General features: G+C 61.3%; 114 protein-coding genes (1 of these 114 running past the window's edge). 53 read left to right on the top strand and 61 right to left on the bottom strand.

Annotated elements, in window-relative coordinates; genetic code table 11:
* The 6 genes from ddpX to ACM6IM_RS21400 form a co-directional block, all read left to right on the top strand.
* Window positions 1-424 carry the 3' portion of a D-alanyl-D-alanine dipeptidase gene (gene ddpX, locus ACM6IM_RS21425; protein ID WP_201191268.1) on the top strand. It extends 137 nt beyond the left edge of the window, so 424 of the gene's 561 nt are visible here — the last part of the coding sequence; its start codon lies beyond the left edge, outside the window; its stop codon occupies window positions 422-424.
* Window positions 425-598: 174 nt separating this feature from the next.
* Window positions 599-2179 carry an ABC transporter substrate-binding protein gene (locus ACM6IM_RS21420; RefSeq protein ID WP_192307254.1) on the top strand — a complete coding sequence of 527 codons (1581 nt, stop codon included), beginning with the start codon at window positions 599-601 and terminating at the stop codon, window positions 2177-2179.
* 74 nt (window positions 2180-2253) lie between these two features.
* Window positions 2254-3270: an ABC transporter permease gene (locus tag ACM6IM_RS21415; RefSeq protein ID WP_192307255.1), complete on the top strand. Its 1017-nt coding sequence runs from the start codon at window positions 2254-2256 to the stop codon at window positions 3268-3270.
* Window position 3271: 1 nt separating this feature from the next.
* Window positions 3272-4153 (top strand): D,D-dipeptide ABC transporter permease, encoded by an 882-nt coding sequence (ddpC, locus tag ACM6IM_RS21410; RefSeq protein WP_192307256.1) that lies wholly within the window; start codon window positions 3272-3274, stop codon window positions 4151-4153.
* Between the two features lie 2 nt (window positions 4154-4155).
* Window positions 4156-5139 carry an ABC transporter ATP-binding protein gene (locus ACM6IM_RS21405; RefSeq protein WP_192307257.1) on the top strand — a complete coding sequence of 328 codons (984 nt, stop codon included), beginning with the start codon at window positions 4156-4158 and terminating at the stop codon, window positions 5137-5139.
* Entirely contained in the window at window positions 5139-6110 is a 972-nt protein-coding gene (locus ACM6IM_RS21400; protein ID WP_414866255.1) for an oligopeptide/dipeptide ABC transporter ATP-binding protein, read from the top strand. The genes ACM6IM_RS21405 and ACM6IM_RS21400 overlap by 1 nt, the downstream gene beginning before the upstream one ends.
* A gap of 183 nt (window positions 6111-6293) precedes the next feature.
* Here ACM6IM_RS21400 and ACM6IM_RS21395 read toward each other — a convergent pair whose 3' ends face one another.
* The 4 genes from ACM6IM_RS21395 to glyQ all read right to left on the bottom strand — a co-directional run bounded on the left by ACM6IM_RS21395 (window position 6294) and on the right by glyQ (window position 10703).
* Window positions 6294-7073 carry a lysophospholipid acyltransferase family protein gene (locus ACM6IM_RS21395; RefSeq protein WP_414866254.1) on the bottom strand — a complete coding sequence of 260 codons (780 nt, stop codon included), beginning with the start codon at window positions 7071-7073 and terminating at the stop codon, window positions 6294-6296.
* A gap of 81 nt (window positions 7074-7154) precedes the next feature.
* Window positions 7155-7694: a D-glycero-beta-D-manno-heptose 1,7-bisphosphate 7-phosphatase gene (gene gmhB / locus ACM6IM_RS21390; RefSeq protein WP_414866253.1), complete on the bottom strand. Its 540-nt coding sequence runs from the start codon at window positions 7692-7694 to the stop codon at window positions 7155-7157.
* A 4-nt stretch (window positions 7695-7698) separates the two neighbouring features.
* The gene (gene glyS, locus ACM6IM_RS21385) at window positions 7699-9753 is read right to left on the bottom strand and encodes a glycine--tRNA ligase subunit beta (protein ID WP_414866252.1); all 2055 of its coding nucleotides are present in this window, start codon (window positions 9751-9753) and stop codon (window positions 7699-7701) included.
* Entirely contained in the window at window positions 9750-10703 is a 954-nt protein-coding gene (gene glyQ / locus ACM6IM_RS21380; protein ID WP_003213601.1) for a glycine--tRNA ligase subunit alpha, read from the bottom strand. Before glyQ ends, glyS begins: the two co-directional genes overlap by 4 nt.
* A gap of 81 nt (window positions 10704-10784) precedes the next feature.
* Here glyQ and tag point away from each other — a divergent pair, with 81 nt between their 5' ends.
* The 3 genes from tag (at window position 10785) to ACM6IM_RS21365 (ending at window position 12582) form a co-directional block, all read left to right on the top strand.
* Window positions 10785-11342 (top strand): DNA-3-methyladenine glycosylase I, encoded by a 558-nt coding sequence (gene tag, locus ACM6IM_RS21375; RefSeq protein ID WP_414866251.1) that lies wholly within the window; start codon window positions 10785-10787, stop codon window positions 11340-11342.
* Between the two features lie 40 nt (window positions 11343-11382).
* The gene (locus ACM6IM_RS21370) at window positions 11383-12270 is read left to right on the top strand and encodes a lysophospholipid acyltransferase (RefSeq protein ID WP_192307263.1); all 888 of its coding nucleotides are present in this window, start codon (window positions 11383-11385) and stop codon (window positions 12268-12270) included.
* A 72-nt stretch (window positions 12271-12342) separates the two neighbouring features.
* A complete protein-coding gene (locus ACM6IM_RS21365) occupies window positions 12343-12582 on the top strand; it encodes a PilZ domain-containing protein (protein WP_192307264.1) in 240 nt (79 codons plus the stop codon).
* Here ACM6IM_RS21365 and ACM6IM_RS21360 read toward each other — a convergent pair.
* The 5 genes from ACM6IM_RS21360 to def form a co-directional block, all read right to left on the bottom strand.
* Entirely contained in the window at window positions 12573-12896 is a 324-nt protein-coding gene (locus ACM6IM_RS21360) for a tetratricopeptide repeat protein (RefSeq protein WP_414866250.1), read from the bottom strand. The two genes, ACM6IM_RS21365 and ACM6IM_RS21360, sit on opposite strands and share 10 nt — an antisense overlap.
* Before the next feature lie 147 nt (window positions 12897-13043).
* Window positions 13044-14417 carry a Trk system potassium transporter TrkA gene (gene trkA / locus ACM6IM_RS21355; protein WP_201191261.1) on the bottom strand — a complete coding sequence of 458 codons (1374 nt, stop codon included), beginning with the start codon at window positions 14415-14417 and terminating at the stop codon, window positions 13044-13046.
* A gap of 21 nt (window positions 14418-14438) precedes the next feature.
* The gene (gene rsmB / locus ACM6IM_RS21350) at window positions 14439-15749 is read right to left on the bottom strand and encodes a 16S rRNA (cytosine(967)-C(5))-methyltransferase RsmB (protein ID WP_414866249.1); all 1311 of its coding nucleotides are present in this window, start codon (window positions 15747-15749) and stop codon (window positions 14439-14441) included.
* Window positions 15746-16705, bottom strand: a complete 960-nt coding sequence (gene fmt / locus ACM6IM_RS21345; RefSeq protein ID WP_414866248.1) for a methionyl-tRNA formyltransferase — start codon at window positions 16703-16705, stop codon at window positions 15746-15748. Before fmt ends, rsmB begins: the two co-directional genes overlap by 4 nt.
* A gap of 87 nt (window positions 16706-16792) precedes the next feature.
* Window positions 16793-17299 carry a peptide deformylase gene (def, locus tag ACM6IM_RS21340; RefSeq protein ID WP_192307269.1) on the bottom strand — a complete coding sequence of 169 codons (507 nt, stop codon included), beginning with the start codon at window positions 17297-17299 and terminating at the stop codon, window positions 16793-16795.
* 186 nt (window positions 17300-17485) lie between these two features.
* Between def and ACM6IM_RS21335 the strand changes: the two genes are divergently transcribed.
* The 3 genes from ACM6IM_RS21335 to ACM6IM_RS21325 all read left to right on the top strand — a co-directional run bounded on the left by ACM6IM_RS21335 (window position 17486) and on the right by ACM6IM_RS21325 (window position 20303).
* Window positions 17486-18511, top strand: coding sequence for a LysM peptidoglycan-binding domain-containing protein (locus ACM6IM_RS21335; RefSeq protein ID WP_192307270.1), 1026 nt, complete (start codon window positions 17486-17488; stop codon window positions 18509-18511).
* A 79-nt stretch (window positions 18512-18590) separates the two neighbouring features.
* The gene (gene dprA, locus ACM6IM_RS21330; protein ID WP_414866247.1) at window positions 18591-19691 is read left to right on the top strand and encodes a DNA-processing protein DprA; all 1101 of its coding nucleotides are present in this window, start codon (window positions 18591-18593) and stop codon (window positions 19689-19691) included.
* Window positions 19692-19745: 54 nt separating this feature from the next.
* A complete protein-coding gene (locus ACM6IM_RS21325; RefSeq protein WP_414866246.1) occupies window positions 19746-20303 on the top strand; it encodes an L-threonylcarbamoyladenylate synthase in 558 nt (185 codons plus the stop codon).
* A gap of 87 nt (window positions 20304-20390) precedes the next feature.
* Here ACM6IM_RS21325 and ACM6IM_RS21320 read toward each other — a convergent pair whose 3' ends face one another.
* Complete coding sequence (locus ACM6IM_RS21320; RefSeq protein ID WP_414866245.1) at window positions 20391-21368, bottom strand: NADPH:quinone reductase; 978 nt, start codon at window positions 21366-21368, stop codon at window positions 20391-20393.
* 179 nt (window positions 21369-21547) lie between these two features.
* On the opposite strand from ACM6IM_RS21320, the gene hemF reads away from it, so the two are divergent.
* A complete protein-coding gene (gene hemF, locus ACM6IM_RS21315; RefSeq protein ID WP_201191248.1) occupies window positions 21548-22462 on the top strand; it encodes an oxygen-dependent coproporphyrinogen oxidase in 915 nt (304 codons plus the stop codon).
* 13 nt (window positions 22463-22475) lie between these two features.
* Window positions 22476-23297: a shikimate dehydrogenase gene (aroE, locus tag ACM6IM_RS21310; RefSeq protein ID WP_201191246.1), complete on the top strand. Its 822-nt coding sequence runs from the start codon at window positions 22476-22478 to the stop codon at window positions 23295-23297.
* A gap of 49 nt (window positions 23298-23346) precedes the next feature.
* Here the strand turns inward: aroE and ACM6IM_RS21305 are convergent, their stop codons facing one another.
* From ACM6IM_RS21305 to betC, 3 genes are all read right to left on the bottom strand, one after another.
* Window positions 23347-24915, bottom strand: a complete 1569-nt coding sequence (locus ACM6IM_RS21305; protein ID WP_414866244.1) for a SulP family inorganic anion transporter — start codon at window positions 24913-24915, stop codon at window positions 23347-23349.
* Between the two features lie 144 nt (window positions 24916-25059).
* Entirely contained in the window at window positions 25060-25980 is a 921-nt protein-coding gene (locus ACM6IM_RS21300) for a choline ABC transporter substrate-binding protein (protein WP_192307277.1), read from the bottom strand.
* 16 nt (window positions 25981-25996) lie between these two features.
* Window positions 25997-27511 carry a choline-sulfatase gene (gene betC / locus ACM6IM_RS21295; protein WP_414866243.1) on the bottom strand — a complete coding sequence of 505 codons (1515 nt, stop codon included), beginning with the start codon at window positions 27509-27511 and terminating at the stop codon, window positions 25997-25999.
* Between the two features lie 114 nt (window positions 27512-27625).
* Between betC and ACM6IM_RS21290 the strand changes: the two genes are divergently transcribed.
* Complete coding sequence (locus ACM6IM_RS21290) at window positions 27626-28576, top strand: choline sulfate utilization transcriptional regulator (protein ID WP_414866242.1); 951 nt, start codon at window positions 27626-27628, stop codon at window positions 28574-28576.
* Here ACM6IM_RS21290 and ACM6IM_RS21285 read toward each other — a convergent pair.
* Window positions 28563-29234 (bottom strand): NAD(P)-dependent oxidoreductase, encoded by a 672-nt coding sequence (locus ACM6IM_RS21285; RefSeq protein ID WP_414866241.1) that lies wholly within the window; start codon window positions 29232-29234, stop codon window positions 28563-28565. The two genes, ACM6IM_RS21290 and ACM6IM_RS21285, sit on opposite strands and share 14 nt — an antisense overlap.
* An 84-nt stretch (window positions 29235-29318) precedes the next feature.
* Here ACM6IM_RS21285 and ACM6IM_RS21280 point away from each other — a divergent pair, with 84 nt between their 5' ends.
* Complete coding sequence (locus ACM6IM_RS21280; protein WP_414866240.1) at window positions 29319-29645, top strand: DOPA 4,5-dioxygenase family protein; 327 nt, start codon at window positions 29319-29321, stop codon at window positions 29643-29645.
* Here ACM6IM_RS21280 and ACM6IM_RS21275 read toward each other — a convergent pair whose 3' ends face one another.
* Complete coding sequence (locus ACM6IM_RS21275) at window positions 29646-30047, bottom strand: GFA family protein (RefSeq protein WP_414866239.1); 402 nt, start codon at window positions 30045-30047, stop codon at window positions 29646-29648.
* Between the two features lie 355 nt (window positions 30048-30402).
* Between ACM6IM_RS21275 and ACM6IM_RS21270 the strand changes: the two genes are divergently transcribed.
* From ACM6IM_RS21270 to ACM6IM_RS21230, 9 genes are all read left to right on the top strand, one after another.
* On the top strand, window positions 30403-31710 hold the full coding sequence (locus ACM6IM_RS21270; protein WP_192307283.1) for a CitMHS family transporter: 1308 nt from the start codon (window positions 30403-30405) through the stop codon (window positions 31708-31710).
* An 85-nt stretch (window positions 31711-31795) separates the two neighbouring features.
* The gene (locus ACM6IM_RS21265; RefSeq protein ID WP_414866238.1) at window positions 31796-32563 is read left to right on the top strand and encodes a TerC family protein; all 768 of its coding nucleotides are present in this window, start codon (window positions 31796-31798) and stop codon (window positions 32561-32563) included.
* 282 nt (window positions 32564-32845) lie between these two features.
* Window positions 32846-34504: a Na/Pi cotransporter family protein gene (locus ACM6IM_RS21260; RefSeq protein WP_201191229.1), complete on the top strand. Its 1659-nt coding sequence runs from the start codon at window positions 32846-32848 to the stop codon at window positions 34502-34504.
* Window positions 34505-34680: 176 nt separating this feature from the next.
* Entirely contained in the window at window positions 34681-36060 is a 1380-nt protein-coding gene (locus tag ACM6IM_RS21255; RefSeq protein WP_414866237.1) for a M16 family metallopeptidase, read from the top strand.
* Between the two features lie 92 nt (window positions 36061-36152).
* Window positions 36153-37181, top strand: a complete 1029-nt coding sequence (locus ACM6IM_RS21250) for a DUF5924 family protein (RefSeq protein ID WP_192307287.1) — start codon at window positions 36153-36155, stop codon at window positions 37179-37181.
* A 54-nt stretch (window positions 37182-37235) separates the two neighbouring features.
* Complete coding sequence (locus ACM6IM_RS21245) at window positions 37236-38384, top strand: MlaE family lipid ABC transporter permease subunit (protein WP_414866236.1); 1149 nt, start codon at window positions 37236-37238, stop codon at window positions 38382-38384.
* Window positions 38381-39184 (top strand): ABC transporter ATP-binding protein, encoded by an 804-nt coding sequence (locus ACM6IM_RS21240; protein WP_192307289.1) that lies wholly within the window; start codon window positions 38381-38383, stop codon window positions 39182-39184. The genes ACM6IM_RS21245 and ACM6IM_RS21240 overlap by 4 nt, the downstream gene beginning before the upstream one ends.
* Before the next feature lies 1 nt (window position 39185).
* Window positions 39186-40124, top strand: coding sequence for an MlaD family protein (locus ACM6IM_RS21235; RefSeq protein ID WP_414866235.1), 939 nt, complete (start codon window positions 39186-39188; stop codon window positions 40122-40124).
* Window positions 40121-40744, top strand: a complete 624-nt coding sequence (locus tag ACM6IM_RS21230) for an ABC-type transport auxiliary lipoprotein family protein (protein ID WP_414866234.1) — start codon at window positions 40121-40123, stop codon at window positions 40742-40744. The genes ACM6IM_RS21235 and ACM6IM_RS21230 overlap by 4 nt, the downstream gene beginning before the upstream one ends.
* 51 nt (window positions 40745-40795) lie before the next feature.
* Here ACM6IM_RS21230 and ACM6IM_RS21225 read toward each other — a convergent pair whose 3' ends face one another.
* The 5 genes from ACM6IM_RS21225 to ACM6IM_RS21205 form a co-directional block, all read right to left on the bottom strand.
* Complete coding sequence (locus ACM6IM_RS21225) at window positions 40796-42025, bottom strand: nucleoside recognition domain-containing protein (protein WP_414866233.1); 1230 nt, start codon at window positions 42023-42025, stop codon at window positions 40796-40798.
* A 171-nt stretch (window positions 42026-42196) separates the two neighbouring features.
* Complete coding sequence (gene gltP / locus ACM6IM_RS21220) at window positions 42197-43528, bottom strand: glutamate/aspartate:proton symporter GltP (protein WP_414866232.1); 1332 nt, start codon at window positions 43526-43528, stop codon at window positions 42197-42199.
* Between the two features lie 712 nt (window positions 43529-44240).
* Window positions 44241-44705 (bottom strand): inhibitor of vertebrate lysozyme family protein, encoded by a 465-nt coding sequence (locus ACM6IM_RS21215; protein ID WP_201191222.1) that lies wholly within the window; start codon window positions 44703-44705, stop codon window positions 44241-44243.
* Between the two features lie 2 nt (window positions 44706-44707).
* A complete protein-coding gene (locus ACM6IM_RS21210; protein WP_003177151.1) occupies window positions 44708-44872 on the bottom strand; it encodes a DUF1328 domain-containing protein in 165 nt (54 codons plus the stop codon).
* 78 nt (window positions 44873-44950) lie between these two features.
* Entirely contained in the window at window positions 44951-45238 is a 288-nt protein-coding gene (locus ACM6IM_RS21205; protein WP_192307295.1) for a hypothetical protein, read from the bottom strand.
* Between the two features lie 435 nt (window positions 45239-45673).
* Here ACM6IM_RS21205 and algB point away from each other — a divergent pair, with 435 nt between their 5' ends.
* Both algB and ACM6IM_RS21195 read left to right on the top strand, forming a co-directional pair.
* On the top strand, window positions 45674-47020 hold the full coding sequence (algB, locus tag ACM6IM_RS21200; protein ID WP_201191218.1) for a sigma-54-dependent response regulator transcription factor AlgB: 1347 nt from the start codon (window positions 45674-45676) through the stop codon (window positions 47018-47020).
* Window positions 47021-47030: 10 nt separating this feature from the next.
* Complete coding sequence (locus ACM6IM_RS21195; RefSeq protein ID WP_414866231.1) at window positions 47031-48818, top strand: KinB sensor domain-containing domain; 1788 nt, start codon at window positions 47031-47033, stop codon at window positions 48816-48818.
* 6 nt (window positions 48819-48824) lie between these two features.
* Here the strand turns inward: ACM6IM_RS21195 and ACM6IM_RS21190 are convergent, their stop codons facing one another.
* The 7 genes from ACM6IM_RS21190 to ACM6IM_RS21160 all read right to left on the bottom strand — a co-directional run bounded on the left by ACM6IM_RS21190 (window position 48825) and on the right by ACM6IM_RS21160 (window position 56174).
* Window positions 48825-50438, bottom strand: a complete 1614-nt coding sequence (locus ACM6IM_RS21190) for an EAL domain-containing protein (protein WP_414866230.1) — start codon at window positions 50436-50438, stop codon at window positions 48825-48827.
* Window positions 50439-50514: 76 nt separating this feature from the next.
* Window positions 50515-51297, bottom strand: a complete 783-nt coding sequence (locus tag ACM6IM_RS21185; protein WP_414866229.1) for an N-acetylmuramoyl-L-alanine amidase — start codon at window positions 51295-51297, stop codon at window positions 50515-50517.
* A gap of 103 nt (window positions 51298-51400) precedes the next feature.
* Window positions 51401-53494, bottom strand: a complete 2094-nt coding sequence (locus ACM6IM_RS21180) for a diguanylate cyclase (RefSeq protein WP_414866228.1) — start codon at window positions 53492-53494, stop codon at window positions 51401-51403.
* Window positions 53491-54369: an endonuclease/exonuclease/phosphatase family protein gene (locus ACM6IM_RS21175; RefSeq protein WP_414866227.1), complete on the bottom strand. Its 879-nt coding sequence runs from the start codon at window positions 54367-54369 to the stop codon at window positions 53491-53493. Before ACM6IM_RS21175 ends, ACM6IM_RS21180 begins: the two co-directional genes overlap by 4 nt.
* Before the next feature lie 14 nt (window positions 54370-54383).
* The gene (locus ACM6IM_RS21170; RefSeq protein WP_192307302.1) at window positions 54384-55025 is read right to left on the bottom strand and encodes a thiol:disulfide interchange protein DsbA/DsbL; all 642 of its coding nucleotides are present in this window, start codon (window positions 55023-55025) and stop codon (window positions 54384-54386) included.
* Window positions 55026-55225: 200 nt separating this feature from the next.
* On the bottom strand, window positions 55226-55837 hold the full coding sequence (locus ACM6IM_RS21165) for a c-type cytochrome (protein ID WP_192307303.1): 612 nt from the start codon (window positions 55835-55837) through the stop codon (window positions 55226-55228).
* A 46-nt stretch (window positions 55838-55883) separates the two neighbouring features.
* Window positions 55884-56174, bottom strand: a complete 291-nt coding sequence (locus ACM6IM_RS21160) for a c-type cytochrome (protein ID WP_192307304.1) — start codon at window positions 56172-56174, stop codon at window positions 55884-55886.
* Between the two features lie 191 nt (window positions 56175-56365).
* Between ACM6IM_RS21160 and yihA the strand changes: the two genes are divergently transcribed.
* A complete protein-coding gene (gene yihA / locus ACM6IM_RS21155; protein WP_414866226.1) occupies window positions 56366-57010 on the top strand; it encodes a ribosome biogenesis GTP-binding protein YihA/YsxC in 645 nt (214 codons plus the stop codon).
* Window positions 57011-57371: 361 nt separating this feature from the next.
* Here yihA and polA read toward each other — a convergent pair whose 3' ends face one another.
* Window positions 57372-60143 carry a DNA polymerase I gene (gene polA, locus ACM6IM_RS21150; RefSeq protein WP_414866225.1) on the bottom strand — a complete coding sequence of 924 codons (2772 nt, stop codon included), beginning with the start codon at window positions 60141-60143 and terminating at the stop codon, window positions 57372-57374.
* A 74-nt stretch (window positions 60144-60217) separates the two neighbouring features.
* Here polA and ACM6IM_RS21145 point away from each other — a divergent pair, with 74 nt between their 5' ends.
* On the top strand, window positions 60218-60508 hold the full coding sequence (locus tag ACM6IM_RS21145) for a DUF2782 domain-containing protein (protein ID WP_371049871.1): 291 nt from the start codon (window positions 60218-60220) through the stop codon (window positions 60506-60508).
* Between the two features lie 57 nt (window positions 60509-60565).
* Window positions 60566-61516, top strand: coding sequence for a homoserine kinase (locus ACM6IM_RS21140; RefSeq protein ID WP_414866224.1), 951 nt, complete (start codon window positions 60566-60568; stop codon window positions 61514-61516).
* Between the two features lie 100 nt (window positions 61517-61616).
* Here ACM6IM_RS21140 and ACM6IM_RS21135 read toward each other — a convergent pair whose 3' ends face one another.
* A complete protein-coding gene (locus ACM6IM_RS21135; protein ID WP_201191200.1) occupies window positions 61617-62537 on the bottom strand; it encodes a metal ABC transporter solute-binding protein, Zn/Mn family in 921 nt (306 codons plus the stop codon).
* Between the two features lie 66 nt (window positions 62538-62603).
* Between ACM6IM_RS21135 and zur the strand changes: the two genes are divergently transcribed.
* Genes zur through ACM6IM_RS21115 form a run of 4 tightly spaced genes read left to right on the top strand, consistent with a single transcriptional unit; the run spans window position 62604 to window position 65406 of the window.
* A complete protein-coding gene (gene zur / locus ACM6IM_RS21130) occupies window positions 62604-63086 on the top strand; it encodes a zinc uptake transcriptional repressor Zur (RefSeq protein WP_414866223.1) in 483 nt (160 codons plus the stop codon).
* On the top strand, window positions 63086-63871 hold the full coding sequence (znuC, locus tag ACM6IM_RS21125; RefSeq protein WP_414866222.1) for a zinc ABC transporter ATP-binding protein ZnuC: 786 nt from the start codon (window positions 63086-63088) through the stop codon (window positions 63869-63871). The genes zur and znuC overlap by 1 nt, the downstream gene beginning before the upstream one ends.
* Entirely contained in the window at window positions 63864-64652 is a 789-nt protein-coding gene (gene znuB, locus ACM6IM_RS21120) for a zinc ABC transporter permease subunit ZnuB (protein ID WP_414866221.1), read from the top strand. The genes znuC and znuB overlap by 8 nt, the downstream gene beginning before the upstream one ends.
* 37 nt (window positions 64653-64689) lie before the next feature.
* Window positions 64690-65406 carry a PA5502 family lipoprotein gene (locus ACM6IM_RS21115; protein ID WP_414866220.1) on the top strand — a complete coding sequence of 239 codons (717 nt, stop codon included), beginning with the start codon at window positions 64690-64692 and terminating at the stop codon, window positions 65404-65406.
* Window positions 65407-65526: 120 nt separating this feature from the next.
* On the opposite strand, the gene katE is transcribed toward ACM6IM_RS21115, so the two are convergent.
* A complete protein-coding gene (katE, locus tag ACM6IM_RS21110; protein ID WP_414866219.1) occupies window positions 65527-67665 on the bottom strand; it encodes a catalase HPII in 2139 nt (712 codons plus the stop codon).
* Between the two features lie 246 nt (window positions 67666-67911).
* Between katE and ACM6IM_RS21105 the strand changes: the two genes are divergently transcribed.
* Genes ACM6IM_RS21105 through ACM6IM_RS21095 form a run of 3 tightly spaced genes read left to right on the top strand, consistent with a single transcriptional unit; the run spans window position 67912 to window position 70390 of the window.
* A complete protein-coding gene (locus ACM6IM_RS21105; RefSeq protein WP_414866218.1) occupies window positions 67912-68919 on the top strand; it encodes a methionine ABC transporter ATP-binding protein in 1008 nt (335 codons plus the stop codon).
* Window positions 68919-69593, top strand: a complete 675-nt coding sequence (locus tag ACM6IM_RS21100) for a methionine ABC transporter permease (RefSeq protein ID WP_192307316.1) — start codon at window positions 68919-68921, stop codon at window positions 69591-69593. The genes ACM6IM_RS21105 and ACM6IM_RS21100 overlap by 1 nt, the downstream gene beginning before the upstream one ends.
* Window positions 69594-69619: 26 nt before the next feature.
* Window positions 69620-70390, top strand: coding sequence for a MetQ/NlpA family ABC transporter substrate-binding protein (locus ACM6IM_RS21095; protein WP_192307317.1), 771 nt, complete (start codon window positions 69620-69622; stop codon window positions 70388-70390).
* Window positions 70391-70445: 55 nt separating this feature from the next.
* Here ACM6IM_RS21095 and ACM6IM_RS21090 read toward each other — a convergent pair whose 3' ends face one another.
* The 5 genes from ACM6IM_RS21090 to ACM6IM_RS21070 are packed head-to-tail and all read right to left on the bottom strand — an operon-like array spanning window position 70446 to window position 74355.
* A complete protein-coding gene (locus ACM6IM_RS21090) occupies window positions 70446-71081 on the bottom strand; it encodes an SCO family protein (RefSeq protein ID WP_414866217.1) in 636 nt (211 codons plus the stop codon).
* Complete coding sequence (cyoE, locus tag ACM6IM_RS21085; protein WP_192307319.1) at window positions 71078-71977, bottom strand: heme o synthase; 900 nt, start codon at window positions 71975-71977, stop codon at window positions 71078-71080. The genes ACM6IM_RS21090 and cyoE overlap by 4 nt, the downstream gene beginning before the upstream one ends.
* Window positions 71965-73044, bottom strand: a complete 1080-nt coding sequence (locus tag ACM6IM_RS21080) for a COX15/CtaA family protein (protein WP_414866216.1) — start codon at window positions 73042-73044, stop codon at window positions 71965-71967. Before ACM6IM_RS21080 ends, cyoE begins: the two co-directional genes overlap by 13 nt.
* An 11-nt stretch (window positions 73045-73055) precedes the next feature.
* The gene (locus ACM6IM_RS21075; protein ID WP_414866215.1) at window positions 73056-73649 is read right to left on the bottom strand and encodes a hypothetical protein; all 594 of its coding nucleotides are present in this window, start codon (window positions 73647-73649) and stop codon (window positions 73056-73058) included.
* Window positions 73615-74355, bottom strand: coding sequence for an SURF1 family protein (locus ACM6IM_RS21070; protein WP_414866214.1), 741 nt, complete (start codon window positions 74353-74355; stop codon window positions 73615-73617). Before ACM6IM_RS21070 ends, ACM6IM_RS21075 begins: the two co-directional genes overlap by 35 nt.
* A 69-nt stretch (window positions 74356-74424) precedes the next feature.
* On the opposite strand from ACM6IM_RS21070, the gene ACM6IM_RS21065 reads away from it, so the two are divergent.
* Complete coding sequence (locus ACM6IM_RS21065; RefSeq protein ID WP_150765453.1) at window positions 74425-74628, top strand: twin transmembrane helix small protein; 204 nt, start codon at window positions 74425-74427, stop codon at window positions 74626-74628.
* 6 nt (window positions 74629-74634) lie between these two features.
* Here ACM6IM_RS21065 and ACM6IM_RS21060 read toward each other — a convergent pair whose 3' ends face one another.
* From ACM6IM_RS21060 to coxB, 4 genes are all read right to left on the bottom strand, one after another.
* Window positions 74635-75522, bottom strand: coding sequence for a cytochrome c oxidase subunit 3 (locus ACM6IM_RS21060; RefSeq protein WP_414866213.1), 888 nt, complete (start codon window positions 75520-75522; stop codon window positions 74635-74637).
* 25 nt (window positions 75523-75547) lie between these two features.
* Window positions 75548-76099 (bottom strand): cytochrome c oxidase assembly protein, encoded by a 552-nt coding sequence (locus tag ACM6IM_RS21055; RefSeq protein ID WP_192307324.1) that lies wholly within the window; start codon window positions 76097-76099, stop codon window positions 75548-75550.
* Between the two features lie 123 nt (window positions 76100-76222).
* Complete coding sequence (ctaD, locus tag ACM6IM_RS21050) at window positions 76223-77809, bottom strand: cytochrome c oxidase subunit I (RefSeq protein ID WP_201191185.1); 1587 nt, start codon at window positions 77807-77809, stop codon at window positions 76223-76225.
* Window positions 77810-77891: 82 nt separating this feature from the next.
* Window positions 77892-79019: a cytochrome c oxidase subunit II gene (gene coxB / locus ACM6IM_RS21045; RefSeq protein WP_192307326.1), complete on the bottom strand. Its 1128-nt coding sequence runs from the start codon at window positions 79017-79019 to the stop codon at window positions 77892-77894.
* Window positions 79020-79390: 371 nt separating this feature from the next.
* On the opposite strand from coxB, the gene ACM6IM_RS21040 reads away from it, so the two are divergent.
* Window positions 79391-80041: a hypothetical protein gene (locus tag ACM6IM_RS21040; protein WP_192307327.1), complete on the top strand. Its 651-nt coding sequence runs from the start codon at window positions 79391-79393 to the stop codon at window positions 80039-80041.
* Window positions 80042-80153: 112 nt separating this feature from the next.
* Here ACM6IM_RS21040 and ACM6IM_RS21035 read toward each other — a convergent pair whose 3' ends face one another.
* The 3 genes from ACM6IM_RS21035 to ACM6IM_RS21025 form a co-directional block, all read right to left on the bottom strand.
* Window positions 80154-81680, bottom strand: coding sequence for a SulP family inorganic anion transporter (locus ACM6IM_RS21035; protein WP_414866212.1), 1527 nt, complete (start codon window positions 81678-81680; stop codon window positions 80154-80156).
* 90 nt (window positions 81681-81770) lie between these two features.
* Window positions 81771-82502: a carbonic anhydrase gene (locus ACM6IM_RS21030; RefSeq protein WP_192307329.1), complete on the bottom strand. Its 732-nt coding sequence runs from the start codon at window positions 82500-82502 to the stop codon at window positions 81771-81773.
* Between the two features lie 242 nt (window positions 82503-82744).
* Window positions 82745-83803, bottom strand: coding sequence for a PA0069 family radical SAM protein (locus ACM6IM_RS21025; protein WP_414866211.1), 1059 nt, complete (start codon window positions 83801-83803; stop codon window positions 82745-82747).
* A 229-nt stretch (window positions 83804-84032) separates the two neighbouring features.
* On the opposite strand from ACM6IM_RS21025, the gene ACM6IM_RS21020 reads away from it, so the two are divergent.
* Together ACM6IM_RS21020 and ACM6IM_RS21015 are read left to right on the top strand one after the other, a co-directional pair.
* The gene (locus ACM6IM_RS21020; protein ID WP_201191182.1) at window positions 84033-84338 is read left to right on the top strand and encodes a hypothetical protein; all 306 of its coding nucleotides are present in this window, start codon (window positions 84033-84035) and stop codon (window positions 84336-84338) included.
* A gap of 176 nt (window positions 84339-84514) precedes the next feature.
* Entirely contained in the window at window positions 84515-85156 is a 642-nt protein-coding gene (locus tag ACM6IM_RS21015; protein WP_201191180.1) for a dual specificity protein phosphatase family protein, read from the top strand.
* 45 nt (window positions 85157-85201) lie between these two features.
* Here the strand turns inward: ACM6IM_RS21015 and ACM6IM_RS21010 are convergent, their stop codons facing one another.
* Together ACM6IM_RS21010 and prlC are read right to left on the bottom strand one after the other, a co-directional pair.
* Complete coding sequence (locus tag ACM6IM_RS21010; RefSeq protein WP_192307333.1) at window positions 85202-85489, bottom strand: YheV family putative zinc ribbon protein; 288 nt, start codon at window positions 85487-85489, stop codon at window positions 85202-85204.
* Complete coding sequence (gene prlC / locus ACM6IM_RS21005; RefSeq protein WP_414866210.1) at window positions 85486-87564, bottom strand: oligopeptidase A; 2079 nt, start codon at window positions 87562-87564, stop codon at window positions 85486-85488. Before prlC ends, ACM6IM_RS21010 begins: the two co-directional genes overlap by 4 nt.
* A gap of 62 nt (window positions 87565-87626) precedes the next feature.
* Between prlC and ACM6IM_RS21000 the strand changes: the two genes are divergently transcribed.
* Together ACM6IM_RS21000 and ACM6IM_RS20995 are read left to right on the top strand one after the other, a co-directional pair.
* Window positions 87627-88172: a gamma carbonic anhydrase family protein gene (locus ACM6IM_RS21000; RefSeq protein WP_192307335.1), complete on the top strand. Its 546-nt coding sequence runs from the start codon at window positions 87627-87629 to the stop codon at window positions 88170-88172.
* A gap of 27 nt (window positions 88173-88199) precedes the next feature.
* The gene (locus ACM6IM_RS20995) at window positions 88200-88850 is read left to right on the top strand and encodes an HAD family hydrolase (RefSeq protein WP_414866209.1); all 651 of its coding nucleotides are present in this window, start codon (window positions 88200-88202) and stop codon (window positions 88848-88850) included.
* Between the two features lie 79 nt (window positions 88851-88929).
* Here the strand turns inward: ACM6IM_RS20995 and ACM6IM_RS20990 are convergent, their stop codons facing one another.
* Complete coding sequence (locus tag ACM6IM_RS20990; protein ID WP_414866208.1) at window positions 88930-90021, bottom strand: aminopeptidase; 1092 nt, start codon at window positions 90019-90021, stop codon at window positions 88930-88932.
* Between the two features lie 60 nt (window positions 90022-90081).
* On the opposite strand from ACM6IM_RS20990, the gene ACM6IM_RS20985 reads away from it, so the two are divergent.
* Together ACM6IM_RS20985 and ACM6IM_RS20980 are read left to right on the top strand one after the other, a co-directional pair.
* Window positions 90082-90504 (top strand): hypothetical protein, encoded by a 423-nt coding sequence (locus ACM6IM_RS20985; protein WP_201191174.1) that lies wholly within the window; start codon window positions 90082-90084, stop codon window positions 90502-90504.
* A gap of 40 nt (window positions 90505-90544) precedes the next feature.
* Window positions 90545-90964 carry a hypothetical protein gene (locus ACM6IM_RS20980; protein WP_201191173.1) on the top strand — a complete coding sequence of 140 codons (420 nt, stop codon included), beginning with the start codon at window positions 90545-90547 and terminating at the stop codon, window positions 90962-90964.
* A gap of 6 nt (window positions 90965-90970) precedes the next feature.
* Here the strand turns inward: ACM6IM_RS20980 and ACM6IM_RS20975 are convergent, their stop codons facing one another.
* A complete protein-coding gene (locus ACM6IM_RS20975) occupies window positions 90971-91210 on the bottom strand; it encodes a DUF1161 domain-containing protein (protein WP_414866207.1) in 240 nt (79 codons plus the stop codon).
* Window positions 91211-91341: 131 nt separating this feature from the next.
* Window positions 91342-91773 carry an OsmC family protein gene (locus ACM6IM_RS20970; protein ID WP_414866206.1) on the bottom strand — a complete coding sequence of 144 codons (432 nt, stop codon included), beginning with the start codon at window positions 91771-91773 and terminating at the stop codon, window positions 91342-91344.
* Window positions 91774-92008: 235 nt separating this feature from the next.
* Between ACM6IM_RS20970 and ACM6IM_RS20965 the strand changes: the two genes are divergently transcribed.
* Window positions 92009-93010 carry an LLM class flavin-dependent oxidoreductase gene (locus ACM6IM_RS20965; protein ID WP_201191170.1) on the top strand — a complete coding sequence of 334 codons (1002 nt, stop codon included), beginning with the start codon at window positions 92009-92011 and terminating at the stop codon, window positions 93008-93010.
* Window positions 93011-93130: 120 nt separating this feature from the next.
* Here ACM6IM_RS20965 and ACM6IM_RS20960 read toward each other — a convergent pair whose 3' ends face one another.
* Together ACM6IM_RS20960 and ACM6IM_RS20955 are read right to left on the bottom strand one after the other, a co-directional pair.
* Entirely contained in the window at window positions 93131-93355 is a 225-nt protein-coding gene (locus ACM6IM_RS20960) for a DUF1161 domain-containing protein (RefSeq protein ID WP_201191168.1), read from the bottom strand.
* A 122-nt stretch (window positions 93356-93477) separates the two neighbouring features.
* Entirely contained in the window at window positions 93478-93693 is a 216-nt protein-coding gene (locus ACM6IM_RS20955; RefSeq protein WP_010465710.1) for a dodecin, read from the bottom strand.
* A 156-nt stretch (window positions 93694-93849) separates the two neighbouring features.
* Here ACM6IM_RS20955 and ACM6IM_RS20950 point away from each other — a divergent pair, with 156 nt between their 5' ends.
* Window positions 93850-94173: a DUF883 family protein gene (locus ACM6IM_RS20950; protein ID WP_192307344.1), complete on the top strand. Its 324-nt coding sequence runs from the start codon at window positions 93850-93852 to the stop codon at window positions 94171-94173.
* On the opposite strand, the gene ACM6IM_RS20945 is transcribed toward ACM6IM_RS20950, so the two are convergent.
* Window positions 94170-95063, bottom strand: coding sequence for a LysR family transcriptional regulator (locus ACM6IM_RS20945; protein WP_414866205.1), 894 nt, complete (start codon window positions 95061-95063; stop codon window positions 94170-94172). The two genes, ACM6IM_RS20950 and ACM6IM_RS20945, sit on opposite strands and share 4 nt — an antisense overlap.
* A 123-nt stretch (window positions 95064-95186) precedes the next feature.
* Between ACM6IM_RS20945 and trpB the strand changes: the two genes are divergently transcribed.
* From trpB to ACM6IM_RS20930, 3 genes are all read left to right on the top strand, one after another.
* Window positions 95187-96407: a tryptophan synthase subunit beta gene (trpB, locus tag ACM6IM_RS20940; protein WP_414866204.1), complete on the top strand. Its 1221-nt coding sequence runs from the start codon at window positions 95187-95189 to the stop codon at window positions 96405-96407.
* Entirely contained in the window at window positions 96407-97219 is an 813-nt protein-coding gene (gene trpA / locus ACM6IM_RS20935; RefSeq protein WP_414866203.1) for a tryptophan synthase subunit alpha, read from the top strand. Before trpB ends, trpA begins: the two co-directional genes overlap by 1 nt.
* 121 nt (window positions 97220-97340) lie before the next feature.
* Window positions 97341-97784: an anti-virulence regulator CigR family protein gene (locus ACM6IM_RS20930; RefSeq protein WP_414866202.1), complete on the top strand. Its 444-nt coding sequence runs from the start codon at window positions 97341-97343 to the stop codon at window positions 97782-97784.
* Window positions 97785-97838: 54 nt separating this feature from the next.
* Here ACM6IM_RS20930 and ACM6IM_RS20925 read toward each other — a convergent pair whose 3' ends face one another.
* From ACM6IM_RS20925 to ACM6IM_RS20875, 11 genes are all read right to left on the bottom strand, one after another.
* Window positions 97839-99800: a DUF4105 domain-containing protein gene (locus ACM6IM_RS20925; RefSeq protein ID WP_414866201.1), complete on the bottom strand. Its 1962-nt coding sequence runs from the start codon at window positions 99798-99800 to the stop codon at window positions 97839-97841.
* Complete coding sequence (locus ACM6IM_RS20920; protein ID WP_192307350.1) at window positions 99797-100117, bottom strand: DUF2388 domain-containing protein; 321 nt, start codon at window positions 100115-100117, stop codon at window positions 99797-99799. The genes ACM6IM_RS20925 and ACM6IM_RS20920 overlap by 4 nt, the downstream gene beginning before the upstream one ends.
* Window positions 100118-100144: 27 nt before the next feature.
* Window positions 100145-100447, bottom strand: a complete 303-nt coding sequence (locus ACM6IM_RS20915) for a DUF2388 domain-containing protein (RefSeq protein WP_201191157.1) — start codon at window positions 100445-100447, stop codon at window positions 100145-100147.
* Window positions 100448-100551: 104 nt separating this feature from the next.
* Window positions 100552-100869 (bottom strand): DUF2388 domain-containing protein, encoded by a 318-nt coding sequence (locus ACM6IM_RS20910; RefSeq protein ID WP_414866200.1) that lies wholly within the window; start codon window positions 100867-100869, stop codon window positions 100552-100554.
* A 144-nt stretch (window positions 100870-101013) separates the two neighbouring features.
* On the bottom strand, window positions 101014-101223 hold the full coding sequence (locus ACM6IM_RS20905) for a DUF1127 domain-containing protein (RefSeq protein ID WP_414866199.1): 210 nt from the start codon (window positions 101221-101223) through the stop codon (window positions 101014-101016).
* A 256-nt stretch (window positions 101224-101479) separates the two neighbouring features.
* On the bottom strand, window positions 101480-101695 hold the full coding sequence (locus ACM6IM_RS20900) for a DUF1127 domain-containing protein (RefSeq protein WP_192307353.1): 216 nt from the start codon (window positions 101693-101695) through the stop codon (window positions 101480-101482).
* A gap of 319 nt (window positions 101696-102014) precedes the next feature.
* Window positions 102015-103508, bottom strand: a complete 1494-nt coding sequence (locus tag ACM6IM_RS20895) for an acetyl-CoA hydrolase/transferase family protein (protein WP_192307354.1) — start codon at window positions 103506-103508, stop codon at window positions 102015-102017.
* 180 nt (window positions 103509-103688) lie between these two features.
* Window positions 103689-105122, bottom strand: coding sequence for an NAD(P)(+) transhydrogenase (Re/Si-specific) subunit beta (locus ACM6IM_RS20890; protein ID WP_192307355.1), 1434 nt, complete (start codon window positions 105120-105122; stop codon window positions 103689-103691).
* Complete coding sequence (locus tag ACM6IM_RS20885; protein WP_192307356.1) at window positions 105122-105445, bottom strand: NAD(P) transhydrogenase subunit alpha; 324 nt, start codon at window positions 105443-105445, stop codon at window positions 105122-105124. Before ACM6IM_RS20885 ends, ACM6IM_RS20890 begins: the two co-directional genes overlap by 1 nt.
* Window positions 105446-105460: 15 nt before the next feature.
* Window positions 105461-106582 carry a Re/Si-specific NAD(P)(+) transhydrogenase subunit alpha gene (locus tag ACM6IM_RS20880; protein ID WP_414866198.1) on the bottom strand — a complete coding sequence of 374 codons (1122 nt, stop codon included), beginning with the start codon at window positions 106580-106582 and terminating at the stop codon, window positions 105461-105463.
* Window positions 106583-107015: 433 nt separating this feature from the next.
* Complete coding sequence (locus ACM6IM_RS20875; RefSeq protein ID WP_414866197.1) at window positions 107016-107915, bottom strand: LysR family transcriptional regulator; 900 nt, start codon at window positions 107913-107915, stop codon at window positions 107016-107018.
* A gap of 157 nt (window positions 107916-108072) precedes the next feature.
* On the opposite strand from ACM6IM_RS20875, the gene ACM6IM_RS20870 reads away from it, so the two are divergent.
* The 3 genes from ACM6IM_RS20870 to ACM6IM_RS20860 form a co-directional block, all read left to right on the top strand.
* The gene (locus ACM6IM_RS20870) at window positions 108073-109254 is read left to right on the top strand and encodes an acyl-CoA dehydrogenase (protein WP_192307359.1); all 1182 of its coding nucleotides are present in this window, start codon (window positions 108073-108075) and stop codon (window positions 109252-109254) included.
* Between the two features lie 12 nt (window positions 109255-109266).
* Complete coding sequence (locus ACM6IM_RS20865) at window positions 109267-110487, top strand: CaiB/BaiF CoA transferase family protein (protein ID WP_414866196.1); 1221 nt, start codon at window positions 109267-109269, stop codon at window positions 110485-110487.
* A gap of 46 nt (window positions 110488-110533) precedes the next feature.
* Window positions 110534-110792: hypothetical protein (locus ACM6IM_RS20860; RefSeq protein ID WP_414866195.1), on the top strand; the 259-nt coding region annotated here is incomplete at its 3' end.

Raw genomic sequence — 110792 nt, 5'->3', positions numbered from 1 at the left:
CGATTGCCTGGGCAAGGCCAGTGAGCTGGCGCGGCTGGCCGGCTACACGCTGCGTATCTATGACGCCTACCGCCCGCCCTTCGCCCAGTTCCTGCTGTGGGAGGCATTGCCTGACGGTAATTACGTGCGCGATCCCCATTTGGGTTCCCACCATAGCCGTGGCGTGGCCGTGGACCTGACCCTGGTGGATGGGGACGGACAGCCGCTGGACATGGGCACCGCCTTCGACGCCATGGAAGAGAAGTCCCATCAGTTCTACCCCGACCTGCCCGTCAATGTGCAGCGCAATCGCCTCCTGTTGCTGGGAATCATGCTCGCTTCCGGGTTCCGCGCAATTCCCACCGAGTGGTGGCATTACGAGCTTCCGGAAGCCGATGACTACCCCTTGCTGGAAGACAACCAGACCACCTTTTCGAACAACTGAAACTGCAACACACCCCGAGAAACCACAGAGTTTCGGGAAAACGCAGCACAGCCCACGTTCAGTCGGCTGATAACAACAACGTCAGCGTTACCTGCTTCACCTGCAACTGCCCGGTTATAGCTTTTATAAAAAACCTGACCTACTTCCATACATCGAATGATCAAGGAAACCGGCATGACCCTAATCAACACCGTGACCAGCAAAACCTTTCCACGCGCCACCCGGCTCGCGCTTGGCTTACTGTGCAGCGCGATGAGCCTGGGCGCCTGGCAAGCCGCCTCTGCGGCAACAGCTCAGGACACTCTGGTCATCGGCAAGCCCGCCGACCCGCAAACACTCGATCCGGCGGTCACCTTCGATAACAACGACTGGACCATCACCTACCCGTCCTACCAGCGACTGGTGAGCTACAAGACCGACGGTGACAAGAGCAGCACTGAAGTGACAGGCGACCTGGCGGAAAGCTGGACCGTGTCCCCGGACAACCTGGTCTGGGAATTCAAGATCAAGCCCGGCAACAAGTTCGACGACGGCACCGCCGTGGATGCCGCCGCCGTGAAGTTTTCCTTCGATCGTCTGATGACCATGAAGCAGGGGCCATCCGGTGCGTTCCCGGAGGATATGGTGGTGGCGGTGATCGACCCGCAGACCATCCGTTTCACCCTGAAAACGCCGTTCGCCCCATTCCTGTTCACCCTGGCCCATAACGGCGCCTCGATCGTTAACCCGCTGGTGGCCAACAAGGGCGCTGAAACCAACGCCTGGCTGTCCAGCCACACTGCAGGCTCCGGCCCATTCCGCCTGACCAACTGGCAAAAGGGCCAGTCCATCACCATGGAGCCGAACCCTCATTTCGCCGGTCCCAAGCCTGCGTTCAAGACCGTGATCCTCAAGACCATTGCGGAGCCATCGGTGCGTCGCCTGCAACTGGAACGCGGGGACCTCGACATCATCGAGGACATGCCCGAAGACCAATTGGGCGCACTGGCCAGCAAGCCCGGTGTCGCGGTCAGGGATTTCCCCTCGCTGCGCGTCACGTACCTGTACCTGAACAACAAGAAGGGGCCTCTGACCGACGTCAATGCCCGCCGCGCGATCACTGAGGCGGTGGACTACAACGGCATCGTCAAGGGCATTCTCAAGGACAAGGCCAAGCTGCTGAACGGGCCGATCCCGGATGGCATGTGGGCCTACGACAGTTCGCTGCCGGTGATGAAGCAGGACCTGGCCGCCGCGAAGGCCAGCCTGGCCAAGGCTCCCCAGAAGATCACCAACCTGAACTACATGTACTCGGACAAGGACGCCAACTGGGAACCGATCGGTCTGACCCTGCAGGCGGCCCTGGCTCCCCTGGGCATCAACCTCAAGCTGGAGAAGACCGCCAACGCCACCCTGCGTGAACGCGTCGGCCAGGCAGACTACGACATCGCCGTGGGCACCTGGAGCCCGGACTTCGCTGACCCGTACATGTTCATGAACTTCTGGTTCGACTCCAAGATGCAGGGCCTGCAGGGCAACCGCTCGTTCTACAGCAACCCGGAAGTCGACAAGCTGATTCGTGAAGCGGCCGCTGTCAGCGACACTGCCAAACGCGTCGAGCTGTACCAGACAGCGCAGAAAAAGGTGCTCGACGACAGCGTCTATGCCTACCTCTATCAGAAGAGCTACACCCTGCCGATGCGTGATTCGGTCAAGGGCTACGTGTTCAACCCCATGCTCGAACAAGTGTTCAACCTGGGAAGCATGAGCAAGTAAACAGGCTCCTTCGCGCCAGCCCCGGTGGCTGGCGCGGCTTCTGATTTTCGTCGCGCGTGTAACTGAGGTGCCAGATGGCCTTCCTGACAATGTTGCGCAAGCGCCTGCTCGGCTTGATCCTGGTCGTGTTCGGTGTTTCGCTGATTACCTTTTCGATTTCCCACCTGATCCCGGGCGACCCTGCGCGATTGATCGCCGGCGACCGTGCCAGCGATGCCCTGGTGGCGGGCATCCGTCATCAACTGGGATTGGACCTGCCGCTGTATCAGCAATACGGCCGTTACCTGATGGACCTGTTGCACGGGGACCTGGGAACCTCGATCCGAACCAACCGCCCCGTTCTGGAGGACTTGCAGGCGTTCTTCCCGGCGACCCTTGAACTGGCGCTGGTGGCCTTGGCGTTGGCGATTCTCGTGGGTGTGCCGCTGGGCGTGTTGTCTGCGGTCTACCACAACCGACTGATCGATCAGATCGCCCGGACCCTGGCGGTCACTGGTATTTCCACGCCGGCCTTCTGGCTCGGCCTGGGTGCAATTGTGTTGTTCTACGGCCATCTGGGCTGGTTGCCTGGCGGTGGCCGGTTGTCCGAAGGGCTCTCGCCGCCCCCGACGATCAGCGGTTTTTACCTGATCGATTCGCTCTTGGCAGGGGATGTGCGACTGTTTCTCGATGCAGCCGAACACCTGATCCTTCCAGCCGCAACGCTGGGCTTCGTGACCCTGGGGGTTGTCGCCCGGCAGATCCGCTCGGCCATGCTGGATCAACTGGGTGAAGACTACATCCGCACCGCGCGCGCCTATGGGCTGTCCCGGTGGACCGTGATCCTGCGTCATGCCCTGCCCAACGCTCTCATCCCATCGGTCACCGTTCTCGGGCTGACCCTGGGGGACTTATTGTATGGCGCGGTACTGACCGAAACCGTGTTTGCCTGGCCCGGCATGGGTGCCTATGTGGTCAAGTCGATCCAGTCGCTGGATTTCCCGGCGGTGATGGGCTTCGCCATTCTGGTGTCGTTCATCTATGTGCTGTTGAACATGGCCATCGACCTTTTGTACCGCGTGATCGACCCACGCATTGGCGAGGTGAATTGAAATGTCCGTGACTCTGACGGCAGCGCGTCGCCCGCGCAGGGCTGAAAAACTGGCCTACCTGGCCTACCAGATCCGCCGCAGCCCGCTGACCATGGCGGGCCTGTTGATCACTTCCATCGTATTGCTGTGCATGATTTTCGCACCCTGGCTGGCCAGCCATGACCCGAATGCGCTGAACCTCGGCGAGCGCCTGGCCCCACCGTCCGCCGACCATTGGTTTGGCACTGACGAAGTGGGCCGCGACCTGTTCAGCCGGGTGCTGTTCGGTAGCCAGCAATCGGTGGGCGTCGGGCTGTTCGTGGCGTTTGCCTCCTGTTTCATCGGCGGCTTGCTGGGGTGCTTTTCGGGTGTGATCGGCGGGCGCTTCGATGCATTCGTCATGCGTCTGATGGACATCATGCTGTCGGTGCCGTCGCTGGTCCTGATCATGGCATTGGCGGCTGCACTGGGCGCGAGCCTGTTCAACGCCATGCTGGCGATTACCCTGGTGCGAATTCCATCCTACGTGCGACTGGCCCGTGGCCAGGCCTTGAGCATTCGACAGATGGGATACGTCAAGGCGGCCCAGACGTTCGGCGCCGGACGCTGGCATGTGGTGCACTGGCACGTGGCGCGCAACGCCATGCCGCCGTTGCTGGTGCAATTGAGCCTGGATATCGGCAGCGCGATCCTCATGGCCTCGGCCCTGGGATTCATTGGCCTCGGTGCCCAGCAACCCACCGCCGAGTGGGGCGCGATGGTCGCCACCGGGCGCAACTATATCCTCGATAACTGGTGGTACTCGACCTTTCCCGGCCTGGCGATTCTGATTACCGCCACCGGATTCAACCTGCTGGGCGATGGTGTCCGCGACCTGCTCGACCCGCGGCAACAGGGGAAATGATCATGCAGACTTCGAGTCCAGTACTGGCCATCGACAACCTGAGCCTGGAGTTCCCGGCTTACAAGAACAACGTGAAGGCACTGAACGGCGTGACGCTGCACGTCAATCCCGGCGAAATCGTCGGCGTGGTGGGCGAGTCCGGCTCGGGCAAGTCGGTCACGGCCATGCTCAGCATGCGCCTGCTGCCCGAGCGCAGCTATCGCATTACGGCGGGCAGCCTCAGCATGCTCGGCCGCGACATGCTCACCACCCCTGAAAAGGACCTGCTACAGATTCGCGGGCGCGATGCGGCGATGATCTTCCAGGAGCCGATGACGGCCCTGAACCCGACCCGGCGCATCGGTCGGCAAATGCTCGATGTGATCATCCATCACCAGAAGATCAGTGCGGAACAGGCGCGGATCAAGGCGATTGCCCTGCTACGCGACATGCACATCGCCAGCCCCGAGCACGTGTTGGAGAGCTACCCTTTCGAACTCTCCGGAGGCATGCGCCAACGGGTGATGATTGCGCTGGCGTTCTCCTGCGAACCCCAACTGCTGATCGCCGACGAGCCGACCACCGCCCTCGACGTGACCGTGCAACGCCAGGTGCTGTTGCTGTTGCGGGAAAAGGCCCGGCAACGCGGCACGGCCATTTTGCTCATCACCCATGACATGGCACTGGTGTCGCAATTCTGTGACCGGGTGTATGTCATGTACACCGGTGCGGTGGTCGAGGAAGGTCGCACCGTCGACGTGATGAACAATCCGCAGCACCCCTATACGCGCGGGCTGCTCAGTGGTCTCCCGGAAATGGTGGAGCCAGGCCAGCCGCTGCTGACCATTCCCGGGCAAGTTCCCAACCTCGCCTCCCTACCCGAGGGCTGCACGTTTCAGGAGCGTTGCTCATATGCCATGCCCGTCTGTGCCAGGCGCCCGACCCTCAATGCCATCAACGACCAACGTAAAAGCGCTTGCTGGTTGCCCGTCAAGGAGCTTTCGTGATGAACAGTGCCGTCCTTCAACGTACTACCCCAACGGCCCCGCCGATCCTTCAACTCAACGATGTTCGTGTGCGTTTTCCCGTCAGTAACGACTGGCTGGGTCGACCGCGAGGTTATGCCCACGCCCTCAATGGCATTGATCTGCAGGTACGGGCGGGCGAAACCCTGGGGATCGTGGGTGAGTCCGGCTGTGGAAAAAGCACCTTGGCGCAGCTGTTGATGGGCTTGATTGCACCCAGCAGCGGCGCTTTGAACTGGGCCAGTCGCCGCGATGACGAGGGTCGCAGCAACGTGCAGATCGTGTTCCAGGACCCTCAGTCTTCGCTCGATCCACGCCTGCCGATCTGGCGCATCATCACCGAGCCGCTGTACGCCCGGGGGCCTGTCGATCGTGCGCAGATGCGCGAACTGGCTGCCCGGGTCGCGTCCCAGGTCGGCATTCGTCCGGAATACCTGGACCGCTTTCCCCACCAGTTTTCCGGCGGCCAGCGTCAACGGATTGCCATTGCCCGGGCCCTTTCCTCCGACCCGGACATTATCGTCCTCGACGAACCCACCTCGGCGCTGGACATCTCGGTACAGGCGCAGATCCTCAACCTGCTTGCAGAGCTGCAACGTGCCCGCAACCTGACCTACATCCTGATCTCCCACAACGTTTCCGTCGTGCGTCATATGGCCGACCGGGTGGCGGTGATGTACCTGGGGCAGATCGTTGAGCTTGGCCATGCGGCTCAGGTGCTCGATCAGCCGCGCCATCCCTATACCCGCCTGTTACTCGAAGCGGTGCCGCGACTGGGCGTCGCGTTGCATGCAGAACAGGTGGCGGCGCCCACCGAATTGCCGGGTAACCGAAATCTGCCCACGGGCTGCTTCTTTCGAGAGCGCTGCAGTCTGTGCACGGTCGGTTGTGAAAATCCCCAGGCACTGCTGGGAGACGAAACACAGCGGGCGCGGTGTCATGTACTAGGTTGATGGTTGCGGCAAGTATTCGCGCATAAAAAAACCGGCTCGATGAGCCGGTTTTTTGACCTCCGGAAAAACCTATGCACATTTTTCCGGGTTTTATGAGTTTAAGAAATATATAGCTAAATCAAATACTTAAAAGAAAAATACGGCAGGTGTTAGCAAAACGGCACACAGGTTATCCACAGATGTTCACACGGCCACCCGGTCGCTGGCCGCCGGGGCTTGTGGCGCGGGTGGAAGCGATCCCATTTCCCGTTGCATCTGCTCGTTCCAGGCCTGTACGCGATCATTGAGCTCGGCAATGGCACGCGGCCCGCTTCCCTCGGCATGCATGGGCTTGCCGATGATCACGGTAATGACCCCTTGCTTCTTCGCCCAGCCGGTCTTTGGCCAGAACTTGCCGGCGTTGTGGGCGATGGGCAGCACGGGCAGTGCCGCGTTGACCGCCAGTGCGGTACCGCCACGGGAGAATTTGCCGATGGTGCCGTAGGGAACGCGGGTTCCTTCAGGGAAGATCAGCACCCAGACACCATCCTTGAGCAGTTCATCGCCTCGTTTCGCCACCTGCTTGAGCGCCGCTTTCGGGTTGTCCCGATCGATGGCGATCGGTCGCAACATGGCCATGGCCCAGCCGAAAAAGGGTACATACAGCAGCGAGCGCTTGAGCACCTGGCTCAACGGCTCGAAGTACGCCGAGATAAAGAAGGTTTCCCAGGTGCTCTGATGATTCGACTGGATCACGCAGGGCTGGTCCGGCACGTTCTCGGCGCCTTTGACTTCGTAACGGATGCCCAGGAACACCTTGCTCAACCACAGGGCGCATCGACACCAGTACACGTTGATAAAACGATAGCGCGCCTTGAATGGCAGGAACGGCGCGATAAAAAAGCTCAGGCTGCACCAGAGCAAGGAGCTGGTGCCCAGCAGCAGGTAAAAGAGGAAGATTCTGATGGCCTGCAGTATCGACATGGCGACGTTTACCGTGCGGGCTTTGCCCGTCTATATAAAGCGCACTCCCGATCAATCCCTGGTCAGGAACTCGAAAGCACTCTAATTGTGGATAAGTTGCGCGGCAACCGCCGCAAGATCGTCAAAAATCAGGGTGCCCACCGGCAGTGCCTTGGCTGACGTCTTCTCGCCTTTTCCGGTTTTCACCAGAACTGGCTGAGAATCGACGGCTTTGGCGGCCTCCAGGTCACCGAGACTGTCGCCGACGAACCATAGATTCGCCAGCGGCACGTCGTAATGTGCGGCGATGGTTTTCAACATCCCCGGTTTCGGCTTGCGACATTCGCAGCCTTCGTTCGGCCCGTGCGGGCAATAGACGATCAGCCCGACCTCGCCGCCCTGCTCCGCCACCAGCCCGCGCAAGCGCTCGTGCATGGCGTCGAGGGTGGCGAGGTCGTAATAGCCGCGAGCGATGCCCGACTGGTTGGTAGCGACCGCTACCGTCCAGCCGGCCTTGCTCAACTGCGCGATGGCTTCGATCGAGCCGGGCAGAGGGATCCACTCTGCCACCGACTTGATGTAAGCGTCGGAGTCGTGGTTGATCACCCCGTCCCGATCGAGAATCAGCAGCTTCAACGGCAACCCCTCAACCCAGCAGCGAAATGTCGGCGACGCCGAGGAACAGCCCGCGCAGACGCGACAGCAACGCATAACGGTTGGCGCGCACATTGGCGTCATCCGCGTTGACCATAACGGCTTCGAAGAAGGCATCCACCGGTTCGCGCAACGCGGCCAGGCGCGCCAGCGATTCACTGTACTGGCGGGCAGCGGCCATCGGCTGCACGGCCTGGTCAGCCTGCTGGATCGCCGAATACAGCGAGAACTCGTTGGCGTTGTCGAAGTACTTGGCTTCCACGACGGTCGGCACGGAGCCCTCCACCTTGCTCAGCAGGTTCGACACACGCTTGTTCACCGCCGCCAGGGCTGCCGCTTCCGGCAATTTGCGGAAGGCCTGAACCGCTTGCACACGTTGGTCGAAGTCCAGCGCCGAACCCGGCTTCAGGGCGCGAACCGACAGGTAGGTCGCCACGTCGACACCTTCGTCTTCGTAGCGCGCACGCAGGCGGTCGAAGATGAACTCCAGCACCGCGTCGTTCAGGCCGGCAACCTTGACCTTGGCACCAAACGCATTGACGGCGAATGCCACCGCGTCGTTCAGGTCCAGATCCAGTTGTTTCTCGATCAGGATGCGCAGCACGCCCAGCGCGGCACGGCGCAACGCATACGGGTCCTTGCTGCCGGTGGGCAGCATGCCGATACCGAAGATGCCCACGAGGGTGTCGAGCTTGTCGGCGATGGCCACGGCCGCACCGGTCAGGGTCGTCGGCAATTCAGCGCCGGCACCGCGCGGCATGTATTGCTCGTTCAGTGCCAGGGCGACGTCTTGCGGCTCGCCATCGTTGACGGCGTAGTAGTAGCCGGCAACGCCCTGCATTTCCGGGAACTCGCCGACCATCTCGGTCGCCAGGTCGCACTTGGACAGCAGGCCGGCGCGCGCCGCCCAGGATGCATTGCCGCCAATACGCGCCGCAATGTAGGCGGCGAGTTTGGAAACGCGCTCGGCCTTGTCATAGACGCTGCCGAGTTTTTCCTGGAATACCACGTTCTGCAGGCGCTGGTTGAAGTCTTCGAGTTTCTGCTTCTTGTCCTGCTTGAAGAAGAACTCGGCGTCGGTCAGGCGTGGGCGTACCACTTTCTCGTTACCGGCGATGATCTGCTGCGGGTCCTTGCTTTCGATGTTGGCCACGGTAATGAAACGTGGCAGCAGCTTGCCGTCGGCATCCAGCAGGCAGAAGTACTTCTGGTTGTCCTGCATGGTGGTGATCAACGCTTCCTGCGGCACGTCGAGGAAGCGTTCCTCGAACGAGCACACCAGCGGCACCGGCCATTCCACCAGTGCGGTCACTTCGTCGAGCAGCGCCGGTGGCACGATGGCAGTGCCTTCCTGACGAGTGGCCAGCTCTTCGGTGCGCTTGCTGATGATCTCGCGGCGCTCGTTGGCGTCGGCCAGCACGTAGGCGGCACGCAGGTCGGCCAGGTAGCTGGACGGCGAACCGATGCGCACTTTTTCCGGGTGGTGGAAGCGGTGGCCACGGGAATCGCGACCGGCCTTCTGGGCCAGGAGGGTGCAGTCGATGACCTGGTCACCGAGCAGCATGACCAGCCACTGGGTCGGACGCACGAACTCTTCCTTGCGCGCGCCCCAGCGCATGCGCTTCGGGATCGGCAGGTCGTTCAGGGAATCCTCGACGATGGTCGGCAGCAGGCTGGCGGTCGGCTTGCCGGCGATGTTCTGGCTGTAGCGCAGTTTCGGACCGCTCTGGTCGATTTCGCTCAGATCGACCCCGCACTTCTTGGCAAAGCCGAGGGCGGCCTGGGTCGGGTTGCCGTCGGCATCGAACGCGGCCTGGCGTGGCGGGCCGTCGAGGTTGATGCTGCGATCCGGTTGCTGGGTGGCCAGCGAGGTGATCAGCACGGCCAGGCGACGTGGCGCGGCGTAGACGGTCTTGGTCTCGTAGTTCAGGCCAGCGCTTTGCAGGCCCTTGTCGATACCGGCCAGGAACGCTTCGGCCAAGGTGTTCAGGGCTTTGGGTGGCAGTTCTTCGGTGCCCAGTTCAACCAGGAAATCTTGAGCACTCATTGTGCAGCCTCCAGCTTGGCCAGTACTTCGTCACGCAGGTCCGGGGTCGCCATCGGGAAGCCCAGCTTGGCACGCGCCAGCAGGTAGGCTTGCGCAACGGAACGCGCCAGGGTGCGTACGCGCAGGATGTATTGCTGACGCGCGGTCACCGAGATCGCTCGGCGCGCATCCAGCAGGTTGAAGGTATGGGAAGCCTTCAACACCATTTCGTAGCTCGGCAATGGCAGCGGCTGGTCGAGTTCGATCAGGCGCTTGGCTTCGCTTTCGTAGAAATCGAACAGCTCGAACAGCTTTTCGACGTTGGCATGTTCGAAGTTGTAGGTGGACTGTTCCACTTCGTTCTGGTGGAACACGTCGCCGTAGGTCACCTTGCCAAACGGGCCGTCAGCCCAGACCAGGTCGTAGACCGAGTCCACGCCTTGCAGGTACATGGCCAGGCGCTCCAGGCCGTAGGTGATCTCGCCGGTCACCGGGTAGCATTCGATGCCGCCCGCTTGCTGGAAGTAAGTGAACTGCGTCACCTCCATGCCGTTGAGCCAGACTTCCCAGCCCAGGCCCCAGGCGCCCAGGGTCGGCGATTCCCAGTTGTCTTCGACGAAGCGGATGTCGTGGACCAGCGGGTCCAGGCCGACATGCTTGAGGGAGCCCAGGTACAGCTCCTGGAAATTGTCCGGGTTTGGCTTCAGAACCACCTGGAACTGGTAGTAGTGCTGCAGGCGGTTCGGGTTTTCGCCGTAGCGGCCGTCAGTCGGGCGGCGACTGGGCTGCACATAAGCGGCGTTCCAGGTTTCCGGGCCGATGGCGCGCAGAAACGTGGCGGTGTGGAAAGTCCCGGCGCCTACTTCCATATCGTAGGGCTGAAGTACCACGCAACCTTGCTCGGCCCAGTATTGCTGGAGCGCGAGGATCAAGTCTTGGAAGGTACGCACGGCTGGCGTAGGCTGGCTCACGAAATTCACCTGTTTCTTGGGCTGCGATTTAAAGAGCGGGAGTATACCCGATTCACGACTGCGCACGCCCCCTGGAGCCTTATGCCACGCTGCTTTTGGTGTTCCGAAGATCCGCTGTACATGGCTTATCACGATCAGGAGTGGGGTACGCCGCTGCGCGATGCGCAGGGTTTGTTCGAGTTGCTTTTGCTCGAAGGGTTCCAGGCCGGCCTGTCCTGGATCACCGTATTGCGCAAACGCGAGCATTATCGCCGGGTGCTGTTCGGCTTCGACGTCCAGCGCGTGGCGCAGATGAGCGACGCGGAAATCGATGAACTGATGCTCGACCCGGGCATCATCCGCAATCGCCTCAAGCTCAATGCCGCCCGGCGCAACGCCCAGGCCTGGCTGGCGCTGGAGGACCCCGTGGGGCTGCTCTGGTCTTTCGTCGGCAACGTGCCGAAGATCAACCATTTCAAGGATCGCAGCGAAGTGCCGGCCATCACGCCCGAGGCGGTGCAGATGAGCAAAGGCCTGAAGAAGGCCGGCTTCACCTTCGTCGGTCCGACCATCTGCTACGCATTGATGCAGGCGTCGGGAATGGTCATGGACCATACCCGCGATTGCGACCGCTACGCGACCTTGGCCAACGGCGGTTAGAATGGCCGCCTCGCGCACAGCACAAGATCAGGAGTGACCTGTGGATAAGTTTAAAGGCGCCTTGCTGGTAGGCGCTCTGCGGCTGTTTGCCCTGCTTCCGTGGCGGGCCGTACAGGCCGTGGGCTCGGCCATCGGCTGGGTGATGTGGAAAACCCCGAACCGCTCCCGCGACGTGGTGCGGATCAACCTGGCCAAATGTTTTCCCGACATGGACCCTGCCGAGCGTGAGCGCCTGGTCGGTCAGAGCCTCAAGGACATCGGCAAGTCATTGACCGAAAGCGCCTGCGCGTGGATCTGGCCGGCGCAGCGCTCCATCGACCTGGTGCGTGAAGTCGAAGGGCTCGACGTATTGAAAGACGCCCTCGCCTCGGGCAAGGGTGTCGTCGGCATCACCAGCCACCTGGGCAACTGGGAAGTGCTGAACCACTTCTATTGCAGCCAGTGCAAACCGATCATTTTCTATCGTCCGCCCAAGCTCAAGGCCGTGGACGAGCTGTTGCGCAAGCAGCGGGTGCAACTGGGCAACAAGGTCGCCGCGTCCACCAAGGAAGGCATCCTCAGTGTCATCAAGGAAGTGCGCAAAGGTGGTGCAGTGGGCATTCCTGCGGACCCGGAACCGGCAGAATCCGCCGGGATCTTCGTGCCGTTCTTCGCCACCCAGGCGCTGACCAGCAAGTTCGTACCGAACATGCTGGCCGGCGGCAAAGCGGTCGGGGTGTTCCTGCATGCGCTGCGCCTGCCGGACGGTTCCGGCTACAAGGTGATCCTCGAAGCCGCGCCGCCAGCGATGTACAGCACCGACACCGAAACCTCCTGCGCCGCCATGAGCCAGGTGGTCGAGCGGTACGTGCGGGCGTATCCAAGCCAATACATGTGGAGCATGAAGCGCTTCAAGAAACGCCCGCCGGGTGAAGAGCGCTGGTACTGATTCAATTGGCATGATCTGTGGATAAACTTGCATCGAGGTTTATCCACAGCTGTTGAGGAAAGGGCGCAATAGATGTCCGAACACCGCAAGTCGTTTCGCATCAAGATCAGCCATGAAAGCTTCGGCGAATGCCTCGGCCAGACGCGCAACCTGTCCACCACAGGTGTGTACGTCAAGCACCCGGCGTTATCGGCGTTGCCCAAGGGGGCGGTGGTTTACGGGCAGGTACAGGATTTGCCCACCGGTGCACCGAGGGTGAAGATGGAAGTGGTGCAAGTGGATGCCGAAGGCATCGGCCTGCGTTACCTCTGATCAGCGGCCTGACGCTCGAGCTTTTTCAGGAACACCGTCATTTCCTTCTCCGCCTGCTTGTCGCCGTGCGCACGGGCCGCTTCCAGGCCCTGCTCCCACGCCTGGCGCGCGGCCGGATAATCGGCCTGCCCGAGTCGCGCCTTGCCCAACAGCTTCCACGCCGCCGAATACTTGGGGTCGAATGCCACGCAACGCTGGAAATGTTCGGCTGCCCTGGCGTGGTCACCCAGGTCCAGGTAACCCTTGCCCAGGCCGAAGCGCAGCAGCGCGTTATCCACACCCTTGGCGAGCATTTTTTCCAGGGATTCGAGCATGTTGAGTTCCTTGGCTGAGGGTTGTCTGGCGCGTTGTCGTATCTGTGAAACCGCTTCGCGAGCAGGCTCGCTCCCACAGGGGCATGCATTCCAATGTGGGAGCGAGCCTGCTCGCGATGGGGCCGGCCGATTCAGCGAAAAATCGGATCAGAAGAAGCTCAGCCCCACATGGAACAGCTTCTCCACATCCCGAATATGCTTCTTGTCCACCAAGAACAGAATCACATGGTCGCCTGCTTCGATCACCGTGTCGTCGTGGGCAATCAGCACTTCTTCATCGCGAATGATCGCACCAATCGTCGTTCCCGGCGGCAAACCGATGTTCTCGATGGCCTTGCCAATCACTTTGCTCGACTTGGCATCGCCATGGGCAATCGCCTCGATCGCCTCCGCCGCACCGCGACGCAATGAATGCACGCTGACGATATCGCCGCGCCGCACGTGGGCGAGCAAGGTGCCGATGGTGGCCAGCTGCGGACTGATGGCGATGTCGATGTCGCCACCCTGGATCAGGTCGACGTAGGCCGGGTTGTTGATGATGGTCATGACCTTCTTCGCGCCCAGCCGTTTGGCCAGCAGCGACGACATGATATTGGCTTCGTCGTCGTTGGTCAGGGCGAGGAAGAGGTCGGCGTCGGCGATGTTCTCTTCCAGCAGCAGGTCGCGGTCCGAAGCGCTCCCCTGCAAGACCACGGTGCTGTCGAGGGTGTCCGAGAGGTGACGGCAACGCGCCGGGCTCATCTCGATGATCTTCACCTGATAACGGCTTTCGATGGCTTCGGCCAGGCGCTCGCCAATCTGCCCGCCACCGGCGATGACGATGCGTTTGTAGCTCTCGTCGAGGCGGCGCATTTCACTCATCACCGCACGAATGTTGGCCTTGGCGGCGATGAAGAAGACTTCGTCGTCGGCTTCGATCACCGTGTCGCCCTGCGGCAGAATCGGCCGGTCACGACGGAAAATCGCCGCGACACGGGTCTCGACATTCGGCATGTGTTCGCGCAATTGACGCAGTTGCTGGCCGACCAACGGCCCGCCGTAGTAGGCCTTGACCGCCACCAACTGCGCCTTGCCTTCGGCGAAGTCGATCACCTGCAGCGCGCCGGGATACTGGATCAGGCGCTTGATGTAGTTGGTGACCACCTGCTCCGGGCTGATCAGCACATCCACCGGAATCGCTTCGTTATCGAACAGCTCGGCTCGCGTGAGGTAAGACGCTTCGCGAACCCGGGCAATCTTGGTGGGGGTATGGAACAGGGTGTGAGCGACCTGGCACGCTACCATGTTGGTCTCGTCGCTGTTGGTCACCGCCACCAACATGTCGGCGTCGTCCGCGCCGGCCTGGCGCAGTACCGTCGGCAGCGAACCACGGCCCTGGATGGTGCGGATGTCCAGCCGGTCGCCGAGGTCGCGCAGGCGTTCGCCGTCGGTGTCGACCACGGTGATGTCGTTGGCCTCGCTGGCCAAGTGTTCCGCCAGCGAACCGCCGACCTGCCCCGCGCCGAGGATGATGATTTTCATCCAGTCACTCCCTTAAACCGGTTAACCGCGTGTGGCGGCGGTCTTGATCAGCTTGGCGTAGTAGAACCCGTCGTGGCCACCTTCCTGGGCCAGCAACTGGCGACCGTGAGGTTGCTTGACGCCGGCTGTGGTGGCGAGGTCCAGTTCGCGGGCGCCCGCCGTGCGGGCGAGGAAGGCCTCGATCACCTCGGTGTTCTCGGTCGGCAGTGTGGAACAGGTGGCGTACAGCAGGATGCCGCCGACTTCCAGGGTTATCCACAGGGCATCGAGCAACTCGCCCTGGAGTTGCGCAAGCGCAGCGATGTCCTGCGCTTGGCGAGTCAGCTTGATGTCCGGGTGGCGGCGGATCACGCCGGTGGCCGAGCACGGTGCGTCGAGCAGAATGCGCTGGAACGGTTTGCCGTCCCACCAGGCTGCAGTGTCACGGCCATCGGCGGCGATCAGTTCGGCGCTCAGGCCCAGGCGTTCGAGGTTTTCCCGCACTCGCACCAGGCGCTTGGCTTCCAGGTCCACCGCCACCACACCGGCCAGCCCAGGTTCGGCTTCGAGCATGTGGCAGGTCTTGCCGCCCGGTGCGCAGCAGGCGTCGAGCACGCGCTGGCCCGGGGCGAGGTCAAGCAGGTCGGCGGCCAGTTGCGCGGCTTCGTCCTGCACGCTGATCCAGCCTTGCGCGAACCCTGGCAGGCCGCGCACGTCGGAGGCGACCTCAAGAATGATGCCGTCGCGGCTGTAGGTGCACGCCGTGGCGGCGATGCCGGCGTCAGCCAGCAACCCCAGGTAAGCCTCGCGAGTGTGATGGCGACGATTGACCCGCAGAATCATCGGCGGGTGAGCGTTGTTCGCCGCGCAAATGGCTTCCCACTGCTGTGGCCAGAACGCCTTCAGGGATTTTTGCAGCCAGCGCGGGTGCGCAGTGCGCACCACCGGGTCGTGTTCCAGTTCGGCCAGCAGCGCTTCGCTTTCACGCTGGGCACGGCGCAACACGGCGTTGAGCAACGCCTTGGCCCAGGGCTTTTTCAGCTTGTCGGCGCAACCGACGGTCTCGCCGATGGCGGCATGGGCCGGCACGCGGGTGTAGAGCAGTTGATAGAGGCCGACCAGCAACAGCGCCTCGACATCGGCATCTGCGGCCTTGAACGGTTTCTGCAACAACCTGGCCGCCAGCGCCGACAGGCGCGGTTGCCAGCGCGCGGTGCCGAACGCCAGGTCCTGGGTGAAGCCGCGATCGCGATCCTCGACCTTGTCCAGTTGTGTCGGCAGCGAACTGTTGAGTGAGGCTTTGCCGTTAAGGACGGCGGCCAGTGCCTTGGCGGCGGCCAGACGTGGATTCATCGAGCGTCCGCCGCTTGACCGAGCAGGGTGCCGACGGCAAATTTCTCACGACGGCTGTTGTACAGATCGCTGAAGTTCAGCGCCTTGCCACCGGGCAATTGCAGGCGAGTCAGGCACAGCGCTTGTTCGCCGCAGGCGACGATCAGCCCGTCCTTGCTGGCGTCGAGGATTTCCCCCGGCTGGCCCTTGCCTGGTGCGAGGCTGGCGGCCAGCACCTTCAGCGCTTCGCCGTTCAGCGTGCTGTGGGTGATTGGCCAGGGGTTGAAGGCGCGCACCAGACGTTCCAGCTCGATGGCCGGACGGTTCCAGTCGATGCGCGCTTCATCCTTGTTCAGTTTGTGCGCGTAGGTGGCGAGGTTGTCGTCCTGCACTTCGCCCTCCAGTGTGCCGGCCGCGAGACCGGGGATGGCCTGGATCACCGCCGGTGGGCCGATTTGCGCCAGACGGTCGTGCAGGCTGCCGCCGGTGTCTTCAGCGCTGATCGGGGTGGTGACCTTGAGCAGCATCGGTCCGGTGTCGAGACCCAGTTCCATGCGCATCACCGTCACGCCGCTCTCGCTGTCGCCGGCTTCGACGGCACGCTGGATCGGCGCCGCCCCGCGCCAGCGTGGCAGCAGCGACGCGTGGCTGTTGATGCAACCCAGGCGCGGAATATCCAGCACCACCTGGGGCAGGATCAGGCCGTAGGCGACCACCACCAGCAAGTCGGGTTTCAGCGCCGCCAGTTCGGCCTGGGCCTCTTCGTTGCGCAGGGTCGGCGGTTGCAGCACCGGGATGCTGTGTTGCAGTGCCAACTGCTTGACCGGGCTGGGCATCAATTTTTGCCCGCGACCCGCCGGACGGTCCGGTTGGGTGTAGACCGCGATGATCTCGTAAGGGCTGTCGAGCAGGGCCTTGAGGTGTTCGGCGGCGAATTCCGGGGTGCCGGCAAAGACGATGCGCAGTGGCTCAGTCATGGAGAGTTCTCATTTTACGAAGCAGTCATTTACAAATCAGCCGCAAAAGAAAAAGGCTTGCCGCAGCAAGCCTTTGAAAGGAGGGCATCAAGCGTTCTGGCGATGGATCTTTTCCAGTTTCTTCTTGATTCGGTCGCGTTTGAGGCTGGACAGATAGTCGACGAACAATTTGCCATTGAGGTGGTCGCATTCATGCTGGATGCACACCGCGAGCAGGCCTTCGGCGATCAGTTCGTAAGGCTGGCCGTCGCGGTCCAGGGCCTTGATTTTGACCTTTTGCGGGCGATCGACGTTTTCGTAGAAGCCCGGTACCGAGAGGCAGCCTTCCTGGTATTGCTCCATCTCGTCGGTCAGGGGCTCGAACTCGGGGTTGATGAACACCCGCGGCTCGCTGCGGTCTTCGGAGAGGTCCATGACGACGATACGTTTGTGCACGTTGACCTGGGTCGCGGCAAGGCCGATGCCCGGCGCTTCATACATTGTTTCAAACATGTCATCGACCAACTGACGCACTTCGTCGTCCACTACGGCCACGGGTTTGGCGATAGTCCGCAGGCGCGAGTCGGGGAATTCGAGGATGTCTAAAATGGCCATAAGCTCAACTGATGCACGTGTGAGGTAAAGTCGGGTCGATGGCCTGGCGGGTCTGAAGATGCCGGCTACCGTTGTAAAACGTAGCTCCCTTTTCTTAATAATGAGAAGGTCTCAATAGTGAGCCGGGAGCGGGCCACGAAGGCTCTGGCGTTTCACGCGAACGCACATAATAAAGGGATTCACCGCATGAGGAAATCACTACTCGCCCTGCTCCTTCTGGCCTCGGCCGGTTTCGCGCATGGGCAAGTGCAGCTCAGGGAAGGTTTTCCACAGCAATACACGGTCGTCACGGGTGACACACTCTGGGACATCTCCGGCAAATACCTGCGTGAGCCGTGGAAGTGGCCTGAACTCTGGCAGGTCAATCCACAGATCCAGAATCCCAACCTGATCTATCCAGGCGATGTGCTGTCGCTGGTCTACGTCGATGGCCAGCCGCGCCTGACCCTGAACCGCGGGGCCTCCCGGGGCACCATCAAGCTGTCGCCACGGGTGCGCAGCTCCCCTGTGGCCGACGCGATCCCGAGCATTCCGCTGCAGGCCATCAACAGTTTTCTGTTGAGCAACCGCATCGTCGACAAGGTCGAGGATTTCGACCAGGCGCCCTACATCGTCGCCGGTGATGCCGAGCGGGTGCTCAGCGGCACCGGCGATCGGATCTTCGCCCGCGGCCATTTTGACCAGAACCATCCGGTCTACGGCATCTTCCGCCAGGGCAAGGTCTACACCGACCCCGACAGCAAGGAGTTTCTGGGAATCAACGCCGACGACATCGGCGGTGGGGAAGTGATCGCCACCGAAGGCGATGTCGCCACCCTCGCCCTGCAACGCACCACTCAGGAAGTGCGCCTGGGCGATCGCCTGTTCAGCAGCGAGGAGCGATCGATCAATTCGACCTTCATGCCCAGTGCGCCGGCCAGCGATATCAACGGCCTGATCATCGATGTACCCCGCGGGGTCACGCAGATCGGTGCGCTGGATGTGGTCACGCTCAACAAGGGCCAGCGTGACGGCCTGGCCGAAGGCAACGTGCTGGTGGTGATGAAGACCGGCGAAACCGTGCGGGACCGGATCACCGGCCAGCCGTTGAAGATTCCCGATGAACGTGCCGGATTGCTCATGGTTTTCCGCACCTACGACAAGCTCAGCTATGGACTGGTGCTCAACGCCTCGCGCTCATTGGCGGTGATGGACAAGGTGCGCAATCCTTAGCCTGCTTCACAAGTTACCAACAGAGTTATCCACAGCTTGTTCCCGTGTGCTCGGGACTTATAACGATCAAGGATGATCCATGTCGCTGTCTGCCGTTACACCGGTTTCCCCTGCGGAACTGGAAGCCCGCCTGCGCTTGCACCGCTTGCCGGAACTGGGCCCCGCGCGTTTCAGGAAATTGCTCGAAGCCTTCGGCTCGGCCTCCAAAGCCATCGGCGCACCGGCGAGTGCCTGGCGCTCGCTGGGCCTGCCATCGGTTTGCGCAGAGGCCCGGCGCAGCAGTGAGGTGCGCGATGGCGCCAGCCATGCATTGGCCTGGCTGGAGCGTCCGGGCCAGCATTTACGGATGTGGGACCAGCCTGACTACCCCGCCTTGCTGGCGGAAATCAGCGATGCACCGCCGTTGCTGTTTGTCGCGGGTGATCCGGACATCCTGGAAAAACCGCAACTGGCAATGGTCGGCAGCCGCCGTGCATCGCGACCGGGGATGGACACCGCCGCCGCCTTTTCCCGCCGCCTGGCCAGCGCCGGTTTTGTCATCACCAGTGGACTGGCGCTGGGGATCGATGCCGCCGCGCATCAAGCCGCTCTGGACGTGGGCGGGCGAACGATCGGTGTCTTGGGCACCGGGCTCGAAAATTTTTATCCACAGCGCAACCGCCGGCTCGCGGACGCCATGGTGGCGACGGGCAGCGCAGTGATTTCCGAGTTCCCCCTGGAGGCCGGACCCAGTGCGGGCAACTTTCCCCGGCGCAACCGGATCATCAGCGGTCTGTCCCTGGGTGTGCTGGTGGTCGAAGCCAGCATCGCCAGTGGTTCGTTGATCACCGCCAGGCTGGCGGCGGAGCAAGGCCGCGAGGTCTACGCGATTCCGGGATCGATCCATCACCCGGGCGCCAAGGGCTGTCATCAGTTGATCCGGGACGGTGCGATGCTGGTGGAAACCATCGAGCATATCCTTGAAGCCTTGCGCGGTTGGCAGCGGCTGCCGCTGTCCACCGAGACGCCGTCAGCCACTCACCCGCTGCTGGCGCTGTTGCATGCAGCGCCCCACACCAGTGAAGCGTTGGCGCACAGCAGCGGTTGGGCGCTGCCCAACGTGCTGGCGGCGTTGACCGAACTGGAAATGGACGGCCGCGCGATCTGCGAAAACGGGCGCTGGTTTGCGCGGGTGAGCTAGGTTTTACAAGGAAGATCGGTAAACTGCGCAGAGCCTTTTTCCGGAGAGTTTTTCATGGTCAACAGTTGGCGTGTGCAACAAGCCGCGCAAGCCGTACGCGCAGGTGCGGTGATTGCCTACCCAACCGAAGCGGTCTGGGGTCTGGGTTGCGACCCGTGGGACGAAGAAGCGGTGGAACGTCTGCTGCTGATCAAGGGCCGTTCGGTGGACAAGGGCCTGATCCTGGTTGCGGATAACATTCGCCAGTTCGATTTTCTCTTCGAAGACTTCCCCGAGCTGTGGATGGATCGCATGGCCAGCACCTGGCCGGGGCCGAACACCTGGCTGGTTCCCCATCAGAGCCTGTTGCCCGAATGGATCACCGGGGTGCACGAAACGGTCGCGTTGCGGGTCAGCGATCATCCGCTGGTGCGGGATTTGTGTTCGCTGGTCGGGCCGCTGGTCTCGACATCCGCCAACCCGCAAGGTCGGCCGGCGGCGCGCACCCGGCTGCGTGTGGAGCAGTATTTCCGCGGGCAGATTGACGGGGTGCTGGGCGGCAACCTCGGTGGGCGCAAGAACCCGAGCGTGATTCGCGACCTGGCGACCGGCAACGTTATTCGCCCCGATTGAGACCGCGTGATCGTTCCGCCCGGGAAAGCCCGCTCCCACAGGAATTCACATTCGCCTGTGGGAGCGAGCCTGCTCGCTACGGCGTCCTCAGGGTAGTAGAACGGTCGACCCCGTCGTACGCCGCGCCGACAACTCGGCCTGCGCTTTCGCCGCTTCAGCCAATGGATATTTCTGGCTGATGTCCACCTTCAGCTTGCCGCTGATGATCATCTCGAACAACTCGTCGGCCATGCGCTGCAAGTTTTCGGCGTTGTTGGCGTAGGTCGCCAGGGTCGGCCGGGTGACATACAGCGAACCTTTCGCCGACAGGATCCCCAGGTTCACCCCGTCCACGGCACCGGAGGCATTGCCGAAGCTGACCACCAGGCCGCGAGGCGCCGTGCTGTCCAGCGACGTCAGCCAGGTGTCCTTGCCCACGCCGTCGTACACCACCGGGACCTTTTTGCCGTCAGTCAATTCCAGTACGCGTTGGGCGACGTTTTCCACGCTGTAATCGATCGTCGCCCAGGCACCGTTGGCCTTCGCCAGCGCGGCTTTCTCCGGCGAGCTGACCGTGCCGATCAGCTTCACGCCCAGGGCTCTCGCCCATTGGCAGGCCAGGGAACCGACCCCGCCGGCGGCCGCGTGAAACAAAATGGTTTCGCCACCCTTGAGTTCGTAGGTCTGGCGCAACAGGTACTGCACCGTCAGGCCCTTGAGCATGACACCGGCCGCCTGCTCGTAGCTGATCGCCTCCGGCAGGTGCACCAGATTGGCTTCCGGCAGCACATGCACATCGCTGTAGGCACCCAGCGGACCGCTTCCGTAGGCCACGCGATCACCGACCTTGAAACGGGTCACGTCGCTGCCCACCGCCTCGACCACCCCCGCACCTTCGGAACCCACGCCCGACGGCAAGGCCGGCGGCGCATAGAGGCCACTGCGGTAGTAGGTGTCGATAAAGTTCAGGCCGATGGCCTTGTTGGACACGCGCACTTGCAGCGGGCCGGGCTCGGCCGGTTGGTAATCCACATACTCAAGTACTTCGGGCCCGCCATGGGTGCGGAACTGCACACGCTTTGCCATCGGAATGCTCCTTGGGTCTGGTGACCAGGGTTGAAATGCCAAGCCCCCTATCGGACTCCTAAGCTTGATCTTCGTCAACTGCGACGCGGGCGCCGGCGATGTTATGCTACGCGCCCATTTGCGCCGGCCCCTGCTCCGATGGAGCGCCGCGTAGTTTTGCCCTGATTCAAGGTGAAGACATGACGACCCGCACCGAGGCCGTAAAAGCCTATCTGCTCGATCTGCAAGACCGCATTTGCGCTGCCCTGGAAGCCGAAGACGGCGGCACGCGGTTCGTTGAGGACGCCTGGACCCGTGCGGCCGGGGGTGGCGGTCGTACCCGGGTGATCGAGAATGGCACCGTCATCGAAAAGGGCGGCGTCAATTTCTCTCATGTCTTCGGCAGCGGCCTGCCGCCATCCGCCAGCGCCCATCGGCCTGAACTGGCCGGGCGCGGCTTCGAAGCCTTGGGCGTGTCGCTGGTGATTCACCCGCACAACCCGCAGGTGCCGACTTCCCACGCCAACGTGCGCTTTTTCATCGCTGAAAAAGAAGGCGAAGAAGCGGTCTGGTGGTTCGGCGGCGGTTTCGACCTGACCCCGTACTATGGCAATGAAGAAGACTGCGTGCACTGGCACCGGGTCGCCGAGCAGGCCTGCGCGCCGTTCGGCCCGGACGTCTATCCGCGTTACAAGGCCTGGTGCGACAGCTATTTCCACATCAAGCATCGCCACGAACCACGGGGCATTGGCGGCCTGTTCTTCGATGACTTGAACGAGTGGGACTTCGACACCTGCTTCGCGTTCATCCGCGCCATTGGGGACGCCTACATCGACGCGTACCTGCCGATCGTGCAGCGCCGCAAGCACGACGCATTCACCGCCAAGCAGCGCGAGTTCCAGGAATTCCGTCGCGGACGCTACGTCGAGTTCAACCTGGTTTACGACCGCGGCACCTTGTTCGGCCTGCAATCGGGTGGGCGTACCGAGTCGATCCTCATGTCGTTGCCGCCGCAGGTGCGCTGGGGCTATGACTGGAAAGCCGAACCCGGCAGCGAGGAAGCGCGCTTGACCGACTACTTCCTGCAGGATCGCGATTGGTTGGCCCAGGCCTGAACGAGGAGTTCTGATGGACCGTTATGTCGTATTCGGCAACCCGATTGGCCACAGCAAGTCGCCACTGATCCACCGCTTGTTCGCCGGGCAGACCGCCCAGCAACTGGACTACAGCACTTCGCTGGCGCCGCTTGATGATTTTTCCGACTTTGCCCGGGCGTTTTTCGTTGAGGGGCGCGGGGCGAATGTAACGGTGCCGTTCAAGGAGGAAGCATTTCGCCTGGCGGATAACCTGACCGCGCGTGCCCAGCGGGCCGGTGCGGTGAACACCCTGAGCAAACTTGCCGATGGCACGTTGCTGGGCGACAACACCGATGGCGCCGGGCTGGTGCGGGACCTGACGGTCAACGCCGGTGTCAGCCTCAAGGGCAAACGCATCCTGCTGCTGGGTGCCGGCGGCGCGGTGCGCGGCGCGCTTGAACCGGTGCTGGCCGAACAGCCCGCCTCGGTCATCATCGCCAACCGCACGGTGGAAAAAGCCGAATTGCTGGCGGAGCTGTTCGCCGACCTGGGCCCGGTGTCGGCCAGTGGTTTCGATTGGTTGTGCGAGCCGGTGGACCTGATCATCAATGCGACCTCGGCCAGCCTGTCAGGTGAAGTCCCACCGATTGCCGGCAGCCTGGTCGAGCCGGGCAAGACCGTCTGCTACGACATGATGTACGGCAAGGAGCCGACAGCGTTCTGTCGCTGGGCGACGGAACAGGGGGCGGCGCTGTCGATGGATGGCCTGGGCATGCTCGCCGAACAGGCGGCCGAAGCGTTCTTGCTGTGGCGCGGCGTGCGACCGGACACCGTGCCGGTGCTGGCCGAGCTGCGCCGGCAACTCGCGTTGTAACCGACCTGTGGGAGCGAGCCTGCTCGTTCCCACTGGGGTTGCGCGTCAATCAATCCTCAAACCGGATCGGGCATTTCTCCGCGCCTTCCAGCTTTCTCAACTCCTCCACCACCGGGGGTCGTGCGCCGCGCAAGGTCAGGCTGCGCTCCTGGCGCAATAGCCGTCGCGCTTCCTGATGCAGCATTTCCACCCCTGAATAGTCGATGAAGTTGATCTGCTGCGCCTCGATCACCACGCGCGCGCCGTGCATCCGTTGCAGGCGCACTTGCAGGTAATGGCTGGCGCCGAAGAAGATCGAGCCGCCGACGCGCAGAATGTCTTCGTCGCCGTCGCGCCAATGCTGCACCCGCGGTTGCGAGGTGCGCTTGAGGTAGAAGAACAGCGAGGCCAGCACCCCGGCATAGATCGCCGTTTGCAGTTCCAGCAACAGCGTGGCGACGCAGGTCAGCGCCATGACCACGAACTCGGCGCGGCTGACCCGCAGCAACGCGCGGATGCCACGGTGGTCCACCAGGCCCCAGGCGATCAGCAGAATGCTGCCGGCCATGGCCGGGATCGGAATGTGCGCAATCAGATTGGCGCCGAAGATGGCAAACAACGCCACCCACACCGCCGAAAAGATCCCTGCCAGCGGCGAGCAGGCGCCTGCTTCGAAACTCAGCCCCGAGCGAGTGAAGGAACCCGCGGACAGCGACCCGGAAAAGAACGCCCCGACGATGTTCGACAAGCCCTGGGCCCGGACTTCCTGGTTGGCGTCGAGCAACTGCTGCGAGCGCGCTGACAGGGAGCGGGCAATCGACAGGCTCGTTACCAGCCCGAGCATCCCCACCGCCACGGCGCTGGGCAACAGCCGCAGGATCATGTCCAGGTCCAGTGGCAAGGGACTCAAAGGCGGCAGCCGGCCAACGAAGGCGCTGACCAGGCCGACGTGGCCGAACATCGAGGGCCACAGCCACACCACCAGCCCGCTCAGGACCAGCGTCATCAACAACGTTGGCCAACGTGGCAGCAGCATTTTCAGGATCACGCCGACCACGACGGTGGCCAGACCCAGCACCAGCGAGGGTCGATCGACCTCGCCCAGGTGATGGAACAGCATCATGAAACTGTCCAGCGCCGTGGCCTGGTTCGGCACGTCCAGCCCCAGCAGATTGGGCATCTGGCCGATGGCGATGACCACCGCCGCACCCAGGGTGAACCCCAGCACCACCGAGTGGGAGACAAAGTTCACCAGGGCGCCGAATCGCAGCAAGCCCAGCAGCCACTGGAAAATCCCGGCCAGCAACGTCAGGAGCAGGATCAGCGTGATGTAGTCCTTGGACGCCGGTACCGCCAGAGGGCTGACACTGGCGTACAGGACAATCGAAATGGCGGCCGTCGGGCCGCAGATCAGATGCCAGGACGAACCCCAGAGGCAGGCGATCAACACCGGGATGATGGCGGCGTACAGGCCGTATTCGGGCGGGAGGCCGGCGATCAGGGCGTAGGCAATGGACTGCGGTAACGCAAGGATGGCGCCGCTGAGGCCGACGATCAGGTCACGCCCGACGCTGGCGCGGGTTTGCCGGGGCAACCAGGTGAGGAAGGGGAAGAGTGAATGGCGGCTTGGAAGGGCCATGGGTCCTCTCGGGTGGAGATTTTGCGCAAGGGTATCAGCAGAACACACTGTGGGAGCGAGCCTGCTCGCGATAGCGGCGCATCAGATGGAGTGATTCTGACTGATACACCGCTATCGCGAGCAGGCTCGCTTCCACACAATGGGTTAAAGCTTGGCTTTGACGGCCGCCAGCGCGTCCTTGCCGTCCACGGTCTTCACCCCGTCCAGCCACTTGTCCAGCACCGCCGGGTTGGCCTTGATCCAGGCCTTGGCCGCATCGGCATTGCTGAGCTTCTTGTTCACCACGTCGGCCATGATGCTGTTTTCCATGTCCTGGGTGAACGTCAGGTTGGTCAGCAACTTGCCGACATTCGGGCAGGCCTGGGCGTAACCCTTGCGTGTCAGGGTGTGCACGGTGCCGGTGTCTCCAAAGTATTTCTCGCCGCCCTTGAGGTAATGCATTTTCAGCTGCACGTTCATCGGGTGCGGGGTCCAGCCGAGGAAGGTCACGAATTTCTGCTTCTTAACGGCCCGCGACACTTCCGCCAGCATGGCCTGCTCGCTGGACTCCACCAGCTTCCACTGGCCCATGTCGAAGTCGTTCTTCTTGATCATGTCCTGCAGCGAAATGTTCGCCGGCGCGCCGGAGCCGATGCCGTAGATCTTCTTGTCGAACTTGTCGGCGAACTTGTTCAGGTCGGCAAAGTTATGCACACCCGCGTCCCAGACATAGTCCGGGACCGCGAGGGTGAATTCGGTGCCGTCGAGGTTTTTCGCCAGTTGCGTCACATCGCCGGTGGCCACGAACTTGTCGTAGAAGCCCTGCTGCGCCGGCATCCAGTTACCCAGGAACACATCGACCTGGCCGTCCTTCAACCCACCGAAGGTAATGGGCACCGCGAGGGTGTCGACCTTGGCCTTGTAGCCCATGCCGTCCAGCAGAAACCCGGTGATGGCGTTGGTCGCGGCGATGTCGCTCCAGCCAGGGTCGGCCATTTTCACCGTCTCGCAACTCTGGTCGGCATAGGCCGACGCACTGCCCAGAGCCAGCAGACCGACCGTCAGTACTGTGGATAACTTTTGCATGGACTTCCCCTTAACATTATTGGTTTTGGCAGGGTTGTGGATAACGTGCTTTGCGCTCCAGGCCGTCGAGGTCGATATGGTTGCGCATGTACTGCTGACTGGCGTCCACCAGCGGCTGGTGATCCCAGCTCTTCAGCTTGCCGATGGTCAGCGCATCGGCGACGAAACGCCGACGACGCTGGCTTGCGAGCACCTGTTGGTGGATCGCCGGGATATCCCACTTGGCCCGTGCTTCGGCGAGAAATTCCTCGAACAGCAGGCGATGTTGCGGCGACTGGCTGAGTTCTTCCAGTTCACGTGGGTCGTTGCGTACGTCGAAGAGTAGGCAAGGGTCCTGTTCGCTGTAGATAAATTTGTAGGCCCCGCGGCGAATCATCATCAGCGGGCTGACCGTGCCCTCGGCCATGTACTCGCCGAAGACTTCGTCGTGACCGCCCTGACCTTGCAGGTGCGGCACCAGCGAACGGCCGTCCAGCGGCAGGCCCGGCTCCAGCGAGCCGCCGGCCAGTTCGACGAAGGTGGGCAACAGGTCGGCGGTCGACACCGCTGCGCTGACCCGGCGGGCGCCGAACTGCCCCGGCGCACTGATCAGCATCGGCACGCGCGCGGCCATTTCGAACCAGTGCATCTTGTACCAGAGCCCGCGCTCGCCGAGCATGTCGCCATGGTCGCCGGAGAAGACGATGATGGTGTCGTCGATCAGCCCGGTTTCCTCGAGTGTTTGCAGGAGTTTGCCGACGTTACTGTCGATATAGCTGCACGCTCCGAAATAGGCGCGGCGGGCGTCACGGATCTTATCCACAGGCAATGGCTTTTCCCACAGGTCATAGACCTTGAGCAAACGCTGGGAATGCGGATCGAGACCGGTCTGCGCAGGTGTATCGGGCATCGGGATCTCGGTCTCGTCGTACAGGTTCCAGAAGGCCTTGGGAATCGTGTACGGATCGTGCGGGTGAGTCATCGATACGGTCAGGCAGAACGGCTGGTCTCCGTCTTCGCGCACGTGATCGAACAGGTACTGCTGGGCCTTGAACACCACCTCTTCATCGAAGTCCAGCTGGTTGGTGCGCACGCACGGTCCGGCCTGCAGCACCGACGACATGTTGTGGTACCAGGTCGGCCGCACGTCCGGTTCGTCCCAGTTCACTGCCCAGCCATAGTCGGCCGGATAAATATCGCTGGTCAGGCGTTCTTCGTAACCGTGCAACTGGTCCGGGCCGCAAAAGTGCATTTTGCCTGACAGTGCCGTGCGGTAGCCGAGGCGGCGCAGGTAATGGGCGTACGTCGGTACGTCGGCGGGAAAGTCGGCCGCGTTGTCGTAGGCGCCGATCTTGCTCGGCAACTGACCGCTGACCAGGGTAAAACGCGAGGGCGCGCACAGGGGGCTGTTGCAATACGCGGCGTCGAACACCACGCCTTCGGCGGCGAGGCGGCTGAGATTCGGCAGTTTGATGGGCGAAGGACCGTAGAACGGCAACATTGGCGCGGCCATTTGATCGGCCATGATGAAAAGAATGTTCTTGCGCTTCATGTGATCGCGGCATTCCATAGTGAATATTTATGCGAGAGTGCTGCGATCGAGCATGGATCCCATGCAGGTTGTGGTAAAGCCCATGCCAGACAATGACTAGGATAAGCACAGCTTATGTATGACGCCTTGGGTGATTTGTCCTTGGACCTGCTTCGGGCTTTTGAAGCAGCGGCCCGCCAGCGCAGCTTCACCGCTGCCGCAGTGGAGCTGGGCACCACGCAGCCGGCGATCAGCCAGCAGATCAAGAAACTGGAGGATCAGCTGGCCACGCGCCTGTTCGACCGCATTTATCGCGGCATCGAGCTGACCGAGGCCGGGACCATTCTTTTTCAGCAAGTTCAACTCGGTTTACAGAATATCGACGCAGGATTGAGCGCAATCAGCGCACAGCATCAGCATGAAGTGCTTCAGGTGGCGACCGATTTCGCCTTCGCCGCCTATTGGTTGATGCCGCGTCTGCACCGCTTTCATGCGGCCAATCCACAGGTTGACGTCAGCCTGGTCACCAGCGAGCGCAGCCTCAACATGCTGCGCACCGATATCGATGTCGCGGTGTTGTTCGGTGACGGCCGATTCAAACAGGGCGAGAGCCATTGGCTGTTCAGCGAGGAAGTGTTTCCGGTGTGCAGCCCACTGCTGTTGACGGAGCGGAACCTGCCCTTGCCAGCGCACGCGCTGCTGGAGTTCCCGCTGCTGCATTTGCGCGGTGAAAACAGCAGCCAATGGTTCGACTGGAGCGGCGTGTTTCGCGAACTCGGCATCAGTTCGGCGCCAGCCCCCGGACAATTGCGCTTCGACAATTACACCTTGTTGATCCAGGCGGCGATTGGCGGTCAGGGTGTGGCGATCGGCTGGCGCCACCTTGTGGATAACTTGCTGGCACAGGGTTTGTTGTGTCGGCCGATCGCCGACACCGTCATGTCGCGCCAAGGCTATTACGTGGTCCTGCCCCCGCGTAAACGTCGTGGGGCGTTGATTCAGCAGTTCGTCGACTGGCTGATGGCCGAGCAGGCCAGCAGCGCGCAATCGCTCAATGGCCTGACACTGCCGTCTATCGCGGTGTAGGGTCCGTACCGACGAAGCTCACGTGCTCGCCCACGTGCAGGTTCAACCGCAGTTCATCGGCGATCCCGGTCGCGACACGGCTCAGGCGTTCGAGCGGCTCTGCCAGTCCCGGTTCCAGGCTGCTGCTGACCTGGCTGAAATGTTCGATCGTCAGCCCGGCGACGCCCCGCGGCGAATTGACCAGCGTCCAGTGCAACGGGCTGCTTTGCAGGGCCTCGCGGATTTCTTCGGCGGCGTGGCGTTGCAGTTGATCCTCGATTTCCGGATCGTCCAGCACCTGGAAATCACCCACCAGGAACAGTCTTGCAACGCCTGCGGCCTGCAGACCGTCGATCAAGGCATCGACCGCCAGCACCTGCTCGACCGGACCCGGCACAATGGTTTTTTCCACGTACTCGCTGTTGAACGGCAACCCGGGAGCATCCAGCAGACAAATGACCGCCGAGCTGCCGGCGACGCTTTGCTTCACGCGCTCGGCGTCGAACAGATCGCCGGCCTTGGCGCGTAAGCCGGGGCGCGGGGCCAGGGCTGTCAGTTCGTCGAGAATCGCGATCACTTCATGTTGGCGCCGCAGCATTTCAGCCATCAGCGCACTGCCCAGGCTACTCATGGCACCATAAAGCACCACTTTGACCACTGGGGTTTCGGCATTTTTCATGGCTGGTCTCCACACCTTCCCACGTATATGGCGTGTGACCTGTGGGAAACGCTGAGGGTTCGACCGGGTTTTCGAGGGATTCAGATGCAGCAGATCAAGGGCTATCACGCCCATGTGTATTTCGACGCAACCCGCATCGATCAGGCGCGAGCGCTGTGCGAACAGGCCGCACGCCAGTTCCCGCTGAAGATGGGTCGCGTGCATGAACGTCCGGTCGGGCCACACCCGGATTGGAGCTGCCAATTGGCATTCGGGCCGGAACTGCTGGGCGAGGTGCTGCCGTGGCTGGCACTCAACCGCAAGGGGCTGGTGGTGTTTATGCACCCGGACACGGGTGACGACCTGCTTGACCACACCGAGCATGCAATCTGGATGGGCGCGATCCGGCCACTGGACCTGTCGGTTTTTTGATCACAGGGTTTCTTCGGCTTCGCCCGGCAGGTGCTCGTCCAGGTGCAGCCAGGGCAGGCGGCTGTCGGTCCAGATATGCCGCTCGGCCGGTGCCCGCTCCGGGTGATCGAGGGTGGCGATGGTCAGGTCGATGCTGTGCGGGCTGAGCCGGGTCACCAGTGCGAGTTGCGCGCCACAGTTCGGGCAGAAGTATCGGGCGCAACTGGGTGAGGAGTCGTACTGCGCCGGTGTGCCCTTGACCCAGGCGAAAGTCGAGGCGGGCACGGTGATCCAGGTGGTCACGATGCCACCGCTGACCCGTCGGCAAATCGAGCAGTGGCAGTGGGCGATGTCGTTCAGCGGACCGCTGAATTGGTAGCGCAGTTGTCCGCAGTGGCAGCCGCCGGTGTGGAGGTCGTTCATCCTGTGTTCTCCTGAGGTGTCTGTATCGACGCCTTCTCGGGCTTGCTCGTGAAGGCCTCAATCCGGCCTGACCGCCTTTCTTCGTCCGACGACTGGTAACCCACTGCTTTCGCCGACGAAAGCTGGCTGAAAGCTTCCCCGATTAGGATCGCCCCACTACCGGCAACAGACCGGTCGGCCACTGCCAGTGTTTTATCGCTCGCACAGCCCATTAAACAACAACAATGGTGACCCTGATGTCCTTTACTACCCGCCGCTTCGCCATCACTCCGCCCGTACGTCTCGTGCTGCCCGTTCTGCGCTGACCCTCCCCGGTTCGCCCATTCCCTAGCCGCGCCACGCCTGGAGTATTCCCATGCTGACTTTCCTTGGCTTCGCCATGGTCATCACGTTCATGTTCCTGATCATGACCAAGCGCCTGTCCGCGCTGATCGCCCTGATCATCATCCCGATCATTTTCGCCCTGTTCGGTGGTTTCGCCCCGAAAATCGGCCCGATGATGCTCGAAGGCATCACCAAGCTCGCGCCGACCGGTGTGATGCTGATGTTCGCCATTCTGTATTTCGCCCTGATGATCGACTCTGGCCTGTTCGACCCGGCCGTGCGCAAGATCCTCAAAATGGTCAAGGGCGACCCGCTGAAGGTTTCGGTCGGTACCGCCGTTCTGGCGCTTGTCGTCTCCCTCGATGGTGACGGCGCGACCACTTACATGATCTGCGTGGCGGCCATGCTGCCCCTGTACAGCCGCATCGGCATGAGCCCGCGGATCATGGCGGGCCTGATTATCCTCGCCGGTGGCGTGATGAACATGACCCCGTGGGGCGGCCCGACCGCCCGCGCGGCCAGTGCACTGCACGTCGACCCCTCGGCGATTTTCGTGCCGATGATTCCGGCGATGGTTGCCGGTGTCGTGGCAATCCTGGCCATCGCCTACTTCTACGGCAAACGTGAACGTGCGCGCCTGGGTGAACTGCACCTGGTGGGCGACGAGATCGATCACAGCGAAATCAGTGTTTCGCAGTTTCCGGATGCCCGTCGTCCGAAGCTGATCTGGTTCAACGGCGCGTTGACCCTGGCATTGATGTGCACCCTGATCGCCGGCCTGTTGCCGCTGCCTGTGCTGTTCATGGTGGCGTTCAGTATCGCGATGATCGTCAACTACCCTTGCCTGCAACAGCAGAAGGATCGTGTCGCGGCCCACGCCGGCAGCGTGCTGGCAGTAGTCGGCCTGATCTTCGCGGCGGGCATTTTCACCGGTATCCTGTCGGGCACCGGCATGGTCGATGCGATGTCCAAGAGCCTGTTGGGCGTCATCCCGGATTTTCTGGGTCCGTACATGGCGGTGATCACCGCGCTGGTGAGCATGCCGTTCACGTTCTTCATGTCGAACGACGCATTTTATTACGGTGTCTTACCAGTGCTTGCCGAAGCCGCCAGCCATTACGGTATAACTGCGGTGGAAATGGCACGTGCCTCGATCGTCGGTCAGCCCGTCCACTTGCTGAGCCCGCTGGTACCATCGACCTATCTGTTGGTGGCGCTGGCCGGTATCGACTTCGGTGACCATCAGCGCTTCACCCTCAAATGGGCAGTGCTGGTGTGCATGTGCATACTGGTTGCAGCATTGCTGATGGGAATTTTCCCGCTGTTCAGCACGCTATAAGCCCAAGACTCACCAAGACGGGTCCAGGCTTTGTTGAATGAAGCCCGGACCCGTTCTGGTTTAACACATCCTCAAAGGAATACACATGGAATGGCTGACCAACCCTGAAATCTGGGTTGCCTTCTTTACCCTGACCGCCCTGGAAATCGTCCTGGGTATCGATAACATCATCATGATTTCGATCCTGGTCAGCCGCATGCCCAAGCACATGCAGGCGCGCACCCGGATCTTCGGCCTGGCCCTGGCCATGGTCACGCGAATCCTGTTGCTGCTGTCGATCACCTGGGTCATGCGCCTCACCGCCGACCTGTTCGAAGTGTTCGGCCAGGGCATTTCCGGGCGTGACCTGATCCTGTTCTTCGGTGGTCTGTTCCTGCTGTGGAAGAGCTCGCAAGAGATGTACCACGCGCTGGAAGGTGAAGACGAGACCAACGAGGAGCCGAGTGGCAAGGGCGGGAATTTCCTCTACACCATCATCCAGATCGCGATCATCGACATCGTGTTCTCGCTGGATTCGGTGATTACTGCGGTCGGCATGGTTTCCCATGTACCGGTCATGGTCGCTGCGATCGTTGTCGCCGTGCTGGTGATGATGCTGGCGGCGGGCACCATCAGCGAATTCATCGACAAGCACCCGTCGTTGAAAATGCTCGCGCTGTCGTTCCTGCTGGTGGTCGGTACGGTATTGATCGCCGAGTCGTTCGAAGTCCATGTGCCAAAAGGCTACGTTTACTTCGCCATGGCGTTCTCGCTGGCGGTGGAAGCCTTCAACATCAAAATGCGCACCGCGATGGCGAAAAAGAAAAAGCAGCAGGACCCGGTAAAACTGCGCAAGGACATTCCAGGCCAGTAACCGTGTAAAAAACCGGTGGGAGCGAGCCTGCTCGCGATAGCGGTCTGTCAGTCAACATCACTGTTGAATCTGAGAGCCTCATCGCGAACAGGCTCGCTCCCACGGTTGTTTCTGGTGGCTGATCAGAATTGTTTTCATGACAGTTTTGTTTCAATCAATTCTTGAGCTATGCGATGCTGGCGCACAGACCGTTAGCCAACTACAGCTTAAGTACAAGACGTAGAACCTCGCGCGGCACCGTCAACTTGCTCCTTTGGGGCGCTACCACCACAGGGGGCCCGTATGCTCACCCTGCTCAATTTGCTTTCTGCCGTCGCCTTGCTGATCTGGGGCACGCACATCGTCCGAACCGGCATTCTGCGGGTCTACGGTTCCAATCTGCGCCATGTGATTGGCCGCAACATGTCCAAGCGCTGGCTGGCCTTTCTCTCCGGGATCGCGGTCACGGCCATGGTCCAGAGCAGCAACGCCACGGCGATGCTCGTCACCTCTTTCGTCGGCCAGGGCCTGATGGCACTGACGCCGGCGCTGGTGACCATGCTCGGCGCCGATGTCGGTACGGCGCTGATGGCGCGGGTGCTGACCTTCGACCTGTCCTGGCTTTCGCCGCTGCTGATCTTCCTCGGGGTGATTTTCTTCCTGTCGCGCAAGCAGACCCGCCTGGGCCAGATGGGCCGCGTGGCGATCGGCCTGGGGCTGATCATTCTGGCGCTGCAACTGATCGTGGAGGCGGCCGACCCCATCACCCACGCCAAGGGGGTGAAGGTGATCTTCGCCTCGCTGACCGGCGACATCCTGCTCGATGCTCTGATGGGCGCACTGTTCGCCATGATCTCCTATTCGAGCCTGGCGGCGGTGCTGCTGACCGCGACCCTGGCCGGGGCCAAGGTGATCAGCCTGCCGGTCGCCCTTGGCCTGGTCATCGGCGCCAATATCGGCAGCGGCGTCCTGGCGTTCCTCAGTACCAGCATGCAGAACCCCGCCGGACGTCAGGTGGCCCTGGGCAGCCTGCTGTACAAGCTGATCGGTCTGTTGCTGATCATCCCCGTGCTCGACCCATTGGTGCACTGGATCGACAGCCTGGATTACAGCCCGCAGGAAATGGTCATCGGTTTCCACCTGCTCTACAACACGGTGCGTTGTCTGATCCTGTTGCCCACGGTGTCGCCGATGGCCCGGTTCTGTGCCTGGGTGCTGCCGGAGACGCCGCAGATCAATGGCACCGCCAAACCCCGGCACCTCGATCCGACCGCGCTGGTCACGCCCAGTCTCGCGCTGGCCAATGCGTCCCGGGAAACCCTGCGCATGGGGGATCTGATCGACCACATGCTCGAGGCCATGCTCGACGTGTTGCAGGGCAAGCAAAGCGCCGTGACCCAGGAAATGCGCCGCCTGAGCGATGATGTGGAAGCGCTGTACAGCGCGATCAAACTCTATCTGGCGCAAATGCCCCGCGAGGACCTCAGCGACCAGGACAGTCGGCGCTGGGCGGAAATCATCGAGTTGGCAATCAACCTCAAACTGGCGAGCGACCTGATCGAACGCATGCTGCGCAAGGTGCAACAGCAGAAAACTTCCCAGCGCCGTTCGTTTTCCGAAGTGGGCCTGGAGGAGTTGGCAGGGCTGCACAGCCAGCTGATCGTCAACCTGCGCCTGGGATTGTCGGTGTTCCTCAGCGCCGACAAGGAAAGCGCCCGTCAGTTGTTGCGCGAGAAACGGCGCTTCCGTGCGCAGGAACGCCGCCTGGCCCACGCGCATGTCAGTCGATTGCAGCGCAAGATCGTGCAAAGTATCGAGACCAGTTCGCTGCACCTGGAAATGATCGCCGACATGAAGCGCCTGAACTCGCTGTTCTGCGGCAGTGCCTATGTGGTGCTGGAAAACTCCGAAACCGGGGCGCTCGTGGTAGACGATTTGGCTGACATCACACATTCGCCTTGAACGTCTGGCACAGTGATCAGTCAGTAGCTTGGGTTCAGCCTGATGGCCCTATCGCGAGCAGGCTCGCTCCCACATGGGTTCTGCGGTGTCCACAATACCCTGTGGGAGCGAGCCTGCTCGCGATTGGGGGCTGACTGACGAAACGGATCTCCGACTGATTTGCCTGGAAGCTCTTTATGCGTTGCCTGCTGTTCGCCTGCCTGTTGCTGGGCTCACTCCCTTCGTTTGCCCTGGACCGCTTCCAGGTCGAGGGCTATACGCTGCCCAACGGCCTGCAATTGCTGCTCAAGCCCGGCAACGAGCGCGGTCACGTGGCGATTCGGCTGGTGGTCGGCGTCGGCCTCGATGATTTCAGCTGTGCCGACAAAGAGTTGCCGCACCTGCTCGAACACCTGCTGTTCAGCGGCATCGACGCCACCGGCGAAGGTGGGCTGGAAGAACGTATGCAGGCGCTGGGCGGTGAATGGAATGCCTACACCAGCAACGCCGACACCACGTTCGTTATCGAGGCCCCGGCGAAAAACCAGCGCAAGGTCCTCGATCTGCTGCTGGCCCTGCTGACCCAGACCCGCATCGACGACAACGCGATCAGCGCCGCCAAGAAAGTGGTCGAGCGCGAGGACGGCGGCCATTACACGCACCTGCAGCGCTGGCTGGACCGGCAGGACCTGGGCCACACGGCGAGCAATCAGCTGGCCGTGGAACTGGGCCTCAAATGCCCGGAGCGGGCCGAAGTCGATCACCTGACCCGCGAGCAACTGGAGGCGGTCCGCAAGGCCTGGTACGCGCCGAACAACATGACGCTGGTCATGGTGGGCGATCTGGAACGCCTGCTGCCGGCCTACCTGGAACGGGCCTGGGGCGCGCTCGAAGCGGTTGATCCGAGCGAACACCCGCCACTGCCGGTGATCCTGGCCAGCGCGGCACATGAACGCACGTTGAGTCGCGGTCTGGTGGGCGACTCGGCCAAATTGCACTGGCTGGTGCCGGAACCGGTGCTGGACGATGTGAACGACGCCACCTTCGACTTGCTCAAGGATTACCTCGACTGGGCGCTCTATCGCCAGTTGCGCCTGGCGCACAGCCTGTCCTACGGCCCTTCCGCCGAGCGCGAGGTGTTTGGCGGTGTGGGCTTCATGAGCCTCAATGCCGACCTGGAACGTGGCGATGTGCCCGAGGCCACGCAGGCACTGGACGCGTTGAAGGCCGGCTTGCTCAAGGATGGCCTCGATGCGGACACCTTCAACCGCCTCAAGCAGGCCGCCATCGCCCGCCAGGCCTGGGCCGTGCAAGGCAACAGCGCGCTGGCCGACTATTACTGGAGTGCACTGGGCAACTATGAAGAGGGTCGATTCGCTGACCCTGCTAGGGAGTTGCAGGGGGTGACGCTGGTGCAGGCGAACAAGGCCATGCGTGAACTGCTGATGCAACCGGGCTACCTGCGGATCGAGAAACCGTTGCTCGGTGACGATTCCTTCCTGGGAACGGTTGGCGCTGTACTGGGCCTTCTGGTGTTGACCCTGCTGGGTTGGCGCTGGCATCGAAGGACGCGCTGAACGGTCGCCGCTGCCACAGGATCGACTCGCCACACCGGCTCCCGGGCGGTAACCTGTCGGGGATTTTTCCCACGACTACTGTGAATCGCCGAATGCCTACCCTGACCTTGTTCGTACAGCGCATCCTCGAATTGATGAAGCGCTACCCAGGGGTCATTGCGCTCGGTGGTTTCATCTCCGGGGTCGCCAGTTTCATGCTGGTGGATCGCCAGCAAGGGCTGGCGACCTGGATCACCGTCATCATGGTGCTCAGCTGGATCTGGCTGATGCTGGAAAACAGCCTCACCCGGCTGTTCACCCGCGTCTTCAAGCGGGAAATCCCCCCGCCTTTACTGCGTTATGCAACGCAGATGATCCACCAGGAAAGCCTGTTCTTTGTCCTGCCGTTCTTTTTCATCACCACCACCTGGAACAGCGGCCAGTTGTTTTTCACCGGGCTGCTGGGCCTCGCCGCGCTGATTTCGATCACCGACCCGCTCTATTACAAATGGCTGGCGCCACGGCGCTGGGCGTTCCTGGCGCTGCACACGCTGACCCTGTTCGCCGCGCTGCTGACCGCCCTGCCCGTCATCCTGCACCTGACCACCTCCCAGAGCTTCAAGCTGGCCCTGGGCACGGCCGTCATCCTGTCGTTCCCGAGCCTGGCGTCGATCTTCCCGATCCGCACGGTGCGCAACGCGCTGGCGATCCTGAGCATCACCGTGGGCATTGGTGGCGTGGGCTGGGTGCTGCGCTCCTGGGTGCCGCCGGCCACGCTGTGGATGACCGACGTGGCGATCAGCACGCAGATGCAGGATCGCACGCCCGGCGACAGCCTGGACGAAGTCAGTGCCGAGCAGATCCGGGGCGGCGGACTCTATGCCTACACGGCGATCAACGCGCCGCGCGGCCTGGACGAGCGGATTTATCACGTCTGGCAATTCAACGGCAAGGAAGTCGACCGCATCGCCCTGGACATCCACGGCGGGCGCAAGGAAGGCTACCGCGCCTGGACCCACAAACAGAACTTCCCGGGCAACCCGGCAGGCAACTGGCAGGTTCGTGTGTTGACCGAGGACGGGCAGTTGATTGGTGTGTTGCGTTTCAAGATCACGGACAGCACACCGACCAAAGAAAAGTAACGTGGTTCGTGCTATTACGTAGCTCTGCGTAACAGCCGAACAAGCACGGAGCTTATGACCAGCAGCATGACACCCGGCAGTGCCCTCCTGGACACCTCGCACACCCCTGCGCAATTGCGGGTGGTGGGCGACTGGACGCTCGCCCATTACGCCGTCCTCAAGGACCTGAGCGAAAAGCTGCGCGGGCAGTACGACCACAACACCCACATCGACCTCAATAGCCTGGGTGCGCTCGACACCGCCGGCGCATCACTGCTGGTGGAACTGCTCGGTTCGGAGCGCCTTGGCCGATCCGCCGAGCACCCCGACTGCACCTTGTCTTCCGCAGACCGTGCGCTGTTGCAGACGGTGTATTGCTCGATGACCGATTTTTGCGTGCCGATCAAGGAACCGGAAATCAGTGTCGGCATTCAACTGCTGACCCGCATCGGCCGTGCGGTGGATGCGGTCTGGCAGGACACCCTGCAGCTGCTGGGCTTCGTCGGCCTGATTCTCGAAACCCTGGTGCGTGGGCTGTTTCGTCCCTGGCGCTGGCGGATCACGCCGATGGTGGCCCACATCGAACAGACCGGTCTGGATGCGGCGCCGATCGTCGCCCTGCTGACGTTCCTGGTGGGCGCGGTGGTGGCGTTCCTTGGTGCAACCGTGCTGGCCAACTTTGGCGCGACGGTCTTCACCGTGGACCTGGTGGCGTTCTCCTTCCTGCGCGAATTCGCCGTGCTGTTGACCGCGATCCTGATGGCCGGCCGTACGGCCAGTGCCTTCACCGCGCAGATCGGCTCGATGAAGGCCAACGAAGAAATCGACGCCATCCGTACCCTGGGCCTGGACCCCATGGAGTTGCTCGTGGTGCCGCGGGTGCTGGCGCTGCTGGTCTCGCTGCCGATGCTGACGTTCCTGGCGATGCTGTCGGGAATCGTCGGCGGTGGCGTGGTGTGTGCGGTGTCTCTGGACATTTCTCCGGCGATGTTCCTGTCGCTGCTGCACTCTGACATTGGTGTGCAGCACTTTCTGGTGGGGATCGTCAAAGCGCCGGTCTTCGCATTCCTCATCGCCGCGATTGGCTGCCTGGAAGGCTTCAAGGTCAGCGGCAGCGCCGAGTCTGTCGGCGCGCACACGACGTCCAGTGTGGTGCAATCGATTTTCGTGGTGATCGTGCTCGATGCCGTGGCCGCGCTGTTTTTCATGGAGATGGGCTGGTGAGTCGTCTACCCCGAGCGCCCTCCGAGGCGGTGATCGAAGTCCGTGGGCTGTGCAATCGCTTCGGCCGGCAGAGCGTGCACGAGAACCTCGACCTGGATTTGTACAAGGGTGAAATCCTCGCCGTGGTCGGTGGTTCCGGCAGCGGCAAATCGGTGTTGCTGCGCAGCATCGTCGGCTTGCGCCAGCCCAGCGAAGGCCTGGTGAAGGTGTTTGGCAAGAACCTGCCGGCCCTGTCCGAGCACGAACGTTCGCTGGTCGAGCGGCGGTTTGGCGTGCTGTTCCAGAAAGGCGCGTTGTTTTCTTCGCTGACCGTCACCGAGAACGTCGCCCTGCCCCTGATCGAGCACGCCGGCCTCAGCCGCGACGATGCCGAGCATCTGGCGGCGGTGAAACTGGCACTGGCCGGCCTGCCGCTGTCCGCTGCGGACAAGTACCCCGCTTCGCTGTCCGGCGGGATGATCAAGCGCGCGGCGCTGGCCCGGGCCCTGGCGCTGGACCCGGACATCCTGTTTCTCGACGAACCGACCGCCGGCCTCGATCCGATTGGCGCGGCGGCCTTCGATCAATTGATCCTCACCCTGCGCGATGCGCTGGGCCTGAGTGTGTTGCTGATTACCCACGACCTCGACACCCTCTACACCATCACCGACCGCGTGGCGGTGCTGGCGCAGAAGAAAGTGCTGGTGGCGGGTGCCATCGATGTCGTCTCGGAAACCGACGACGCGTGGATTCACGAATATTTCCACGGCCCCCGAGGCCGCGCAGCGTTGACCGCTGCTCAACAGTTGAAAGAGGTCTGACATGGAAACCCGAGCCCATCATGTGTTGATCGGCCTGTTCACGGTGATCGTGGTGGCAGGTGCCCTGCTCTTCGGTCTGTGGCTGGCCAAATCCAGTGTCGACACCGAGTTCAAGGACTATGAGGTGGTCTTCAACGAGGCGGTCAGCGGCCTGTCCAAGGGCAGCTCGGTGCAGTACAGCGGAATCAAGGTCGGCGACGTGGTGGCCTTGCGCCTGGACCCGAAAGACCCGCGTCGGGTGCTGGCACGGATTCGCCTGGGCGGCGATACCCCGATCAAGGAAGACACACAGGCCAAGCTGGCGCTGACCGGGGTCACCGGCACGTCGATCATCCAGCTCAGCGGCGGTACTCCGCAGAGCCCTGCGCTCAAGGGCAAGGACGGCGAGCTGCCGACCATCGTCGCCTCGCCCTCGCCCATCGCGCGCCTGCTCAATGACAGCAACGACCTGATGAGCGGCGTGAACATGCTGATGCACAACGCCAACCTGCTGTTCTCCAGTGAAAACGTCGAACGCATCGGCAAGACCCTGGAACATCTGGAACAAACCACCGGCACCATTGCCGAGCAGCGCGGCGACATCCGCCAGGCCATGCAGCAACTGGCGTCGGTCGGCAAGCAGGCCAGTGTCATGCTGGAACAGACATCGACGCTGATGCGCAATGCCAATGGCATGCTCAACACCCAGGGCAAGCAGATGTTCGGCAGCGCCGAGCAGGCCATGAAGTCGCTGGAACAGAGCAGCGCGACCATCAATAAATTGCTCAGCAGCAATCAGGATTCACTCAACAACGGCATGCAGGGCCTCAATGGCCTGGCGCCTGCGGTGCGGGAATTGCGTGACACCCTCACGTCGCTGCGGGCCATCTCCCAGCGCCTGGAAGCCAACCCGAGCGGTTACCTCCTGGGCACTGACAAGAACAAGGAGTTCACGCCATGAAGTTGAGCCACATTGCCCTCCTCGGCGCCCTGGCGTTGGCCAGCGCCTGCTCGATCCTGCCCAAGGCCGAACCGGCCGATGTGTATCGGTTGCCCTCGTCCCAGAGCAGCGCAGTCGCCGGCCACGGCACTGCGCAACCCTGGTCGCTGCGCCTGACCAAGCCGCAGGCCAGCGAGGCGTTGAACAGTCGCAACATTGCGGTGATCCCCCAGGGCGACCTGATCAGCAGCTACAAGGCATCCCGCTGGAGCGACCCGGCCCCGGAGCTGCTGCGCAATCGTCTGCTCGATGGGTTTCAGCATGACGGCCGGGTGTCGTTGTTGAGCACCGACGACAGCAACTTCCAGGCCGACCTGGAGCTGGGCGGTACACTGCAAGCCTTCCAGACCGAGTATCAGGGCACGACGGCCAGCGTGGTGGTGCGCTTGGATGCATTGCTGGTGCGCGGCTTCGACCAGCGCATCCTTGCCAGCCGCCGCTTCGAAGTGCGTCAGCCGCTGCACGACGTGAACGTGCCATCGGTGGTCACCGGGTTTGGCCAGGCGAGTGATCAACTGACAGCGCAAGTGGTGGGCTGGGCGGTGGAGCAAGGGCGCAAGGTTGCGCCAGCGCGACCGTGAAACCCTGCAGAGATCAATGTGGGAGCGGGCTTGCTCCCACAGGGATTCGGGTTAGCCGAAGAACCAGTAGCAAACCCCGATGGCGCCGAGCACCCCGGCCAGCTCCGCCAGCAACGCGCACCCCACTGCATGCCTGGCGCGCTGAATCCCCACCGCGCCGAAATACACCGCCAGCACATAGAAGGTCGTCTCGGTGCTGCCCTGAATCGTCGCTGCGACCAGCGCCGGGAAGCTGTCCACGCCTGAGGTCTTCATGGTTTCGATCAGCATGGCCCGGGCAGCGCTGCCGGAAAATGGCTTGACCATGGCCGTCGGCAGCGCGTCGACGAAACGCGTGTCCCAACCGGCCCATTCCACCAGGTGGCGAATGCCGTCGAGGCCGAAGTCCAGCGCCCCGGAAGCACGCAGTACGCCTACCGCACATAGCATCGCCACCAGATAGGGCAGCAGGTTCTTCGCCACGTCGAAGCCTTCTTTCGCGCCTTCGACGAACGCTTCGTAGACCTTGACCTTGCGCAGTGCACCGATGAGCAGAAACAGCATGATCAGCCCGAACAACGTGAGGTTGCCAAGGATCGACGACAGGCCCGCCAGCGCGGCGGCCGACATCGTTCCCAGCAGCGCCATGAAGCCGCCCAGCATGAGCGCGCCGGGAATCAGGTAGGCCAGCACCACCGGATCCCACACCCGCAGGCGTTGCATGAAGGCCACGGCCAGGAAGCCGACGATGGTCGAGCAACTGGTGGCCAGCAGGATCGGCAGGAACACCAGCGTCGGGTCAGGCGCCCCTTGTTGCGCGCGGTACATGAAGATGGTGACCGGCAGCAGGGTCAGGGAAGAGGCGTTGAGCACCAGAAACAGAATCTGCGCGTTGCTGGCGATGGTGGCGCTGGGATTGAGCTCCTGCAGCGCCTTCATGGCCTTGAGGCCAATCGGCGTGGCGGCGTTGTCCAGACCCAGGCCGTTGGCGGCGAAGTTCAGGGTGATCAGGCCAATCGCCGGGTGGCCGGGCGGCACTTCCGGCATCAAACGCAGGAACAAGGGGCCCAGCGCCTTGGCCAGCCATTCGACGATCCCGGCTTTCTCGGCGATCCGCAGGAAGCCCAGCCAGAGGGTGAGGGTGCCGAACAACAACACCATGACCTCGACCGACAACTTGGCCATGGCGAAAATGCTCTCCACCATCGCCGCAAAGATCCCGGCGTTGCCACCGATCAGCCACTGCGCCAGCGCCGACACGGCCGCCACGATGAAGAAGCCAAGCCACAGGCCATTAAGCATCAGTCAATCCCCCCAAAGATGCGCGAATGATAGCGGGGTGGCCAGAAACGACAAACCCCGGATTGCTCCGGGGTTTGTCAGCGCGATGTACACCGATCATTGTGGCAACGAGCCAGCCCGCGAGGAGCGCATTCGATTGATGCGCCGCTGTCGCGAACAGGCTCGTATGGATCAATTGCCGGCGGTTTCGCCCATTGGCAATTTTTCCTTGCTGCGCCAGTGCGGCAGGGAGTTCCAGTAGCGCTGGCCCTTGGCGTCGTCGTACATGCCTTCCCAGCGCGCGATGACCAGCACGGCCAGGGCGTTGCCGATCACGTTCAGGGCGGTACGCGCCATGTCCATGATGCGGTCGACACCGGCGATGAACGCCAGGCCTTCGAGCGGGATGCCGACGCTGCCCAGGGTCGCCAGCAGCACCACGAAGGACACACCCGGAACGCCGGCGATGCCTTTGGAGGTGACCATCAGCGTCAGCACCAGCAGCAGTTGCTGGCTGATCGACAGGTCGATGCCGTAGAGCTGGGCAATGAAGATGGCAGCGATGCTCTGGTACAGGGTCGAACCGTCGAGGTTGAACGAGTAACCGGTCGGCACCACGAAGCTGCAGATGGCTTTCGGCGCACCGTAGGCTTCCATCTTCTCGATCACGCGCGGCAGCACGGTTTCAGAGGAGGCGGTGGAGTAGGCCAGCACCAGCTCATCCTTGAAGATGCGCATCAGCTTGATCACCGAGAAGCCGAACAGGCGAGCGATCAGGCCCAGGACCACGAAGGCGAAGAAGATGATCGCGACGTAAACCAGGATCACCAGCTTCGCCAGCGGCAGCAGCGAAGCGAAACCGAAGTTGGCCACGGTGACCGCGATCAGTGCGAAAACCCCGATCGGGGCGTAGTTCATGATCATGTGGGTGACCTTGAACATGCTTTCCGACACGCCCTGGAACATCGTGACCAGCGGATCGCGCAGTTCCGGCTTGAGGCTCGACAAGCCGAGACCGAACAGCACCGAGAAGAAAATGATCGGCAGCATCTCGCCGCGGGCCATGGCCGCGAAGATGTTGGACGGGATCAGGTTGAGGATGGTTTCGATGAACGCATGTTCATGCTGCACTTCGGCGGCGGTCGCCTGGTACTTGGAAATGTCCACCGTGCCCAGGGTGCTCATGTCGATACCGGCGCCCGGGTGGAACAGGTTGGCCAGCAGCAGGCCGACCACGATGGCGATGGTGGTGACGATCTCGAAGTAGACGATGGTTTTCAGGCCGATGCTGCCGAGTTTCTTCGCATCGCCGACACCGGCGATCCCGACGATCAGCGAGGAAATGACGATCGGGATCACGATCATCTTGATCAGACGGATAAAGATATCGCCCGCCGGTTGCAGGACGTTGCTGATCCACCAGGCCTTTTCGGCACTGAAATGGTTGAGCAGCGCACCGATTGCAATCCCCAACACCAGACCGATGAGGATCTGCCAGGCGAGGCTGAGCTTTGCCTTCTTCATATCTTTACCCTTACTTCAGTTTGACTCGGGCTGATGCGCAAACTGGACCGCTCGTGGCGAAAAAGTCGTGTGCATCCGCCCCCGTATAAGGTGCCCCGGAGCGTTTTTATGGCTCTCTGGCAGCTGAAAAAAGGCGCAACTATTCCGATGCGGGGATGCGGCGTCTAATGCCGTAAACGACTACCCCATGCCGAATCGGCATGAGGTTTATGTGCCAAAAGCGACGTCGCAAATGGTTCGAAGGTGACATTTCGGTTAATGAAGTGCCGTGAACCGGTCATCTCCGACGAGATTGGATGTTTTTTGATCAGTTGGGTAAAGGGTTTTTCGAGGAATAATCCGACAGCGAGTCGCGACAAAACGCCGCAAAACAAGGTGTGTTTTTCTCGATGTACGGTCACGCGTCAGAGGCTGGAAAACCAGTTTCCGACAGAGGATTGGAACGGAGAGGGTAATGCAGCTAAATCGAACGGGTTGCCTTGCTGGCAGGCGAGTGACCCTTCAAGCTCTTCGCAAGCCCGTCGTGCCATGAGCGGACGACGAACTTGCGTAGCAGCTTTTTCCTGACCCGGCCCTTGCGCAGGCACTCCCTGTACCCGTAGGTCACTCCGCCCCTGAAACAGGCAGAACGTCCCGGCCCCCTGGTCATGCGTCGGCCTTCCTCAGGCGGCGCAGCAGAGAGAAGCAATGCTGCTTCTTTCATGTGACAAATTCAGTACCAGTTCGGGTCTTTCTTCAGTTGCTCCATCAACAGGTCCTGCATGCCCTGGTCAGGTTTGCCGAGGAAGCGGTAATCGGCATGTCGCGTCGGGGACTTGTCGGCCGGCAGTCCTGCAGGCACCTGGACCAGCATGGCATAGGCGTCCTTTTTGTCGAAGCTGACGGCCACGATCAGGCGATTGCTCTGGCAAGTGCTGCTGGATTCGCAGAGCGGACCCACCAGGTATTTATCGCCGTCCTCTTCCACTGCATTCATTTGCTCGGCGTTACCGGACAGGTTCATCACCCATTCCGGCAGGCGTTCTTCCTTTTCCACCACGCTTTGCCAAGTGTCGTGAAACTGCGGGTCCGCGCTCAGCAACTCGTTGACCCGCGTCTGGCCATCATTGGCTGCCATCGCGAAGGCGCTGCCGCCCAGAAGCAGGGCGGCTGCCAGCGTTTTGAGTGAAACGTTCATCGTCAACCCCGGCCACGACGGCCAAAGAAGAACGAAGCAATGAACATCACCAGGAACACGACAAACAGAATCTTGGCGATACCCGTGGCGGTGCCCGCGATACCACCGAAGCCCAGTACTGCAGCGATGATGGCAATGATCAGGAATGTGATTGCCCAGCTCAACATGGTGATTCTCCTTACGCTTCTATTTAAAGGTACTGCGGTGATGCAGTTTTCGGCGCAGAGGTGCGCCAAGTTCGTTTGTCAGAACACCCAGCGCTCCTGCGGTGGCATCTCATCCAGAGGCTGAGCCTGATCGACGTCCATCATGCGCATGGGAGCGCTGTCGGCAGGGGTGCTGTGCACGGCGCTGAAGTGGGTCTGGACCGGATACTGAAACGACACGCGTGGCGCTTCTGGCTGCTGGCTCTGCGTCCAGCGCTGGAACTGCTGGCCGCCGATCAGGGTGATCAGCAGCGCCAGGACCGCGAACAGGCCCTGCTGGATATGCAGTGGCGAGATACGCAATTGGGCGGCACGTTGGCGATTCATCCTGAAGCTCCTCCCACACGGTGGTGATTGTTATTTGGGGGGCGTTCGGTTTGCCCCGGATACAACGACTATTGCAGTCGGCATGCCACTTTTTTTGAATGAAAAAATTCAATTAAATCAATGAGTTAAAAATGATAAAAACCGAGGGTCGGACGCATCCTGCACGATGACCTATTGAGGGTCGTGCGAAATGCACGATAATTTCGTAGGAGCTTTCTCGTTTTTTTTGAATTGCGCAGAGGACGCCGATGTCTGAAAGGAAGGCGGATCAGCCTGAAATTCAGCTAGACGATAAAAAAACAACAGAATCAGGCGATTAGCCTTGGCGTGAGTAGATAGTTACTCCGTTGTGGCCGGAATCGGCCAGAATCAACCATGCAACTTGCCCGATTTTTCTGGGACTAACCAAGATCATTCTTTAAGGAGCGTAGGAAAATGGAATCTGCCACCGAGCATCAGGGCCGCATTCTGCTGGTGGACGACGAGTCCGCCATCCTGCGAACGTTCCGGTATTGCCTCGAAGACGAGGGCTACAGCGTCGCCACTGCCAATAGCGCGGCGCAGGCTGACGCGTTGCTGCAACGCCAGGTATTTGACCTGTGTTTCCTCGACCTGCGCCTCGGTGAGGACAACGGCCTCGATGTGCTGGCGCAAATGCGCATCCAGGCCCCGTGGATGCGGGTGGTGATCGTCACGGCGCACTCGGCCGTGGACACCGCAGTCGACGCGATTCAGGCGGGCGCTGCGGACTACCTGGTCAAACCGTGCAGCCCCGATCAGCTGCGCCTGGCGACCGCCAAGCAACTGGAAGTGCGGCAGCTGTCGGCGCGCCTCGAAGCGCTGGAGGGTGAAGTCCGCAAACCCAAGGATGGCCTGGATTCCCACAGCCCGGCCATGAAAGTGGTGCTCGAGACGGCCCGCCAGGTGGCCAGCACCGATGCCAACATTCTGATTCTTGGCGAGTCCGGCACCGGCAAGGGTGAACTGTCCCAGGCCATTCACGGGTGGAGCAAACGGGCGAAGAAATCCTGCGTCACCATCAACTGTCCGTCACTGACGGCCGAATTGATGGAAAGCGAACTCTTCGGACACAGCCGTGGCGCCTTTACCGGTGCCAGCGAAAGCACCCTGGGGCGTGTCAATCAGGCCGACGGCGGGACGCTGTTTCTTGATGAGATCGGCGATTTTCCCCTGACGTTGCAACCCAAGTTGCTGCGTTTTATCCAGGACAAGGAATATGAGCGGGTCGGTGATCCGGTCACGCGTCGCGCCGATGTGCGCATTCTGGCGGCCACCAACCTCAACCTTGAGGACATGGTGCGTGATGGGCGTTTCCGTGAGGACTTGCTGTATCGCCTGAACGTCATCACCTTGCACCTGCCTCCGTTGCGTGAGCGCCGGGAGGACATTCTGAACCTGGCAGATCGTTTCCTGGCGCGCTTCGTCAAGGAGTATGCGCGTCCGGCACGAGGTTTCAGTGACGAGGCCCGTGAAGCGTTGCTGAGCTATCGCTGGCCGGGGAACATCCGGGAGCTGCGTAACGTGGTGGAGCGGGCGAGCATCATCTGCCCGCAGGAGCGTGTCGAGATCAGTCACCTGGGCATGGCCGAGACCCCGGTCAACAACGCGCCGCGCATTGGCGCTGCACTGAGCCTGGATGAACTGGAGAAGGCCCACATCGGCGCTGTGCTCGCCACCGCCGGTACCTTGGACCAGGCCGCCAGGACGCTGGGAATCGATGCATCGACGCTGTACCGCAAGCGCAAGCAGTACAACCTGTGAGTAAGTGTCGATGAAACTGGCGATGAAGTTGCGTACTCGGCTGTTCCTGAGTATTTCCGCACTGATCACCGTCGCGCTGCTGGGTCTGTTGCTCGGGCTGGTCAGCGTGATGCAGATGGCTGGAACCCAGGAAGCGTTGGTGCGGGACAACTTTGTCACCCTGGACCTGGGCCTGAAATTGCGTCAGACCCTGGGCGACCAGCTGATTCTACTGATGGGCGACAAGCCCGACCCCGTGGCATTCGAAGCGTCCAAGCAGCGCTATTTTCAACTGCTGGAGGAGGGCATCGCCCATGATCAGGGTGGAGGGCGCCAGTATGGTTTCCAGCAGGCCAAGAACGATTACCTGGATTTTCTCCAGGCCTTGGGTCGGTCGAGCGATCCATCCCATGTATTGAGTGGCAACGAAGACCTCACCGGAAAATTCAACGTGCTGCGCAACGGGCTGATCACCGAGCACAAGCACGCGCTGGAGAACATCAATGACATGCAGCGCCATGCCCGGGAGCGGGCGCTGTTGATTGCCGGGCTGATCGGTCTGGTGGGCCTGGCGGTGTTGATCATCGGCTTCGTCACCGCGCAGGCCATCGCCCGGCGTTTCGGTGCGCCCATCGAAGCCCTGGCCAAGGCCGCCGACAATATTGGCCAAGGCAACTTCGAGGTGACGCTGCCCGTGACCTCGGCGGTCGAGATCAATCTACTGACCAAGCGCTTCGGCCTCATGGCCGAGGCACTGCGTCAGCACCAGGCTACCAATGTCGACGAGCTGCTTGCCGGTCAGCAACGGTTGCAGGCGGTGCTCGACAGTATCGACGACGGCCTGTTGATGATCGATCGCGATGGCCATCTCGAACACCTCAACCCCGTGGCACAGCGTCAGTTGGGTTGGGATCTCGAGTGCCTGGGCAAAGGTCTCGGCGCGGCGCTCGGCCGCCCGGAGCTGGACCAGCAACTGCAACTGGTGCTGCGCGGCGGCATGCTGGAGCGGGTGCCTGAGGATTTGAGTATCGAGGTCGATGGCGAGTCGCGTGTGCTGACGTACAGCCTGACGCCGGTCAGTCATACCCAGGGGCATATCCTGGGCGCTGTGATGGTGCTGCATGACGTCACGGAGCAGCGCGCCTTCGAGCGGGTGCGCAGCGAATTTGTCTTGCGGGCATCCCATGAATTGCGCACGCCGGTGACCGGGATGCACATGGCGTTCGGGCTGTTTCGCGAACGTGCACATTTCCCTGCGGACTCGCGGGAAGCGGATCTGCTGGACACCGTAAACGAAGAAATGCAGCGTCTGATGCAGCTGATCAACGATCTGTTGAATTTCTCCCGTTATCAGAACGGCCTGCAGAAACTCACGTTGGCACCGTGTTCCATCGAGGACCTTCTGGAGCAGGCCCGCTCGCGGTTTGCCGACGCGGCGCAAGCGAAGGGTATCGACCTGCAGGTGGAACTGCAGGGGCCGTTGCCCTGGTTGCAGGCCGACCAGTCGCAGCTGGACCGGGTGTTGGACAACCTGATCGACAACGCCTTGCGCCACACCGGGGTCGACGGCCAGATCCGCCTGCAGGCTCGACGGCATGCCGAGCGAGTGATCATCAGCGTCGAAGACAATGGCGAAGGCATCGCCTATGGCCAGCAGGGGCGGATTTTCGAGCCGTTCGTGCAGGTCGGGCGCAAGAAAGGGGGCGCAGGGCTTGGCCTGGCGCTGTGCAAGGAGATCGTGCAGTTGCACGGTGGGCGGATGGGGGTTTATTCGCGGCCGGGGCAGGGCACACAGTTCTATATGGCGCTGACGGTATGAGGCGCTTCAGGCTTCGTCGTCGATGCGCCGGGCGGCCAATCGTCGACCGCGGGTAATCAATTCGATGAACTGGACGGCGCTCAGTGCATGGGCGAACAACCAGCCCTGACCGAACTTCACCCCTTCACTGCTCAGGAAAGCGGCCTGGGCTTCATGTTCGATGCCCTCGGCAATCACCTTGAGCTGCAGAGCCTGGGCCATGTGGATGATGTGTGGCGCCACGCCGCTGCTGGCCGCGTCATGCCCCAGCGCATCGATGAACGCCTTGTCGATTTTCAGGCAGTCCACCGGCAGGGTCTGCAGGTACGCAAGGCTGCAATAACCGGTGCCAAAGTCGTCGATCAGCACCTGGTGCCCGACATCGCGCAACGCCTGGAGATTGCCCCGGGCCACCTCCACATCGATCAGGCCGCGCTCGGTGACTTCAAAGGCGATCTGCCTGGCTGCCACGCGGTGCAGGGTCAACAGCCGCGCCATGACCTGGCCGATGCGCGGCACCATCACATCGCAGGCCGCCAGATTGACCGAGATATACAGCTGCGGATTGGCCCGCAGCAAATGGCCCAGTTGCTCAAGCAGGCGTTGCAGGACGAAATCGGTCATCTGGCGGATCTGCCCGGTGTTCTCGGCCATGGGAATGAACAGGTCGGGGCTGGTCAGGGTGCCGTCGGGCCGGCGCCAGCGCAGCAACGCTTCGGCGCCGACGCAGTGGCGGTTGTCGAGGTTGAAGATGGGTTGATACAACACCTGCAACTCCCCGCGTCGTATGGCGCCGGCGAGCTCGGCATCCAGCGACTGGCGCTGGCGCACCAGCAGAAACACCATGAACCCCACAAACAGCCCGGCTATCAGGCTGGCCGGCCCCAGCCACCACCACGCGGTGGGTACATGCCGGCCGGTGCGCGGGGTGATCAGCACCCATTGGTATTCGGGGCTGTCGGTGGGCATGCGATAAATGAGACGGGTCTGGGTCACTTGCAGGGCATCGCGACTGTCCGGTGGCCAGGCTTCGGTGGGAGGCCAGGCCTGCGCCGTGCCCAGGACCGGAATGGCTCGCTTGCCGTGATCCAGCACCACCAGAAGGCTGCTGCCCGGCGACAGGTCGACCATGTCGGTCAGGTGCCCGCGGGACGTTGCGACGCGAAAGTTGCCACGCCCGAGCATCAGCGCCGCGCGGTTTTCATCGGGTTCGGTGGAGGTGTTCAGCCAATAGCTGTAGGCCGGGTCCTTGATGTCCGGGGGACGCACCATCGACGGGCCTTCCTGGCGCGGACGGTTGGAGCAGAGCCGCGAACCGTCCATGAACGCAGCTTCGTAGACGAAACGGTAGTTGAACGTGACCTGTTGCAGGGTAGCGATCATTTCGTCGCTGCACATGCGCAGCGGCTGGGCTTCAAGGTCATCCAGGCTTTCGCGCAATTGCCCGAACAGTTGCTCCAGGCGCGCCAGAAAGCGCTCGCCCTGCGCGTTCATTTCAAGGCTTTCGTTCTGCTCGATCTGATTCAGCGCCACGAACATGCTGCCCGTCATCAGTAATATTGTGCTCAGGACAGCAGCCAGCGTCGCCAATAACCAGGGGCGATAAAACCAGCTACGTAGCGTCTCTCGAACAGCAGGCATATTGGTATATCCGAAGAATTACCAATGAGTTATAGCTGCTGATTGAGAAAAAGCGCTGACCGTCGGGCGGGCGTCATTATTTTGTCTGATTCAGCACCTGGAGAAGCGCCGCCGTTTGCGCGTCGGGCAGGCCGTCGAAGCGTGACGGACGGAAATGCATCTGGAAGGCAGCGATCACATGATGGGTCGCGACATCCAGCTCGCCGGTTTGTGGCGTGGCATAGCCCAGGCGAGCCAACTGACCCTGGAACCAACTGATGCTCGGCAGTTGTGCGTCGAATTGCGCTTGCTGGCGCGCCACCGCCTGCTCGTTCGGCCAGACGCCCAGACCTTCGGCCGCCAGGCGTTTCCAGGGAAACAGGGGGCCGGGGTCGAGTTTGCGCAATGGCGCGATGTCGCTATGGCCAATGATGCTGCGTGGGTTGATGGCGTAACGTTGGCTGATGTCCTTGAGCAGAACGATCAGCGACTGCACCTGGGCTTCGCTGTAGGGATACCAGAGGCGCTTGCCATCCGGCATCTCCTTGAATCCGGGGTTGACGATCTCGATGCCGATGGAGCTGGAGTTGAGCCACGTGCGGCCCTGCCACTCGCTTTCGCCCGCATGCCATGCCCGCAGGCTTTCATCCATCAACTTGTAGATGGTTGCGTCCTTGTCGTCGCCGATCAGGTAATGGCTGCTGACTTCGCCGTGGGTCAGCAGTTGAAGTGAACGTTCCAGGGACGCAGAGGTGTAATGCACCACCACGAACTGAATGCGGCTGTCGTGATTGGCGGAAGGGTGGCTGGTGTCGAACCGGGGGCCACTGGTGCACCCGGCCAACAGGATCAACGACACGATGAGAGCAAGAAATTTCATGGCAAGAGGCAACGCGCAAGACAGTAATGCAACAGTGTAACGTACTGTCTTGCGCCGTGACCGCCAACCGGGCCCATTTCAACAAAATGGGACAAATGGCCTGTCAGCCCAGTTCGATCCGGTTGCGGCCCGCGTGTTTGGCCCGGTAGAGCGCCTGATCGGCTCTTTTAAGCACCAGATCGCTATGTTCGCCGGGTCTGAATGCGGTCATGCCCATGGAAACGGTGATGGTGACCGGCTCACCCTTGAAGTGAAACGGGCAGGCCTCGATCGATGCGCGCAGTTTCTCCAGCAGCTTTGCGCCAACGGCTGGAACCGTACCGGGCATCAGCATGACGAATTCCTCACCCCCGAACCTGGCAATGAAGTCCGTGCCGCGCAGGCGTTTGCGCAATACGCTGGCGATGATTTTCAGCACCTTGTCCCCCGCCAGGTGACCATATTCATCGTTGATGCGCTTGAAATGATCCAGGTCGAGTATCGCCAGCAACAAGGTGTTGCCATGTTGCTGCCACTGGCTGATTTCATGATCCAGCCGTTCGCTCCAGGCAGCCCGGTTGGGCAGGGTGGTCAGCGGGTCGATCAAGGCTTTCTGGCGCTGCTCCTCAAGGTGCTCGCGGTAGCCCAGGGCCTCCTGCTCCATATGCGCCACGCGTTCGGCCAGGCCTTTGAGGCGAGCCGCCACTTCCTGCTCGCGTTCGTCGCGCTGCTTGCGGTGCTGGTCCATGGTTCCCAGCAAGCCTTCGAGATGATTCTCCAGCACGTGCTTGAGATCTTCGAGGTCTGCCGCGTCCTGCACACTGGTCTGCAGGCCGTCGACCTGCTCGCGGATCTGTGTGTCCATTTCGCGCGCCGCAGACTGGTTGTCGGCGTGGCCATCACTGGCAGCCTTGAGGTTGCTCTGGAATGACTCCAGGCGCTCATTGAGCTGTTGCAGATAGACTTCGAACTCATGCTGGCCGCTGTCGTTGATCGCCAGCATCAGCGTTGCAAGATCGTCGAGGATCGGCAGCAATTCGTACCAATTCAGACCGTTTTGCAGGCGATCTCGCATGGCTTCGGCTTGCGGGCGATGACGCTCGGGCAAAGACAGATCGTCCAGTAGACCCAGCAGGGTGTCCTCGATGTGCCTGGCGACGGAACTGTAGGACGGTTCCGGCGAGTCAGGCAGCGCGTAGAGAATATCCTGCTCGGGTTGCTCCGGATCGATAGCGGCCAATGCCTGGGCCATGGCCGGGGGCAGGGGCAGGCGGTCGAGAAAGACCTCCGGGGTCAGTTCGTCCGGGTTGTCCTGCCGTGGCGCCTGGGTAGCCGGCGCGACGGCCAACGGTTCCGGGGGCTGCGCTTGCGCTTGCGGTTGTAGAGCCTGCGGGGCCTCGGGAACTGGCGCAGCAGCAGGCGCAGGCTCATGAACCGGCGGAACATAGGCCACGACCGTCTCGGATGCCGGCATTGCAGGCACTTCCTCGACTGCCTGTGGGGCCGTCTCTCCAGGTTGTTCGAGTGGCGACGCCACGGGAGGCGGTTCAGCCTCCTGTAGGGCTTCGACAGGCGCCTGTGAACGCGCGGCAGCTGGGGTGTCAGTCGCCTCTTCAATGTTCTCGTCAGGCTGCGCGGTCTGAACGGGTGCCGCCGAAACCGCCGGCGCGGTCTGCTGGGGGGCTTCCTCGCTCTCCCGGTGGCCGAACAGACGCTGCAACAAGCCTGGCCGGCCCGGTTCCACAGGCTGCTCCAGCTGGCTCAAGGCCTTGCCCTGCAGCCCGCTCAGTTCGCTGAGCAGCAGCGGGATCTCGCGTGCCTGGCTGACGCGTGCGTCAAGGTGTTTGGCGAAGTTCTTCAGCGGTCGGCTGACGTCCCGTGGCAACGGCAAGGTTTGCAGCTGGGTCACCAGCGCGTTCAGCGCGGCGCTGGTCTGGTTGACCCGGGTTTCGCGACGCTGCTCGGAGTCGAGCACGGCTTTTTCCAGTCGAGGCAGCAACGCCGCCAGGCCCGCATCCATTTCATTGCTGCGGATGACGTCGCGCATTTCCTTCATGCACTGGTCGACGGCGCGGTCAGTGCCCTCGGCCGCCAGGGTGCTGCGCACCAGTCCCCGCCGCAGGAGATCGAGGCGGGCGTCCCAGCGGCGCTCGAGCTTTTCCTGTTGTTCGATGCTCTTGAGGTATTTCTCTTTCCAGCGCTGTGTTTCGTCGCTCATTCATCGGTTCCGCGAAGGGCAGGACTCAACGCGGGCAATGCATCGGCCGTGAGCGAACCCGGCAGACGAATCTCTACCGCGACCGGCAGGTGATCGGAAATGGGATGAGCCAGCACTTCGACTTTTTCAAGGGTCAGGGTCGGGCTCAGCAGAATATGGTCCAGGCAGCGCTGCGGGCGCCAGCTGGGAAAGGTCGCTTCCAGTTGCGGCGCCAGCAGGCCAAGGTCACGCAACGGGGAGTTTTGCAGCAGGTCACTGGCGTGGGTATTCATGTCACCCATCAGCACCTGATGCTTGTAGTCGCCAATCAACTCGCGGATGTAGGCCAGTTGCAGGCTGCGGGTGCGGGCGCCGAGCGCCAGGTGCATCATCACCACCACCAGGGCCTCCGGACCTTCGCCGAAGCGCACCAGAATGGCTCCGCGACCCTTGGGGCCGGGAAGTGGGTGGTCTTCGATGGCCCACGGCCGCAGGCGGCTGAGCACGCCATTGCTGTGCTGGGCGAAACGCCCCAGGTTGCGATTGAGTTGCTGATACCAGTAGGGGAAGGCCCCGAGCTGGGCCAGGTGCTCCACTTGATTGACGTAGCCGGACCTCAGGCTGCCGCCATCGGCTTCCTGCAGGGCGACCAGGTCGAAGTCGCCGAGCAGATTTCCGATTTTCTGCAGGTTGTCGGCGCGCCCGGTGTGCGGCAACAGATGTTGCCAGCCTCGGGTCAGGTAATGCCGATAGCGCTCAGTGCTGATGCCCACCTGGATGTTGAAGCTGAGCAGGCGCAGACGGCTGTCCGGGGGCAGGCCCGTCGATTCCAGGTGATGATCGTTGATCTGCGGATCGTGCAGGCCAACGACGCGTTCAGTACCCCAGCGGCGCATGGCAGTCGCCGCGCTTAGTTGGAGGCAGCCTTGTTAGCCGCTCGCTCTTTGTCGACCAGTTGGTCGGCCAGCTTCAGGGCGTTTTCGGCGCCGCCGGCAGAGCCGATGTCAAAGCGATACTTGCCGTTGACGATCATGGTTGGAACGCCGGTGATTTCATATTTTTTGGCCAGTTCACGGGCCTGGACGATCTTGCCCTTGATGGCGAAGGAGTCGAAGGTCGCCAGGAACTTGTCCTTGTCGACGCCCTGGGTGGCCAGGAAGTCGGCCATTTCGTTCTTGTCGACGAGCTTCTTGTGCTCTTTCTGGATCGCATTGAACACCGCAGCGTGGACCTTGTGCTCGACGCCCATGGCTTCCAGGGTCAGGAACATCTGGCCGTGTGCATCCCATGGGCCGCCGAACATGGCCGGGATACGCACGAAGTTGACGTCGGAAGGCAGTTTTTCGACCCAGGGATTGATCACCGGCTCAAAGGCGTAGCAATGCGGGCAGCCGTACCAGAACAGCTCCACCACTTCGATTTTGCCAGGCACGGCAACCGCCACCGGGTTGGCCAGTTCGACGTAGGGGGCGGTAGGTGTTTCGGCGGCTTGTGCAGTCATGCCGAACAGGCTGGCAGCGACGAATGCGGCGCTGATGATCAGATTACGCATGCTTTACTCCTGGACAAATGGGGTCGCCTCGCGCGACCTGTTTTCAGACAGGTCATGGCGGGCTTGAGTTCTGTAGTGTAACGGCAGCGGCCACAAAAAAGGGCGGCCTGAGCCACCCTTTTTATACTTGCCGCGACAGATTAATGGAGCGTTAACGTGACAGGAGGTGTATCGCCTGTGCGCCGCCCGATCCGCCGCTCTTAGTGCAGGCCTTGAATGTAGCTGGACACCGCAGCGATGTCTTCGTCGCTCATGCGCTTGGCGATGCTTTGCATGGGTTTGGCGTCGCCGTCGTTGGTGCGACCACCTTCTTCCTTGCGGAAATCGGTCAGCTGCTTGGTCACGTACTGAGCGTGCTGGCCGCCCAGGTGCGGGAAGCCGGCCGCCGCGTTGCCCGCGCCGTTGGGGGCGTGGCAGCCCGTGCAGGCTGGCAGGCCCTTGGCCAGGTCGCCACCGCGGAACAGTGCTTCACCGCGAGCCACGATCTTCGGATCGGCGGCGCCAACGCTGCCTTTCTGGCTGGCGAAGTAGGCGGCGATATCGGCCAGGTCCTGATCGCTCAGGTTGGTCAGCAGCCCGGTCATTTCCAGTACCGTGCGTTTGCCGGACTTGATGTCGTGCAGCTGCTTGTTCAGATAACGTTCGCCCTGACCTGCCAGTTTCGGAAAGTTAGGCGCCATGCTATTGCCATCCGGGCCATGACAGGCGCCACATACGGCGGCTTTCGCCTGACCCGCTGTTGCGTCACCTGCAGCATGGGCTATGCCGGAGATCCCCACGGTCAACAGCAGACTCACGATCAATTTGTTCATCAGCTAATCCAACTACGGCTAAGGGTTAAAGAGTTATGGACCGGGATCACTCGCTCATCCACTGGATGACGGTTCGGTAATCCTCGGCACTGCAGTCCATGCACAAACCACGCGGCGGCATCGCCTTGAAACCCTGGGTCACGTGTTGCACCAGCGTCTCCATACCTTTCGCCAACCTCGGCGTCCAAGCCTCCCGATCGCCTTTTCGGGGCGCCAAGGGAAGTTGGCCGGAATGACAGGCACCACAAACACGGTTGTACACAGCTTCCGGATCCTGTGTAGCCTGAGCGCTGTAAAGCGGAATCAAGACACCGGCAGCTAGCAGCCATTTCGTCATAAAACGACCTTTTCAGGGTTGAGAGCGTTCTGCGTTCTAATGCGCAATCAAGGTCAATCGCTCTCGTGAACTTCATCCTACGCTGGGACAAAGCGCACACAAAATCTGCGGCATTATATACTGGCGCTACTGAAACGGAAACGACACCGCTTGCCGCGTCCATTCCCGGCGCCGCCCACATCGGAAATCCCATGCAACTCAAGAACCCCATCCTCGGCCTGTGCCAACAGTCCACCTTCATGCTAAGCGCTGCCAAAGTCGACCAATGTCCCGACGACGAAGGCTTTGAAGTGGCCTTCGCCGGGCGTTCCAATGCCGGTAAATCCAGCGCGTTGAACACCCTGACGCATGCCAGCCTGGCGCGGACTTCGAAGACCCCGGGTCGCACGCAACTCCTCAACTTTTTCAAGCTAGACGATGATCGTCGTCTGGTCGACTTGCCCGGCTATGGATATGCAAAAGTGCCCATCCCGCTGAAGCAGCACTGGCAGCGCCACCTGGAAGCGTATCTGGGTGGGCGCGAAAGTTTGAAAGGTCTGATTCTGATGATGGACATCCGTCATCCAATGACCGACTTCGACCTGCTCATGCTCGACTGGGCCGTGGCCAGCGGCATGCCGATGCACATTCTGCTGACCAAGGCGGACAAGCTGACCTACGGCGCGGCGAAAAACGTGTTGCTCAAGGTCCAGTCCGAGATTCGCAAAGGCTGGGGCGAGGCGATCACCATCCAGCTGTTTTCGGCGCCCAAGCGCATGGGGCTGGAAGAGGCCTACACTGTACTGGCCGGCTGGCTGGAGCTGGCGGACAAGGGTACGGAACTCGCCGAGCAGTAAATCGCAGGCAAAAAAAACCCCGGACTTCTTATGGGGAGGGGGAAGTTCCGGGGTTCAAGTTCCGGACCGCTAGGGCGGGGTCCAGATATCTGCCAACACTTAACACAACATAGGAGCAATGAACGGCTTCACCAGCCATTCAGTTACTCTGAGTCGTGTTTCACGGGTTTAGTTCCGGGCGTTCAAAAACCATTTGAAATAAGCCGGTTCGATTTCCGAAATAAGTGGTTTCTCGAACGGCCGCGACACTATGCCGCGGCAGAAGAGCTTCCTTGCGGAGTGGGCCGGCTCGCGAAGATGTGTCGGTCGACATGACCGTCACTGACGCACCTTCGCGAGCGATCCCGCTCCTGCACCAGGCTCAGTGGGCCTCATCCCAGTTATTGCCCACGCCAACCTCCACCAGCAGCGGCACATCCAGCTTCGCGGCGTTGCTCATGTGCTGGCGGATTTCCTCGCGCACCTGATCGACCAGGTCCTCGCGTACCTCCAGCACCAGTTCATCGTGCACCTGCAGGATGACCTTGGCGTCCAGGCCCGAGTTCGTCAGCCAGTTATCCACAGCCACCATGGCTTTCTTGATGATGTCCGCCGCGGTGCCTTGCATCGGGGCGTTGATCGCGGTGCGTTCGGCGCCTTTGCGCAGGGCCGGGTTTTTCGCATTGATGTCCGGCAGGTACAGGCGCCGGCCGAAGATGGTTTCGACGAAGCCTTGTTCGGCCGCCTGGGCACGGGTGCGCTCCATGTACTCGAGCACGCCCGGGTAACGCGCAAAATAGCGGTCGATATAAGCCTGGGACTGCTTGCGGTCGACGCCAATCTGCTTGGCCAGGCCAAACGCACTCATGCCGTAGATCAAGCCAAAGTTGATCGCCTTGGCGCTGCGCCGCTGATCGGTGGTGACCTGTGCCAGGTCGACGCCGAACACTTCGGCGGCGGTGGCCTTGTGCACGTCCAGGTCATTGCGGAAGGCGTGCAACAAACCTTCGTCCCTGGCCAGGTGCGCCATGATCCGCAGTTCGATTTGCGAGTAGTCCGCCGCCAGCAGTTTGTAGCCTTTGGGAGCAACGAACGCCTGACGAATCCGACGGCCTTCGGCCGTGCGGATCGGAATGTTCTGCAGGTTGGGATCACTGGACGACAAGCGCCCGGTCGCCGCGACGGCCTGGTGGTAGGAGGTGTGGATCCGCCCGGTGCGCGGGTTGATCTGTTCCGGCAGGCGATCGGTGTAGGTGCTTTTCAGTTTGCTCATCGAGCGGTATTGCATCAGCACCTTGGGCAGCGGGTAATCCTGCTCGGCGAGTTCCGCCAGCACCGCTTCGGCCGTCGAGGCCTGGCCCTTGGCGGTTTTGCTGAGGATCGGCAGACCCAGCTTTTCGTACAGGATGACGCCCAGTTGCTTCGGCGAGCCGAGGTTGAACTCCTCGCCGGCGATGGCGAACGCTTCACGCTCCAGCGCGACCATTTTCTCGCCCAGCTCGACGCTCTGGATCCCCAGCAGGTTGGCATCGACCAGCGCGCCCTGGCGTTCGATCCGCGCGAGCACCGGCACCAGCGGCATTTCGATGTCGCTCAGCACTTTGCCCAGGCTTGGAATGGCGTTGAGCTTTTCCTGCAGGGTCTGATGCAAGCGCAACGTGATGTCAGCGTCTTCGGCGGCGTAGGGCCCGGCCAGTTCCAGGGCGATCTGGTCGAAGGTCAGCTGTTTGGCGCCCTTGCCGGCGATGTCCTGGAAGCCGATGGTGGTGTGGTTCAGGTACTTCAGCGCCAGGCTGTCCATGTCGTGACGGGTGGCAGTGGAGTCCAGCACATAGGACTCGAGCATGGTGTCGAAGGCGATGCCCTGCACATGGATGCCGTCGTTCTGGTCGCCGCCGATGGCGCAGTTGGCCAGGATGTTCATGTCGTACTTCGCGTGCTGGCCGACCTTGAGTTTGTTCGGGTCTTCCAGGATCGGTTTCAGTGCGCGCAGCACGGTGTCACGATCCAGCTGATCCGGCACGCCCATGTAGGAATGGGTCAGCGGGATGTAGGCCGCTTCGTTGGCCTTGACCGCGAACGAGAGGCCGACCAGTTGTGCCTGCTGCGCATCCAGGCCGGTGGTTTCGGTATCGAAGGCAAACAGGCTGGCGTCGTTGAGCTTCTTCAGCCACAGGTCGAAATCGGCCTGGGTCAGGATCGTGGTGTATTGGCGTTCGGTCTCGCCGGCCGCTTCTTCGACCACGGGCACGGACACTTCCTGGCCGGAGCGCTTGGCATCGCGCTGGTTCTCTTCGAACCAGCTCTTGAACTCCAGCAAGGTATAGAGCTCGGCGAGTGCGTCGTGATCAGGCGGTCCCATCTGCAGATCGTCGAGGCCGATGTCCAGCGGCACGTCGATCTTGATCGTCGCCAGTTGATAGGAGAGAAACGCCATCTCCTTGTGCTCTTCGAGCTTGGCCGGCAGCGTTTTCGCACCACGGATCGGCAGGGTCGGGACGATGTCCAACTGCGCGTACAGCTCGGTCAGACCGCCGTTCACCCCCACCAGCAGGCCGGAAGCGGTCTTCGGACCGATGCCCGGAACGCCCGGGATGTTGTCGGAAGAGTCGCCCATCAGCGCCAGGTAATCGATTATCTGCTCGGGAGCGACGCCGAATTTCTCCTTCACGCCTTCCACGTCCAGTGCGCTACCGGTCATGGTGTTGACCAAGGTAATGTGGCCGTCGACCAATTGCGCCATGTCCTTGTCGCCGGTGGAGATGATCACCGGGCGGTCGGCCGCCGCGCTGCTGCGGGCCAGGGTGCCGATCACGTCATCGGCCTCGACGCCGTCGACGCACAGCAATGGAAAACCCAGCGCCTTGACGCTGTCGTGCAGCGGCTGGATCTGTACCCGCATGTCGTCGGGCATGCTGGGGCGGTTGGCCTTGTACTCGGCGTACATTTCATCGCGAAATGTCCCGCCCTTGGCGTCGAACACCACGGCGAAGGGGCTGTCCGGGTACTGCTTGCGCAGACTCTTGAGCATGTTCAACACGCCTTTGACCGCTCCGGTCGGCAGGCCTTTGGAGGTGGTCAGCGGTGGCAGGGCGTGGAAGGCCCGGTACAGATAAGAAGAACCGTCCACCAGGACGAGGGGGGCTTGGCTCATGAGCAGGATCAACCTTTTCGGCGGGTCCGGCGCTAGAATAGCGGGACCGTTGACGACAAAGGGACAAGGTTATCATGCGTACACTAAATCGCCTGTTGCTGGCTGGCTTGTTTGCAATTGCACCGCTGGCCGTGATGGCCGCGGATGATGCGCCATCGCCGGAACCGGATGTGACCATCCGTACCGAAGGCGATAACACGATCAAGGAATACCGCCAGAATGGTTTCCTGTACGCCATCCAGGTGACGCCGAGGGGCGGCAAGCCGTACTTTCTGGTGCGCGCCGATGGATCGGACGGTAACTTCATCCGCTCGGATCAGCCGGATATGCTGATTCCGGCGTGGAAGATTTTCGAATGGAAGTAATTTCTTAATTTCAATTGGCGCCCGCTCCCTGGCGGCGCCCGTACTGGCAGTTAAAACATGTCTGTGTTCACCCCGCTGGCTCGGCCCGAGCTGGAAACCTTTCTCGCCCCTTACGGGCTCGGCCGCCTGCTCGATTTCCAGGGGATTGCCGCCGGTAGCGAAAACACCAACTTCTTCATCAGCCTGGAACAGGGCGAATTCGTCCTGACCCTGGTCGAGCGGGGGCCGGTGCAGGAGATGCCGTTCTTCATCGAGCTGCTGGATGTGCTGCATGAGGCCAACCTGCCGGTGCCTTACGCGTTGCGCACCACCGACGGCGTCGCCTTGCGCGAACTGGCCGGCAAGCCTGCGCTGCTGCAACCGCGCCTGGCCGGCAAGCACATCAAGCAGGCCAACGCCCAGCATTGCGCCCAGGTGGGCGAGTTGCTCGGCCATCTGCACCTGGCGACGCAGGCCAACATGATCAAGCGCAAGACCGATCGAGGCCTGGACTGGATGCTGGAAGAGGGCGCGCAGTTTCTTTCGCACCTCGATGCCGGGCAGAAAGACCTGCTGGAGCGGGCGCTGGATGAAATCACCCGGCAGAAAGAGAAAATCCTGGCGCTGCCACGCGCCAACATCCACGCCGACCTGTTCCGTGACAACGCGATGTTCGAAGGCACGCACCTGACCGGTTTGATCGACTTCTACAACGCGTGCTCGGGGCCGATGCTCTATGACGTGGCGATTGCGCTGAACGACTGGTGTTCGGATGACGCCGGCCTGATCGATGGGCCACGGGCCCGTGCGTTGCTCGGCGCGTATGCAGCGCTGCGGCCGTTCACCGCTGCCGAAGCCGAGCTGTGGCCGACCATGCTGCGCGTGGCGTGCGTGCGGTTCTGGTTATCGCGCTTGATTGCGGCGCAGTCATTCGCCGGGCAGGACGTGCTGATTCACGATCCGATGGAATTCCAGTTGCGATTGGCGCAGCGGCAGAAGGTCAGTACGCCACTGCCTTTTGCCCTCTAAAAGCATCGCGAGCAGGCTCGCTCCCACATTGGATCTTTAGTGCGAATGAAATCCCCTGTGGGAGCGAGCCTGCTCGCGATAAGGTCACCTCAATTTTTGATCAAAGCGACTCCAGGCACCCCGCCAGGTCATTCCCCAATTTCTCCAGCACCTGCTCATAGCCTTGGGCCGTGGCCGGGGTGTAGCCGCCCAGCGCATCCAGCTCCGCCAGCTTCACCGGTAACCCGGCCACCAGGGTCTCCGCCAGGCGCGGGCGCAACGGTGGCTCGCTGAACACGCAGGTCTTGCCGACTTCCTGCAGGCGAGTGCGCATGGCTGCGACGTGCTGGGCACCGGGCTGCACTTCAGCGGCGACACTGAAAACGCCGGTGTGCTTCAGGCCGTAGGCGTCTTCGAAGTAGTCGAACGCTTCATGAAAAACGAAATACGGTTTGCCGGCGATGCCCGCCAGGCGCGCCTTCAGGCGCAGGTCCAGCGCATCCAGACGCTCATCGAACGCCTTGAGATTGCTCTGGTAGCGCGGCGCATTGTCCGGATCGGCTGCACTCAAGTCAGCGGCCATTTTTGTCGCAATCACCCGGGCATTCACAGGCGATAACCACAGGTGGGCATCCAGGCTGCCCGGGCGGTGGTCGTGGTCATGCTCGTCGGCTTCTTCGGCGTGGGAGTGGCTGTCCTCGGCAAAACGGCGCAGTTTCAGCCCCGGCAGATCCTGCACGGCGACGCTCGGCAACGTACGCCCCTTCAACACGCGAGGCAGGAAACCTTCCATGTCCGGACCGATCCAGTAAACCAGGTCCACGGATTGCACCTTCCGTACGTCGGATGGGCGCAGTGCGTAATTATGCGGTGAAGCGCCGGGCGGCAGCAGCACCTCGGGGATCGCCACGCCGTCCTGCACCGCAGCGGCAATCAGCTGCAGCGGCTTGATGCTGGTGAGGACTTTGACGTCGGCCTGGGCCGAGCCGATGAGCAGGAAACTTGCGACGAATGCGACAAAGATGGAAAAAAGTCGGGACACGATGACCACTCAAGGAGGTAAGAACGGGTAACATAATAACGTCTCTCACAAAACTCGTCGCCGCTCATGCCTATCACACCGATTGCCAGCCGTCCCCACGACCACTCTCATTGCGTTCACAGCGCCCTGTCTGAGGCCGATGCCCTGTGTGCGCGTCAAGGCTTGCGCCTGACTGCGCTGCGCCGACGAGTGCTGGAACTGGTATGGCAAAGCCACAAGCCATTGGGTGCCTACGACATCCTGGCGGTGCTCAGTGACCAGGACGGCCGCCGCGCCGCGCCCCCGACCGTGTATCGCGCGCTGGATTTCCTGCTGGAAAACGGCCTGGTGCACCGCATCTCATCGCTTAACGCTTTCGTCGGCTGCAATCACCCGGAGCATGCGCACCAGGGGCAATTCCTCATTTGCCGCCAATGCCATGCCGCCATTGAGCTTGAACAGAAATCCATCAGCGACGCGATCGTCGGCAGCGCCAGGGATGTCGGTTTCGTCGTCGAAGGCCAGACGGTTGAAGTCGTCGGCCTGTGCTCGGGTTGCCAGGGGGCTTGATGAGCAACGCGCTGATCCGCCTCGAGCAGGTGGCCGTCACCTTCGCCGGGCAAAAGGTGCTGGATAACATCGAACTGAGCGTCGAGCCGGGGCAGATCGTGACCCTGATCGGCCCCAACGGTGCGGGCAAGACCACGCTGGTGCGGGCCGTGCTCGGCTTGTTGAAGCCCGACACCGGCAGCGTCTGGCGCAAGCCGAAGCTGCGGGTCGGGTACATGCCGCAAAAGCTGCATGTCGACCCCACTCTGCCATTATCGGTGCTGCGTTTTTTGCGCCTGGTGCCCGGAGTGGATCGCCCTCGCGCCTTGGCGGCACTCAAGGAAGTCGGCGCCGAGCAGGTGATCGACAGCCCGGTGCAAAGCGTTTCCGGCGGCGAAATGCAGCGGGTGCTGCTGGCCCGGGCGCTGCTGCGCGAACCCGAATTGCTGGTGCTCGACGAGCCGGTACAGGGCGTCGACGTCGCGGGCCAGGCTGAGCTGTACAGCCTGATTACCCGTCTGCGCGACCGCCACGGCTGCGGCGTGTTGATGGTGTCCCATGATTTGCACCTGGTCATGAGCACCACTGATCAGGTGGTGTGCCTCAACCGTCACGTCTGCTGTTCCGGGCACCCCGAGCAGGTCAGTGGCGATCCGGCGTTCGTCGAGCTGTTCGGCAAGAACGCCCCGAGCCTGGCGATTTACCACCACCATCACGACCACGCCCACGACTTGCATGGCTCGGTCGTCACCGCGTCCTCGACGGTCCAACCCCACGTTCACGGAGATGGCTGCAAGCATGGCTGATTTTCTGCTCTATGCCCTGCTTGCAGGTCTGGCTCTGGCGCTGGTGGCAGGGCCGTTGGGCTCTTTCGTGGTCTGGCGGCGCATGGCTTATTTCGGCGATACCCTGTCCCACGCAGCGTTGCTCGGCGTGGCGCTGGGCTTCCTGCTGGATATCAGCCCGACGGTGGCGGTGACCGTCGGCTGCCTGCTGTTGGCGGTGTTGCTGGTGACGCTGCAACAGCGCCAGCCATTGGCGTCGGACACACTGTTGGGAATTCTCGCACCGAGCACGCTCTCACTCGGCCTGGTCGTACTAAGCTTCATGCACGAAGTGCGGATCGACCTGATGGCGTATCTGTTCGGCGACCTGCTGGCGATCAGTCCCACCGACCTGGCGTGGATTCTCGGCGGCAGTGCAGCGGTGCTGGTGTTGCTGGTGACGCTGTGGCGGCCCTTGCTGGCGATCACGGTGCATGAAGAACTGGCGCGCGTGGAAGGTTTGCCGGTGCCGGCGCTGCGCATGACCCTGATGTTGCTGATCGCCGTGGTGATTGCCGTGGCGATGAAAATCGTCGGTGTGTTGCTGATTACGTCACTGCTGATCATTCCCGCGGCTGCGGCACAACGTCACGCCCGGTCACCGGAGCAGATGGCGCTGGGTGCGAGCCTGCTGGGCATGCTCGCGGTGTGTGGCGGGCTGGCGTTGTCCTGGTTCAAGGACACCCCGGCGGGCCCGTCAATCGTGGTGACGGCCGCCGCACTGTTTCTGCTGAGTTTTGTCCTGCCCCGTCGAGGGGTGTAGACTTGCTCGTTTTTTGCGCAAATAGAGAGTCGCAGGAATGAAGCCGTTCGCCTCCCGTTATCTGCTCCTTGTCGCGTTTTCGCTGCTACTGGGTGCATGCCAAAGCACGCCGCCGGCGGCCACAGAGGCCACTGATGCACGAGCTGCGGCCATCGCACAGCTTGAGCAAAGCCTTGCCAGCAGCGAACTGGCCACCGCCGAAGGCCAGTTGGCAGCCTTGCAGGCCGAATCACCCAACGATCAATCCCTTGAGCAGTACCAGCGGCAATTGGCCGAAGCCTACTTGCGCCGTAGCCAGATCGTGCTGCAGAAAGGCGATGTGAATGCCGCCGCCACCGCCCTGAGCCGCGCACGGGTGCTGATGCCCAAGGCACCGGCGTTGACCGGCGGGGTCAACAACGCCATAGTCAATGCGCGCAAGGCCGAGCTGGATAAAGCCGAAGCGGCGCTCAAGGCCGCTGAAGCCAAGCCGGCGGCGAAAGTGATCGACCCGACGGCCGAAAGTACCACTGTCGCGCTGAACCTGACCGATATGAGCAAACTGCGCCGGCAACTGGACGCCATCGCCGCCGATACGGTGAATTATCAATGTGATGTGAGCATTCAGGTGCCACGCACCGACGACTATCCGTGGCTGGCAACCTTGTTGACCAAGCGGGTGAACAAACTGAATGCGAATTTTGACCTGAACCTGCACAAGCAGATTCTGCGCAGTGTTCCGGCGCAGATCGTTCTGAGTCCGCGTAAGCCTTAACAGCAATCGCGAGCAGGCTCGCTCCCACAGGGATCATTGGTGTTCACACAATGTGTGTTTCAACCAAGACTTGTGGGAGCGAGCCTGCTCGCGATAGCGGCCTGACCAGCTAGATTTGTCTCAAGCCGGAACCGCCTTGGCCTTCGGCTCCCGCGCCCACACCCGATGCTGCCCGATGGCGTCGAAGAACGCCTTGTGCAGCTTGGCATCCGCCCCCACGATCAACCCCGCATCCACCTCCAGCTTCAACACATCCAGCAACTGTTTTGCCTCGCCGTGCAGGGCAATCGCTTTCAGGTGTTTGTACGCCTCAAGCACGTAGTGCAACGCCACACCATCGCCGCTCAACGCTTTGATCGACTCCGCGCCACCGGGCACGAACACCGCATCGAACGCGATCGATGGCATCCCTTCCATGGAAGCGTCCACCGGCAAGGCCTTGCCATTCGCCGTCTTGACCGGCGCAGACGTCGGGCCGAGCAGTTTGGCATGCGCGCCTTCGGCTTCCAGTGCCTTCTTCATCGCATCGATCGCTGCGCCATCGACCCCATCGGCCGCCAGGATCGCGACTTTTCGGGTTTTGATATCGCCCGGCAACAGATTGGCCTGGCTCAGGGCCGGTGAGCGTTCCAGGGACGTCTTCGGTACCTCCACCGTCCCGGTTTTCGGTGCCGGCAAACCGAGGTTCTGCGCGACACGTCCGGCCAGCTCCAGGTCGATGTTGGCGAGGATCTCGTTCACTTCCCGCGCCCGGATGAACTCGCGCTCGACCTTGCCCAGCTCAAAGCTGTAAGCGGCAATGATGTGCTCTTTTTCATGGGGGCTCATGCTGTTGAAGAACAACCGCGCCTGGGAGAAGTGATCGCCAAACGACTCGCTGCGCTGACGGATCTTGGCCGCGTCGATGCGCTCAGGGTAGGACTCGAATCCACCGTCCTGGGCGGCAGGCGGGGTTTCTTTCGGCCAGCCGCCGTCGATGGAGTTCGGCTCATAGGACGCGCGACCTTTATCGATGGTGGTGCGGTGCAGTGCGTCACGTTGGCCATTGTGGAACGGTGCCACCGGACGGTTGATCGGAATTTCGTGAAAGTTCGGCCCACCGAGTCGGCTGATTTGCGTATCGGTGTAGGAAAACAGTCGGCCTTGCAGCAACGGGTCATTGGAGAAATCGATTCCGGGAACGATGTGTCCCGGACAGAACGCGACCTGCTCGACTTCGGCGAAGAAGTTGTCCGGGTTGCGGTTGAGCACCATTTTGCCCAGCGGCGTGATCGGAACGGTTTCCTCTGGAATGAGTTTGGTCGGGTCGAGAATGTCGAAATCGAAGGCGTGTTCGTTTTCTTCCTCGATCACTTGTACGCCCAGTTCCCATTCGGGGTAGTCGCCCATTTCGATGGCTTCCCACAGATCGCGCCGATGGTAGTCGGTGTCCTTGCCGGCGAGTTTCTGTGCTTCATCCCATACCAGCGAGCAGGTGCCAGCCGTCGGGCGCCAATGGAACTTGACGAACCTGGATTTGCCCTCGGCATTGATCAGCCGGAAGGTGTGCACGCCAAAGCCCTGCATGCTGCGCAGGCTTTTCGGGATCGCCCGGTCGGACATGGCCCAGATCACCATGTGCGCCGACTCCGGTACCAGCGACACGAAATCCCAGAAGGTGTCATGGGCCGAGCCGCCCGTGGGGATCTCGTTGTGTGGCTCGGGTTTTACCGCGTGGACGAAGTCGGGGAACTTGATCGCGTCCTGGATGAAGAACACCGGCATGTTGTTGCCCACCAGGTCGAAGTTGCCTTCGTCGGTGAAGAACTTCACGGCGAAACCACGTACGTCGCGCACGGTGTCGCCCGACCCGCGAGGGCCTTGCACCGTGGAAAATCGTACGAAGACCGGGGTTTTCTTGCCTGGGTCCTGCAGGAAACCTGCCTTGGTCAACACCGAATGGTTTTCGTAGGACTGGAAAAAACCATGGGCGCCGGTTCCGCGGGCGTGGACAATGCGCTCCGGGATGCGCTCATGGTCAAAGTGCGTGATTTTCTCACGCATGATGAAGTCTTCCAGTAACGACGGCCCGCGGGCGCCGACCTTCAGCGTGTTCTGGTTGTCCGACACCTTGACGCCCTGGTTGGTGCGCAGGGCCTGATCGGTGGCGTCGGAACGGAATGTTTCCAGGCTGTCGAGCTTGGTATTGGTGTTACCTCGGTCCAGGGTGTCGGTCCCGGCCAATGCGCTCTTCGTGGCGCCAGGCTTCTTGATACTCATCAGTCGTAAACTCCTCGTCGGACGTGGGAAAATGCGTCCAGGCACGGCACCTGGCGATCGTCGAGTTGCCTAATGAGTGACTGATGAGGGCTTCCAACCGTTCCTTTTTTATGACTTTCGGTCGCGTTATTGCCAAATCGAAGGTTGATTGCCGAATAAATGCTAATAACCTCTATACGGACAGGCTAAAATGCGCGCCCGGCTAACCGCTGATCTTTTTCCAACGCGCCCCACAAGGTTCGCTACGTGATCGAGTTTCAAAACGTCCATAAAACCTACCGCGTCGCCGGTAAGGATATCCCCGCCCTGCACCCGACCAGTCTGACGATTGAGAACGGTCAGGTCTTCGGCCTGATCGGTCATTCCGGTGCGGGAAAAAGTACCCTGCTGCGTCTGATCAATCGCCTGGAGAACACCACTGGCGGCAAGATCATCGTCGACGGCGAAGAAGTGACGGCGCTCGACGCCAATGGCTTGCGCCGCTTTCGCCAACAGGTCGGGATGATTTTCCAGCACTTCAACCTGCTGGCTTCCAAGACCGTGGCCGACAACGTCGCGCTGCCGCTGACCCTGGCCGGCGAGCTGTCGCGTGGCGAGATCGACCTGCGTGTCGCCGAACTGCTGGCGCGGGTGGGGTTGTCCGACCACGCGAAAAAGTACCCGGCGCAGTTGTCCGGTGGCCAGAAGCAGCGCGTCGGCATTGCCCGCGCCCTGGCGACCAAGCCGAAAATTCTGCTGTGCGATGAGGCGACCAGCGCCCTGGACCCGCAAACCACGGCGTCGGTCCTGCAGTTGCTGGCCGAGATCAACCGTGAGCTGAAGCTGACCATCGTCCTGATTACCCACGAGATGGATGTGATCCGTCGGGTCTGCGACCAGGTGGCGGTGATGGATGCGGGTGTGATCGTCGAGCAAGGCTCCGTGGCCGAGGTGTTCCTGCATCCCAAGCACCCGACCACCAAGCGCTTCGTCCAGGAAAGCGAACAGATCGACGAAAGCGAGCAACGCGATGACTTCGCCCATGTGCCGGGCCGCATCGTGCGCCTGACCTTCCAGGGCGACGCCACCTACGCGCCGTTGCTGGGCACCGTCGCTCGCGACACAGGCGTGGACTACAGCATCCTGGCCGGTCGTATCGACCGCATCAAAGACATCCCCTACGGGCAACTGACCCTGGCGGTCACCGGTGGCGACATGGAGGCGGCGTTTGCCCGTTTCACCGCCGCTGACGTCCACATGGAGGTGCTGCGCTGATGGAAGCCCTGACAAGTTTCTTCGTTAATATCGACTGGTTCGAAATCTGGCTGGCTACCGGCGATACCCTGCTGATGCTCGGCGGTTCGCTGCTGTTCACCGTGCTCCTGGGCCTGCCGTTGGGCGTGTTGCTGTTCCTCTGCAGCCCGCGCCAGTTGCTCGAGGCCAAGGGCATCTACGCGATGTTGTCGTTGATGGTGAACATCCTGCGTTCGCTGCCTTTCATCATTCTGCTGATCGTGATGATTCCGTTCACCGTGCTGATCACCGGCACCTCGTTGGGCGTCGCCGGTGCGATTCCGCCATTGGTGGTGGGGGCCACGCCGTTCTTTGCGCGGCTGGTGGAAACCGCCCTGCGCGAAGTGGATCGCGGCATCATCGAAGCGACCCAGTCCATGGGCGCGACCACTCGCCAGATCATCACCAATGCCTTGCTGCCAGAAGCCCGTCCGGGCATCTTTGCGGCGATTACGGTGACAGCGATTACACTGGTGTCCTACACGGCCATGGCCGGTGTGGTGGGCGCAGGGGGGCTCGGCGACCTGGCGATCCGTTTCGGTTACCAGCGATTCCAGACCGACGTGATGGTGGTCACCGTGGTGTTGCTGCTGGTACTGGTTCAAGTGTTGCAAACGGTTGGCGACAAGCTGGTCGTGCATTTTTCCCGCAAGTAAGCGGGTACTGACAAGGAATTAGCTGAATGAAAAAACTACTCGTCGCGTTCGCTGCCGTTGCAGCCTTTTCCGCCCACGCCGACACCCTGACCGTGGCGGCCACTCCGGTGCCGCACGCAGAAATCCTCGAATTCGTGAAGCCAGTGCTGGCCAAGGAAGGCGTGGACCTGAAGGTCAAGGTCTTCACCGACTACATTCAGCCGAACGTGCAAGTGGCCGAGAAGCGCCTGGACGCCAACTTCTTCCAGCACCAGCCGTACCTCGATGAGTTCAACAAGGCCAAGGGCACGGACCTGGTGTCGGTTGCCGGCGTGCACCTGGAACCCCTGGGTGCCTACTCCAGCAAGTACAAGAAGCTGGAGGAGCTGCCGGGCGGCGCCAACGTGGTGATTCCGAACGACGCCACCAACGGCGGTCGTGCACTGTTGCTGCTGGCCAAGGCGGGCCTGATCAAGCTGAAGGATTCGAACAACATCCTCTCGACGGTCAAGGACATCACCGAGAACACTCGGGACCTGAAATTCCGCGAACTGGAAGCCGCGACCATCCCTCGCGTGCTGACCCAGGTCGACCTCGCTCTGATCAACACCAACTACGCGCTGGAAGCCAAGCTCGATCCGTCCAAAGACGCGCTGGTCATCGAAGGCAGCGACTCGCCTTACGTGAACATCCTGGTGGCCCGTCCGGACGACAAGGACAGCGAAGACATGAAGAAACTGGTTGCCGCGCTGCACAGCCCGGAAGTGAAGGCCTTCATCATCGAGAAGTACAAAGGCGCGGTAGTGCCGGCGTTCTGATTGCGAATGCAATGAAAAAGGGAGGCCAATGGGCCTCCCTTTTTTGTGCCTGAAACTATTTCCGCTTGAGCATGACCGGCAACTGCGCCACCAGCTTCACGTTGTTCAACGGTGCGCGGATGAACCCGCGTTGTTTGCCATCCGGTCCGATCACCGCCAGATTGCCGCTGTGATCCACCGTGTAGTTGGGCTTGCTGGTGTCGGCCGGAATGAACGGGATGCTCACGGCATTGGCCAGTTTCTGGAGGTCGTCCACCGAGGCCGGGGTCAGGCCCCGGAACTGTGGGTCGAAGTAGCCCAGGTACTGTTTGAGTTGCTTGGGCGTGTCGCGGTTCGGATCGACGCTCACCAGGATGATCTGCAGGTTATCCACAGCCTCTTTCGGCAGTTCGCTCTTGATCTGGCGCAATTGGGCGAGGGTGGTCGGGCAGATGTCCGGGCAGAAGGTGTAACCCAGGAACAGCAGCGACCACTTGCCTTCGAGCTCGTTGACCGCCACCGGTTGACCGTCCTGGTCGGTCATCGTCACGTTTGGCAGCGTACGGCTCTGCGGCAACAGAATGATCCCGGCGTCGATCAATACGGTGGGATCACCCTGGCCCTTGCCGGACAGCACTTTGTTGATGGTGAGGCCCAGAACCAGCGCGATCAGGGCGACGAGGATGAAGACGGTTTTCTGAGTTCGAGTCATAGGTTCAACAATAAGTAGTGGTCCACGAGCAACGCGATGAACAGCAGGAACAAGTAGTAGATAGAGTACTTGAAGGTATTGATCGCCGCGTGCGGTCGAGTGCCACGGTACAGCACGACGGCCCATTGCAGAAACCTCGCGCCCAGGCCCAGCGCACAAATCAGGTAGAGCAGACCGCTCATGTGGATCACGTAGGGCATCAGGCTGACCGCCAGCAACGCGAAGGTGTAGAGCAGGATATGAATCTTGGTGTAGTGCTCGCCGTGGGTGACCGGCAACATCGGGATGTCGGCCTTGGCGTATTCTTCCTTGCGGTGAATGGCCAGCGCCCAGAAGTGCGGCGGGGTCCAGGCGAAGATGATCAGCACCAGCAGCAGCGGTTCGGCACTGATGTGACCAGTGGCGGCGGTCCAGCCCAGCAGCGGCGGGGCGGCACCGGCCAGGCCGCCGATGACGATGTTCTGCGGTGTCGCGCGCTTGAGAAAGCCGGTGTAGATCACGGCGTAGCCGAGCAGGGAGGCGAGGGTCAGCCAGGCGGTGAGCGGGTTGGTAAAGGCCAGTAGCAGCGCCTGGCCCAGCAGCGCCAGCACCAGTGCGAAGGTCAGCGCTGCGGTCGGTGAAACCCGGCCTTCGGCCAGGGGGCGTTTGTGGGTGCGGGCCATCACCGCGTCGATCCGCCGGTCCACCACATGGTTGACCGCCGCCGCCCCGCCGGCGCACAGGGCGATCCCCAGGTTGCCAAACACCAGCACCGTCCATGGCACCCCGGCGCGGGTCGCGAGAAACATGCCGACCAGCGATGTGATGAGCATCAGCACCACCACTTTAGGCTTGGTCAGCTCCAGATAATCACGCCAGATCGCCTGGCTGTGCCGTGTACCGGTCAGAGTCGCCATGGCATCTCTCCTTTTATTGTGATGGGCCCGGCCGACTGTTTGCGCGGGCTGAACCGCCAGCGCCCGAGCGACGGCTGCTTGACCCGAACCAGGCTGGTTCGTGCGTGATAGTTGACCAGCACCAGGGTCAGCAACAGCGCTGCGCCGCCGGCGTTGTGGGCGACGGCCACCGGCAATGGCAGGTGAAACAGCACGTTACTGATGCCGAGGGTGATTTGTGCGGCCAGCGCGATCAGCACCAGAGCGGCCAGTCGCGTCATGCCGACGGCTTTCAATTGCCACGCCAGACCCAGCAATACCAGGGTGACCAGCAAGGCGCCGATGCGGTGAGTCAGGTGAATCGCGGTGCGGGCCTCGCTGTCCAGTTGCCCGCCGAGGTAATTGGGGCCGATGTGCTGGGTCAGGTGAAAGCCATTGGCGAAGTCCGCCGGCGGCAACCATTGACCGTGGCAGGTCGGGAAGTCGATGCAGGCCACGGCGGCATAGTTGGAACTGACCCAACCCCCGAGGGCGATTTGCAGGATCACCAGCAATAACCCGGCGGTCGCCCAATACTGCAGGCGCCGGGGCACGGTCAGCGCCGGCAGCACGCCGGACAGGCGCAAGGTCAGCAGGAACAACAGGCTCAATGTCGCGAATCCCCCGAGCAAATGCCCGGTGACCACTTGCGGCCACAGCTTGAGTGTCACCGTCCACATGCCGAAGGCCGCCTGGGCGATGACCACCGCCAGCAGAAACAGCGGCAGCTTCACCGGTTGCCCCGGGTGACGTCGATGCACCCAGGCTCGCCCGGCCAGTACCGAGATCAGCAAGCCCAGCGTGCCGGCGAAGTAGCGGTGGACCATCTCGTTCCAGCCCTTGTGCGCTTCGACGGGCGAGTCGGGAAAATGCAGCTCGGCATGGGCCAGCTGAGCCTCGCTTTTCGGCACGCTGATGAAGCCGTAGCAGCCGGGCCAGTCCGGGCAGCCGAGACCGGCGTGCGTCAGGCGGGTATAGGCGCCGAGCAGCACGACGATCAACGCCAGCAGGGTGGCAAACAGCGCGAGGCGAAATCCAGGTTTGGCCATGACGATGCCCTTTATCCGATGTTCGACAGTTTCAGCAGGTGCCGCAGGTCATTGAGCAGGTCCTTGCCCTTCACCGCCGGGTCGTAGCGCAGCACCAGATTGCCGTGGGGGTCGATGATCCACAGCTGCGGCAGCGTCGACTCGCCGGTCGTCTTGCTGAACGGGGTCAGGTCCATGGAGTAGCGTTGCAGTTGCGGGTACTCGCGGGTCAGCTTGGCGTCGTAGTCGCTGGCCAACGGTTGCGCGGTGGCCAATGCATGGCTGGCGCGCGAGGCATCGCGGCCGAGACCGATCTGCACCTGCCGAGCCAGGTACACCAGTTGCTGGCAGTCCACGGAGCACGCCTTCGGTGCGGTCACCAGGAGCTGCCAGCGATCCTCCTGCGCCTGGACGCCGAGGTCGGCACGCGTCTGGCCGTTGCCAATCAATTCACCGTGGTAGCTGCGGCCCTCGGGCACCCAGAACTGCAATTTGTACATGCCGGTGGCAAGGATCATCGGGCCGATCACCCCCAGCAGGATCAGCAGCAACTGCACGCGCCCCTTGCGCCGGTTTACCGGGGCTTTCGCCTCAGACATGCTGGGTGGATTCATGGCCGCTCCCATGGTGTTTCTCCTTTGCGTTGTGCCAGCCGAGGTAAATGAAGAGGCCGAGCAGGGCGATCGCCATGGCGAACCATTGCACGGCGTAGGCGATGTGTTTTTCCGGGCCCAGGGCGACCACCGGCCAATCGGCCCGGTACGAGGCAGGGCCGCTTTCTTCGCGTAATTCGTAGGCAAAGCCTTCACGATCCAGCGTGGTCCACAGCTTCGCCGGGTCGACGACGGTCACCAGTTCGGGCCAGGTTGTGGCGCTCGGATCGGCCTGTAACTGAAAGGTCGCGCCGGGCGGAACGTAGACCCAGGCATCGAGACTCAGCACCTGGGTCGGCGTGGTGAATTGTGGCGGCGTGCGCCGGTCGGGCCAGGGCAGCCAGCCGCGATTGACCAACAGCCACAGTCCGGTGGTCTGATCCTGAAACGGTTGCAGCAACTCCACGCCGACCTTGCCATCGCGCTGGCGGTTATCCAGCAGCAGGCTGTGGGCGGCATCGAACTGGCCATGCAGGCGCACGCGGCGAAAGGCCGGGTCTTGAGTGTGCTGCAGCTCGGTGCTGGCCATCGGCTCGGCGGCCCGCCGCTCAGCGTAGGTGCTGAGCAGCGCCGTTTTTTCCGCGCCCCGGCCCAGTTGCCAGAAACCCAGCGACACCAACAGGGGCAGCAGGAGCGCAACCACCAATGTCGGCACGACACCCGGTTGGAAGCGTTTCATGGCGCCGCCAGAAGTTCGCTGGTCGCGATAGCTATACTCAACTGCATCGCCTTCCCCCGGAGATTCCCCATGCTCAAGGCAGCTATCGTCCTGATGCTGATTGCCACGGTTGTCAGCCTGTTCAGCGGCCTGTTTTTTCTGGTCAAGGACGACAGCAGCTCGAACCGCCTCGTCATCGCCTTGAGTGTTCGTGTGGCCCTGGCCGCCATTACCGTCGGCTTGATCGCCTGGGGTTTTTTCAGCGGCCAGTTGGTGTCGCACGTGTCCTGGTAAGGCGGTTCACAACACGTAGACGAAAACGAACAAGCCAATCCACACCACGTCCACGAAGTGCCAATACCAGCTGGCCGCCTCGAAACCGAACTGATGGTCGTTGTCGAAATGCCCGCGCATGATCCGCATCAGCATCACAAACAGAATGATGGTGCCGATGGTCACGTGTGCGCCGTGGAAACCGGTGAGCATGAAGAACGTCGCACCGTAGATGCCCGAGCCCAGGGTCAGGCCCAGTTCGTGGTAGGCGTGCAGGTATTCTTCCGCCTGGAAGCCAAGGAACGCACAGCCCAGCAGCACGGTGATCGCCAGCCACAGTTTCAGCGCGCCGCGATGGCCCTTTTTCAGCGCGTGGTGGGCGATGGTCACGGTGACGCTGGAGCTGACCAGCAGCACCGTGTTGAGCAGCGGCAGACCCCACGGGCTGATGACGTCCTTGGGCGGCGGGAAGAGTTTGGAGTCGGGGTTGTTCAGCAATGGCCAGGTGAACTCGAAGCCGGGCCACAACATATGGGCAAGGCCCTTGCTGCCTTCACCGCCCAGGGCGGGACCTGACACATGGCGCACGTAGAACAGCGCACCGAAGAACGCGATGAAGAACATCACTTCGGAGAAAATGAACCAGCTCATTCCCCAGCGGAACGAACGATCCATCTGCGCACTGTACAGCCCGGCGCGACCCTCCTTGACCACTGTTCCGAACCAGCCGAACAGCATGTAGGCCAGCAACAGGCCGCCGACGAAAAAGATCAGCGGGCCGTGGGATTCCGGGCGCGCGGCTTTCAGATCGTTGAACCAGGTCGCCAGGCCATACACGGTGACGAACATGCCGACCGTGGCAATGATCGGCCACTTGCTCTGGGCCGGTACGTAATAGTGCTCATGAGTTGCCATTTATTGTTCTCCTTATCGGGCACGCTCAACCGCCAGTATTTGCAGCCACCGGTGGATGTCGGGCGGTGATATCGAACAGCGTGTAGGACAGCGTCAGGTGCTTCACATCCTTGGGCATGTCACGGTCAACGATGAAACGTACCGGCATCTCGATCCGTTGACCGGGCTGCAGCACTTGCTGGGTAAAGCAGAAACATTCGGTCTTGTGGAAGTACGCCGCCGCGGCGCTGGGGGCAATGCTTGGCACGGCCTGGGCACTCATCGGGCGGTCGGTGGGGTTGTGCGCGATAAAGACCATCTCGTTCACCGCCCCGGGGTTGGTCGTCAGCTCATCCTTCGTGGGAAAGAAATCCCAGGGCATGTCTGCTGAGTTGGTCGACAGAAACTGCACGCGCACCTGCCGCGAGGCGTCGACGATCTGCTCACCCTCATATTGCCCGGCGGTCTTGCCATTGATGCCGAACACCTTGCACATCACGTCGTAGATCGGCACCAGGGCAAACCCGAACACAAACATCGCCACCACCACCAGCAACAGGCGCGTGACCAGCTTTTTCATCGAAATCGAGTCAGCCATGGTCCTTTCCTGTGCGAGCGAGCCTGCTCGCGATGGACGTGAACGAAAACGCGCCCGGCCTGGATGAATGCACCGCGGCGGCATTCATCGCGAGCAGGCTCGATCCCACGAAAGACAGCGTGTTCATTTCACTTCCGGTGGCGTGGTGAAGGTGTGATACGGCGCCGGAGACGGGATGTTCCACTCCAGGCCTTCTGCGCCATCCCAGGGTTTGGCCGGTGCTGGCGGGCCGCCGCGAATGGTCTTGATCACGATGAACAGGAAGAACAGCTGCGTGGTGCCGAACAGGAATGCACCGATCGACGACACCATGTTGAAGTCGGCGAATTGCAGGTTGTAGTCCGGAATCCGCCGTGGCATGCCGGCGAGGCCCACGAAGTGCATCGGGAAGAACGCCATGTTCATGCCGATGAACGAGAGCCAGAAGTGCAGCTTGCCGAGGGTTTCGTCGTACATGTGACCGGTCCACTTCGGTAGCCAGTAGTAGGCGGAAGCGAAGATCCCGAAGATCGCTCCCGGCACCAGCACATAGTGGAAGTGCGCGACCACGAAGTAGGTGTCCTGGTATTGGAAGTCGGCGGGTGCGATCGCCAGCATCAGCCCGGAGAAGCCGCCGATGGAGAACAGGATCACGAACGCCACCGCGAACAGCATCGGTGTCTCGAAGGTCAGCGAGCCCTGCCACATGGTGCTGGCCCAATTGAACACCTTCACCCCGGTCGGCACGGCGATCAGCAATGTGGCGTACATGAAGAACAGTTCGCCCACCAGCGGAATGCCCACCACGAACATGTGGTGCGCCCAGACGATGAACGACAGGAACGCGATGCTCGCCGTTGCATAGACCATCGAGGTGTAGCCGAACAGCGGCTTGCGCGAAAAGGTCGGAATGATCGAGCTGACGGCACCGAAGGCCGGCAGAATCATGATGTACACCTCGGGGTGCCCGAAGAACCAGAACACATGCTGGAACAGCACCGGATCACCGCCACCGGCGGCACTGAAGAAACTGGTGCCGAAGTGGATGTCCATCAGCATCATCGTGACGCACCCGGCCAGTACCGGCATCACGGCAATCAGCAGGAACGCGGTGATCAGCCAGGTCCAGACGAACAGTGGCATTTTCATCAGGGTCATGCCGGGGGCGCGCAGGTTGAGGATGGTGGCGATCACGTTGATCGCGCCCATGATCGAGCTGATCCCCATCAGGTGGATGGCGAAGATGAAGAAGGTCACGCTTTCGGGTGCGTAGGTCGTCGACAGCGGTGCGTAGAAGGTCCAGCCGAAGTTCGGCCCGCCACCGGGCATGAACAGCGTCGAGACCAACATCAGGAACGCCGCGGGCAGCAGCCAGAAACTGAAGTTGTTCATCCGCGGCAGGGCCATGTCCGGCGCGCCGATCATCAGCGGCACCATCCAGTTGGCGAGGCCGACAAAGGCCGGCATCACCGCGCCGAAGACCATCACCAGGCCGTGCATGGTGGTCATCTGGTTGAAGAATTCCGGCTGGACGATCTGCAGTCCCGGCTGGAACAGTTCGGCGCGAATCACCATGGCGAACGAACCGCCGAGCAGGAACATGGAAAAGGCGAACCACAGGTACAGGGTGCCGATGTCCTTGTGGTTGGTGGTCAGTACCCAGCGCATCAGGCCTTTGGCGGGACCGTGGGCGTGGTCGGCATGACCATGGTCATCGATGACGGCGCTCATGGCTTGTCTCCTGCAAACGGTTGGGCTGGGCGGGCCGGGGCGCGTCGCCCCGACCGGTTGCTTACATGCGCAATAGACCGGGTCATTTGCTTTCCGCCTGTTTCAGCTCCAGTACTTCTTTGGGAGTGACCATGTCGCCCTTGTTGTTGCCCCAGGCGTTACGTTCGTAGGTCACGACCGCCGCGATATCGACTTCCGACAGCTGCTTGCCGAACGCCGCCATCGCGGTGCCGGGCTTGCCGTGGTAGACGATGCTCAGGTGGGCGTCTTTCGGCCCGGTAGCGATTTTCGAGCCCTTGAGTGCCGGGAACATCGGCGGCAGGCCCTGGCCTTCGGCCTGGTGACAGGCCACGCAGGTGGTGTGGTAAACCTTGTCGCCGCGCTCCTTGAGCTCGTCGAGTGTCCATTCCTTGCTGGTCAGCTCCTTGAGTTGCGCCGCTTCGGCCTTGCGCTCGCCCAGCCATTTTTCGTAATCGGCCTTTTCCTTGACCTCGACCACGATCGGCATGAAGCCATGGTCCTTGCCGCACAGTTCGGCGCACTGCCCACGGTAGATGCCCGGCTTGTCGATGCGGGTCCAGGCTTCGTTGACGAAGCCCGGGATGGCATCGCGCTTGACGGCGAAGGCGGGCACCCACCAGGAGTGGATGACGTCGGCGGAGGTCACGAGGAAGCGCACCTTGGCGCCAATCGGCAGCACCAGCGGCTTGTCGACTTCCAGCAGGTAATGTTCGCCCTTGGCTTGCCTGTTGTGGATCTGCTCGGCGGGCGTGGCCAGGTTGCTGAAGAACTCGACGTCCTGGCCCAGGTATTTGTAGTGCCACTTCCATTGATAGCCGGTGACCTGGATATCGATATCCGGCTCACTGGCGTCGTACATCTTGATCAGGGTCGCCGTCGCGGGAACGGCCATTGCCACCAGGATCAGGAAGGGCACGATGGTCCAGAGGATTTCGACGGTGGTGCTTTCATGAAATTTTGCGGCCACCTGCCCGGTCGAGCGGCGGTGCAGGATCATCGACCAGAACATGGCGCCGAAGACGATGATGCCGATCACTACACAGATCCAGAAAATGGTCATGTGCAGGTCAAACACTGCGTGACTGATTTCAGTCGCTCCCGGCGCCATATTCACAGTCCAGGCGGCGTGCGCCGGGCTGAAAATCGACCACAACAGGAGGCCCATCCAGACATGTGGATGTCGCATCATTGCGGGTTCCCCTTATCGTTCTTGTTATCCCGCCGGCTTTCACCTGCGGCAAGGGAGCGGCTGCATCAGACTACGAACTTGAATCGCCGGGCCTTGCTGCGTGTGCAGTCGGGCGTCATCAGCTAACTCCATTCCAACCCGAGTATAGACAGCGACTGCCACCTCGCAACGTGAGGGCGTAAATGATCTGAAACAGCCGGGACTTGCGTTCAAGGTCCCGAATGGAGAAGGATGCGGACGAGTGGTGGCAAATGGTTATAACTTTGCCGTCTCAACGATGAAACAATTATGACAAATGCGTCTTAAACGTTTTGGTGAGCCAGCTAAGTTATGTCTTCCCTATTTCATTGCCTTTGTTTCCTGGAGTTTTCATGAACACCGCCGCATTACGCGAGCAGATCCAAAAAGCCCAACAACACGAAGCCGCTACAGGCCTGCTGACCCGTCAGCTTGAAAGCAAACTGCCGCAACTGCATCCGACGATCCAATTGCCGGAGGTCGATGCCCATGGCGTGCTGACGCGTTTTGTCGCCGCCTATATCGACGAGGTGCCCGATCTGCTGGACGCAGCCAATGAAGTCGCCAGGGAGGCGGGTATCGAGTCGCAGATCAAGCCGGTGCTGAAAATTGCCGAACAGTACTTCCTTCAGCCGCCGCAGATCATGGCGGGGCACGTCGGCCTGGACAGCCTGCTGGATGAAGCCTATCTGGCGCACCGGTTTGTCGAGGAGGTCAACGATCTGTACATCAAGCATTTTGGCCAGCCACTGATCCCCCTGGACATGACTGTCGCCAACCTGATTGCCCATCAATTGATCGGTGAGGCCTTCGCCAACCAGCTGGATGAAGTGGTGCACCACGCCGTGGACAACATGCTCGACGACGACAGCTTCGCCCTGGAGTCGGTGGAAGCCTACCGTGAAAAACTCAGCAGCCCGGATACAGGGGCTGCCTGGAAGCGCTGGCCGTGCATGTCCCGGCGCCTGGGCGTGGGCCTGGAACTGGATCAAACCGTGGCGTAATTCCCTCCACGAACCTGTGGGAGCGAGCCTGCTCGCGAAGGCGGTGTGTCGACCAACATCAATGTTGAATGACTGTCCGCCTTCGCAAGCAGACTCGCTCCCACAGTGCTGTCTAGGCGGCGGAACCGATGCCGGTGTTGGTTCTCAACCGTCCTTCAAGCCTGCGCTTCAACCCCCGCGACTCGATCAACAACCTCGACCCCTTGGCCGCGTTGGCTCGCCCCCATTCCTCAAGCAGTTCCAGGCACGCGTGATCGATGTAGCTCAGGTTATTGAGCGGCACATGCACGGTCGAGCCCGCCGGAATGGTCCCCAGTACCTGCGTCAGCGCGGGCACCTTGAGGAAGGTCGCCGCGCCGATCAGGCGCAGTTCCATTTCACTTTCACCGGGCAGGTCGATCAGGCTGATCTTCAACCGCGAAGCCTTCAGCGCCAGTTTCACCAGGGTCAGGCCAAAGCCGATCAGTACGCCGGTCAGCAAGTCGGTGAAGATGATTGCCAGTGCGGTAGCGGCATAGGTGAACATCGGCATCCGACCATAACGGCCCAGGCCACGGAATACCTTGAGGTCCACCAGCTTGAAACCGGTGTACACCAGCACGCCTGCCAGGCTCGCCACCGGAATGCTCTGCAACAGGCTCGACAGCAGCAACACGAACGCCAGCAGCCACAAGCCGTGGAAGATCGTCGACAGGCGCGTTGACGCACCGGCCTGAACGTTGGCCGAACTGCGTACGATCACGCCGGTCATCGGCAGCGCGCCGAGCAGGCCGCAGAGCATATTGCCCACACCCTGGGCCGAGAGTTCCCGGTCGAAGTCCGAGCGCTGGCCGCTGTGCATGCGGTCCACCGCAGCCGCCGACAGCAGGGTTTCGGCGCTGGCGATGAAGGCGACGGCGAGGGCCGCGATCAACAGTGTCGGGTCGGCGAGGTTGAGCAAGTCCGCCGGTTTCAGCCAGTCGATGGCCTGCGCAAGGTTGGCCGGGACCTCCACCCGCTTGACCGGCAGGGCGAGTATCAGGCTGACGGTCGTGGCCAACCCGACGCCGAGCAAGGCGCCGGGAATGAAGCGCAGGGCATGCGGGCGCCATTTCTCCCACAGCCACATCACCGCGATCGTCGACAGCCCGAGCAGGCCGGCCTGCCAGCCCACGGACGGCAGCGCCTGAACCAGCGCCGCCGGGAACGCCGCCAGGTTATCCAGCCCTGAAGCCTTGGGCGCCGCGTCGAGCATCACATGCACCTGCGACAGCACAATCAGCACGCCAATCCCGGCGAGCATGCCGTACACCACGGCTGGCGCCGTGACCCGGAACCAGCAGCCCAGCTTCAGGCGCCCGGCAACCAGTTGCAGAAAGCCCGCCAGTAACAGGATCGGACCGAGCATGGCGATGCCGTGCTGGCGTACCAGTTCGAACACCAGAACCGCCAGGCCCGCGGCCGGGCCACTCACTTGCAGGGGCGAGCCGGCGAGCCAACCCACGACCAGCCCGCCAATGATGCCGGTGATCAGGCCTTTGGCCGGTGGCAGCCCCGAGGCGATGGCGATGCCCATGCACAGGGGCAGGGCCACAAGGAACACAACCACGGACGCCAACAGCTCCCGTGGCAGAACAGCTTTGAGTTGCGCTGCACGCATGGTGGTTCTCCCGAAGTTTTCTTCAGGCGTGACGAGGCCGGACCGCTGAAACAGCGGCCGGCGTCAAGCCACACAGATTTTTAGGAGGGTTTAGAAGCGCGCTTTGGGCGTCGCCACCGGAATCGGTCGACTGCCGTCGAGCGGCAGGAAACGGCTCTGGTCCGCGTCGTAAGCTTTGATCTTGCTGGTTTCGATGTCGTAGACCCAGCCATGGATGAACAGCTGACCATTCGCCATGCGCGAGGCTACCGAAGGATGGGTGCGCAAGTGTTGCAATTGAGCGATGACATTTTCCTCGGTGAGGACATGCATGGTCTCGCTTTCGTCGGTGCAGTTGCAGTTGTCGTGCACCATGGTTTTCGCGACTTCGGCGTGTTGCAGCCAGGCTTTGACCGTGGGCATTTTTTCCAGGCTGGCAGGATTGAGCACCGCACGCATGGCACCGCAATCGGAGTGGCCGCAGATGATGATGTGTTGCACGCCCAGTGCCAGCACCGCGTATTCGATGGCAGTGGAAACGCCGCCATTCATTTGCCCGTAAGGCGGAACGACGTTGCCGACGTTACGGGTGACGAACAGATCGCCCGGCGAGCTGTGGGTGATGAGCTCGGGAACGATGCGCGAGTCGGCGCAGGTAATGAACATCGCCCGTGGCTTTTGCGCCGTGGCGAGTTTCTTGAACAGTTCTTCCTGCTGTGGAAAAACCTCGTGATGAAAATGCAAAAAACCGTCAACGATATGTTGAAGCGCTGCATCGGCGGTCTCCGCCTCTTGTGGGGCTGAAGCCGACGCAGCCAACGGCTGTTTATCCTTGTCACTCATGAAGTCTTCCTCATTGGCGGATTCAGGGAATTTTCCCGTTTTGTCCGGTGTGAAGCCAGTGGCTGTTAAAAAAACGTCCGGGCTAGAGATCTCGACCCGTCAGTCACTCGATGAACAAGGTAGCCGGCGAAACTTAACTCAAACTGAATCAACCGCTCTGGACCGTATGTTACAGGGCACATAAAACGTGACCGGCCTGGTCCGTCACGGGGTCGCACTCATAAACCATAGGTCAATTGTCCTCAAATCAGCGTCATCTGGCGACCCGGCGGACAAAAGGCAGCGCAATCCAGGTTGAAGCCCTCTCGGCGGTTGAGCCCCAGGCGCTTGATGGTTTTGGCAAATCGTTGCGCCAGCAGGTCGGCAAACGGACCTTCGCCACGCATCCGGCTACCAAACCGCCTGTCGTAGAGTTCACCGCCACGGCTCTGGCGGATCAGGCTCAGCACGTGGGCTGCCCGCTGGGGATAGTGGGCCGCCAACCATTCCTCGAACAGCGGCGCCACCTCCAGAGGCAGGCGCAACATCATGTACGCCGCACTTTGCGCCCCCGCGGCGTGTGCTTCGCTCAACAGGCTTTCGAGCTCGCAGTCATTGATCATCGGAATCATCGGTGAACACAGCACACCCACCGGGATCCCGGCCTCGCGCATGACGCGAATCGCCCGCAGACGGGCCTTGGGGGCGGCGGCGCGGGGTTCGAGGATGCGTTTGAGTTCATCGTCCAGGGTGGTGAGGCTGATCATCACCGCCACCAGCCTTTGAGCGGCGAGTTCGGCGAGCAGGTCCAGGTCACGCAGGATCAGCGAGCCCTTGGTGATGATCGTCACCGGGTGGCGATAACGCAGCAGCACTTCCAGGGTTTGCCGGGTGATTCGGTGTTCACGCTCGATCGGTTGGTAAGGATCGGTGTTGGACCCCAGGTTGATCGGCGCGCATTCATAGCCGCGTTTGCCCAGTTGCTGTTCAAGCACGTCGGCGGCGTTGGTCTTGGCGATCAAGCGGGTTTCGAAATCCAGCCCCGGCGACATGTCCCAATAGGCGTGGCTGGGGCGCGCGTAACAGTAAATGCAGCCGTGCTCGCAGCCACGATAAGGATTGATCGAGCGATCAAAGGGCAGGTCTGGCGAGCTGTTGCGAGTGATGATGGTTTTAGCCGTTTCGATGCGCACTTCGGTGCCTTGGGTCACCGGGACTTCCTGGTACCAGCCATCGTCCTGCGCCACCGAGCGGTTGGGTGCAAAACGGTTATGCGGATTGGTGGCGGTACCGCGACCGCGCGGTGGCAAAGGCGTGTTCATCGGCGGGTTTCCTGTGCTGTATGTGCATACAGTATCCGAGGCAGTCCGTGCCGACCAGTGCCGTTGGGCGCACAAGCGCGTTTCAGTGTTTCCTGTGCATCCTTAGTTGATAAGAAATGCATATTGCAATTCCGGGAAACATAAAGCGAATGGCAGGAAAGTTAACCTGATAAGTACTATTCGGCTCGCACGAAGTTTCGTGTTCTTACTTACTAAAAGGATTTGGTCAATGTCGTTCTTGAATCAGCGCGGTATATTTTTACAACTGCTCGCCCCCACGCGCGTCAACCCTCTGGAAGCACAGGTCGCGATGCAGCTTTCTCGCAAGGAATCCATCTGGGACCCGGTAACGGAAGGGGTTACAGAGACCCTGGTCGACTCCGTGCATATGATGGCGATCTCCGACGATGGCGGCCGCTCCTTCAATATCAAGACGTTGAAGAGTGATGTCGACGGTGACGGCGATATCGATCATGACGATAAACAGAAGTTGTTGGCGCTGGCGGCAGCTTATTCGGCTATCGTCAGCCCGTAACGAGGTGGTGAAGGGGCCTGCATGAAGTTGATGCAGGCCTGTTTTTAATCAGGGCTGAATAGTTATCCAGACGCTATCGTGTTCACGATCCTTTGACAAAGGGCTCACGGTCCTTTGACCGTTCCTGCCCCAATCTGGCGTCGTCACCTTTCCTTTCCACTGTACGGTCGCCGAGCATGTCTTTACGCCTCATCCCAGCGCTGTGCCTGTCGCTGGTCGCCTTGTTCAACCTGACGTTCGCCCACGCTGACGACACCGCCCTGTCCCGCCCTGCGGATTGGGCTCAATCGGTCGAGGTCCAGTACAACCTTTTCCAGATGTCCCCGACCCTCTACCGCAGCGCGCTACCCGACGCCGGTGCCGTCGCGTTGCTGGAAAAACTCAGGGTTGCGACCGTGATCAACTTCCTGCCGGAGTCCGATTCAAACTGGCTGGCCAACCCCTCGATCGAACAGGTCCAACTGCCTTATCGCACCAATCACGTGGATGATGCGCAAGTCCTCAAGGCCCTGCGCGCCATTCAGGCTGCCGAGGCCAAGGGCCCTGTGCTGATGCATTGCAAACATGGTTCGGACCGTACCGGGCTGATCGCCGCCATGTACCGGGTGGTGGTGCAGGGTTGGAGCAAGGAAGATGCCCTGGGCGAGATGACTCAAGGGGGATTTGGTGACAACAGCCACTTCAAGGATGGCATCCGCTACATGATGCAGGCGGATGTGGACAAGTTGCGCACGGCGCTGGCCAACGGCGAGTGCAGCACGAGCCCGTTCGCCGCGTGCTCGATGAAGAACTGGTTCCAGTCCGCCCACGTCGAATAAGCAAGGCCTCCCACGGCATTGCGCGGTGGGAGGCGATGACAGCGGTCAGTGCTGTTCGTCAGGCTTTTTCTTCAGCTTCGGGTTAGGGAAAAACTGCACGGCCTGAACCTTGGCGTCCGCAACCTTCAGCGCCGAAACGTTGACCCGCGTACCCAGTTCCTTGGGCACCGACAGCCCCTGTTCATTCAAGGTGTCGGAATAGCCGCACGCCACGCATTCACGATGCGGGGTGTTGTCTTCGCTCCACATCATCAGTTTGTCCGGCTCGCTGCACGCCGGGCAGACCGCCCCGGCGATGAAGCGTTTTTTCGTTTTCACAGGCACCTCACTCATGCTGCTGCGTCCTCACTCAGGCCGCTGTGGCGCAAGAGTGCGTCAATCGACGGTGCACGGCCACGGAAGTCGACGAACAGCACCATCGGTTCCTGCGACCCGCCGCGTGCCAGGATCGCTTCGCGGAACGCGCGACCGGTCTCGGCGTTGAGCACACCGTCTTCCTCGAACCTGGAGAACGCGTCGGCCGACAGGACTTCGGCCCACTTGTAGCTGTAGTAGCCCGCAGCGTAACCGCCGGCAAAAATGTGGGCGAAACTGTTGGGGAAGCGGTTGTAGGCCGGTGGTCGCATGACGGAAACCTCGTCACGCACGCCTTCGAGCACTTGCAGCACGCTGCGGCCGTCGCCGTGGGTGGCATGCAGTTCGAAGTCGAACAGCGAGAATTCCAACTGGCGAACCATCATCAGGCCGGACTGGAAGTTCTTCGCCGCGAGCATCTTGCCGAGCAGGTCCTGCGGCAGCGGTTCGCCCGTTTCGTAGTGGCCGGAAATCAGCGCCAGGCCTTCCGGCTCCCAACACCAGTTTTCCATGAACTGGCTTGGCAGTTCGACCGCATCCCACGCCACGCCGTTGATGCCGGACACGCCCGCGTGTTCGACGCGGGTCAGCAGGTGATGCAAGCCGTGGCCGAATTCGTGGAACAGGGTGGTGACTTCATCATGGGTCAGCAGCGCCGGTTTACCGCTGTCGGCCGGAGTGAAGTTGCACACCAGGTTGGCCACCGGGCTCTGCAGCACGCCGCCGGCTGTGCGGCGACGGTCGCGGGCGCCGTCCATCCACGCACCGCCGCGCTTGTTGGCGCGGGCGTAGAGGTCGAAGAAGAAGCGGCCGACATGCTGGCCGTTCTCCTTGATTTCAAACAGGCGAACATCCGGGTGCCAGGTGTCGAAACCGGTCTGCTCGGCGATCTCGATGCCGTACAGGCGCTGGACGATGGCGAACAGGCCGCTGAGTACCTTGTCGATCGGGAAATAGGCGCGCAGGGCTTCCTGGGCGACGCTGTAACGTTGTTCGCGGAGCTTTTCGCCGTAAAAACCGCTGTCCCAGCTTTGCAGGTCCGGGCAGCCCTGTTCGGCAGCGTAGGCCTTGAGCTGTTGCAGATCCTGCGCCGCGAACGGTTTGCTGCGCTTGGCCAGGTCGCGCAGAAAGCTCAGGACCTGATCGCTGGATTCGGCCATCTTGGTGGCCAGGCTCAGCTCGGAGAAACTGGCGAAGCCCAGGAGCCTGGCCAGTTCCTGGCGCAGGTCGAGGATTTCTTCCATGACCGGGCCGTTGTCGTTCTGGCCGGCATTCGGGCCCTGGTCCGACGCGCGCGTGCAGTAGGCGGCATAGACTTCTTCGCGCAGGGCGCGGTCGTTGGCGTAGGTCATCACCGCGTAGTAGCTGGGGAACTCCAGGGTGATCAGGAAACCGTCCAGTCCCTTGGCCTGCGCTGCTGCAGTCATTTGTGCCTTGGCCGAGTCGGTCAGGCCGGCGAGGGCGGCCTCGTCGGTCACGTGTTTGGTCCAGGCTTGAGTCGCGTCAAGCAACTGGTTGGAGAAGCGGCTGCCCAGTTCCGAGAGCTTGCTCTGGACTTCTGCATAACGCTTCTGCTCGGCTTCCGGCAGGTCGATACCCGACAGGCGGAAGTCACGCAGGGAATGTTCAAGGATGGTTTTTTGTGCCACGTCGAAACCGGCAGCTTCCGGGCTGTTGGCCAGGGCCTGGAAGGCTTCGAACAGCGCGCGGTTCTGGCCCAGTTCGGTGGAGTAGGCGCTCAGTGCCGGCAGGCAGGACTCGTAGGCTTCGCGCAGCTCGGCGCTGTTGCACACGGCGTTGAGGTGGCTGACCGGGCTCCACGCGGCACCCAGGCGATCGTTGAGTTCGTCCATCGCCAGCACCAGGCCGGCCCAGGTCGGGTGTTTGGCCTGGGTTTTGAGAATCTCGATAATCGCGGCGCGGTTGTCTGCCAGAATCTGTTCAATGGCCGGTTGCACGTGTTCGGCACGGATCGCCGAGAACGGCGGCAGGTCGTAGGACTGCAAAAGAGGGTTGTTCACGCTCACGGTTGGCACCTTGGCTGGAAGAAACATGCAGCCATCTTAATTACAATCGGCGTTCACCGCAGCTATCGGCAACAGAGAGAAACCCTATCGTGAACCTTCGCAAGTACCAGAACCACACGCCATTGCTCGGCAAAGGCGCTTTTGTCGACCGCTCGGCGGTGGTGATCGGCGATGTCGAAATCGGCGACGACAGCTCTGTGTGGCCGCTGACGGTGATTCGCGGCGACATGCACCGCATCCGCATCGGAGCGCGCACCAGCGTGCAGGACGGCTGCGTGTTGCACATCACCCACGCCGGCCCGTTCAACCCCGATGGTTTTCCATTGCTGATCGGCGACGATGTCACCATCGCCCATAAAGTCATGCTGCATGGCTGCACCGTGGGGAGCCGGGTGTTGATCGGCATGGGCAGCATTGTCATGGACGGTGCCGTGGTCGCCGACGATGTGATCATCGGCGCCGGCAGTCTCGTACCCCCGGGCAAGCGCCTGGACAGTGGGTTCCTGTATGTGGGCAGCCCGGTGAAACAGGTCCGGCCGTTGACGGAAAAGGAACAGGCGTTCTTCACCTACAGTGCGGCGAACTACGTGAAACTCAAGGATCTGCATCTGGCCGAAGGCTACGACCAGGTCTGAGCGCGACACTCTAATTCAGGATTCAACATGCATTACCAAACCGTTTTGTTCGACCTCGATGGCACCCTGACCGATCCCCGCGAAGGCATCACCCGCTCGATCCAGTTCGCCCTGGGCAAACTGGGCATCGACGAACCCGACCTGAGCAAGCTGGAGCACTTCATCGGTCCGCCGTTGTTGCAGGCGTTCATGCAGTTCTACGACTTCGACGAGCCGAAGGCCTGGGAAGCGGTGAATTTCTATCGCGAACGCTTCAAGGTCACCGGCCTTTACGAGAACCGCGTGTTCGAGGGCGTCACGCCGTTGCTGGAAACCCTGGGTGGGCAAGGGCGACAGTTGTACATCGCGACGTCCAAACCGTGGGTTTTCGCCCGGGAAATTGCCCGGCATTTCGATTTCGCCAGGCACTTCAAAGTGATCTACGGCAGCGAACTGGACGGCACGCGAACCAACAAGGTCGAGCTCATTGCCCACCTGATGGCCGAAGAAGGGTTGGACCCGGACAATACCCTGATGATCGGCGACCGCAAGCACGACCTGATTGGCGCGCGCAGCAACGGCTTGGATGCGGCTGCGGTGGGCTATGGGTTTGGCAGCCGCGAGGAGCTGAGCGCGGAAGCGCCGGCCTACCATTTCGAAACGCTGGACGATTTGCACCAGGCTTTTTTGCGGCGCTAGCCGAAGCGCCTTCGCGGGCCAGCCTGCTCCACGCAGTAGTCAAGCACCGGGGCCGGGCTTGCCCGCGAAGAGACGCGGATCAGCCCGCGCCATTGCCGGGCCCTGCCAACCCTTTCAAAGCCGCCTTTCGCTCCGGAGCCGGCAACGCGCCGAGTTTTTCCACCGCCGCATAAAACGCCGGCCAGTCGCCTCGTTCCTGCTTGAACAGCGCCGCAAACGCCGGCACCCATTGGTCGTACAAACCAAACGGCAACAGCCGGGCGTTGTTCATCGGCGCGTTTATCCACGCGTCATAGCGTTTATCCCCAGCCCACTGGCTGTCTCGCAGCGTGCGGTACCGGCTGCGTAGCCTTTCGAATTCCTGCGCCTTGCGCTGGCGCATCTGCTCGGTCGACAACGGCGTGGCATAGAGCTGCTCAAGTCGCGAGCGGGTATCCAGCACCAGCTGGATAAACTGGTCCCGCTGCTGCGCCGGGTTGCCGTTGTCCGGCGCCAGGCCGCGCCAGGCACGCCATTGCCGAGTGCCTTCCCGCTCGACAAACGTAGCGAAGGACTCGTTGAACTCGGTGTCGTCCTTCACATAGACACGCTGGTGAGCCAGCTCGTGGAAAATCAGGGTCGCCAGCCGTTCATCGCCCCAACCCATCATCGAACTGATAATCGGATCGTTGAACCAACCGAGCGTCGAATAGGCCTCGACGCCGCCGATCGACACGTCCATACCTTCCTCTCGCAGCAACGCCGCCTGGCCCCGGGCGGCGCTCTGGGTGTAATAACCGCGATAAGCCACACACCCTGCGACTGGAAAACAGTGGTTTTGCGGCGACAGGGAAAACTCCGGGGTGGCGAATACATTCCAGACGACGAACGGTCGGCCGATGTCGGCGTACAACCGATAACTCTGGTTATCCGGCAGATGCAGCTGCTGGCTGGCGAAGGTCCGGGCCTTTTGTGACTGCGCCAGATGCGCGCGCAGTTCAGGGTCGCGGGATGGGTCGGCAAGCACCTTGGAAACCGGTTCCCGGGCCCGCAGCAGCTGCAACTGACCATTGGCCAATTGGCCGTAGTAGCTGACGCTGGCGCACCCGCTGAGCAATAAAAGCAACGCACCCGGAAACAAAACGCGCAAAACGCGATCAAGTAACCCATGGCTTGGAAGCGGCCTGATCACAATAAAATCTTCCCTGGAAAGTCTGCCCGCAAGACTATCCCGCCTGACTGGAGCTCCGCTATGCGCAAGATGATGCTGACGGGTAGCCTGTTGATGCTGACAGGTTGTGCAGGATTCGGCATACCTCACCACGACCCCTCTCAAGCGTGGATCGATCTCGATTCGCCGCAGCAGGACACCGCGCTGCAAGCGTTGGAGGTCGATGACAAGGCGTCCACGGACAAACGCTATTTCGAGGTCCAGCCCGGCAGTCACGAGCTCACGGTGCGCTATCAATTCGCGGTCGAGCCGGGCAACATCGGGCCGGACGCCGAGCCGTTGTGGCGCGATTGCCAGTTGAATGTGAAATTCAATGGCTTCAACGCCGGTGAGAAGTATCAGTTGCAGGCGGGGAACATCGGCTTTCGGCCGTGGGCCAAGCTTTATGATCAACAGCGAAAAGTGATCGGCCAGGGCACGCCGGCGGGCTGCCAACGAACCTGATCGGCGCTATGCTGAATGTCCAATCCTCGGGGCATTCATCATGCGCAGGTTGTTGCTTTTGCTCGCGGCTGGCGCCTTCGCCGGTTGCCAGAGTCCGTTACCGGCGGTCGATCCACAGATGGCCTGGGTCGACTTCGCGACGCCCACCCCTGGGGGCAAGTTGCTGATGGCCGAGCGCCTGGACAACCAGCGCCTGCGCGACGGGCGTTTTTTCCAGGTTAGCCCGGGCAGTCATGAGCTGAGGGTGCGTTTCGACTTTGAGGTATTTGGCGGTGGCGGCAGCTTGATGACCGGCCCGGTGGAGCGATTGTGCTACCTGACGATCCGGTTCGACCATTTCGAAGCCGGCCAGCGTTACCGGCTTGAAGCCCGCTCCCTGGCGTTCACCCCCAGCGCGCGGCTTTACAACGACAAGCGCGAGATCGTGGCCGAAGACCGGGAAGTCAATTGCATCATCTGAGGCCTGTCAGCGGTCGTTCTTCTGGTAAATGATGGCTTTGGTGCCGTTATCGCAGGTGCCGACAACCATGGCAATGTCATGCTTTTCGGCCTCTTGCTTCGAGACGATTTCCAGGGTGTAGGAGGGCACGGCATTCACCTGGATCTTCACCTCGATTTCGTTCTTCAGTTCTTCGCAATCCTTGGGCGCCGCCAGTGCCGAAGTCGCCAGTGCAGTGCAGATAAACGCCAGGGCAAAACGTTTCATCGATGAAGCTCCTTTGAAGCAGCATGTTGCTGTCATTTATTCGACCATCATCGCGCCAGTCAGGTTTTGTTTCAGCGCAAAAAAATCGCAGCCTGTCGAAGGCTGCGATCACTGACTCCATCATTGCCGATCTAGCTGATCAGTGTGGCGTCCAGACTGATCTTGGCATTCAGCACTTTGGATACCGGGCAGCCTTCTTTGGCCTTGGTGCTCAATTCCTCGAACTGCGCCTGGGTTGCTCCAGGGATTTTCGCCTTCAGGATCAATTTCACGGCGGTAATGGCGAAGCCGCCGTCCACCTGGTCCAGCACGACCTCGGCGTTGGTGTCGATGCTGTCAGCCTTGAGACCGGCATCGCCGAGAATCATCGAAAAAGCCATGGAAAAGCAGCCCGCGTGGGCCGCGCCGATCAGCTCTTCCGGGTTGGTACCTTTTCCACCTTCGAAACGGGCTTTGAAGCCGTAGGGCGCTTCCCTGAGAACGCCGGTTTCCGTGGAAATCGAACCGATGCCGGTTTTCAGATCACCTTCCCAATGGGCTGATGCTTTCTTGGTAATAGCCATGTCTGCCTCCTCAGAGTCCGGCGCGAGGTGTCGCGCCTTCGTGGTTTTGCTTGCCAAGGTTCTGAGGATAGACGGTGATGCAAAGTTCACCCGATATTAATTCCTACTATTTGAGTCGGAAATTTCGTCGTCACTCTTGAAACTCGGGTATATGCCCTCATTGCATGAAACACGCTTATGAATTCGGCAGGTTTCCGTTCGTCAAAAACCTGCGCCCCCTTGGAGAAGCAGGCTTATGAAACGACTGTCCGACATCAAGTTTTCGACCCTGGATCTGGTGCCCGTGCGCGAAAACGGCAGCGCGGCCCAATCGCTGCGCAACTCCCTGGACCTGGCGCAGCATGCCGAAAAATTCGGCTACACCCGATTCTGGGTCGCCGAGCACCACAACATGGACGGTATCGCCAGCTCGGCGACCTCGGTGTTGCTGGGCTACCTGGCCGGCGGTACATCGACCATTCGGGTGGGTTCTGGCGGCGTGATGCTGCCCAATCACGCGCCATTGGTGATCGCCGAACAGTTCGGTACCCTCGAGAGCCTCTACCCGGGCCGCATCGATCTGGGCCTGGGGCGCGCACCCGGTTCCGATCAGATGACCGCCCGCGCCCTGCGCCGCGAGCGCTCGGGCAGCGCCGATGATTTTCCGCAAGATGTCGCCGAACTGGTGCGCTACCTCGGCCCGCGCACCCCGGATCAACGCGTCATCGCGATGCCTGGCACCGGCACCCAGGTTCCGGTCTGGTTGCTGGGTTCGAGTCTGTTCAGCGCACAACTGGCGGGGGAGCGCGGTTTGCCCTACGCCTTCGCATCCCATTTCGCCCCGCGATTCATGCATGAGGCGATTCGCGTCTATCGCAACCACTTCAAGCCTTCGGCGGTACTGGATAAACCTTACGTGATGTTGGGCGTTCCGCTGGTGGCGGCTGACACCGATGAACAAGCCGAATACCTGGCGACGTCGGTCTATCAGCGCATTCTCGCGTTGATGCGTGGTCAGAGCCTGGTGCAGCGTCCACCGGTGAAAACCATGGACGGGCTGTGGCTGCCCCATGAGAAAGAGGCGGTCGGTGATTTCCTCGGACTGGCGATGGTTGGCAGCCCGCAGAAGATTCGCGCCAAACTGGAAGTCCTGATCGAACAGACCCAGGCCGATGAGCTGATTTTCACTTGCGACCTGTATGAACACGCCGATCGGGTGCATTCCTACGAGTTGCTGGCGCAGGTCATGAAGGGTTAATCACCCCTGTGGGAGCGAGCCTGCTCGCGATAGCGCCGTGTCAGCCAACCTATGCTTTGACTGATTCGACGTCATAGCGAGCAGGCTCGCTCCCACATGGAGTGTGCGGCTTTGAAGCAATCATCCGCGCTTGTAGACAATTTCCTTGGTGCCGCTCTCACAGGTCCCGACGACTTTTCCGTCGGACGCAGTGCCTTTATCGACAATTTCCAGTGAGTAGTTCGACGCGCCTTTGGCATCGATCTTGGCGGCAATTTCCGCTTTCAGCTCTTCGCATGGTTTGCCGTCAGCCCACGCGGCGCCTGCAAGGCTCAACAATCCTACTGCCAACATAAACTTCTTCATCGGTCGCACTCCCTGGTCGGATCAAAGGGAGCATCCAGCCATCGGCCGGATGCACACATATAGCGCTTTGCCATTCCCTATGGCACTCGGCCAGCGCGCAAGTTCAGAAGACTCGCAAAAACTCAGCTGCTGGCAATCCGGAATCCCACTTTGAGCGTCACCTGGAAGTGTGCGGCCTTGCCGTCCTTGATGTGACCTCGAGTCTCGGTCACCTCAAACCACTCCAGGTGCTTGATGCTTTTGTTGGCCTCAGCCAGCGCATTGTTGATGGCATCCTCGATGCTGCTGGTGGATGAGCCGACAAGCTCGACTTTCTTGTAGGTGTGATGGTCTGTCATGGGCGTTCTCCTTGGGTGTGAAATACAGACTAGCAGTGATTTTCGTATTACTTCTGGCGGCCATTCCCACGAAGAAGTTCAGATTTACTGCACTTTCTCGAACCTGCGAAGTCCCAACCAACACACGCCACTCATCACCAATGCAGGAGAGCCACCATGGCCAACACCTCTTTACGTAAAGCCTCGTTGCAAAGCATGGAAGCCGAGATCGAGAGTCTGCTGAAGTCTCTGGAGAACCTCAAAGATGACGCCTCGGACGAGTCGCGTAAAACGCTCAAGGCCTTGAAAGCCAATGCCGAAAGCGCGCTGAAGCATTCGCGTCACCTGCTCAGCGATGCCTATGAAGAAGTCAAAGTCAAAACCCGCGAAACCGGGATCGCCACTCGGGATTATGCCCAGGAGCACCCTTGGACCACCGCCGGTGTGGCGGTCGGGGCATTGGGCCTGCTGGCGGCTTACCTGCTGTGCAAGCGCGACTAATCCGTCTGGCGCAGCTCGGTTTTCAGCCACTGCGCCAGTTGCCTGGCGCGCCCGTCCGCGGCGCGCTTGGGTAGCCACAACGCCAGTTGCGCCGGGGTTTCGCTGAATCCCCACGGCGCAACCAGGCGACCGGCCTTCAAGTCCTCGATCACCAGCGGCTGCGGGGCAATCGCCACGCCAAGCCCGGCCACGGCGGCCTCCAGCAAGTAGTACAAATGCTCGAAACCCTGTCCGTACTTCAGCGCATTCGCGTCGAGGCCGTTTTGTTGCGCCCAACTGGGCCAGGCTTGCGGGCGCGAGGTGGTGTGCAGCAGCGGCTCGTTCAGCAGGGCATTGGCTGGTGCCGTTTCCAGGCGTTCATACCCGCCAAACCGTGGGCTCATGACCGGACCGATGCGTTCGCTGGCGAGCTCATAGACCTGCATGTCGGCGGGCCAGGGCGGCTCGGCGAACACCAGCAGGGCGTCCAGACCGGGGCGACGGGGGTCCAGATCACCTTCGCCGGCGGACAAGTGCAGGCGCAAGTCCGGCAGGTCGGCATTCAACCGCCCCAGGCGTGGAATGAACCAGCGCGCCAGCAAGCTGCCCGAGCATCCGAGCACGAACGGCGCATCGGCAGTGCTTTGGGTCAGCTCGGCACAGACCGTGCGCAGGCGTTCGAAGGCTTCGCCGCTGGCGTCCCGCAGCCGAACCCCGGCATCTGTGAGTTTAAGGCCGCGGCCATCCTTGATGAACAGGCTCACGCCAAGGTGCTCCTCAAGAACTTTCAACTGTCGGCTGACCGCTCCGTGGGTCACGTGCAACTGTTCGGCGGCCTGACTGACGCTGTTCAGGCGGGCAGTGGCTTCGAAGGCACGAAGGGCGTTGAGCGGGGGAAGGTCGTGGCTCATGGGATCTGTGAGTTTTCCTGACAGGTTACGGCGATCTTATCGGTTTTCAGCCGGGGGCGTCAGGGGTAGAGTGAAGCCACTTTCTGCAAAAGCACCACCTCACGCATTCAACCGGAGCGACCCATGACCCAGACTAATCTGCGCAACGGCCCCGACATCAACGGCCTGTTTGGCGCTTTCGGTGGCCGCTACGTCGCCGAAACCCTGATGCCGTTGATCCTCGATCTGGCCCGTGAATATGAAGCGGCCAAGGAAGATCCGGCGTTCAACAAGGAATTGGCCTACTTCCAGCGCGATTATGTCGGACGCCCGAGCCCGCTGTATTTCGCCGAACGCCTGACTGAGGCCTGCGGCGGCGCAAAGATTTACCTCAAGCGTGAGGAGCTGAACCACACCGGCGCGCACAAGATCAACAACTGCATCGGCCAGATCCTGCTGGCGCGACGCATGGGCAAGAAACGCATCATCGCCGAGACCGGTGCCGGCATGCACGGTGTCGCGACCGCCACCGTGGCTGCGCGATTCGGTCTCGAGTGCGTGATTTACATGGGCACCACCGACATCGAGCGCCAGCAGGCCAACGTGTTCCGCATGAAACTGCTGGGCGCTACCGTCATCCCCGTGGTCGCCGGCACCGGCACCTTGAAAGACGCGATGAACGAAGCCTTGCGTGACTGGGTGACCAATGTCGACAGCACGTTCTACCTGATCGGCACGGTCGCAGGACCGCACCCTTACCCGGCGATGGTCCGTGACTTTCAGGCCGTCATCGGCAAGGAAACCCGCGACCAGTTGCAAGCCCAGGAAGGCCGCCTTCCGGACAGCCTGGTGGCGTGCATCGGCGGCGGTTCCAACGCCATGGGTCTGTTCCATCCGTTCCTCGACGACAAAAGCGTCGAGATCATTGGTGTCGAAGCGGCCGGTCACGGTATCGAAACCGGCAAGCACGCGGCCAGCCTGAACGGCGGCGTTCCGGGTGTGCTGCACGGCAACCGCACCTTCCTGCTGCAGGACGATGACGGCCAGATCATTGACGCCCACTCGATTTCCGCCGGCCTCGACTATCCGGGCATCGGTCCGGAGCACGCCTGGTTGCACGACATTGGCCGCGTTCAATACACCTCGGTGACCGACGACGAAGCCCTCGATGCGTTTCACAAATGCTGCCGCCTGGAAGGGATTATTCCTGCACTGGAAAGCGCCCATGCCCTGGCTGAAGTGTTCAAGCGCGCACCGACCCTGCCCAAAGATCACCTGATGGTGGTGAACCTGTCCGGCCGTGGCGACAAAGACATGCAAACCGTGATGCACCACATGGAACAATCCCAGCAGGAGAACCACTGATGAGCCGCCTGCAAACGCGTTTTGCCGAACTCAAGCAACAGAACCGCGCCGCCCTGGTGACCTTCGTCACCGCAGGTGATCCGAGCTACGACACCTCGTTGGCGATCCTCAAAGGCTTGCCGGCGGCAGGCGCCGACGTGATCGAGCTGGGCATGCCGTTCACTGATCCGATGGCCGATGGCCCGGCCATCCAGTTGGCGAATATTCGTGCGCTGGGCGCCAAGCAGAACCTGGTGAAAACCCTGCAAATGGTTCGTGAATTCCGCCAGGGCAACAGCGAAACGCCGCTGGTGCTGATGGGCTACTTCAACCCGATCCACATGTACGGCGTACCGCGTTTCATTGCCGATGCGAAAGAGGCTGGCGTGGATGGCCTGATCGTGGTCGACCTGCCGCCCGAGCATAACGGCGAGCTGTGCGACCCGGCTCAGGCTGCGGGCCTGGACTTCATCCGTCTGACCACGCCAACCACTGACGATGCGCGCCTGCCGACCGTGCTGAACGGCAGCTCCGGCTTCGTCTACTACGTGTCTGTCGCCGGGGTGACCGGTGCTGGCGCGGCGACGCTGGAGCACGTCGAAGAAGCGGTAGCGCGCCTGCGTCGCCACACCGATCTGCCGATCAGCATCGGCTTCGGTATCCGTACACCGGAGCAGGCGGCGTCCATCGCACGTCTGGCCGACGGTGTGGTGGTGGGGTCGGCGCTGATCGATCATATCGCCAATGCGACCACCCCGGATCAGGCCATCGACGGTGTGCTCAGCCTGTGCGCAGCGCTGGCCGATGGCGTACGTAAGGCCCGGGTCAGCTGAAGGTAAAGTTCCTGATACAGAGGAATTAGAGCCTCGCAGCGCAGACTAAACAGCAAGATCGAGGGCTTCAGGACTACGTTCTGAAGCCCTTTTTGCTGTATGCGCAGTGAGGAAAGACCTGATGAAAATGCCGAAACGTCTGATAGCCAGCCTTGGCGTACTGCTGCTTGGCGCCGCGCCGTGGCTGCACGCCAACGCCGACCCGCGCGACGATCATGACCGTGGTGGTCAGCAACAAGGCCATTACGACAATCGCGGCGATGACCATCGCGGTCCGCAGGACAATCATCGTGGCGGCCCGCCGCCCCGCGATTTCGGCCCGGTGCGCCAGACGATCCGCGATAACCATGGCTATTTCGTGCGCGGCGCGCCGCCGCCTCCTGGCCTTCACCTGGAGCGTGGTCGGCCGCTGCCGCCTGGTTACTACGGCGAACGCCTGGACAATCGTGCACTGAGTCGGCTGCCGTATTACAGCGGGTACGAGTGGCGCCGTGCTGGCAGCGACATTGTGCTGATCGCGGTGGGCAGCGGCATCGTCTATGAAATTCTCGATGGGGTGCTGTGAGTTAAACGGACCGGCAGGCCCAAGGCTTCGCGGTGTTCAGCCGCGAAGCCTTTTTCATGGCAATTCCAATCCGCCCGAGGCTTTGTGCAGCTTGCGCAAATGCTCGCCCACCTGCTTCAGGTTGGCTTCGTTGGCAGCCATCTCGGCGGCACGGCCGGGTTCGAGCAACGCCCTGACTTCCTTGTCCAGGTCACCGGTCAGCAGTTGCAGCTGTTTCTGCCGCAGGCTGCTTTCCGACTCCAGGCGCTGCCATTCGTTGGGTTGTGGCAGCCCATAGCCGCCGGTGCCCAGCAGCTCGGCCGGACGGCTGAGGAAGCCGCTGTTGGCGAGAATCTGCTGCAAGGTTGCGTTGGCCTTGTCCATGCCGCCGTTTTTCAATTCCCGAGCGCCGAGGTAGCGTTGTTTCACTTCGTCCTGGGCCAGTACCAGTTGCTGGCGGAAGGCGGCCTGTTCCAGCAACAGCAGGGCCGCGCTGGTGCGCAGGTCGGCTTGTTCGATCCACGGGCGGCGCTCTTCAGCCTTCAGGGACAGCCAGTCCTCGACCTTGTCCTGTTTGATCGGCAGGTGCTTTTTCAGCACCTCGAACATGGCCTGATAGCGGTCGCGGAATGAGTCGAAGCGGTAGCCCAGGCGCAGGGCTTCGCGGGGATCGTCGAGCACGCTGGTGTCGGCCAGCCCGCGACCCTTGAGCACTTCCAGCAAACCGTTGGGCATGATGTTGTCGAGCCCGACCAGCTTGGCGTTGTTGCTGCCGCTGCGCAGCAACTTCAGGCCTTCCACTGCACAGTTGTTGGACAGGAAGAAATAGTTGCCGTCGTAGCTCCAGTGCATTTCCGCAGCGTGCTCCACCACGCCTTCGATCTCCTCGCGCGACAGGTTCAGCGGCACCGAGGCGAGGCTGCGCAGTTCGGTCTTGGTGTATTCGTCGATCACCTGGGCCAGCGGCAGGACGAACAGGCGCGACGGGTATTTGCCGACCAGGCCGTCCCAGCTCGAGAGCTGCACATCACCGACGAAGGCGCGGTAGGACAGCACCAGGTGCTGGTCCAGATCCAGTCGGCAGTCCGGGCCGCGTGGCCGGCCAGGAGCGCAGATCACCAGGCGCAACATGCTGTGGCCCCAACGGCTGACCCAGTTCTGGTTGGCTTCGGCCAGCAGGTAGTCGACGGCATACACCCGCTCCGGATCGACCTGGCCCAAGGGCTGCTTGGCGAAGTCATTGCCGGCATTGAGGAAGGCGAAGGATTGGCTGCAGGCGTTCTTGGCGGCCGGCGCCCAGCCGAAATGCTCCTTGTAGTAGCGGTACAGCGAAGGACGGCGACAGGCATAGCTCGGGTCGAGCAGGAAATACTCCATGTTGACCGCAACGAACTCTTTCGGGCTGCTCGTCTCGTAGATGTCCGGGCTGCGGGCGACCTGGCGGTTGTGCTGTTCGCGCTCGCCGCGACGGCCCACGTATTGCTGCCAGCCGGCGAGGTCGAGCAGGCGCGGGTCGTCGCTGAGGGTAAAGCGCCGGTCGGACTGACCCCGGCATTCATCCGGAATGCCGATCAACCCGGAGCTGTTGCTACGTCGGGTACAGCGCTGGATCAGCGTGCGTTCGGAGGCGGACCATAAACGCGAGCGGTCATAAATGTGGGTGAGTTCGTGCAGCACCGTGGCCAGCATCTCGCGGCGCACGGTGCCGTGGGGACGGTAGGTTTTCTTGCTGGCGGCGCTGCCATCGGTGAGGCTGGCGAGCAGATTGCGATTGAGGTCCAGCTCGGACACCAGCGATGCCTGGCCGTAGGCGTTGCCCGGCATGTCATCGGTCCAGCCAACGTCGATGCGCCGGTCGAGTTGCTCGATGAAACGCGGCGGCAACGCCTGCATCGCTTCATCGAGCAGTGCCTGGCTGGCCTGTTGTTGGGCGGGGCTCAGGCCTTCGGTCTTGAGCCGCAATTGCAGGCCGGCCTGGGCCGTATTGCCAAGCAGCAACAAGACCCCGGCCAGCAGCCAGGTACCGAACCGCCTCACAGTGCGAGGATGGCTTCGGCAAGTGCCTGGTCACTGGCGTCCCGGGCTTCCGGTACGCGGGTGCGCAATACATTGATGGCCGCTTCCAGGTGCGCGCCGCGGATTTCACCTTCGCTGGCGACGAAGCTCGCCGCATCGTCATGGGCTTCACGAACGATTTTCGAATCGCGAATGGACGTGGTGGTATCGGACGTGAAATCAAGGGAGCGCCGGGTGGCGTTGATCAGGATGTTACTGGTGGCAACCAGGGTGTGCGCCTGGGTGACGTCAGCCAATAACAGCAGGCCGAGGGTGGCGATAATCAGCGGGCTACGCATGGAACGACTCCGGAAGAACAAGGATATCTATTGGACGAGAATAGCCTGTGCCAGTTCAAGGTCGCTTGCATGAAGTTTTGGCTGGGTCCGGTGCAGATAATTCAGGGCGGACTCCAGCTGTGCTCCGCGCAATTGGCCGTCACTGGCAATGAATGACGCGGCGTCATCCCGGGCAGCCAGCAGCTTACGGTCGAAGGGGGCGGAGGTCACCATGCTTGTGGCGTAACCCGAAGCGACGACACCTTGAGTGGTCAGGTCAAAGGCCTGGACCGAACCCACCCAACAGGCGAAAAAAAACGGTGTGAACAGCAGGTATTTAGGAAAGCTCATGGGACTCGACAGTTGAAAGTGAGTCCCAAGGCTAGCGTAACGCCCGGCCTAGAGCCAGTGCCGGGGCGAGGGACAGCTTGTGAGTGTCCCGTGTCGGCGGCGATTCAGATCGTCAGGATCGCTTGAGCCAGCTGCGCGTCGGTCGCGTTGAGGCCCGGTGCGTAATGGCGAATGTGGTCGAGTGCGCTTTCCAGCTTCACGCCCCGGATGGCGCCTTCGCTGGCGACAAAACTGGCGGCATCGTCACGGGCGGCGCGGACGATCTTGTCATCGCGAAAGGACGAGGTGACATCGGAAGTCGCGTCGGAGGTGGCCTTGAGGGCTCCGACGACGGCGTCGGTGGTCACGATGAAGCTGGTGGCGTGGGAATTGGCAGCCACGGCAAGCAGGGCTGCGGCACTGAGCAGGCGTAGACGGGACATGGTGTAACTCCTATGGGTGAACGGATTGAGAGGTGGCGCAGTATCTGTTGAGTCAGACGCCTGTCACGCAATCATCGCCACGTTCTGACGTGATATTAGGCCTGCCAGTGCCGGTTCGCACAGTACCGTCTGTGTCAGCGCGCGTCAGCGCCAGAACGGTTTATCCAATTCCTCGAGGCGATCCGAATGGCTGATGCCCATATCGGAGAGCTGTCGGTCGTCGAGCTGGGCCAGCAAGCGGCGGGTTCTCGCCCTCTCGAAGCCGTCCGCGAGCCCCCTGAGCAGTCTTCGGAAACAGGTGAGTCGAACATTCCGACAGGGTGTGTCGGCAGTAACATCCAGTAAGTTGCTCATGGGCAGTCCCTTTTTACGGTGAATCGGGACCCTATGGTGCGTCCGGGGGATGCCCTGGGACAGACACACGTACATTGAATTGTACTGGTTCAGTTTTTATAAAATTCAAACTGTACCTGTTGTGCGCTTGCCCTTTTGTTTTCAGGTTTCAACGCTCGGAAACGACAAGACCCGTCGTGGTTTCCCACGACGGGTCTTGTTTGTTCAATTCGGGTGCTGGCGGGTGATCCTGCGGATCAGAGCCAGCGACGCTAAATTAGCGCCAGAACGGCTTGGCCAGTTCTTCGTAGCGTTGTGCTTCGCTGATCCCGGCATCGGCCAGCAGACGCGAATCCAGGCGAGCCAGTTGATGGCGGCTGGAGATGCGGCGCTGCCACAGCATCAGGTTGGCGATAACGCGAAGAGGCAGGGAAGCCTGGGTTTTTGCAGCAGTATCTTCGAAGAACAGCTCGGAACTGAGTGTACGTTCCATGGTAGACATCCTTCCGCTTGTGGCGGGATTAGGTAGTGGTTTAACTGATGCCAATGATCCTCTCGTTTGGCCAGTCTCTCTAGATACAGTTCACCTGTATTGTGAGAGACCAGTTAACTGTTTAAGGGTGGTGTACTGGTCTAAATTGAGGCAACTGTACCTATGCGCACTTGATTGGTGCGTTTTTGGTCATTTTGGCAGTTGTGGTAAGCAAATGCGGTAGGAAAACACCGGTACAGCAGTACAGTTTTTTTCAGGTTGGGGCGTGGCAATAGGCAGCTGACGAAACTGTGTTTGCGTCAGCTGCTATCTGTACCCATCACTGGGCGAGCATTCGTCCGGTTTCTTCCAGGTTGATGTGCCAGCTAAGGGCATCGCGCAGGATATGCGGGGTGTGGCCGCCCAGGGCGCACGCGGCGGTGAAGTAGTCGTTCAGCGCCTGGCGGTAATCCGGGTGCACACAGTTGTCGATGACCGCGCGAGCCCGTTCCCGTGGCGCCAGACCACGCAAGTCCGCCAGGCCGATCTCGGTCACCAGGATGTCGACATCGTGTTCGGTGTGATCGACATGGCTGACCATCGGTACCACGCTGGAGATCGCGCCACCCTTGGCGATGGATTTGGTCACGAAGATCGCCAGGTGCGCGTTGCGCGCGAAATCACCCGAACCGCCAATGCCGTTCATCATCCGCGTCCCGCAGACGTGAGTGGAGTTGACGTTGCCGTACAGGTCGAACTCCAGCGCGGTGTTGATGCCGATGATGCCGAGCCGGCGCACCACTTCCGGGTGGTTGGAGATTTCTTGCGGGCGCAGGACCAGTTTGTCCTTGTAGCGCTCCAGGTTGCCGAACACATCGCTGTTGCGACGGCTCGACAGGGTGATCGAACTGCCTGAGGCAAAACTCAGCTTGCCGGCGTCGATCAGGTCGAAGGTCGAGTCCTGCAATACTTCGGAGTACATGGTCAGGTCTTCGAACGGCGAGTCGATCAGGCCGCACATGACCGCGTTGGCGATGTTGCCGATGCCCGCCTGCAACGGGCCGAGCTTGTTGCTCATGCGTCCGGCGGCGACTTCCTGCTTCAGGAAGCCGATCAGGTGGTCGGCAATCGCCTGGGTATCGGCGTCGGGTGGCGTGACCGTCGACGGCGAATCCGCCTGATGGGTGATGACAATGGCGACGATCTTTTCCGGCGGAATCGGGATGGCGGTGCTGCCAATGCGATCATCGACCTTCACCAGCGGGATCGGTGTGCGAGTCGGGCGGTAGGTCGGGATGTAGATGTCGTGCAAACCTTCGAGGTTCGGGTTATGCGCCATGTTGATCTCAACGATCACGTGTTTGGCGAAAATCGCGAAGCTGGCCGAGTTACCCACGGAAGTGGTGGGCACGATGTGGCCCTGCTCGGTGATCGCGACGGCCTCGATCACCGCGATGTCCGGCAGCTTCAACTGCTGATTGCGCAATTGCTCGACGGTTTCCGATAGGTGTTGATCGATGAACATCACTTCGCCAGCGTTGATCGCCTTGCGCAGCGTGCTATCCACCTGAAACGGCATGCGTCGCGAAAGAACGCCGGCTTCGGTGAGTTGTTTATCGAGGTCGTTGCCCAGGCTCGCGCCGGTCATCAGGGTGATTTTCAGAGGAGAGACTTTGGCGCGCTCGGCCAGTGCATGAGGCACGGCTTTGGCTTCGCCGGCTCGAGTGAAACCACTCATGCCGACGGTCATGCCGTCCTCAATCAGAGCGGCAGCGTCATCTGCGCTCATTACCTTTTCCAACAACGAAGGCAAGCGAATACGTTCACGGTACATGGATTGTTATCTCGGGCAACGGAAGCAAGGTGTGCAGTCTAGTGATTTGAAAAAAAATCCTCGCGCTACCATGGTCGAATGCATACCCCTGATTTAGAGCCTTTTGTCGGGTTTCGACGGGTAATAAAAAACCCCAGCCTACTAAAGGCTGAGGTTTTGGGTATTGCGTTGGAGCAAGTTTTAGTCCACGGCTTTGACCATGTCCTCGATGACTTTCTTGGCGTCGCCGAACACCATCATGGTTTTGTCGAGGTAGAACAGTTCGTTGTCCAGGCCGGCATAGCCGCTGGCCATCGACCGTTTGTTGACGATGATGGTCTTGGCCTTGAACGCTTCGAGAATCGGCATGCCGGCAATCGGCGATTTCGGATCGTTCTTCGCGGCGGGGTTGACCACGTCGTTGGCGCCGAGTACCAGTACCACGTCGGCCTGGCCGAACTCGGAGTTGATGTCTTCCATCTCGAACACCTGGTCGTAAGGCACTTCAGCCTCGGCGAGCAATACGTTCATGTGGCCGGGCATCCGGCCGGCGACCGGGTGGATCGCATACTTCACGGTGACGCCGTGATGGGTCAGCTTCTCGGTCAGCTCTTTCAGCGCGTGTTGTGCCCGAGCCACCGCCAGGCCGTAGCCTGGAACGATGATCACGGTGTCGGCGTTGGTCAGCAGGAAAGTCGCGTCGTCAGCCGAACCGGATTTGACCGGACGCTCTTCCTTGGCGCCGGCAGGGCCTGCGTCGGCTGTATTGCCGAAGCCACCGAGCAGCACATTGAAGAAGGAGCGGTTCATCGCCTTGCACATGATGTACGAGAGGATCGCACCGCTCGAGCCCACCAGCGACCCGGCGATGATCAGCATCGAGTTGTTCAGCGAGAAGCCGATACCCGCCGCCGCCCAGCCGGAGTAGCTGTTGAGCATCGAAACCACCACTGGCATGTCGGCGCCGCCAATCGGGATGATGATCAGCACGCCCATGACGAAGGCCAGGATCAGCATCAACGCGAAGGCCGCGAGGTTGCCGGTCAGCATGAAGGTGACGCCCAGTGCCAGCGTGGCCAGGCCCAGCAGCAGGTTCAGCTTGTGCTGGCCGCTGAACTGTACGGGTGCACCCTGGAACAGGCGGAACTTGTACTTGCCCGAGAGTTTGCCGAAGGCGATCACCGAACCGGAGAAGGTGATTGCGCCGATGGCCGCGCCGAGGAACAGCTCCAGGCGGTTACCTGCCGGAATCGAATCGCCCAACTGTTTGACGATGCCCAGCGATTGCGGCTCGACGACCGCAGCGATGGCAATGAACACCGCCGCCAGGCCGATCATGCTGTGCATGAAGGCGACCAGTTCAGGCATCTTGGTCATTTCAACGCGCTTGGCCATGATCGAGCCAGCGGTGCCGCCGATCAGCAGGCCGACGATGACATAGCCGATGCCTGCGGTGGCGAGCTCAGCACCGAGCTTATAGATGAGGCCTACGGTGGTGAGGATCGCCAAGGCCATGCCGAGCATGCCGAACAGGTTGCCGCGCCGCGACGTGGTCGGGTGCGACAGGCCCTTCAGGGCCTGGATGAAGCAGATGGACGCGATCAGGTAGAGCGTCGTTACCAGGTTCATGCTCATTACTTCGGCGCCTCTTCTTTTGTGGCTTTCGGGGCTTTTTTCTTGAACATCTCAAGCATTCTGCGGGTGACCAGGAAGCCACCGAATACGTTCACCGCTGCCAGGGCCACTGCCAGGGTACCCATTGTTTTGCCCAGTGGCGTCACGGTCAGCGCCGCGGCGAGCATGGCGCCAACGATCACGATCGCCGAAATTGCGTTGGTCACCGCCATCAAGGGCGTGTGCAGTGCAGGCGTAACGTTCCAGACCACGTGATAACCGACATAGATCGCCAGCACGAAGATGATCAGGTTGTAGATACCGGGGGAGATAAGCTCTTCCATCGTCTGAATCCCTGCTTAGGCGTTTTTGCGGATGACTTGGCCGTCGCGGCACATCAGGCACGCGGCGACGATGTCGTCTTCGAGGTTGATCTCGAACTGACCTTCCTTGTTGAAGACCAGTTTGAGGAAGTCCAGCAGGTTGCGGGCGTACAGGGCCGAAGCGTCTGCCGCGACTTCACCGGCCAGGTTGGTCGGGCCGCAAATGGTCACGCCATGCGCCACCACGACCTGATCGGCCACGGTCAGCGGGCAATTGCCACCCTGGGCGGCGGCGAGGTCGATGACCACGGAGCCGGGCTTCATTTGCGCCACAGTTTCCGCGCTCAACAGCGTCGGTGCCTTGCGGCCCGGAATCAGTGCGGTGGTGATGACGATGTCAGCCTGTTTGGCGCGTTCATGCACGGCCAGGGCCTGGCGCTGCATCCAGCTCGCCGGCATCGGACGCGCATAGCCCCCGACACCGACGGCGCATTCACGCTCTTCATCGGTTTCGTAAGGCACGTCGACAAATTTGGCGCCGAGGGACTCGATCTGTTCCTTGACGGCCGGGCGCACGTCAGACGCTTCGATCACCGCGCCCAGGCGTTTCGCCGTCGCGATGGCCTGCAGGCCCGCAACGCCGGCACCGAGAATCAGTACACGCGCCGCTTTCACGGTGCCTGCGGCTGTCATCAGCATGGGCATGAAGCGTGGGTAATGGTGAGCGGCCAGGAGTACGGCTTTATAACCCGCGATGTTGGCCTGGGAGGACAACACATCCAGGCTCTGGGCACGGGAGGTCCGTGGCGCGGCTTCCAATGCGAATGCGGTAATACCGCACTCTGCCAGCTTGGCGATGGTTTCATTGTTGAACGGGTTGAGCATGCCCACCACAACCGTGCCGCTCTTGATCAGGGCGAGTTCGCTGTCATTGGGGGCGACCACCTTGAGAATCAGCTCGGCACCCAACGCATCACTGGCACTGCCAATGGTTGCGCCTGCTGCTTCATAGGCACTGTCGATAACGCTGGCTTTTACGCCGGCGCCGCTTTGAACCGTGACCTTGTGGCCCTGGCTGATCAGCTTCTTGATGGTTTCCGGGGTTGCAGCAACCCGTGTTTCACCCGTCTGGGTTTCGAGAGGAACACCAATGTGCACGTCAAATCTCCTGCGTGATCTTATTGAATTAACCCAGGCACTTCGGATGGTGCGGCTGGGGCGGCCGATCAGCACGATCCCGCCAATTCAAGGCGGGGCGCGGCATTTTGCAGGCGAACAATGTGCCCTTCAAGGGATTATGACGGGTGACGGAAAATTAACTACAAGTCACCCTGTGACCGAATGTCGCAACGGAACGGGTCAATCCCTTGTGGGCCTTGCCTCGTATGGATTCTGGCGCAATTTCAGGAATTTACTCATTGGTCAGGTGAATGAGCGAACATGGATGTCGGATAGCGGCTCAAAGCCACGTGTCATGGCGCTTGTGGGACGTTTGTACTGATTCCGATACAGTCTGCGGATATGCGACAAATAGTTATATCTGTAGGGCTTTGATTTTTCTGACTACGAAGTCAATTTAGTCTGAGTGCCTTTATTCTTCGAGGCTGTAGCTCTGTGCCTGGCTCACCAGCCAGTCGCGAAATGCCTTCAGGGACGCCGATTCGACCTTTCGATCAGGAATCATCAGGTAGTAAGCCTTGATACTCGTCAGGGATTGCGTGTTGGCGATTACCAGGCGTTTCTCCGCCAGTTCGCGCTGAATCAGAAACGGCGGGATCAAGGCAATCCCCATGTCGTGCATGGCGGCCTGGGCCAGCATGGAGAATAGCTCGTAGCGGGGACCTGTCATGTCGCGCGGGACGTTCAGGTTTTGCGAGTTGAACCATTGGCGCCAGGCATAGGGCCGAGTGGTCTGCTGCAGCAGTGGCAGTTCGGCGATTTCGGCAAGGGTCAGGCTGGTCTTCCGGCCCATCAGGTTGGGGCTGCACACCGGCATGGGGTTTTCACCCATCAATCTGTGGGATTCGGTGCCCGACCAGTCCGCATCGCCGAAGTAGATCGCCGCATCGAATTCGGTATCCGCGAACAGGAAGGGGCGGGTTCGGTTAGTGAGGTTGACCGTCACTTCAGGATGCCTTTGCTGGAAGTCCTTGAGTCGGGGCAGCAGCCACTGGGTGCCGAAAGTTGGTACGACTGCCAGTTCGATCACGTTGGTGCCTTGCTGGCCCATCACCGACAGCGTGTCGCGCTCGACTGCGTCCAGTTGGGTAGCCACCCTGCGGCTGTAGGACAGCCCGGCCTCCGTCAGCTTTACCCCACGCCGGGAGCGTCGAAACAGCTCCACGCCAAGGAACTCCTCAAGGCTGGCGATTTGTCGGCAAATGGCGCCCTGGGTAAGTGAAAGCTCCTGCGCCGCTTTGGTAAAGCTCTCGTGGCGCGCAGCGGCTTCGAAGCTGATCAGGGCCGCTGTGCTGGGGATTTTTCTGCGCATGTACATCTACCTCACTAATTCATCACAAAATGAGCGGTATGCGATGTTTCGGAGTGAGAAATTAGCACAACAGCATGCAAAATCCTCGTTTGCGACAGCGCCGAAGCAGGCCTAGGATCAGTCCACGTTATTTGACCCGATTCGAGAGGACATACTCATGGGCGGTAAAGTCAGCTTCAACTGGATTGATCCCCTGCTGCTGGATCAACAGCTCACCGAAGAAGAGCGCATGATTCGCGACACCGCCGAGCAGTTCGCTCAGCAAAAACTCGCACCGCGTGTTCTTGAAGCTTTCCGCCATGAAAAGACCGACCCGGCGATCTTCCGCGAGATGGGCGAAGTGGGCCTGCTGGGCGCAACCATTCCTGAGCAGTATGGCGGTAGCGGTCTGAATTACGTCAGCTACGGTCTGATCGCCCGTGAAGTCGAGCGCGTCGACTCGGGTTATCGCTCGATGATGAGCGTGCAGTCTTCGTTGGTGATGGTGCCGATCAACGAGTTCGGCACTGAAGCCCAGAAGCAGAAGTACCTGCCAAAGCTGGCGACGGGCGAGTGGATCGGGTGTTTCGGTCTGACCGAGCCTAACCATGGTTCCGACCCGGGTGCGATGATTACCCGTGCGCGCAAGGTGGACGGCGGCTACAGCCTGACGGGCAGCAAGATGTGGATCACCAATAGCCCGATCGCCGACGTGTTCGTGGTCTGGGCCAAGGATGATGCCGGCGACATCCGTGGCTTCGTCCTTGAGAAGGGTTGGAAGGGCCTGAGTGCTCCGGCGATTCACGGCAAGGTGGGGCTGCGTGCGTCCATCACCGGCGAAATCGTCATGGACAACGTATTCGTGCCAGAAGAGAACATCTTTCCTGATGTCCGTGGCTTGAAAGGCCCCTTCACTTGCCTCAACTCCGCACGCTACGGCATCTCCTGGGGGGCGCTGGGGGCTGCCGAGTTCTGTTGGCATACCGCTCGCCAGTACACGCTGGACCGCCAGCAGTTCGGTCGGCCATTGGCCGCTACTCAGCTGATCCAGAAGAAACTGGCCGATATGCAGACCGAAATCACCATGGCACTCCAGGGCTGTCTGCGTCTGGGGCGCATGAAGGATGAAGGGACGGCGGCGGTGGAAATCACTTCGATGATGAAGCGCAATTCCTGCGGCAAGTCACTGGACATTGCCCGCATGGCGCGTGACATGTTGGGTGGCAACGGCATCTCCGACGAATTCGGTGTGGCCCGGCACCTGGTCAATCTGGAAGTGGTGAATACCTATGAAGGTACGCACGACGTCCACGCACTGATCCTCGGTCGCGCGCAAACCGGCCTTCAGGCGTTCTATTGACAGGAGAACACCATGGGCGCGCTTTCGCATCTGCGGGTACTGGATTTATCGCGAGTGCTGGCCGGACCCTGGTCCGGGCAGATATTGGCGGACCTTGGCGCCGAAGTGATCAAGGTCGAGCGCCCGGGCAGCGGTGATGACACGCGCGCCTGGGGGCCTCCTTTCCTCAAGGATGCGTACGGTGAGAACACCAGCGAGGCCGCCTATTACCTGTCGGCCAATCGCAACAAGCAATCGGTGACCATCGACTTCACGCGTCCGGAAGGTCAGGCGCTGGTGCGCGAGCTGGCTTGCAGGTCAGACATCCTGATCGAGAATTTCAAGGTGGGTGGGCTGGCGGCTTATGGGCTGGACTATGCGTCGCTCAAGGCGATCAACCCGAAGCTGATCTATTGCTCGATCACCGGGTTTGGCCAGACCGGTCCTTATGCCAAGCGCGCCGGTTACGACTTCATGATCCAGGGGCTGGGCGGCCTGATGAGCCTTACAGGGCAACCTGAAGGTGCGGAGGGTGCAGGGCCGGTGAAAGTTGGCGTGGCGCTCACGGATATCCTGACCGGACTGTACTCGACCGTGGCGATTCTTGCGGCGCTTGCGCATCGGGATCAGGGTGGTGGCGGTCAGCACATCGATATGGCGTTGCTGGATGTTCAGGTGGCTTGCCTGGCAAACCAGGCAATGAATTATCTGGCGACGGGCAATGCACCCAAGCGTCTGGGGAATGCGCACCCGAATATTGTGCCCTACCAGGATTTTCCTACAGCGGATGGCGATTTCATCCTGACCGTGGGTAACGACGGGCAATTCCGAAAATTTGCAGAAGTGGCCGGGCAGCCGCAATGGGCCGATGACCCGCGTTTTGCCACCAATACGCAGCGAGTGGCGAACCGCACGGTACTGATTCCCTTGATTCGCCAGGCTACGGTCTTCAAGACCACGGCTGAGTGGGTGGCGCAACTGGAGCGGGCGGGTGTGCCGTGTGGGCCGATCAACGACCTGGCTCAGGTCTTTGCCGATCCCCAGGTGAAGGCGCGTGGGCTGGCGATCGAGTTGCCTCATGCGTTGGCCGGAAAGGTGCCGCAAGTGGCGAGCCCGATTCGCCTGTCCGAAACGCCCGTGGAATATCGTCACGCGCCTCCGTTGCTGGGTGAGCACACGCTCGAGGTGTTGCAGCGGGTATTGGGGCTGGACGTGCAAGCGGTTGCAGCCTTCAAGGAGGCCGGGGTTCTTTAAGTGTGCCCTCTATATAGGAAGTGGCCTTTCTATATAGAAGAGCAGGTTGTTTTCAGCCTTTCTGCAAGTTATTGATAGAAATGTAAAAAAACATGTTGACGGCAGATTCTGGACGTCTATAATTCGCCCCACTTCCGGCGCAGTCGAAACGGAAAACTTCTTGGTAAACAAAGAGTTACGCGGTTTTCGGCAGCGAGTTGCTTCAGGTCATCGAAGCCTGGAAGGAGTCGGTCAGGCAGTGTGCAGTCGCTTGATGGACGGTTCGATCTTCTCGGTCGAAAGCGGTGAAAAAGAGGTGTTGACAG

The sequence above is a fragment of the Pseudomonas sp. IT-P12 genome (assembly GCF_949767465.1).
In the GTDB taxonomy this organism is placed as follows: domain Bacteria; phylum Pseudomonadota; class Gammaproteobacteria; order Pseudomonadales; family Pseudomonadaceae; genus Aquipseudomonas.
This window is presented reverse-complemented; position numbering and strand designations above follow the sequence as displayed.

Bases quoted from the DNA above. Each gene is read 5' to 3' on its own strand.
- ACM6IM_RS21420 (WP_192307254.1), top strand. From the start codon at position 599: ATGACCCTAATCAACACCGTGACCAGCAAAACCTTTCCACGCGCCACC.
- ACM6IM_RS21415 (WP_192307255.1), top strand. From the start codon at position 2,254: ATGGCCTTCCTGACAATGTTGCGCAAGCGCCTGCTCGGCTTGATCCTG.
- ddpC (WP_192307256.1), top strand. From the start codon at position 3,272: ATGTCCGTGACTCTGACGGCAGCGCGTCGCCCGCGCAGGGCTGAAAAA.
- ACM6IM_RS21405 (WP_192307257.1), top strand. From the start codon at position 4,156: ATGCAGACTTCGAGTCCAGTACTGGCCATCGACAACCTGAGCCTGGAG.
- ACM6IM_RS21400 (WP_414866255.1), top strand. From the start codon at position 5,139: ATGAACAGTGCCGTCCTTCAACGTACTACCCCAACGGCCCCGCCGATC.
- ACM6IM_RS21395 (WP_414866254.1), bottom strand. From the start codon at position 7,073: ATGTCGATACTGCAGGCCATCAGAATCTTCCTCTTTTACCTGCTGCTG.
- glyS (WP_414866252.1), bottom strand. From the start codon at position 9,753: ATGAGTGCTCAAGATTTCCTGGTTGAACTGGGCACCGAAGAACTGCCA.
- tag (WP_414866251.1), top strand. From the start codon at position 10,785: ATGCCACGCTGCTTTTGGTGTTCCGAAGATCCGCTGTACATGGCTTAT.
- ACM6IM_RS21365 (WP_192307264.1), top strand. From the start codon at position 12,343: ATGTCCGAACACCGCAAGTCGTTTCGCATCAAGATCAGCCATGAAAGC.
- ACM6IM_RS21360 (WP_414866250.1), bottom strand. From the start codon at position 12,896: ATGCTCGAATCCCTGGAAAAAATGCTCGCCAAGGGTGTGGATAACGCG.
- trkA (WP_201191261.1), bottom strand. From the start codon at position 14,417: ATGAAAATCATCATCCTCGGCGCGGGGCAGGTCGGCGGTTCGCTGGCG.
- rsmB (WP_414866249.1), bottom strand. From the start codon at position 15,749: ATGAATCCACGTCTGGCCGCCGCCAAGGCACTGGCCGCCGTCCTTAAC.
- fmt (WP_414866248.1), bottom strand. From the start codon at position 16,705: ATGACTGAGCCACTGCGCATCGTCTTTGCCGGCACCCCGGAATTCGCC.
- def (WP_192307269.1), bottom strand. From the start codon at position 17,299: ATGGCCATTTTAGACATCCTCGAATTCCCCGACTCGCGCCTGCGGACT.
- ACM6IM_RS21335 (WP_192307270.1), top strand. From the start codon at position 17,486: ATGAGGAAATCACTACTCGCCCTGCTCCTTCTGGCCTCGGCCGGTTTC.
- dprA (WP_414866247.1), top strand. From the start codon at position 18,591: ATGTCGCTGTCTGCCGTTACACCGGTTTCCCCTGCGGAACTGGAAGCC.
- ACM6IM_RS21325 (WP_414866246.1), top strand. From the start codon at position 19,746: ATGGTCAACAGTTGGCGTGTGCAACAAGCCGCGCAAGCCGTACGCGCA.
- ACM6IM_RS21320 (WP_414866245.1), bottom strand. From the start codon at position 21,368: ATGGCAAAGCGTGTGCAGTTCCGCACCCATGGCGGGCCCGAAGTACTT.
- hemF (WP_201191248.1), top strand. From the start codon at position 21,548: ATGACGACCCGCACCGAGGCCGTAAAAGCCTATCTGCTCGATCTGCAA.
- aroE (WP_201191246.1), top strand. From the start codon at position 22,476: ATGGACCGTTATGTCGTATTCGGCAACCCGATTGGCCACAGCAAGTCG.
- ACM6IM_RS21305 (WP_414866244.1), bottom strand. From the start codon at position 24,915: ATGGCCCTTCCAAGCCGCCATTCACTCTTCCCCTTCCTCACCTGGTTG.
- ACM6IM_RS21300 (WP_192307277.1), bottom strand. From the start codon at position 25,980: ATGCAAAAGTTATCCACAGTACTGACGGTCGGTCTGCTGGCTCTGGGC.
- betC (WP_414866243.1), bottom strand. From the start codon at position 27,511: ATGAAGCGCAAGAACATTCTTTTCATCATGGCCGATCAAATGGCCGCG.
- ACM6IM_RS21290 (WP_414866242.1), top strand. From the start codon at position 27,626: ATGTATGACGCCTTGGGTGATTTGTCCTTGGACCTGCTTCGGGCTTTT.
- ACM6IM_RS21285 (WP_414866241.1), bottom strand. From the start codon at position 29,234: ATGAAAAATGCCGAAACCCCAGTGGTCAAAGTGGTGCTTTATGGTGCC.
- ACM6IM_RS21280 (WP_414866240.1), top strand. From the start codon at position 29,319: ATGCAGCAGATCAAGGGCTATCACGCCCATGTGTATTTCGACGCAACC.
- ACM6IM_RS21275 (WP_414866239.1), bottom strand. From the start codon at position 30,047: ATGAACGACCTCCACACCGGCGGCTGCCACTGCGGACAACTGCGCTAC.
- ACM6IM_RS21270 (WP_192307283.1), top strand. From the start codon at position 30,403: ATGCTGACTTTCCTTGGCTTCGCCATGGTCATCACGTTCATGTTCCTG.
- ACM6IM_RS21265 (WP_414866238.1), top strand. From the start codon at position 31,796: ATGGAATGGCTGACCAACCCTGAAATCTGGGTTGCCTTCTTTACCCTG.
- ACM6IM_RS21260 (WP_201191229.1), top strand. From the start codon at position 32,846: ATGCTCACCCTGCTCAATTTGCTTTCTGCCGTCGCCTTGCTGATCTGG.
- ACM6IM_RS21255 (WP_414866237.1), top strand. From the start codon at position 34,681: ATGCGTTGCCTGCTGTTCGCCTGCCTGTTGCTGGGCTCACTCCCTTCG.
- ACM6IM_RS21250 (WP_192307287.1), top strand. From the start codon at position 36,153: ATGCCTACCCTGACCTTGTTCGTACAGCGCATCCTCGAATTGATGAAG.
- ACM6IM_RS21245 (WP_414866236.1), top strand. From the start codon at position 37,236: ATGACCAGCAGCATGACACCCGGCAGTGCCCTCCTGGACACCTCGCAC.
- ACM6IM_RS21235 (WP_414866235.1), top strand. From the start codon at position 39,186: ATGGAAACCCGAGCCCATCATGTGTTGATCGGCCTGTTCACGGTGATC.
- ACM6IM_RS21230 (WP_414866234.1), top strand. From the start codon at position 40,121: ATGAAGTTGAGCCACATTGCCCTCCTCGGCGCCCTGGCGTTGGCCAGC.
- ACM6IM_RS21225 (WP_414866233.1), bottom strand. From the start codon at position 42,025: ATGCTTAATGGCCTGTGGCTTGGCTTCTTCATCGTGGCGGCCGTGTCG.
- gltP (WP_414866232.1), bottom strand. From the start codon at position 43,528: ATGAAGAAGGCAAAGCTCAGCCTCGCCTGGCAGATCCTCATCGGTCTG.
- ACM6IM_RS21215 (WP_201191222.1), bottom strand. From the start codon at position 44,705: ATGAACGTTTCACTCAAAACGCTGGCAGCCGCCCTGCTTCTGGGCGGC.
- ACM6IM_RS21210 (WP_003177151.1), bottom strand. From the start codon at position 44,872: ATGTTGAGCTGGGCAATCACATTCCTGATCATTGCCATCATCGCTGCA.
- ACM6IM_RS21205 (WP_192307295.1), bottom strand. From the start codon at position 45,238: ATGAATCGCCAACGTGCCGCCCAATTGCGTATCTCGCCACTGCATATC.
- algB (WP_201191218.1), top strand. From the start codon at position 45,674: ATGGAATCTGCCACCGAGCATCAGGGCCGCATTCTGCTGGTGGACGAC.
- ACM6IM_RS21195 (WP_414866231.1), top strand. From the start codon at position 47,031: ATGAAACTGGCGATGAAGTTGCGTACTCGGCTGTTCCTGAGTATTTCC.
- ACM6IM_RS21190 (WP_414866230.1), bottom strand. From the start codon at position 50,438: ATGCCTGCTGTTCGAGAGACGCTACGTAGCTGGTTTTATCGCCCCTGG.
- ACM6IM_RS21185 (WP_414866229.1), bottom strand. From the start codon at position 51,297: ATGAAATTTCTTGCTCTCATCGTGTCGTTGATCCTGTTGGCCGGGTGC.
- ACM6IM_RS21180 (WP_414866228.1), bottom strand. From the start codon at position 53,494: ATGAGCGACGAAACACAGCGCTGGAAAGAGAAATACCTCAAGAGCATC.
- ACM6IM_RS21175 (WP_414866227.1), bottom strand. From the start codon at position 54,369: ATGCGCCGCTGGGGTACTGAACGCGTCGTTGGCCTGCACGATCCGCAG.
- ACM6IM_RS21170 (WP_192307302.1), bottom strand. From the start codon at position 55,025: ATGCGTAATCTGATCATCAGCGCCGCATTCGTCGCTGCCAGCCTGTTC.
- ACM6IM_RS21165 (WP_192307303.1), bottom strand. From the start codon at position 55,837: ATGAACAAATTGATCGTGAGTCTGCTGTTGACCGTGGGGATCTCCGGC.
- ACM6IM_RS21160 (WP_192307304.1), bottom strand. From the start codon at position 56,174: ATGACGAAATGGCTGCTAGCTGCCGGTGTCTTGATTCCGCTTTACAGC.
- yihA (WP_414866226.1), top strand. From the start codon at position 56,366: ATGCAACTCAAGAACCCCATCCTCGGCCTGTGCCAACAGTCCACCTTC.
- polA (WP_414866225.1), bottom strand. From the start codon at position 60,143: ATGAGCCAAGCCCCCCTCGTCCTGGTGGACGGTTCTTCTTATCTGTAC.
- ACM6IM_RS21145 (WP_371049871.1), top strand. From the start codon at position 60,218: ATGCGTACACTAAATCGCCTGTTGCTGGCTGGCTTGTTTGCAATTGCA.
- ACM6IM_RS21140 (WP_414866224.1), top strand. From the start codon at position 60,566: ATGTCTGTGTTCACCCCGCTGGCTCGGCCCGAGCTGGAAACCTTTCTC.
- zur (WP_414866223.1), top strand. From the start codon at position 62,604: ATGCCTATCACACCGATTGCCAGCCGTCCCCACGACCACTCTCATTGC.
- znuC (WP_414866222.1), top strand. From the start codon at position 63,086: ATGAGCAACGCGCTGATCCGCCTCGAGCAGGTGGCCGTCACCTTCGCC.
- znuB (WP_414866221.1), top strand. From the start codon at position 63,864: ATGGCTGATTTTCTGCTCTATGCCCTGCTTGCAGGTCTGGCTCTGGCG.
- ACM6IM_RS21115 (WP_414866220.1), top strand. From the start codon at position 64,690: ATGAAGCCGTTCGCCTCCCGTTATCTGCTCCTTGTCGCGTTTTCGCTG.
- katE (WP_414866219.1), bottom strand. From the start codon at position 67,665: ATGAGTATCAAGAAGCCTGGCGCCACGAAGAGCGCATTGGCCGGGACC.
- ACM6IM_RS21100 (WP_192307316.1), top strand. From the start codon at position 68,919: ATGGAAGCCCTGACAAGTTTCTTCGTTAATATCGACTGGTTCGAAATC.
- ACM6IM_RS21095 (WP_192307317.1), top strand. From the start codon at position 69,620: ATGAAAAAACTACTCGTCGCGTTCGCTGCCGTTGCAGCCTTTTCCGCC.
- ACM6IM_RS21090 (WP_414866217.1), bottom strand. From the start codon at position 71,081: ATGACTCGAACTCAGAAAACCGTCTTCATCCTCGTCGCCCTGATCGCG.
- cyoE (WP_192307319.1), bottom strand. From the start codon at position 71,977: ATGGCGACTCTGACCGGTACACGGCACAGCCAGGCGATCTGGCGTGAT.
- ACM6IM_RS21080 (WP_414866216.1), bottom strand. From the start codon at position 73,044: ATGGCCAAACCTGGATTTCGCCTCGCGCTGTTTGCCACCCTGCTGGCG.
- ACM6IM_RS21075 (WP_414866215.1), bottom strand. From the start codon at position 73,649: ATGGGAGCGGCCATGAATCCACCCAGCATGTCTGAGGCGAAAGCCCCG.
- ACM6IM_RS21070 (WP_414866214.1), bottom strand. From the start codon at position 74,355: ATGAAACGCTTCCAACCGGGTGTCGTGCCGACATTGGTGGTTGCGCTC.
- ACM6IM_RS21065 (WP_150765453.1), top strand. From the start codon at position 74,425: ATGCTCAAGGCAGCTATCGTCCTGATGCTGATTGCCACGGTTGTCAGC.
- ACM6IM_RS21060 (WP_414866213.1), bottom strand. From the start codon at position 75,522: ATGGCAACTCATGAGCACTATTACGTACCGGCCCAGAGCAAGTGGCCG.
- ACM6IM_RS21055 (WP_192307324.1), bottom strand. From the start codon at position 76,099: ATGGCTGACTCGATTTCGATGAAAAAGCTGGTCACGCGCCTGTTGCTG.
- ctaD (WP_201191185.1), bottom strand. From the start codon at position 77,809: ATGAGCGCCGTCATCGATGACCATGGTCATGCCGACCACGCCCACGGT.
- coxB (WP_192307326.1), bottom strand. From the start codon at position 79,019: ATGATGCGACATCCACATGTCTGGATGGGCCTCCTGTTGTGGTCGATT.
- ACM6IM_RS21040 (WP_192307327.1), top strand. From the start codon at position 79,391: ATGAACACCGCCGCATTACGCGAGCAGATCCAAAAAGCCCAACAACAC.
- ACM6IM_RS21035 (WP_414866212.1), bottom strand. From the start codon at position 81,680: ATGCGTGCAGCGCAACTCAAAGCTGTTCTGCCACGGGAGCTGTTGGCG.
- ACM6IM_RS21030 (WP_192307329.1), bottom strand. From the start codon at position 82,502: ATGAGTGACAAGGATAAACAGCCGTTGGCTGCGTCGGCTTCAGCCCCA.
- ACM6IM_RS21025 (WP_414866211.1), bottom strand. From the start codon at position 83,803: ATGAACACGCCTTTGCCACCGCGCGGTCGCGGTACCGCCACCAATCCG.
- ACM6IM_RS21020 (WP_201191182.1), top strand. From the start codon at position 84,033: ATGTCGTTCTTGAATCAGCGCGGTATATTTTTACAACTGCTCGCCCCC.
- ACM6IM_RS21015 (WP_201191180.1), top strand. From the start codon at position 84,515: ATGTCTTTACGCCTCATCCCAGCGCTGTGCCTGTCGCTGGTCGCCTTG.
- ACM6IM_RS21010 (WP_192307333.1), bottom strand. From the start codon at position 85,489: ATGAGTGAGGTGCCTGTGAAAACGAAAAAACGCTTCATCGCCGGGGCG.
- prlC (WP_414866210.1), bottom strand. From the start codon at position 87,564: ATGTTTCTTCCAGCCAAGGTGCCAACCGTGAGCGTGAACAACCCTCTT.
- ACM6IM_RS20995 (WP_414866209.1), top strand. From the start codon at position 88,200: ATGCATTACCAAACCGTTTTGTTCGACCTCGATGGCACCCTGACCGAT.
- ACM6IM_RS20985 (WP_201191174.1), top strand. From the start codon at position 90,082: ATGCGCAAGATGATGCTGACGGGTAGCCTGTTGATGCTGACAGGTTGT.
- ACM6IM_RS20980 (WP_201191173.1), top strand. From the start codon at position 90,545: ATGCGCAGGTTGTTGCTTTTGCTCGCGGCTGGCGCCTTCGCCGGTTGC.
- ACM6IM_RS20975 (WP_414866207.1), bottom strand. From the start codon at position 91,210: ATGAAACGTTTTGCCCTGGCGTTTATCTGCACTGCACTGGCGACTTCG.
- ACM6IM_RS20970 (WP_414866206.1), bottom strand. From the start codon at position 91,773: ATGGCTATTACCAAGAAAGCATCAGCCCATTGGGAAGGTGATCTGAAA.
- ACM6IM_RS20965 (WP_201191170.1), top strand. From the start codon at position 92,009: ATGAAACGACTGTCCGACATCAAGTTTTCGACCCTGGATCTGGTGCCC.
- ACM6IM_RS20960 (WP_201191168.1), bottom strand. From the start codon at position 93,355: ATGAAGAAGTTTATGTTGGCAGTAGGATTGTTGAGCCTTGCAGGCGCC.
- ACM6IM_RS20955 (WP_010465710.1), bottom strand. From the start codon at position 93,693: ATGACAGACCATCACACCTACAAGAAAGTCGAGCTTGTCGGCTCATCC.
- ACM6IM_RS20950 (WP_192307344.1), top strand. From the start codon at position 93,850: ATGGCCAACACCTCTTTACGTAAAGCCTCGTTGCAAAGCATGGAAGCC.
- ACM6IM_RS20945 (WP_414866205.1), bottom strand. From the start codon at position 95,063: ATGAGCCACGACCTTCCCCCGCTCAACGCCCTTCGTGCCTTCGAAGCC.
- trpB (WP_414866204.1), top strand. From the start codon at position 95,187: ATGACCCAGACTAATCTGCGCAACGGCCCCGACATCAACGGCCTGTTT.
- trpA (WP_414866203.1), top strand. From the start codon at position 96,407: ATGAGCCGCCTGCAAACGCGTTTTGCCGAACTCAAGCAACAGAACCGC.
- ACM6IM_RS20930 (WP_414866202.1), top strand. From the start codon at position 97,341: ATGAAAATGCCGAAACGTCTGATAGCCAGCCTTGGCGTACTGCTGCTT.
- ACM6IM_RS20920 (WP_192307350.1), bottom strand. From the start codon at position 100,117: ATGCGTAGCCCGCTGATTATCGCCACCCTCGGCCTGCTGTTATTGGCT.
- ACM6IM_RS20915 (WP_201191157.1), bottom strand. From the start codon at position 100,447: ATGAGCTTTCCTAAATACCTGCTGTTCACACCGTTTTTTTTCGCCTGT.
- ACM6IM_RS20910 (WP_414866200.1), bottom strand. From the start codon at position 100,869: ATGTCCCGTCTACGCCTGCTCAGTGCCGCAGCCCTGCTTGCCGTGGCT.
- ACM6IM_RS20905 (WP_414866199.1), bottom strand. From the start codon at position 101,223: ATGAGCAACTTACTGGATGTTACTGCCGACACACCCTGTCGGAATGTT.
- ACM6IM_RS20900 (WP_192307353.1), bottom strand. From the start codon at position 101,695: ATGGAACGTACACTCAGTTCCGAGCTGTTCTTCGAAGATACTGCTGCA.
- ACM6IM_RS20895 (WP_192307354.1), bottom strand. From the start codon at position 103,508: ATGTACCGTGAACGTATTCGCTTGCCTTCGTTGTTGGAAAAGGTAATG.
- ACM6IM_RS20890 (WP_192307355.1), bottom strand. From the start codon at position 105,122: ATGAGCATGAACCTGGTAACGACGCTCTACCTGATCGCGTCCATCTGC.
- ACM6IM_RS20885 (WP_192307356.1), bottom strand. From the start codon at position 105,445: ATGGAAGAGCTTATCTCCCCCGGTATCTACAACCTGATCATCTTCGTG.
- ACM6IM_RS20875 (WP_414866197.1), bottom strand. From the start codon at position 107,915: ATGCGCAGAAAAATCCCCAGCACAGCGGCCCTGATCAGCTTCGAAGCC.
- ACM6IM_RS20870 (WP_192307359.1), top strand. From the start codon at position 108,073: ATGGGCGGTAAAGTCAGCTTCAACTGGATTGATCCCCTGCTGCTGGAT.
- ACM6IM_RS20865 (WP_414866196.1), top strand. From the start codon at position 109,267: ATGGGCGCGCTTTCGCATCTGCGGGTACTGGATTTATCGCGAGTGCTG.